Origin of the sequence: Agrobacterium vitis, from assembly GCF_013426735.1 — a bacterium.
Classification (GTDB): Bacteria; Pseudomonadota; Alphaproteobacteria; order Rhizobiales; family Rhizobiaceae; genus Allorhizobium; species Allorhizobium vitis_D.
In genome coordinates this window covers 115,343-230,685 of the sequence record NZ_AP023274.1, presented here as the reverse complement: position 1 = coordinate 230,685, position 115,343 = coordinate 115,343, and the positions used below count along the sequence as shown (strand labels likewise).

Here is a 115,343-nt window from a genome sequence, read left to right as displayed (position 1 = left end):
CCGGGGCCACCCGTTCCCAGGCGATCCCACGGGCTTCGAGCTGGCGGCGGAAAGCCTCGCGCTCAGCAGGACTGAGCGCCGCAACGCGGGCGCGCAGCGCCAGAATCGGATCGGCAGAGTTCACGGGCAGTCTCCCTATACGACTTGCGCGATTGTCGGCTGCGGTGCATGCTGGCGTGCAAGCCGCGCGAGATGCGGCAGACCGCCCATGACAAGATCGTAATCCTGCACGAAGTCGATCAGGCAGGCGATTTCATCAATGCCCGCCGCACCCAGCGCTTCCACTGTCTCTGCGGTGCTTTCCGGCGTGCCGATGAGAGAGCGGCCCTTGATGAAGCCCTCAACCCCGAACTCGATCAGGCTGTCGAGATCGTCCCGGCTGAAATTCTCGAGCGCGATATCAAGACCCATGCTGCGCGCCAGCCCCTCAAGCAGATGATAATGGGTTCTGAGATAATCGCTGAAGGGGCCTTTTACATTGGCCTTCACGGTCTCGACATCGCCGCCGAGATAGGTGTGCACCATAATACTCACGGTGCCCGCAGCCGGATCAAAACCGTTCTTTTCCAGCGACCGGCGATAAGCGGCGATCTTGGGTGTCAGGCTTTCCAATGTCTCGCCAAGCAATGCCGTCAGCACGTTGATGCCGCGACGGCCCGCTTCCACAAAGGTCTCCATGGACTGGCACGCCACCCAGAAGGGCACGCGCGGCTGCACGGGACGCGGCAGCGTCTTTGCCTCCACAGTGTTGCCTTCCGCATCTTCAAAGGTCAGCGTCTCGCCAGCAAGCAGCTCGGTAACCTGATCGTAGCTCCGCCACATCAGGCTGCGGCGGCTGCCGTGTGGCTCACGCGACAGCACGAATTCGTTGCGCGTCCAGCCCGACGCAATCGCGACACCCACACGGCCTTGCGAGAGATTGTCCACGACGGCAATTTCTTCCGCCACACGCACGGGATGATGGAGCGGCAGAACAATGCTGCCGGAGCGCAATTGCACCCGCTTCGTCACCATGGCCAGTGCGGCATGGATCATCGACGGATTGGGATAGAGGCCGCCGAAAGCATGGAAATGGCGCTCCGGCACCCAGAGCGCGCTCAGGCCATTGTCATCGGCAAACTTTGCGCTGTCCATCAGCAGCCGATAGCTGTCACCACTTGCAGCAGAGCCATCGCCATCGAAATAAAACAGGCTGAATTTCATAATTGTTGTTCCTTTGCATATTGCTGATGGAAGGCAGGTGACAGTCAGGCTTCCTTGCGGAGCGCCTCTGCCTCAATGTCGTCCAGAAGGGCGGCAAGCTCTGCCTGTTCTTTCCGTGCGGCCTCGAGGCGCTCACGGATGACGGCCGCGATGCCCCCGACAGTGGGCGCATCAAACAGCAGGGCGCGCATGGGCAGCTCGATTGAGAATTGCTTGCGCAACCGCGTCACGACCTGAACGGCAAGCAGGGAATGTCCACCAAGCTCGAAGAAATTGTCGTCGATTCCGACACGGGAAATGCCAAGGAGATCTCCCATGACATCAGCCACATCGGTCTCAATGGGATCGCGCGGGGCGATGAACGCTGCCTGCACACGCTCGCGCCCGGTGTTTTCCTTCTGATCCACGGCCACACCGGCCCTTGGTTCCTGCCGTGCTGCGGCCATGCGATGCCGCAGATCAACTGGCGTCACGGCAAGTCGGGAGACCTGTGGATGGGCGAGAACCGCCCGGGTTGCCCGCCAGACCTCATCGGCGTCAATCGCATCGTTAAGAAAGCCTGTTGCCTCCTCTCGCGTGGCGCCAAAAGGAAGGCATGTATCCCACGCGATTGCCTGCCAGACCGGACGATGTGCGCCGCGCCGTGCATCAACGAAGGCATCAAGAAAGCTGTTGGCCCCCGCATAGGCGGCAAGACCCGCACCGCCGACCAGCGTTGAGAGGGAGGACTGAACGAGGATGAAATCGGGCGCATGATCGGCAAGCGCCGCTGACAGAGCGTCTAGGCCATCAACCTTGGTTGCAAACGGTGCAGCATTGCGCTCCACTGTGGCCTCTGTGAGCGGGCAGTGATAAACCTCGCCCATCGCTGCCGTCTGGAAAACCCCACGGATCGGGCCAAATGGCGCGCCAAGCGCGCCAATGCATGCAGCAAGCCAAGCAGGATCAGCGAGATCACCGCTGAACAGCATATAGTCCTCGCCCGGTGTGCCAATGCCGCGCAAAGCCCGGATCAACACGCTAACCGGATGCTTCGGCCCGTGCGAGGCAAGCCAGTGTTCCCAATCCGCAGCATTCGGAAGCCCGCTTGGTCCAACAAGGACAACCTTCGCGCCCAGTGTTTGAACGAGCGACCTAGCATAAACGAGGGCAAGACCGTCGAGGAGATCGCCTGCGATGAGGTAGGTGGCCCCCGCCGTGAGAGCCGGAACATAGGCTGGCTCCGGCAGGCACGTCGTCACGTGGCTCTCAACCCAGCAATAGCCATTGCGCAGCGCCATCACGGTCCTGTCGTCACGCCAAGGGCGTGATAGCGCCTCAGCGAGGCCGGGAACAATGGCACCTTCTGCCGATGGAAAATCGATGCTTCGGCAGGAAATGCCGGGAAGTTCCTGCGGCAGGACGCGGAGCATGCCAAGCACTTTGGCCGCCTGCGCATCAATAACCTCCGCGCCGGTCACAGCATGCAGGCCGCATGCCAGAACAGTCAGAAGCGGCGGGCGGCTCTCGGTCGTGGTCAGGGCTTTCGCGAGCGCAAAACCGCTGGTGAAAGCCATGTCCGGGGCAGCGTTTGCGTCAAGGGAGAAGCCATTGACGATCTGGGTCAGTGTTGCACCGTTCGCTGCAAGATCGGCAAGAACTGCGCTGTAGTGCTGCGGGTCAGCGGGGTCGATGTGATACGTGCCCCCGGCAATCCCATAGGCTGTGCCAGACTGTACCCGTGTGACCTTGGTTAGATCCGGAACAGGCCCCATCGCCGCTACGGTCTCTTCGCCGCCAAGAATCAACCAATTCTCGTGACCGCTCGTTGTGAGATGCTCAGAGGGCGCACGTTGCCAGACCGGCTGGTAAAACCAGTCCTCGATTGATGGTTGCCGGGCCGCTTCGTCGGGCATGGATTCGGTTGGTGCAATCCGCGCAATCGCGTAGGAACTGCGCTGGAAAGGGTAGGTCGGAAGTGGCACGCGGCGACGTGGGCCTGCATCTTTTTCGGCAACAAGTTCGACATCAATACCAGCGATCCAAAGCTCCGCCAATGCCAGCAGCGCGTGGTCGCAGGCATCAAGCGGTGCCTTCGCATCGGGCAGCGAGGTGGCAACGCGAAGCTGAGCTTTTCCCTGCTGGCGTGCAAGCCGGGTCAGTGTCGAACCGGGTCCAACTTCGAGAAGAAACGGGGCCGGCAAGTCAAGCACCCGCGCAAGGCAGGGCCCGAACAGAACGGTTTGGCGCAGATGGGCCACCCAATAGGCTGGGTCGGTTGCCTCCTGCGCCGTCAGCCAATGGCCCGTCAGGTTCGAGACAATGTCAATCTGCGGCGGGTTGAGCGTCACCCTGCCAAGCACCTGCCCAAATGCTTCAAGTGCAGGCTCCATCATGAAGCTGTGAAAGGCATGGGAGGTCTTGAGGTCTTGCCTGCCGATACCGCTGCGATCAAACCGGGCCGCGAGTTCGGCAATTGCCTCTGCCGTGCCCGCCAGAACCGTGCTGCGCGGACCGTTGACGGCAGCAAGGTCCACGTCTTGAGACAGCGATGCGCGCGCCTCCTGTTCTGAGAGCATGACGGAGAGCATGGCACCGGGCGGGCAAGCCTGCATCAGCCGCCCGCGGGCAACAACCAGCGTCACCGCGTCTTGCAGCGAAAAGACCCCGGCAAGGCAGGCCGCAACATATTCACCGAGACTGTGACCGACCATGGCCCGTGGCTTGATGCCCTTGGCAAGCCACATCTGCGCCAGCGCGTATTCGACCGCGAAAAGTGCTGGCTGCGTTATCTCTGTGCGGGAAAGTTGCTCCACGGTTGTGCCATCGCCAAAGATGATGGCCGCGAGGTCAAGTTCCAGCGGCACGAAGCGCAGGCAGTCATCGAAGGCGGTGCGGAACGTTGCATCCGTCTCGTACAGCGCCCGCGCCATTCCCGGATATTGTGCTCCCTGTCCGGGAAACAGGAGGATCAGACTTGCATCGCCCGCCAGCGGCTCACCCGCGACACAATGGGGGCCTTCACCGCTGAGGATGATCTGCGCGGCGTCGTCTCTGTCCTTTGCGAGGGCGACAAAGCGATGCTCCATCGTCCGGCGGCCCTGCCGGAGCGTATAGGCAATATCGGCAAGCTGTGCGCCATCATCGGTGCCAAGATGATCGGCCACAGCGCTTCGCATCGCCGCCAGCGCTTCCGGCGTCTTGGCCGAGAGTGGCAAGAGATAAGGCCCAGTGGTGTCCGCTTCGCGCTCCCGAACCGGGGGCTCTTCAACAATCACATGCGCATTCATCCCGCCCATGCCAAAGGCGCTTATGGCCGCGCGACGCTTGCGCAGCTCTGTCACCGGCCAGGGCCGCTGCTGCGCAACGATGTCGAAAGGACTTGACGCCAGATCAAGGGCCGGGTTCGCGCTGGTAAAATTGATGCTGGCGGGCAGAATCTGGTGCTTCAGCGCAAGAATGGCCTTGATCAGCCCTCCCATTCCGGCGGCCACATCCATATGTCCGAGATTGCCCTTCACAGAACCAAGACCGCAGCGGCGGCCCTGCTGTTTCAGCGCATCGCCATAAACACTGGACAGGGCGCGGATTTCGATGGGATCGCCAAGAGCCGTGGCGGTTCCATGTGCTTCGACATAATCCACCTCCGAGGCTTCAAGGCGGGCGTCGGCAAGGGCTGCCTGAAGCACCGCCGTCTGCCCGGCAACGCTGGGCGCTGTTAACCCAACCTTGGCGGAACCGTCATTGCCGATGGCCGAGCCGCTGAGAACAGCATGAATTGTATCGCCGTCAGCAATCGCGTCGCTCAGCCGTTTGAGAACGAGGACGCCGACGCCATTGGTGAACACGGTGCCCTTGGCATTGGCGTCAAACGGACGGCATGCCCCATCCGGCGAAGCGATGCCTTCGCTCTTGTAGAGATAGCCTTCCGGGCGCGGCTGCCCGATGGCAACGGCACCCGCCAGCGCCATATCCGCCTCACGCGCTAACAGGCCGCGTGCCGCCAGATGAAGCGCCACGAGCGCCGTGGCACAAGTCGCCTGAACGCCTACGGTTGGCCCGGTGAGGTCGAGGTGGTAGGCGACACGCGAAGCAATCATGCCAAGCACATTGCCAAGGCCCGCATGGATCGGATCTGTTGCCTCCCTGAGCTGCGGATTGGCCTGTATCTGGCTGAAATGATAGTTGAGCGCGCCACCAGCATAGACACCGATACGGCCGTCATAGGTGGCGCTGTTATAGCCCGCATGGTCGAGAGCATTCGCTGCGCATTCTAGAAAGACACGATGTTGTGGATCAAGCAATTCCGCATCGCGCGGCGAATAACCGAAGAAACCGGCATCGAAAGCCGTTGGATCGTCGAAGCCACCCCAGACTCGGACATAATCCGGCCGGGCCGCCATCTTGGGATCGACGCCAGCCTCTTGCAGTTCGTGATCCGTGATGGAGCGAAGGCCGCTTTGACCTTGCTCCAAAAGATCCCAGAACGCGTCGATATCATCGGCTCCGGGAAAGCGCCCGGCCATGCCGACGATTGCCACGCGCTCGTCCTTCTCCCTTTGCGCCGCCTCCAGACGCGCGCGCGCATCCTTCAGAATCGAGAGGACCTCATTCTGGTCTATGCTGTCGGGGGTCGGGATTTCAACGTCAGTCATAGGGTTTCTCTCGTTCAAATTGCGGATGCTGTGCTCAACGAAGCAATGCCTTCAGGGCAGCAAGTTCCGAGGTAATAGCGGAGCTGGCGACAGAGGCAGATGCTAACGCGGGCGGGGTCTGAGCCACAGGCCCATTGCTCTGGAGCTTTACGTCCTGAAGAGGCACGGTCTCCGATTGATCGTCTTCGATGAGGCCGTAGAGATGGTCCGAAAGGGCCAATATGGTGGGATGTTCGAAAATCAGTGTTGGCCGGACCGGCACGCCGAGTTCCCGCTCAACCGTCGCGCCGATATTGACGAGCGCCACAGAGTCGAGACCAAGATCGAAGAAGCCAGCGGAATTTCCGGGCAAATCCCCTTCGCCCAGCCGGGCAAGCATAGCCACTTCCTGCCGCAGCAGATGCCGGAGTGCTTCCTTGCGAAGCGCTTTCGGCGATTGCAAAAGCTGGTCACGCCAGCTTCGTTTTTCGGCAATTGCCGGGGCATTGAGCACGCTCTGCGGCTTTGCATCCCAGCGGGCGACGATGCGCAGATCACCCGTCACGATCCCCTGTCGGCAAGCGAAGCGGCGAACTTTTCCGCTCGGCGTGCGTGGCAGACTGCTCGGCCGCAGCAGCGCGATGACGGCGGCCCTGACATTGTGATTGCGCGAGACGGCACCGCGCACGGCACGGATGACGTCATCACCATCAAGATCGCGCAGGGCCTCACGGGTCAGCTCACAGACAATGCCCAATTGCTCCTCGCCATCAATCTCGATGGCAAAGACCCCTGCCCGGCCTTGTGCAAGCGCCGGATGGCTGGAGAAAACGGATTGCTCAATATCTTCCGGGTGATGGTTCTGCCCACGGATGATCACCAGATCTTTCAGCCGACCAGTGATGTAGAGCTGCCCATTGCGGCGAAAGCCCAGATCGCCGGTCCGGCGCCAGCCACGCGATCCATCCAGCACCTGATCAAAGGTCTCTGCGTTCAGTTTAGCGCGGCCCCAATAGCCGGGGGTCACGTTCGGCCCCCGGATCCAGATCTCGCCGACCGTGTCATCATCCACACGCAGGCCCGCCTGGGGATCGACAAGCGCAAGGTCAAGCCCCTCGGCAGGGCGGCCGCAGGCGGCAAGGGCGAGCTTATCATGCTCGTCGCCATCATCCGCTTCGACCGCAGCCCCGGTTTCGACAAGCGCCTTGCGGCTGACGGACAGGATCAGCGGTGGATCGTCGGGACTGTTACCCGTCTGGAACAGCGTGGCTTCTGCCTGACCGTAGCAGCAATAAAAGGCCTTGCCACGGAAACCGTGGGGCGCAAAGGCGGCTGTGAAGCGCTCCAGCGTTTTCGGGCGGATCGGTTCGGCCCCGTTATAGGCGATGCGGACAGTGGAAAGATCAAGTCCGGCGGCAGCCTCCGGCGCATATTTATCGACGCAGTGCTCGTAGGAAAAATTCGGCCCACCTATAACGGTGGCGCGAACATGGCTTGCCAGCTCCAGAAAGCGCAGAGGCCGACGCAGGAACGAGGCAGGTGCCATCAGCGCCACTGGAAAGCCGTTGAACACCGGCGACAGGATGCCGTCGATCAGCCCCATATCGTGATAGTGCGGCAGCCAGCAGGCGGATATGTCGGATGGGCCGTATTCGAAGGCAGTGCTGATCTGCCGCAGATTGGCCATGAGGTTGCCGTGAGTGACCATGACCCCCTTCGGATCGCTCGTCGAACCCGATGTATATTGCAAGAAAGCGACATGTTTTGCCTCCGGCGCATGGAATGGCCTGCCGTCATCTTCAAAGACAACCGGGGTTGCCGGATCGGCGGCCTGCGGGGCGAGCGCAAAGCCATGCCCGACTGCCCGTTGAAGGGGGCGAAGCACGTCCAGAAGGTCGTCGGCACAGAGAATTCCGGAGATCCCAGCATCCCGCGCGATATGCAGCCAACGATTGATTCCGTCAGCTCGCCGAGGGGCCGGAACGGGAACGGGAACGGTGCCCGCATAAAGGCATCCAAGGAAGGCGGCGATGAAGGCGAGGCCCGGCGGATAGACCACGAGAATACGTGCGCCGGGGATGACAAGTCCTGTCTGCGCAATCTCTTGACCAACACGCCGCGCCCGATCGCGAAGCATGCGCCAGGTCCAGGAATCCGGCCTCGCCTGCGCCGCAGCGACCGCGTCATCATGAAAGAAGCGCATGGCAACATCATCCGCCATATCCCGAGCACGATGCTCAAGCATATGAATTATAGATATAAATTCTACTGAACTTTCCGAGGTTCGTTGCGTCCAGGACGTATCGTTCACTGCCATCCACCCCTTGCTGAAGAGCGCCGCGGAAAATCCGCCCATCGCCGACCCATGCTCTTTTCTCTTTCAAAAAGGACACTCAGCCGCTTGAAATTTCGGTGATGGCAATCTGTGGTCGCCATCGAATTGGCACTTGCATATAATTCTTGAATATCTTAGTCAACAATATAAACAGCAGCTCAACGCCTCCATAATCGAAATTCACAATCCAACCTGAGGTTGTAATGACGTTCAAAATACTCACGGGCAAAGGCATCTCCAAGATGGTCGTTTCCACCCATCAGCTGTGTGTGCAACAGGTCCTGTGCGCTCTGGCGGAGGAATGGCGATGACTGCTCTAGAGACGGTGGAAGCGCTGCTGTCGCGCCTGTCGGAAAAAGGCATCCGCATTACATGCGTCGATGGGCGACTTCGACTTTCCGGCTCCGAGAGCGTGCTCACACAGGATATCACCGACGCGATCCGCGCCCGCAAGGCGGAGATCATTGCGAATCTTTCCCTGAACCCAAAGGATCATGAGGCGGCAAATAGCGAGACGATCTCCGCCCGTCATTCGGACGCGCCGCCGCTTTCATTTGCCCAGCAGCGCTTGTGGTTTGTCGAGCAGATGATGCCGGAGGCTGGCCTTCACCACATATCGCTGGCTGTTGAGGCCCACGGCAGCATTGATCTTTCCGCATTGCAGGCAGCGCTTCAGGCCGTCGCAGAGCGCCACGCCATCCTGCGCACCCGCATCAATATGCGGGATGGCATGCCCTCTCAACGCATCATCGCCGAAAATGATATTCCGTTGCAATTGATCGACCGACAGGACGATATGCCCGATGAGGCGGAAATCGACCGGATACGGCAAGAGGAAGCGCGGCGGCCATTTGATCTGGCCTTTGAGCCGCCACTCCGCCTCACGGCAATCCGCCTTGGCCCCGAGCGAACCCTTCTTCTGCTGACACTGCACCACATTGCCGGGGACGGTTGGTCGATGGATGTGCTGCTTGGCGATCTCTCCGCGATCTATCAGGCCAAGGTGACGGGCGTTGAGCTTGATCTGCCAGCGCTTCCCATTCAATACGGTGATTTCGCCGCATGGCAGCGCGACACTCTGGCAGGCCCGGCGCTTGAGCGGTCTTTAGCGTTCTGGACCGATCATCTCCACGCTCCGCTTCCCGCCACGCAATTGCCGGGGGATTTCACCCGGCCACCTGTTCAGGCCAATGCCGGAGCCTTGCATTCCATCGCCTTCGATGCTGGCACCACGGCCCGGCTGAAAGCGCTTGCGAAAGCAGAAAGTGCCACCCTCTTCGCCACGCTGTTTACGGCCTTCAACACCCTCATCTATCGCTATATCGGGCAAAGGGATCTGGTGATTGGCACGCCCGTCGCCAACCGCCGTCACCGGGAAACGGAAGGGTTGATCGGCCTCTTCGTCAATCCGCTGCCGGTGCGCTCACGGCTTCATCCCGCAGCGAGCTTCCGCGAGACGCTGCGCCAAAGCCAAGCGACCCTCTGGTCGGTGCTTGACCATCAAGACCTGCCTTTTGAGCAATTGGTGGACGCACTGAAGCCAGAGCGCGATCCCAGCGTCCATCCGCTTTTCCAGCTGAAATTCCAGCTCGACGCTCAGCCGCAGCAGAGGGTCGGACTTTCGGGCCTCACGCTGACCCGCCTGCCACGGCACGATGGTGTGGCGAAACTCGATCTCAGCCTCAACCTGATCGATGCCGGAAGCACGATCCATGGCAATTTCGAATATGACACAGCGCTTTTCCGCTCTGAGACAATCGCCTCCCTCGCCGCCCATTTCGGTGTGCTGATCGAGGCGATTGCCCGCGAGCCGGGAACAGCCCTCGCTGCTCTTCCCTTGCTCGGAACCGAGGAGCGTCAGCGCCAGATCGTCGGCTGGAATGCAACGGCAACACCTTTTGATGAGAGAGCTTTTTTCCATACGGTCTTCGAGGCTAATTCGGCCCGCACACCAGACGCGATTGCGCTTGTTCGTGTCAGTGATGGCAAGCGACGCACCCTGACCTATGACGAACTGAACCGACGCGCCGACCAGATCGCGCACCACCTGCGCGGTCTGGGTGCGGGTCCAGAGACTATCGTTGCCATCGCGCTTGAGCGCGGTTTCGATATGATTGCCGCTTGGCTCGGCGTGCTCAAGTCTGGCGCTGCCTATCTGCCGCTGGATCCGGCCTATCCGCCGGAACGCCTCGCCATGATGCTCTCAGATTCGCAAGCCCGCTTGGTTTTGACCGAGCGCGCACGGACATTGCCGGAGACGGTAACCCGCATCGATCTCGATACCGATTGGCCACGGGATGCGGCGACGGGCAATCCTGAACTCATCAATCGGCCCGATCACCTTGCCTATATCATCTACACCTCGGGATCGACCGGGCGGCCAAAAGGCGTGCTCGTTGAGCACAGGGGCCTCGTCAACCTCATGCAACACAAGATCCGTATTGGCGGGGTGAAGCCGGGCGATTGTGTGCTCCAGTTCTTCTCCTTCTCGTTTGATGCCTCTATCCCGGAACTCGTCATGGCGCTTGGCGCAGGCGCGTCATTGCTGCTGCTGCCCGCCAGCGAGCTTCTGCCCGGTCCAGCGCTTGCCGAACACATGAAAACGCAAGCCGTAACGCATGTGACAATGACACCCTCCGCGCTCATCGCGCTGCCAGCGGGCGATTATCCAGCACTGCGCATGGTGCTAACCGGCGGCGAAGCACCGACGCCCGAATTGATCGAACGTTGGGGGACGGGGCGGCTGTTCATCAATGCCTATGGCCCGACGGAAACAACGGTCAATGCGAGCATGGTCCCCTGCGGCAATGGCCATCCCATTGAAGCAACCTTGCTGCCCGCTGCCAACAAGCAACTCTATGTGCTCGACGCCAATCTGGAGCCGGTTCCGGTCGGTCAACCGGGCGAACTCCATATCGGCGGGCTTGGCATTGCCCGGGGCTATCACGGTCGCCCGGCACTGACAGCCGAGCGCTTCGTGCCCGATCCATTTTCCGCAACGGGCGGCGTGCTCTATCGAACAGGCGACCGCGCCTGCCAACTGGCGGATGGCCGCATCCGGGTGCTTGGCCGCCTCGACGATCAGGTGAAAATCCGTGGCTATCGCATCGAGCCGGGTGAAATCGAAGCCATGGTGCTGACGCATCCCACCATAGTGGCTGCGGCAGTCGTGATCCACGAGATTGATGGTCAAAAGCGCGTCATTGCCTACGGCGTTGCCAAGGAGGCAACCACCATCAGCGCCGTGGACATGAAGGCATTCCTCGCCGCATATCTGCCCCGCTACCTCGTGCCGGACGCCTTCGTCTGGCTTGATCGCTTGCCACTCACCGTCAATGGAAAGATCGACACCAGAGCACTTCCGCTTCCAGATCTGGTGCCACAGGCTGGCCGTCCGCCGCAAGGAGAGACGGAAAACGCAATCGCGGCGATCTTTGCGCAAGTGCTCGGGTGCCCGCCTGTCTCGGCCACCGATGATTTCTTCGCAATCGGCGGTCACTCGCTGCTGGCCACGCGGCTATCGGCGCTTGCCAAATCGGCGTTCGGCCTCGACATCGCCATTATCGATCTCTTCGAGGCCCCGACAGTCGAAGCGCTGGCGGCAAGGATAAGCAACCGAAACCACAGCCCCATGACGGAAGAGGAGATGTGCCGGGCCGATACCGAGCTTGATACGGCCATCCGCATTCCGACGCGGATTGTGTCTACTCATCCTTTGAGCCATGTGTTTCTCACCGGAGCAACAGGTTTTTTGGGCGCGTATCTGCTCAGCGAACTGCTCAAGGACAGGTCTCGCACGGTCTCCTGCCTCGTCCGGGGCATGTCCGAGGCGGATCGCCTGCGCCAATCGCTTCAATCCTACGGTCTGTGGCGGGATGACCTTTTAGCACGTATCAGACCGCTGCCGGGCGATCTCTCACAGCAAAAATTCGGGCTTTCCGATGCCGTCTACACGGCGCTTGGTGAAAGCATAGACGCCATCATCCACAATGGCGCGGAGGTTCATCATCTGCATCCCTATCAACGCCTTCGCGCTCCCAATGTTGGCGGCACGGTCGAGGCGATCCGGCTGGCGGCGGTGGGCCGAGGACGGCCCTTGCATCTTATTTCCTCGCTCAGCGCCCTGACACGCCGAGGAGACGGGGAGACGATAGGCGAAAGCGCCGTGATCGGGGACTTCCCCTTGCCTGCTGGCGGATACAACCAGACCAAGTGGGTTGCGGAGCATCTGGCGCAAGCCGCCAAGGAGCGTGGTCTCCCCGTGACGATCTACCGCCCCGGCGCGATTTCGGGCGATAGCCGCACCGGCACCTTCAACAAAGCCGACATCCTGTGCCGGCTCATGCAAGGCTATCTGCGCTCAGGCCTTGCGCCAGAGGGTGACACCCGGCTGGAAATGCTCCCGGTGGACACTGTTGCCCAAGCGATCATTGCCCTTGCGGACGAACCCTCATCGATTGGCCAGACCTTCCATCTGGTCCATTCCTCTCCGGTCTCGTCTGCGCTGCTGTTTGAGGCGGCAGCGGCCGAAGGGCTACATTTGCAACGCATTCCCCGGCTGGAATGGCGTGCCGAGCTTGATCGCATTGCGCGGGAAGAGACCGATCATCCGCTTTACCCGCTGATGGGCCTTTTCGAACAAAAGCCAGCCAGTTCATCGCAGGGCACAATCCGCACCGTTGAGCGCAGTGAAATGCATCGCGCGCTGGCGGCTGCATCGATTGTCGAGCCAGCGCTCGACCTTCGCCTTTTTCGCTCCTATCTGCGCGCTTTCATTCTCTCTGGCGCGCTCAACCCTTCCAAAGAAAATGAGCAGAGATATGCTTGAACAAGCAAGCAAATACGATCACTGGGCGTGGCTCTATAACCGCACGCTTGGCCCCCGCTACGGCGCATATAAGATCGGCCCGATCGAACGCGTGGTGCTGCCCCATGTGCCGGCAGGCGGCGCGATACTGGATCTGTGCTGCGGCACCGGCCAGCTCGCGGCGGCTCTTGCTGAGCGCGGTTTTAACGTGACTGGCCTCGACGGCTCCGCCGATATGCTGCGCTTTGCGCGCGAAAACGCCCCGTCGGTGACCTTCACAGAGGGCGATGCCTGCAACTTCACCTTCGACACGCCCTTTGATGCCCTTTTGTGCACCAGCGCCTCGCTCAATCACATGCAAAGCGTCAACGATCTGGTCTTTGTGTTTTCAAGCGTCAGCCGCGCCCTGAAGCCGGGCGGCATCTTCGTCTTCGACGTCAACCATCCGGCCCAGATGTCGCGCTACTGGCGCGGCCATCCAACGGAGGGCGAGATCAACACCGACTTCGCGTGGCTGATTACACCGCAATACGACTCGGCAGCAAACCGGGGTGCCTTCACCGTGGAGATTTACCGCCGTCCCGATGCGCATCCCGTTTCCGTGCTGGATCGGCTTATCGTCCGGTTGGCGCGGTTCCGGCGTATCCGCCTCGCACTCCTCTCTCGCTTCAGCCGCTTGCGGCCCCAATGGGAGCATCACTCGGTTGTCAACCGAATCTGGGGACACAACCTCGACGCCATGGCACGCGCGCTGCATGAAAGCGGCTTTTCCGTCGAATTGCGCAGCACGCAGGGCGGGCCGGTCGATGATAGCCATGCCGCCTATTTCTTCTGCCGGAAAGCGCCCTCCGCCGACATACAGGCAGAGACCGCAAAGGAGACCGCCCTATGAATGCGCTGACGAGCAACCCAACGCCCGCCCAAGCGGCAGCCGCCATCATAGCCGCCTTCAACAGCAAAACCGAAAAGTCGAAGGCTTTGAGCGCGCAAAACCGGCGCGTGCTCTCTGATAAATCAGCAATCGGCGTGCCCTTCTCGCTGATGGCCAAGGAGGCGCTCTACCCGATTGTGGTAGACCGGGCGGAGGGAACAGTACTGCATGATATCGACGGCAATCGCTATATCGATGTGCTGATGGGGATGGGCATCAACCTCTTTGGCCACAATCCGCCCTTTATCCGCAATGCCATCGAAGCACAGCTTGCCAAGGGCTTTGCGCTCGGGCCGCAATCTGATCTGGCAGGTGAGACCGCAGCACTCTTTTGCAAGCTGACGGGCAAGGAAAGAGTAACCTTCACCAATACCGGCACCGAAGCCGTGATGACCGCCCTGCGGCTGGCGCGGGCGGCGACCGGGCGGCGCAAAATTGCGATGTTCATCGGCTCCTATCATGGCCATTCGGATCAGGTCCTGAACCGCATTGCCGCCCCCGATGACGAGCGCACCGTTCCCGCCTTTTCCGGCATTTCGCCCGCGACGGCGGAGGATGTGGTGTTGCTCCCTTATAACGATCCGCGCGCACTGGACATCTTGGAGCGGGATGGCGAAACCTTCGCCGCCGTGCTGGTTGAGCCGGTGCAGAGCCGCAATATCGACGTCCAGCCCCGCGCCTTTCTGCACGCGCTGCGCGATGTGACGCAGCGGACAGGTGCTGTCCTGATCTTCGACGAGATGATCAGCGGCTTTCGCGTGGCACCCGGCGGCGCGCAGCAACATTTCGAAGTCGAGGCGGATCTCGCGACCTATGGCAAGATCGCCGGTGGCGGACTGCCGCTGGCTTTGATTGCTGGCAGCAATCGGTTGATGAACCATATCGATGGTGGCCCCTGGTCTTTCGGGGATGAGTCTGTGCCCCCAGCCCAACCGACCTTTTTTGCCGGAACCTATTGTCGTCATCCTCTGGCGCTTGCGGCCGCGCGCGCAGCCGCGACGTACATGCTCCAGCAAGGCCGGTCTCTTCAGGATGGGCTCAACGCACGCACACGCAGCCTTGTCGAGCGCCTCAATGCATCGCTTGCGGCAGCGCGGCTTCCCGTTGTCTTCATCCAGTTCGGCTCCTTCTTCTCGATTGCGGTCAACCGCAGCCGCATTCCGCCGCTTGCACTGGGATTGCTGTCGCTCGAACTGCTCACCGCTGGCATTCATCTGCGCAGCGGCGACAAGGGCGGCTTCCTTTCCACCGCCCATTCGGATGGCGACATCACAGCCATCCACGATGCCTTCCTGAACGGCCTGCAATCGCTTGCAGGTTTCGGCCTCATCCCCCTCTCCGACGGAACAACGCCATGAGCAACCAGGACCAAACCATTAACTTTCCGCACCGCGTCGTCATCAGCGACGAGGAGCGATACTCGATCTGGCCGACCTACAAGGCCATCCCCCTGGGCTGGCGCGATGGCGGCTTCGAGGGGTCGAAACAAGCCTGCCTCGACCACATTGCTGCGGTCTGGACCGATATGCGCCCGCTTTCACTCCGTCGCCAGATGGACGGCGACACCTCCGTCAACCGATAAGGAGGTGCAGCCTTGAGCCAGTATCAACGCGCCCTCGACCCGGATGCCGCGCGCGAGGAGAGCCTTGCTGTCGAAAATCCGGTTCGCGGCCAGATCACCCTGAAAGAGGTCAAGGCATCCGGTCCGATGGAGGCACCGGCCGATGATGGCTGGCTCGACCTGCCACTTCCTGACGGGTTGCCCGCTGAAACGCCGCTCAGCGAGATCGAGAAACGCCGCATGCATGGCGTGCTTTCCGGTCTGCTTGAGGCGATTAAGCTTGACCATCCGCAGAGCACCGCACAGTTGGACGCGCTGCTGACTGATCTGGGCAAGGCGGCAGGCGAAAGGCCGGAAATCGAAACGGCGGGGCTGCCGCTCACGCCCTTTCAGGCAACGGATTATGATCGCTATTTCCGCGTCAACCGTCAGTCTGCGGAAGAACCCGCCGTCGCCATGGTGCGGAGCCTCATTCAGACGGTGCGCGCCGTCACGCAGCTCTTTGCCCGCAGCCCGGACCTTCCCGTGGTCCACGTCCGCCACCAGATGGAAGGCTTTGAAAGCCACGCGCATCTGCTTGCCCGGACCTTCGGTCTGGAGCCGCTTCGATGATCGCCCTCGGCCCTCCCTCTCCCTATGCGATCTGGCGGGAGTTTCACTGGGCATTCTTCCTGAACGTTCAGGGGCTCATCGTTTCGCTGCGCCGGTTCCAGCTGTCGGTGGAGCACGGTCAGCTGACGTCTGCCGAACAGGAGCTTAATACCGCCTCGACACTGCTTGTCTCCTCGGCTGCGTCCATGGAACTCGCCGCGAGTTTTCCAAAAGACGTCTATGAGGCGACTGTGCGCACCTCCATGACCCAGCCGCATGTGGAATCGGACGATTTCAGCGGCCTGATGTCGTGGGACCATGCGGTCCTGATCAGCGTCTGGCGGGATCTGCGCCCGATTTTTGAAACGCTGCCGAATGAGCTCGTCAGCGCCCATTCCAAGTTTATTGCGGCCTATAAATATCTCGCTGAAAGCCATGCGGGCGTCTGCTCGCGCTTCGTGGACAGCGGAAGCCTGCGGTTTGAGGATCGCAATGCTGTCGATACGCTGCGCCGTTTTGAGCGCGGACGGCTCGGCCTCATCGATCCCAAGGGCAAAGGTTGCCCGTTTCATTCCTGAGCGCCCCCAATTCTTGAGTGACCCCAATTCTTAAGTGACCCAAGAGAACAGATCAAGGAACCTTGTTATGAATGACCTGTCCGCAGCCCCTCTCTCTGATGACAACAGGCATCATATTGCCGTCATCGGCATGGCTGGCCGCTTTCCCGGTGCACCGGATGTTGAACGCTTCTGGCAAAACCTTGTCGATGGTGCGGAATCGATTGAGCGCCTCTCGCCGGAAGCGCTCAAACAACGCGGCGTCTCTGCGGAAACGCTAGCACTTGCGGATTTTGTCGCCGCCAGCACACCGCTGGCGGGTGCGGATCGCTTCGATGCGGGGTTTTTCGGCTACAGCCCGGCGGAGGCTGAAATTCTCGATCCGCAGCAGCGTATCTTCCTCGAATGCGCCTGGCAGGCGCTGGAAGCCGCTGGGTATGTGGGTGATCGCTACCAAGGACCGATTGGCGTTTTCGCCGCCGCTGGCATCAATACCTATGTCTTCAACCTGCATGACAATAGCCGCATCCGCGAGACCGTCAGCCCCTATGAGCTGTTCGTCGGCAATGACAAGGACTTTCTGGCCACCCGTACAGCGTTCAAGCTGAACCTGCGAGGCCCGGCCATTACCGTGCAAACCGCCTGCTCCTCCTCACTCGTTGCCGTCCACATGGCCGCGCAAAGCCTGCTATCCGGCGATTGCGACATGGCGCTGGCTGGCGGCATTGCACTCTCGCAATCCTCCGGCTATCGCGCTCGCGAAGGCGGAATCCTCTCGCCTGATGGCCATTGCCGCGCTTTTGACGCGGCCTCAAGCGGCACGGTCCCCGGCAGCGGGGTCGGCATCGTCGTTTTGAAACGGCTGGAAGATGCGCTGGCCGATGGCGACACGATAGACGCCGTCATCCTTGGCTCAGCGATCAACAATGACGGAGCGTTGAAAGCGAGCTTTACCGCGCCGCAGGTCGATAGTCAGGCGGCGGCGATCGCCGATGCGCAGGCCATGGCAGGCGTGCGCGCTGATACCATTGGCTATATCGAGGCCCATGGAACGGGCACCAGACTCGGCGACCCGATAGAGGTTGCAGCGCTAACCAAGGCGTTTCGCCGCGATACCGAGCGCCGGGGCTTCTGCGCGCTCGGCTCCGTCAAAACCAATATCGGCCATCTCGACACCGCCGCTGGTATTGCAGGTTTCATCAAGGCCGTGCTGGCCCTGAAAAACCGGAGGATTCCGGCAAGCCTCCACTATGAGAACCCGAATCCGCAGATTGATTTCGCAGCCAGCCCCTTCTTCGTCAATCAACGTTTGCGCGATTGGGACAACCAGATTGGCACGCGCCGCGCAGGCGTAAGCTCCTTCGGCATTGGCGGGACCAATGCCCATGTCGTGCTGGAAGAGGCCTCACCCAGCCCAGCATCGAAGGCGGGCAGCGGCCCGGAACTGTTGCTTCTTTCGGCACGAACCGAGGAGCAGCTCGCAGCCAGCAGCGAGGCCCTCGCAGCAAGCTTGGACCATACAGATGCCCCGACGCTTGCGGATGTTGCGCACACGTTGCGCCATGGCCGCCGCGATTTTGCCAAGCGACGCTTCGTCGTGGCACGCGATGCCAAAGAGGCTGTCAGCAACCTGCGCAACCTCTCTCAAACAGGCACGGCGGAAGGCGAGACAGCGCAAGCCGTTTTCCTGTTTCCCGGTCAGGGCAGCCCGTATACGGCGATGGGCAAGGCGCTTTACGCCGACCTGCCAGCCTTTCGCGCCCCGTTTGATGCCTGCGCATCCAAACTGGATGGGCTGATGGGGATCAACTTCAAAGCCTGCCTGTTTTCGAACGCGGATGACCTTGACCGCACGGCATTTGCCCAACCCGCGCTCTTTGCCGTTGAATATGCGCTTGCGCAAGCCTTGATGAGCCACGGCGTCAAACCGGTGGCCCTGCATGGCCACAGCATCGGCGAATATGTCGCCGCCTGCCTTGCTGGTATCTTCGACCTCGAAACCGCGCTCCAGCTTGTTGTTGCGCGCGGGCGGTTGATGCAGGCGCAAGCACGCGGTGCCATGCTGGCGGTGATGCATGCGGATGAGCCGATCACGCCGTGGCTTGACGGGGCCGTTACGCTTGCCGCTGCCAATGCGCCCGGTGTCAGCGTTGTCTCCGGCCCGGTGGAGGCGATTGCAAGCCTACAAGTGCGCCTGAAAAACAAGGGCATTGCCGGGCGTCTGCTGAAAACCGCCCACGCCTTCCATTCGCCGATGATGACGGAAGCGGCAGTACAGTTTCGCGATATCGTTGCAGGTGTGCGCCTCTCAGTGCCGCAAATTCCTCTGATTTCCAATGTCACGGGAACATGGATGACGGCACAGGATGCGACCCACCCGGACTATTGGGCGCGTCACCTGTTGCAGCCCGTCCGCTTCGAAGATGGGACACGCACACTGCAATCGCTTGCAGCGCCTGTTTTCATAGAAATCGGCCCCGGTCGCGCACTCGGCACCTTGGCCGCTGTGACGGGCGTTGATGGAAGCCGAATTCTGGCGACCCTTGCAGAAGGCAAGGATGAATCGGGGCAGGTTTTGTCTGCGGTCGGTCAGTTCTGGCAATTGAACGGCGTTCTGGATTCAGTTGAAGCCTCTGGCCGACGCCGCGTACGGCTTCCCACCTATCCCTTCCAAAGCGAGCGTTACTGGGTCGATGCGGATAGCGAGCGTGCCGCGCCCAAAAAGACGGCCGCGAATGTTGAAGGCCCCGGCCTCTACCGCACCAATTGGCGGCGCGCGCAATTGAACCACAACTCTGCCCGGTTGAAGGGCCGCGTGCTTGTTTTCGACGATGGTCAGCTTGGCTCCGCTCTGGCCACTGAGCTTGAGCGCAGCGGTGCGGAACCCTATCGTGCCATGATCGGCGCTGGTTTCAGTGAACCCGACTTCCGCTGCTTCAGCCTCCGCCCCACGATCAGCGACGACTACGCCAGCCTTTTCGAGACCCTTGCCGAGCGGGGGACAAGCCCCGACCATATCGTCTTCGGCTGGCCTCTCACCCCTTGCTCGAACGAAACGCCGGAAACTGCGGCGCAAGCCCTTTTAGCGCTGGTGCGGGAACTGGCCAAGAACGACCGCGCCGTCACCCTCACGCTTCTGACAAGATCGGCAGCCGATGTGACGGGTCTGGAAGATCTCGATATTCCGCAGGCTCTGGTGGCTGGCACTCTCCAGGTGATCGCCCAAGAATATCCATCGCTTCATTGCCGTCATATCGACATCGATGCTGCACGGCCACTTGAGAGTGCAAGGCGTATTCGCGACGCTCTGTCGGGGAAAGACGATGTGCTTGCCTTGCGTGGCGCGCATCGCTGGCTGCCGGAGACGGAACGGTTTGACGCGCCGCAAGGCGGCCCGGACTTCAAGCGGAACGGCGTCTATGTGGTGGTCGGCGATATCGTTGATGGCGTTGGCAAGACCTGGGTTGATGCTCTGTCTGGGCTTGGCGCAACCGTCGCCTTGCTTCAAGACTCTGCGGCACCGACTTTTGAGTATCCGGCACGTCTCAAACGGCAGCTCGATTGCGGCGATGTCGCCGCCTTGAAAGGCGCTCTGGACGATGTGTTAGCAGAACTGGGCCGCATCGATGGCATCTTTCTCAGTCTTCCGCAGTCGAACCATCAATCCGCCGCGCTGATTGGTGAGCTGGCGGAGGCGCATTGGGCCTATAATATCGCAAGCAAACTGCGCCCGGTTCGTGCGCTGGGTGACGCTATCGCGAAGCGGAAAATCGGCTTTTGCTGCGTTCAGTCCTCGCTCTCAACCCTCGTTGGCGGGCTGGGCCTTGCTTCCTACGCCGCCACGCACCACGCCATCGACCGGATTGTCGCTGAAGAAAACAAGAATGGCACCACGCCATGGTTTGCCATCGGCTATCCACTGATCGAGGCGGAACCCGGCACGACCTTGCAGGCGACGGGCCGTGCAAACGCCTTCGCGATATCGACGGAGGCCGCATGGGATCTGACGCGATGCCTGATTGAAAACGGCGCAACCGGACAGACCATGCTGTCGGGTGGGGCCATTCCCCCGGTCGCGTCCGATATGGATGCGCAAGAGCCAACCGCCACTGACGGCGGGCGTGGACGCCCCGCACTCAGTGTCGCCTACCGCAAGCCGGGCAATGAAACCGAAGCGAGGATCGTCGGCATTTTCGAAGAGATCCTCGGCCTGAAGCCTATCGGGGCCGATGACGGCTTTTATGAACTCGGCGGCCATTCCCTGCTGGCCATTCGCGCCGTTGCCAAACTCCGGGAGGCCTTCCCCGTCGATATCGCCATGCGCGAGCTGCTTTTCGACAATCCGACAGCTGCGGCCATCTCCAAATCGATTTTGGAGCGCATGACGGAAAAGACCGACCTTTCTGCCCTCGCCGATCTTCTCGATGAGGTTGACACCCTGTCCGACGCCGATGTGAGCAGGCTTCTCGCCGGAGGAAATGCCCAATGAACGAAGTTTTCGCAAAGATTGCCGGGCTTTCGCCGGAGCGGCGGGCGCTGCTGGAACAAAAGCTGAAAGCACAAGGCATCACGGTTCCCGCCCCCTCCGGCATCCAGCCGAGGGCAGACCGCGAGGCTGCGGTTCCGCTGTCATCGGCGCAAAAACGCCTGTGGTTCATGCAGCAGCTGGAACCCGGCACCGTGGCCTATAACATGAACCTAGCACTTCGGCTGAAAGGCCCGCTGGACCGCGCAGCCCTGTCTCGCGCCTATGCCGCCCTGATTGCTCGGCACGAACCCCTGCGAACGCGGTTTACGATGGGCGAGGATGGCCAGCCGCAGCAAATTGTCGAGGCATCCGGCGCGGCCGATATTGGCTATCACGATTGCCGACAGCATGCAGACCCGGAAAAGGAAGCCCGTCTTCAGCTCAAAGCATTTGTCGAGACGCCTTATGACCTCACCCGCCCGCCGATCCGCGCGACGCTGGTTGCGGTAAACGATTACGAGCATGTGCTGGCGCTTGGCATGCATCATATCATCAGCGACCGCTGGTCGATGGGCGTCTTTGCCCGCGATCTCTCAACGCTCTACCATGCCGAAGCGACGGGAACAGCAGCAACACTTGCGCCCCTTCCGGTGCAGTTTGCCGATTGGACGCTGTGGCAGCGCGACTTACTGGACGGTCCCACTCTTGCCAACCAGCTCGCCTATTGGACAGAAAGCCTTGCGGGCGAACTGCCCGTATTGGAATTGCCATTGGACCGGCCACACAGCCTGACAGCGAGCTTCAGCGGCGCACACCTTCCCGTTTTTATCGACCGTGCATTGTCGCTCAAGCTGCGCTCACTCGCTGCCGAGCAGAATGTCAGTCTGTTCACATTGCTGCTTGCCGCCTTCAACGTGCTCTTGCATCTCTATACCGACAGCGACGATATCATCCTTGGCAGCGAGGTTGCCAACCGCGACCGGCCCGAGACCCAGACCATGATGGGTCCGCTGGTCAACACACTCGTCTTCCGCAACGACCTGTCCGGCGATCCAGCCTTTACGGACCTGCTCCAGAAGGTCGCCGACGCTGTCCGCCGTGGCCTTGCCCATCAGGATATCCCGTTTGAGCGCCTCGTCGAAGCGATCAATCCAGAGCGCTCGCTCTCGGACCTGAACCCGCTCTTCAACGTGAAATTCGACATCCAGCACAGCGTTGCCCCGCCGCCGGGTCTGCATGGATTGACGATTGAAACCTATCCGCTGCGCGAAGTGGCAACAAAATATGACTTGCGCTTCAACCTCGAAGATGACCAGCCGGACATCAAGGGCAAGATCGAATATTCAAGCCAGATTTTCGACGAGAGCACCATCGCCTCTATGCTTGCCCGTTTTGAGCGCCTGCTGGAGCTTGTGGTGCGCGAACCCTCGCGGCGGCTCTCGACGCTTTCGCTGCTGGCACCGGAGGAGGAAGCGGCCATCATCGCGGCGGGTTCCGGTCCCGTGCGAGATTATCCGGTTGAAGAATGCCTGCATGATCTCTTCCTGAAACAAGTCGAGGAAACGCCGGATGCGGACGCGGTGACCGATGGCGATCTGACGTGGTCCTATCGCGAGCTCGAAGCGCAGTCCTCGCGCATTGCCGCAAATCTGGTTGCGGCTGGTGTAAAGCCCGGCGACCGGGTGGGCATTTGCATGCGCCGCTCGCCCCGGATGATCGCGGGTATCCTTGGCATCATGCGCGCAGGTGCGGCCTATGTGCCGCTCGATGCCGATTATCCGCCAAGCCGTCTCGCCTTCATTGCCGAGGACAGCGGGATTACCATCCTGATCGCTGATCACCGCCCGGCCTTCGTCACGCAGGCGCAAACGCTGCTTGACGTCACAACATTGCCGGACATCCGGCTGGAGACGCGGCCTGCCGTCTCACCGAACGATCTCGCCTACATCATCTATACATCCGGCTCGACGGGCAGGCCCAAGGGCGTGGCGATAGAACACCGCTCCGTCGTCGCCTTCATGTATTGGGCGCGGGAGCGGTTCAGCCGCGAAGAGGTGGCGCGCATGTTGGTGCCGACCTCGATCAGCTTTGACCTGTCGATCTTCGAGCTTTACGCGCCCCTCGTCCTCGGGGGCACGCTCGTTGTCGCAGATCATTTTCTGGCACTGCCGCAGCTTGCCGCCAAGGTTGATGTGACTTTCATCAATACGGTCCCCAGCCTCCTGCAAGAATTGCTGCAAGAACACAGATTGCCAGACAGCGTACAGACGGCAACCTTCTGCGGCGAGCCATTGCCAGCAGCACTCGTTGCCATCCTGAAACGCGATTATCCGAACCTGCGTATCCTCAATCTCTACGGTCCTTCGGAGGATACCTGCTTTTCAACGGAAGTTCCGTTGCAGGGCGATCATTATCAGGGCGGCGTTGTGCCTATCGGCAAGCCATTGCCGAACACGCAAGCCTATATTCTCGACCGTGCCGGCCGCCTGCGCCCGCCCGGCCTTTCTGGCGAGCTTTATCTCGGCGGTACGGGCTTGGCGCGCGGCTATTTTGGCCGACCTGAGCAAACCGCTGAGCGGTTCATTGCCAACCCGTTTTCGAGTGAGCCCGGCTCTCGCCTTTACCGGACCGGGGATCGCATCCGCCGCAGGGCAGATGGCAATCTGGAATTCTGCGGGCGGCTTGACCATCAGGTCAAAGTGCGCGGCTTGCGCATCGAAACAGGCGAGATTGAACACAATCTCGAACAGATGGAGGGCGTCGAAAAGGCAGTTGTGGCTGTGACGCAAGGCACTGATCGGCAGCTGGCCGCCTTTATCGAACCCCAAGACGGCGTGAGGCTGAATGAAACCGAGCTGCGCCGCGCGCTGTCCGAAGTCCTCCCCGTGCATATGGTGCCGACGCTGTGGTGCTTCCTGCCGCGCCTGCCGCAGCAGCCGAACGGCAAGATTGATCGCGCAGCACTGCCATCGCTGGCCGCAACAGTCGCCACCGGGTCCAGCCCGCCTGAGACCGAAACGGAACAGCGTGTCGCTGATGCCTGGGCTGATGTGCTGGCCATCGATTCGATCAGCCGGGACGACAATTTCTTCCGGCTCGGCGGCCACTCGCTGCTGGCTATGCGCATGATTACCCGGCTTTCATCATCGCTTCCAACAAATGCCGTGCTGCGAAAGCTGTTTGAATTCCCCCGCCTCAAGGATTTCGCCGCAGCGCTTGAGCGTGACGAGACGCCGATGGCAGCACCTGCAAACGAGATAGATGCCCTCCCGAATAGTGCGACGATACCTTTGTCCTTTGCCCAGCAGCGGCTTTGGACATTGGCCGAGCTGGAGCCAGACAGCGCCGCCTACACTGTTCCTGCCGCGATCCGCTTTCATGGCGCGCTTGATCTGGAGGTGTTGCAACACGCATTCACAGCCCTTGTCGCACGCCATCCGGCATTGCGCACGCGGATCGTCAATCGCGATGGCAAACCTGTGGTCGAGATCGGTGGAACCAGCGCTCCAGACATCGCAATCGTGGACGTGGACGAGGCCACCCTGCCGGAGGCGCTGGCTGCGGCATGCAGGCAACCGTTCGACATGGCGAGTGGTCCCCTCTTCCGCGCCCGAATTTTCCGTCTCTCCGCTGACGAGCACGTTGTTTTCGTCGCGATCCACCACATTGTCTCGGATGCGCAATCGCTTCAGTTGATGCTGCGGGATCTGACGCGGTTCTATGATGCGGGCCGACAGGGCAAAGTGGCAGACCTTCCACCGCTCACCCTGACCTATGGTGATTTTGCCGCTTGGCAGCGAAAGCAGCCGCTGGGCGAGCAGATCGACTATTGGCGCCGCCAGCTGGAACATGCCCCCCCGCTTCTGGAGCTGCCGACGGATTTTCCGCGTGGTGCGCGGCAGGAATTCAAGGGCGGCAGCATTCCCTTCCATCTCGATAGTGCGCTTACGGCCCGTCTGGTCAATTTTGCCCATGAGCGGGACGCCACACCCTTCATGGTGCTTCTCTCCGCCTTTTCGACCCTGCTGTCGCGTTATTCCGGCGCATCCGATGTCGTCATCGGAACCCCGGTATCCGAACGGCCAAACCGCGCGCTGGAGGATGTTATCGGGCTGTTCGTCAACACGCTGGCGCTGAAACTGACGCATGATGCTGCGACAAGCTTCGAGCAGCAGGTCGCGGCCACACGTTTGCTCGTCCTTGATGCCTTCCGCCATCAAGACGCGCCATTTGAATGCGTGGTCGATGCCCTCTCGGTCGAGCGCAGCTGGAGCCATAACCCTGTGTACCAAGTGATGGTCACCTGGCAAGCCGACGAGCAGCATAGCCCATGCCCCGATGGCCTGACGGTTACCCCGGTGATGCTCGCACAGGAAACATCGAAGGTCGATCTGACGCTTGACCTGCGCCATCGCGGCGACCAGTTTTCCGGCACCTTGATCTATCGCAGTGATCTCTTCCGCCAAGAGACGATCTTCCACATGGCCGAGGCTTTTACGGCCTTGGTCGAGGCTCTTCTATCGGCCCCTGAGCGAGCACAGATCGAAATAGACGGCCTGCCCGAGCGCCAGCGCCAGCAAATCGCCGTCTGGAACGCGACGGCAAAGACCTATGATGCGGTGCCAGCAAGCCTGCATGGCTTCTTCGCGCGTTCAACCGAGCGCACACCAGATGCCATTGCCGTCACAGATCGGAACCGGAGCGCCACCTATGCTGAGCTTGATCGGCAAGCGGAGGCGCTCGCCCGGCATCTCGCCTCCCTTGGCATCGGACGCGGCAGTGCCGTCGGTATTTGCCTTGAGCGCACCATCGACCTCATTGCTTCGATTCTTGCCGTCTTGAAGACGGGCGCTGCCTATGTGCCGCTCGATCCCAAATATCCGGCAGATCGGATCGCCTTTGTCGCAAGCGACGCAAGCCTCTCCCTCATCTTGACAAGAGAAGAGCGCGCCGACTTCGCCGAGATCAAGACGCTTGATCCGAACGCCGTCTGGAACGGAACGCAGGCCGTCTCCGGGGCCCCTCTCCCCCATGCGACCGAAGGCAGCGATCTCGCCTATCTCATCTACACCTCCGGCTCGACAGGGCAGCCGAAGGGGGTTGCAATTGAACATCGCAATGCGGTTGCCTTCACACATTGGGCGCTCGACACGTTCCCGGCGGAAAGCTTTGCCGGAATGCTGGCGTCAACATCCGTCTGCTTCGACCTGTCCATCTTCGAAATTTTCGTGACGCTTGCCGCTGGTGGGCGGATTTTCATCGTTGATGATCTTTTCGAACTGCCGGACGCAGCATTTGCGCACGAGATCACGTTCATCAACACCGTGCCGACCCCGATGACCGAACTCATGCGGTTTGGCCCGTTGCCCACCAAGGCAAAAACAGTCTGCCTTGCGGGCGAACCGCTGCCACCGAGCCTTGCACGCGCGATTCTGGAGACTGGACAGGTTGAGGCGCTGTACAATCTCTATGGTCCCTCCGAAGACACGACCTATTCCACCGGATGCCGGATCGATGACGCGGGGCTGCCCATCCATATCGGCAAGCCCATCACCAACACCACCGCCCATGTTCTTGACGCAGCACTCAACGAAGTGCCAATCGGCATGCCCGGCGAGCTTTATTTGGCAGGCGAGGGTATCGCGCGCGGCTATCACAATCGCCCGGACCTGACGGCGGAGCGCTTCCTGCCAAACCCGTTTGACAGCACCGGCCAAGCCCACCTGCTCTACAAGACCGGAGACCGCGTTCGTCGGCTGGCCGATGGCAATCTCGACTATCTCGGCCGAACTGATCGCCAGATGAAGATCAGCGGTTTTCGGATCGAACCGGGCGAGGTCGAGGCCGTGCTGATGCGCTATCCCGGCGTGACAGGTGCTGCCGTCGATGCCTGGCGGGACAATACCGGCTATGCCCGCCTCGCCGCCTGGATTGAGGTGGCGGCACCTGTCGGTAAGGCAGCGCTCTCTGCCCATCTGAGCCGAGAACTGCCGCGCCATCTGGTGCCGACGTTTTTTGCGATGCTGGACAAGCTCCCGCGCCTGCCGAACGGTAAGCTCGACCGCAAGGCTCTGCCCGATCCATCCGATGAAGCCAAAACGCTTGCAGAAGACCAGACGCCGCACAAAGGCCATGAAGAGAATATCGCCGCGATCTGGGCAAAACTTCTCGGACGCGAGGCGATTGGACGCAACGACAACTTCTTTGCGCTTGGTGGAGATTCAATTCTTGCTATTCAGGTCGTGGCTGCGGCGCGCCGCATTGGCATTGCCATCAAACCACGCGATATTTTCCAATATTCAACGCTTGCAGCCCTTGCCGCATCCGTCTCGAATCTGGCAGCAGAACTGCCTGAGACCGGACCAATGAGTGGCGACATTCCGCTTGGCCCGGCCCAGCATTGGTTTTTTGAGCAGAATTATCCTGATATTGCCCATTGGAATCAGGCATTGGTGCTGAAACCCGGCAGGATGATCAACGAGAAGACGCTCCAAAACGCCATAGACCTTCTCCACCAGACCCATGATGCGCTGCGTGGTCGTTTTTGCCAGCAAAACGGACAGTGGCGTCAGGTAATGACGGAAGCCGAAGGGGCACCGCCGCTGCGTTCCACCCGTTGTACGACAACCGAGGCCGATGCCGTGCTGTTGAGCGAAGCGAATGCGCTGCAACGCAGCTTCGATCTCGCCGAAGGCCCGGTCTGGGGTGCCACGCTTGTCACCATCGACGGGCAGGAGCAACGGCTGGTGATCGCAGCGCATCATCTCGTGATCGACGGGGTCTCCTGGCGCATCCTCCTTGATGACCTTCAAACATGTCTGGCGGCGGGTGAAGCCGGTCTCGAGATGAACTTGCCGCCCCGAACAACAGGGATTGATAGCTGGGTGCGCGCGCTGAAAGACAGCGCGGTGTTCGATGGTGAAAAGGACCATTGGCGCACGATGACCGAGGCCAAGACCGCAGCGATCCCGACGGACCGTTCGGGCAGCAATTGCGCTGGCGACACCGACATCGTTGATCTGACAATCGATCCTGATCTCACCGAACGCCTTCTCCGGGACGTGCCGTCCTGCTATCCAATCGATGCCGAAGAAATCATGCTTGCGGCACTTTATAATGCAATCCGCGATTGGACCGGACACGACAGGCTCCGGCTGATCCTTGAAAGTCATGGCCGGGCAGACCTGTTCGAAGGCGTCGATCTGAGCCGCACCGTCGGCTGGTTCACAGGCCTTTATCCCGTTCTCTTCGATGTCACCGGGCGCGACAGGCGCACCACTTTGCTTTCAGTCAAGGAAAGTCTCCGCCGTATTGCAAACGACGGCATCGGCTATGGCGTCCTGAAATATCTGAAGGGCGTGGCATTGCCACGGCTGGAGGATATCTCCGAGATCCGCTTCAACTATCTTGGCCAGACGGACACGCTGTTTTCCGGCGATGCGTTGCTGGCACGCGCAACTGAACCGGCGGGCGATCCGCGTGGCGCGCGCAATGGGCGCGGGGTGCTGCTTGATATCAATGCAATTGTCAGCGGTGGGCATTTGCGCATTCGCCTTGCCTATTCCCGGCAGATTCACGATCGACAGACAATCGAGACGCTTGCAGCGGGGCTGCAAAACCATCTCGAAAGCCTTGTCGATTTCTGCCTGACATCTACCGAAGCCGGCTATACACCTGCGGACTTCAAGCACATGACACTTGATCAGGATGACCTCGAAGCCATCCTGCGCAATCTCTGAGGGCACCATGCAGAATGCGAGCCAGCGCCTTGAGCGCAACAACATCGCCGACATTTATCCGCTTGCCCCGATGCAGGAGGGCATTCTTTTTCATTCGGTGTCTTCCCCCGGCGACGGCCTCTACATGCCGCAAACGGCGCTGCGCATCACCGGAGCCGTCGATGCGGACGCTCTGAAGGCGGCATGGCAAGACGCAATCGACCGCCATCCGATCCTGCGTTCAGGGTTCTTCTGGGAGGAGCGCGACGAGCCGTTCCAGATCGCCTTCCGCAGCCTTCCGGTGGCATTCACTACGCTGGACTGGACCGGCAACGATCCGGCAAGCGAGCGTGAACGGCTGCAAGCACTGTTTTCTGCCAACCGGGCCGAGCCGTTTGACCTGCACCGTCCGCCTCTGATCCGGGTCCAATGGATCAGCACAGGACAAGACCAGTCGATCATGGTTGTGTGCTACCACCATATCATCCTCGACGGCTGGTCGATCCGTCAATTGCTCGACGAAGTGCTCTCGCTCTATCGGCGCGCGGCAGACAGGGCCGAGCCAGCCCTTCCGCCCGCCCGTCCTTACGGCGATTACATCGGTTGGTTGAAGAAGCGCGAGCGGGCCGTGTCGCTTCGCTTCTGGCAGGATCGACTTCAGGATTTTGCAGGCACAACCCGGCTTCTGGCAGGGGAAGCGACAGGCCAGTTCGAGCGGCAATGCCGGGAAGTCCCAAAGCCGCTGCATGAGGCCATGCTGGCCTATGGTGCCGCCCATGGGCTGACGCTCAACACGCTGCTGCAAGGCGCGTTGTCCTTGCTGATCGCACGCCAGACCGGAAGCCGTGATCTGATTTTCGGCACAACCACAGCCGGGCGCCCCGTGACACTGGAGGGCGCAACGACGATGATCGGCCTCTTCATCAATACGCTGCCCGTGCGTGTCCGCCTTAATGAGGGCCTATCCGTCTCGGACTGGCTCGCAGGCCTCCAGAAAGCCCATGCCGAAACGGGCGAACACGACCATGTACCCCTCGCCGCTATCCAAGGCCCGGGCGTTTCGCTTTTCGACACGCTGCTCGTTGTTGAGAATTTTCCAGTGCAGGCGAAGCGGACGGATGCGCCTGCACTGCTCAAAACCGAAGGCATCGACTTTGATGAGCGAACCCATTTTCCGCTCACGCTCTGGGCAACACCGCACCCGACGGGCCTGACGCTGATGGCCGGTTTCAGCCGCGACATGCTCGCATCTGAGACCGCAGCGGCTCTGCTCGAACGACTGGGAGATATTATCGCCATCATGATCCGCTCATCCACCACAGATGTGTGCGCAATTCTGGATGAACTGCCTTCAGTGATGGCGGCGGCTGGTCTCTCTGAGGGCGGTTCTGGGGACGGCACCCATTTGATGCCACTGAAACAGGCACCATCGGGCATCCCGAAATCCGCAACGCCTTCCGCAACCGAAATCACACTGGCGCAAATCTGGACGGAGGTGCTCAAATCTGGTCCCCTTGATGGGCAGGCCAACTTCTTTGAGCTAGGCGGCCATTCGCTCCTTGCCGTGCGTGTCGCCAGCCGACTTCGCGGCGCGTTTTGCGTGCCTGTACCAATGCGCGTCCTGTTTGAGCACCCCGTCCTTGCCAACCTTGCGGCCTATATCGACAGCCTTCGCCCGCAAGTCCCCCCGGCCACAGACCATATCGAGATTGACATATGACGATAACGCCATCACGCCCCGTGCTTCTTTGCCTGCCGCCAGCAGGCACCGGGGCCGGGCTTTTCCGCAACTGGGTACAAACCGCGCCGAGCACGATGACGGTGCATCCGGTCGCACTGCCGGGCCGCGAAGCGCGCTATTGCGAACCGGCACCGAGGTCAATTGACGCGCTTGCCGATCAGCTGGCCGTTGAGCTTGAACCTTATATCGGCGGGCGCTATGCGATTTTCGGCTATTCGATGGGTGCCCTCCTCGGCTATGAAATCGCCCGTCGGCTCAAAGCGGCAGGTTTGCCGATGCCGGAGGTGTTTTTCGCGCTCGGTTGCAATGCGCCGGACCGCATGGTCTATGAGCGAGAGCCGTTCCACACGATGGAAGCCGACGCCTTTCGCCAAGCGCTCATCGATCTCGGCGGAACAGATGCTGAAATCCTCAACAATCCCGAGGCAATGGAGCTTTTCGAACCGTTGCTGCGCAATGATTTCAGAATATGCGAGACCTATACCCATGATGCGACGCGCGGCACGCTCGATTGTCCCGCCCATATTTTCCTTTCCGATGGAGACGCCTTTGTAAACCGGCAGGCCGCCGCAGCCTGGTGTGATTTCGTGACCGGCGGCACGCGCCTGCATCCGGTCGCGGGCGCGCATATGCTGGAGCGCCCGGTACTTGACACGCTGCCCGCACGACTGGCAACTCTCTGGTTCGGAACTGGCGAAAATCGCCTACAGCATCGGTCCGAAAAGTGGGAACCGGTTTTCGGAAAGTCCGATGCGAAAACAAGAATCTAGAGCATCGTGCCGATTCCAATTTTCGGCACGATGCTCTAAGGCGCGAGGGTTAAGCGATGATGGCCGCGATGAACATACCAACATCGGAGGAGGCAATGGTCCGCCGCGCACTGGATGCGCAGGCCGCCTATATGCCGGATGTCCGTGCGGATATCGGTCCGGCAGACGCAGAATGGACGACGACCGAGGTATTTTTTTCCGACGAGGTGGCGCTGGGCGACTTTCTCGCCTTCGAACAATCGCTGAACGAAGGCACCGACATCAAGACGGCTGGGGCGCTGTTGATGACCGACTACGGCTACATTCTGGCCGCCGCAACTGTACCGATCTTCGTTGGTTTTGGCCTCATCCCAAACCTTTCTCCGGCCAGCGTGGCGCTTTCATTCTACACGACGCAAGAGCCGCATGACGGTGAGATGCACCGGGTGCGACGCGCCCATGTCCGTTTTCTCGACGAGACATTCTGGCAGGGCCAATTGGGTGACGCTGTTGCCGAAGAACGGTTCCGGGCCGAAATCGAGCGGCATTTCCGCCCCGTCATCGAGGCGATCCATGCACGCACGCGCCTCTCCCGCACAGCGCTCTGGCGGCTCGCCGCTGATGCGATTGCCGGTCGCTTTCTCGATTCCGGCCGCAGGTTCGGCAGCGTCGAGGCGGCCAAGGCGTCGGCAATGCAGATCCTCAAAGTGCCCGGTTCGCCGCTAGCCAACCGTCAACTCCACTATTTCGATTTGAGCGTGCTCGACAACAACCAGCAGGAATTTTCATACACCTTTCGTCAACGCGGCGGCTGCTGTCGATTTTATCTCGTTAAGGGCGGAGAATATTGTCCGACCTGCGTCCTGAAGGCACCTACAGAGCGGGACGAAGAGTTGCGCCTTGCCATGCGTCAACATCTCGGTGTCGCTGATGAGATTAAGTCAGGTTCAAACTGAACCAGATGGACTATCTATTCTTTTGTTTTCGTTTGTCTTTTCGTGAAAACTTGCGACCACTTTTCCCTGAAAAACTCTAAAAACCTCGAGATTTTTTTGGGATCAGAGTCCCAAACCGGGAAAATCAATCGTCTACCTCCCGAGCACAACGTGGCGTTGCTCCTTACGGTTGGCTGTAAAGCCTTGAGTACCGGAGAGTTTTGGGGGTTCTATGACGAAGACTTTTTCCACTACACACGAGGCCCGGGCGAGCCTCAGAGCCGTCCTATTCGCAGGATCGGCGCTTGTGATGTTGATACCTGCCCTGCCGGCAATGGTGCGAGAGGCGCAGGCTCAAATGTCGCAGCACGCGATTTCCGTACCGGCCGGTCCGCTTACTCCAGCGCTCAACAGCCTTGCTGCCCAGACGGGCCTCCAGATTCTGTTCGATGCGTCGGTTGCCCAAAACAAATCAACCCGCGGCGTGAATGGGACGCTGACACCCGAACAGGCCTTGAAGGCCGTGCTTGCCGGGACAGGCGTCGATGCGCGCTTTGCCGGCGAAAACCGGGTCACCTTGCAGAATGCGACTTCTGCCTCAGAAAACCCGGAGCAAGAAGGAACCCTGCTCGAACCCATCGTGATCTACGGTGCCCGCAATGCGACCACGCTTGGCGGTACGACAAGCAGTGTCGCTATTCTCAATGCCGAAAGCCTGGCGAACAGCCAGATCCGCACCACGCAGGAAACGTTTCGTCGCATGGCGAACACGATGGACAGCGCCACAGTCAACGCTGGTTTCGTGATCCGCGGCATGAGTTCCGAGGGCCTGGTATCCTCCGGTGGGCCGGCAGGCTCCATCTATATCGATGGCATCCTTCAGACTCGCTACAATGCCCGCTTCGGCGCCCGCAATCTCTGGGACGTTGAGCAGGTCGAGGTCTATCGCGGCCCGCAATCGACGCTCTCCGGCCGCGCCGCCATGACCGGAGCCGTCTATATCAAATCGAAGGACCCGACCTTCGAAAAGGAAGTCGAGGTTTCCACGACCGTTGGTACCGATCATCTCGTGGGCACCGCCATCACGGTCAACACGCCTATCGTAGAGGATCAGGTCGCGCTGCGGCTCTCCGGATCCTATGAACGTTCGAAGGCCCAGCCCAGCTACTCCGATTTCAAGTCATACGACAATTACGACGATCTGATCACTGATATTAGCGGCATTGCGCGCGCCAAGCTGCTGTTGACGCCGTCAGAGCTGCCGGATACCCGCGCAGTCCTCACCTATTCCTACTCGAAGGACCGGCCGAACGACGCACTCGTCGGGCTCTATTCGGGACGGGGGGATTTCAATAACGCGCCTGTTACCTACACCGAATATCGCTGGACCGAGGCGCATAATCTCGGACTTGAGGTCACCCACGACATTTCTGAAACCCTGCGCTTCACATCGCAGACCGGCTATCAATATGGCATCAATAACCGGCGCTCCATTGATTATGGCACCGAAAATGTCGTCAACGGTATCACCGGCGAAGATGACAACTCCATCCTCACCCAGGAATTCCGCCTGAACTACGAAGGCGATCGCTGGAAATGGGTAACCGGCATCTATGGCAGCTACGAAAAGTGGGATGGTGCCACGGATATCGTCGCGTTCGACTACTACCAGCAGAATGATACGCAGCACCGCACCACCGCGAACCTGGCCATCTTCGGTGAAGCGACCTACGAATTTGCGCCGACCTGGTTTGCGACGCTGGGCGGACGCCTGGATTATCTGAGAGACAAGGACCACCAGCAAAATTATTCCGGTCTGATCGATGACTCCCCTGTCCTGACTGGCGACCCGACGTCCCTTACCGAATATAATTTCGTGCCTAAAGTCGGCATATCCAAGGAGTTCGGCAGCAACCAGAAGGTGGGCCTCACCTATACGGAAGGCTTCCGCTCGGGTGGGTCCTATCTCGACCGCGTGACGGGCGAACTCGGCACCTATGATCCCGAATACTCCAAGAACATTGAACTGTCGTACAAGGGAACACTGCTGGACGACCGCCTGACGTTGAATGCCAATCTGTTCTACACTAAGTATTCGGATCAGCAGGTCGAGATCCGGCCTGACCCCTCGATCCCCGGTTATCGCATCATTTCGAACGCCGCCACATCTCGCTCCTGGGGTTTTGAAATCGAACCGTCCATGCAGGTCACGGACCAATTCACCACCTTTGCATCGGTCGGTTACCTCAACACGAAGTTCATCGACTTCAACCATGCAGCACTCAGCGAACCGCAGGACGGCAAGTCCTTTCCCGAAGCACCAGAATGGAGCCTGGGCTTTGGCGGCCGTTATGAGTTCCAAAATGGTGTTTTTGTCGGAGCCGATGCCAAGTACACAACGAGCTATAATTCGCGCTTCGGCACGAACGGCATGTACAAGATCGATGCGCGCTTCATCGTCAACGCGCAGGTGGGCTTCAAGAAGGACAATTGGCAGGTGACGCTGTTTTCGGAGAACCTGACGGATGAAAAATACTTCACCCTAATTGATCCGGATTACTCGCTGCCTTACGGCCAGGCTGGCAAGCGTCGATCATTCGGATTGAACCTTCGGGCCAAGTTCTGATTATCTCGGGCTGCGGGGGGGCATTACCCCCGCAGCCGTTTTCGATTTCCGGCGACAAAATGGTGGCCCTCTTGCGTTTCTGTCTGTTTCTCCTCGCGTTTCTTATGACCGGTTCACTGGCGCAGGCCGCCTGCCAGGGGACCTTGCTGACCGAGGATGTCTACAATCCGCCCCTCTGCATTCCGGCAGCGCCAAAACGGATCGTCACTCTCGACCCACTGATCACGCTTGGAATGCTGATCGAACTGAAGGCATCTGTCATCGCGACCCCCTATATGGCAATCACGGAAAGCGAAGTGCTCGATGTGGTCAGGGCCGAAAAAATGGTCGATCTCGGTAATCCCAGGGAGCCAAGCCTGGAGCGTGTCGCAGCCTTGAAACCAGATCTTATCATCGGTTCGGCGGAGGCCCATTCCGGCATCTACGAACAGGCTGCCAAGATTGCACCAACGGTGCTTTTCACGCATATGGACTGGAAGGTCTATCTCCAGCGCCTTTCCGAAGTGACCGGTCGTGAAGGTGTGGCGAGGAGTTCTTTGACGGCCTACAATGACCGTGTCTTGGCCATTCGTGAACGCATGAAAGACAAGAAGCTCACGGTCTCTACCGTCCGTTTGGCCCCTGATCGGTTTGTCGTGTTTGTCGACGGACCGAACGCCTACGCCCCTTTCGCGGTGCTGCATGAGGCAGGCGTAAAGCGAACGGCCTACGAGACCGTGACTGACGGCACGATCGTGAAGCGTCCAGACTGGGAGGAACTGGCAAATCTTGATGGCGACGTGCTGCTCTACGTTTCCGCCAGCGGTTTCGAAAGCGGGCCGGATGACGTGCTGGAAAAGCAGGTGACGGAGAACCCTCTCTGGCAATTGCTGCCCGCTGTTCGTGAAGGTCGCGCCTATCGGGTCGATCGCGGCCCTTGGCAGAGCTTCTACGGCATCAGTTCGGCGAACCGTATCCTCGACGATGTCGAACGCTTCATCCTGACGGCTCCATGACCGACCGCACGGCTGGCTATATTGCAGAAACCGATGCAGGACGAGTGCTTGCGCTTGCCGCATTACTCTGTCTGCTCATGCTTGCCACCGTGATCGCCATCTCACTGGGTGCGGCGATGATGCCGCCCGCCAAGGTCATCTCTGCACTCTTCGCATCCGAGACATCGCGGGATCACCTGATCGTCATGACCATTCGCCTACCACGTGTGCTTGCGGCGGTGCTGGCAGGCAGCGCACTGGCTGTCTCTGGTGCCATCATGCAGGCGGTGACAAACAATCCGCTCGCCTCACCAGACCTGCTGGGCATCAACGCAGGCGCAGCCTTTGCAGTTGTCTCCGTCATGGCCATTTTCGGTGCCGGTATCGGCGACATCTACGTTTGGTTTGCTTTTCTCGGCGCAGCCATCGCCGCGACCGTTGTCTATGCGCTGGGTTCGATGGGAATGGTGGGGCAATCCCCCCTCAGGCTCGTGCTGGCGGGAGCTATCGTTGCGACCTTCCTGACCTCTGTGACCACCGTTATGCTGATCTTTGACCAGAGTACTCTTGATGCCGTGCGCCTCTGGACCGCAGGCTCGGTGACGGGACGAAACATCGAGCAAGTTAAGACCGTTGCGCCCTATATCATTGCCGGGCTGATCGCTGCCCTGCCCTTTGGCCGTCATCTGACGACAATCAGCCTTGGCGCGGATACGTCGCGCGCGCTCGGCCAGAACCCCATCGTCTGGCGCGGCGTGTCGGTCGCCGTGGTCATTCTGCTTGCAGGGGGTGCCGTCGCACTTGCCGGACCGATTGGCTTCGTCGGGCTTGTCGTGCCCCATGTTGCGAGAATGTGTGTCGGCGTTGACTATCGCTGGATCATTCCTTTCTCAGCACTCGGCGGTGCGCTGCTGGTGATCGTGGCAGATACGGCCGGACGATTGGTGTTTGGAAGCCAGAGCTTTCCCGTCGGCGTCACCATTGCGTTGATCGGCGCGCCGTTTTTCCTCTATCTCGCCCGCACGCGGCTGAGGGACGGCGCATGATCCGGCTTCTCCTTGCCCTGATGCTTCTGCTCACATTTCTCATGGCGGCAAGTCTCGCCTTTGGCGACGTGTCCTTGGGTTGGCAAGAACTCTACGATGTGCTGATGGGCACGGGTCGTGCCCAGTTGCAGAGCGAAATGATTGTTTGGGATCTACGCCTTCCGCGCCTTCTTCTGGCGCTCCTCGTTGGCGTCGCACTCGCGCTCGCCGGCACGATCAGCATTGCCATCATGCGCAATCCGCTTGCTGATCCGGGCGTTCTGGGCATCAACAGTGGTGCGGCTGCCGCGGCCATGGCGGTCATTGTGTTGATCCGTGATCCGCCAGTGGCGCTTCTGCAAGTGGCAGGCTTCCTGGGTGCCAGCGCCATGGCCCTTGCCGTTTTTGCGCTCGCCTGGCGCAGCGGCACGTCTTCGCTGCGTATCATCCTGATCGGCATCGGGCTTTCCGCCCTCGCCTCCGCCGGGACCACTTTCCTGTCCGCCTTCGGTGACATTGGCGACGTCCAGCGGGCGTTGGTGTGGCTAGCAGGCAGCGTCTACGACGCCAACATGGTCAAGGTTCGGCTGCTTGCGCTCTGGCTCATCGTGCCAATCGCACTCACCCTTCTCGCCGCGCGGGAGCTCGATCTGATCCGCTTCGGTGACAATAGTGCAAGGAGCCTCGGCCAGCCCGTCGATCGCATACGGGGCCTGATGATCCTGCTGGTGACCGTACTCTCTGGTGCCGCCATTGCCGTGTCCGGTCTCATCGGCTTTGTCGGCCTTGTCGCGCCGCATATCGCGCGCCGGCTGGCAGGGGTGTCCCACGCCCGGATCCTCCCGGTCGCTGCCCTCGTGGGTGCCTGCCTTGTGGTCGCTGCCGATCTCATCGGTCGTGTCATCCTGGCCCCAGCGCAGCTCCCGGCCGGAATCGTGACCGGGCTCGTCGGCGCTCCCTTCTTTGGCTATATTCTCTGGAGACGTCGCCATGACCACTGACCCGCAAGGCGCTGCCAGAATCACCAGCAAGGGCGTCGATATTGCCTATGGCAATCGCCGCATCGTTGAGAATCTCGATCTTGCCATTCCGCAACAGCGCTTTACAGCGCTGCTTGGCCCCAATGGCAGCGGCAAATCGACAATCCTGCGCGCCTTCGCAGCGCTGATGAAACCATCCGCTGGCAGCATTATCCTTGATGGCTTTGATGTATCGCAGCTTTCCACCCGCGAGGTGGCGCGAAAAGTGGGCGTGTTGCTGCAAGGGGCTGTCGCGCCTGAGGGGCTGACCGTTGCCGATCTCGTCCGTCAAGGGCGCTATCCGCATCAGTCACTTTTCAGTCGCTGGTCCCTTGAGGATCAGCAGGCATGCGACGAGGCCCTCATGCTGACAGGCACGACCGATCTTGCAAACCGCATGCTGGACACCCTTTCCGGCGGCCAGCGGCAGCGTGCCTGGATTGCCATGACGCTGGCGCAACAGGGCGAGACCATCTTTCTCGATGAGCCAACAACCTATCTCGACCTCGAACATCAGATTGAACTGATGAAGCTGATTACGATGTTGGTCGCAAAGCGCGGCAAGACAGTCGTGGCCGTGCTGCACGACATCAATCAGGCTGCACGCTACGCCGAGCACATTGCCCTCTTGAAGGATGGCCGGATCAGGGCCATCGGAACCCCTGATGAGGTCATCAGTGCGGAGACGATCGCCGATGTCTTCAAGGTCAAGAGCATGGTGATCCGTGATCCCGTTACCGGAACGCCTTTGTGCATTCCGCTCTGAAGCAGCCTTCTCTGAGGCCGCAAGGAATGTCACCAAAATATCACACTTCTTGCTATTTTCGAGAAGGTCCGGGTTGCTTTGCCACCAGCAGGTGAAGTCGATCAGACGGATTCAGGCAAGAAAATCAGACACAAAGATGAGTTTTACAGTCTTGTTTTATTCCGCAGCAGCAGACTGAAGTGGCACATTTCTAAGGCATTGCACTTGCACGTCTTTTCGGGATTGTCTAGCCATTCCCCATGACGGTTCAGCCGCGTCTATCCTGACCTACCGTTCGCTGGGAACCATGTGCAGATGTCGAGATCTTCCTCCTCGTCCCTTGTCTGGGACACCGTTGACAGCAGCGAGTTGCTCAATCTAGCCATGGAAGCACACTATGCTGATATTACCAATGCGGTGCGCCGCCGGGGACACCCGAGTTCAACGGCCCGCGACGTGGTGCACGATCTCTACGTGAAGCTCGCCGCCAAACCGGAGGTTCTCCTGAACAAGCGGTCGATCAAGGCCTTTCTCTGCCGTGCCGCCATCAATCTCGGCATTGACCGCCAACGCAGGGAAACGAAGGAAGCCCGGCTGTTCTCAGGATCGGAGCGGGAAGCCCTCTCGGCGCCAAGCACCGGGCACGCGCCGGACCACACTCTGGAAATAGAAGCGCGGCTTGCAGCCCTTCGCGAAGCAATTGCGGAACTGCCGGAGAGGCGACGTGTCGTCTTCATTCTCCATCGCCTTTATCATCTGACACCAGACCAGATCAGCATCAGGCTCAACATCTCCAGAAACATGGTCGACCGGCACCTGCGGCGTGCGTTTGCCCATTGCCTTGACCGGATTCTCTAGAGGCAGTCAGGTTCAAATTGAACCAGACAGGCTCTCGTTTCTTTCGTTTTCGTTCGTCTTTTTGGGAAAACCGGTGGCCACTTATCCCTGACAAACTCTTGATCCCCAAAGAATCCCGTATCGTGAACGCAGAACCGTCATATCCTTGCGATTGGACAGTTGTCAGTGTCCCAAACCGTGGATGTCAAACGTCTACTGTATACTGCCTTAAATCGAAATCGATTTAGAGCGATAATTATGCAGCAGATATAAAGCGCTACAGCGAGCTTTTGTGCGCCATATACGGCGTATGACACTGTAGAGGTCGTAGGATGCGTCTGGAGTAAGCCATGCCGGTCAAGGAATCGAGTGACAGTCGGAAAAGACGAAACCGCGAGGCGGCCGACTGGCTCTTGCGCAACGGTGACCCAAACCAATCGCCGGACGACCGGGCTCTCTTTGAGACATGGCTTAAGCGCGATCCGGAAAACTGTCGGACCTACAGCGCAGCCGAGTTTGTGATGGGCGACGCTGGCCGCGCGATTCAGTCCGATCCTGGTCTGGCCGATATCGACATGCGCCCCCGCAACATGGCCAAGCCGATCATCGCAACACTGTTGGTGGCAGCCCTTGCAACCGGCGCCTTCTTTGCATTCGATGGGCCGCTGCGCATGCAAGCGGACATGATCGCCGGTACGGATGAAACCCCCATTCGTACATTGGAGGATGGTTCCATCGTCCAGCTCAATGCGTCCTCGGCGATTGCCGTCGATTTCACCGGGGGGCACCGCATCATCCGCCTCCTGCGGGGCCAAGCCTTCTTTCAGGTCGCTCATGCGCCCGAACGACCTTTTACGGTGGTGGCTGGCGAGACAAAGGTGATCGCACTCGGCACAGCGTTCGATGTTCGCTACGGCAAAGAAGATACCGAGGTGACGGTCACGGAGAATGCGGTGCAGCTTGAGCGCGACGGTCAACAGGCGGCCTCTCTGCGCGTGAACGAAGGCAAGCAAGCGATCTACGACTACGCCAGGAAAACGACAGCCGTGACGCCGGTCGACGGCCTCGTCGCTCTCGCATGGAGGCGCGGACAAATCGCCGTTGACAACGCGCCTCTTTCCTATGTCGTTGAGGAGATGAACCGGCATTTCCGAGGCCGGATCATCATTGCGGGTTCAGCGCTGGCGCGTCGCCGTGTCAGCGGTACGATCAAGGTTGCGGATACCAAAGACGCGCTTGCTTTCGTCAAAAAGGCGCTTGGCTTGGAAGTCACACGTTTAGGTCCCTTGATCGTTATCCATCCGTCATAATATCCGCAGAACTCTCTCTGTCACGGCTGTTAATAAACACTCTCGTTGACCTGCTTCCGGTTTGACATGGGGGCAGCAGGCTTGTTCCCTATCTCGTCTCCAGTCAGATGCTATAGATTACGAGGTCACTCCGAACCTCGCTTTAAGCCAAACCAGAAGATCATCTAAAAATGTGAACACCACCGGGATGATCAGGAGGCTCAAGAAGGTTGAGGTCAACAACCCGCCAATCACGACGATACCCATGGGTTGACGAAAACTAGAATCGCCGGCGACGAGGCTGAGCGCTGCTGGTGCCATGCCGCCAGCCATCGCGATTGTGGTCATAATGATCGGACGCGCGCGTTTGTGACACGCATCGACAAGCGCGTCATAACGAGACATGCCTCCCCGGCGTGCTTCAATCGCATATTCCACAAGCAGAATGGAGTTTTTGGAGACGATTCCGATCAAAAGGAGCAGACCAATCACCGCAGGCATCGAGAAGCTGGTACCGGTGAGTACAAGCGGCAACAGGGCCCCGCCAAGCGCCAGCGGAATTGCCATCAGGATCGTGACCGGCTGCAGGAAATCATGGAAGAGGAGGACTAGAACAGCGTAGATGCAGAAAATGCCGATCGCTATCGCCGTGGCGAAACTGTTGAACAACTCAGTTTGACGCTTCAATTCACCCTGTTCGACAAATTTTACGCCTTGTGGCAAGTTTTTATAGCTTGGCAATTGGGCGGCCTCAGCGGTGACTTCGGATAGGCTCCTGCCATTCAGTTCAATCGTGAGTGTGACATTGCGTGATCTGTCGAGCCGATTGATTTCGCTTGGGCTGGACCCAATAGAAATATCAGCGATTGCCCCAAGGGCAACGTTGCCCGCGCTGCCCTCGACCGGGATAAGAGATATTGCGTCAAGGGACTGGCGATTTGTTGTGTCCAGCATGACCCGGATATTGATCTGACGTTCAGGAAGATTAAGCTTGGATAGCGCGGTATCATACGCTCCTGCCGTCGCTACCCGAATAGCCTGAGCAATCGCCTTGGACGTCACACCCAAGGACGCGGCTTTCGCCAAATCCGGTTTGATGATGATCTCTGGTGACTGCATGGCGGCAGAGGATGTCACGTTGCCAATACCGGACAATGTGCGCAGACCCGTCTCGAGGCTGGCGGCTGCCTTTTCCAAAACTTCGGAGTCATCCCCTGACAAGGTGAGAGTGAGCTGCGTGCCATTCCCGCCAGTGCCTGTTTCAAGGCGCAGGCCCGGCACTTTTTCCAAAGCTTTTCGTAAATCCGCTTCGATCTGCGACTGCTTGACATCGCGCTCGCCAATCGGCGTCAGGTTGACAACAATCGTGGCGCTATTGGTGCTGGACGTCGTTGTACTGCTTGCACCGCCTCCAGTGGAGGCCGTACCCGTTGCCTGAAACACGGAGGTAACATGATTAACCTTGGCGATGATCTCGGACGCTTTTCGCGACGCTTCATCCGTTGTCTCAATCGTCGATCCCGTCGGCGTCGTGATGGTGACCTTGGTTTGCGCATCGTCAGATGCCGGAAAAAAGCCGGTAGACAAATGGCTCAGGAGCAGAAGTGTGAATGCCAAAAATCCGACAGTCCCCAGCACCGGTATCCAGCGACGCCGGAGCGCCCCTTTCACAAGCCAAAGATAGGACCGCATCAAACGACCGTCTTCTTCTTCTTTTGCAGTGCCAGGCTTCAATATGTAAGCCGCCATCATCGGCGTGACCAACCGAGCGACCAAAAGAGAAGCAAGAACAGCCACAGAGGCCGTGATGCCAAATTGCTTGAAAATGATACCGACCACTCCGCCCATGAAGGCGGTCGGCAAAAACACGGCGACCAACGTGAAGGTTGTGGCGATAACCGCCAAACCAATTTCGTTTGCCGCTTCCATTGCAGCATCGAAGGGGCTTTTACCCATTCTAAGGTGTCGTTCAATATTCTCGATTTCGACGATCGCATCATCGACAAGAATACCAACCACCAACGATAGCGCCAAAAGCGTGATCGTGTTCAGCGTGTAGCCACAAAAATACATGGCGAGGAATGTCGGTATGATCGACAGCGGCAAAGCGACAGCCGCCAGAAGTGTTGCACGCCAATCGCGCAGGAACATCCAGACCACCAGGACCGCGATCACCGCACCCTCGTAGATCATGTCCATCGACGATTCATAATTTTGCTCGGTCGGAACAATCGTGTTGTAGGCTTCTTCGATTGTCACTTGCGGATTGGCCGCGGCAAAGGCCTTCATTGCGGTGCGGACATCGTCGGTGACGGCGATATCTGAATAGCCTTTGGACCGTTTGATCTGGGCGGCAATGACGGGTTTTCCATTGAGATATGCAAGTGAGGTCAAATCGCTTTGGGAATCGGTCACTGTGCCAAGTTCGTCCAGTCTGACCCAACTGCCTTTTGGCAGCGGGACAGGCATTGCGCGCAGTTCATCGGCAGTTTCTGCCGCAACCACGGTACGCACAGACTGGCTTTCACCACCAATTCGTCCTTTGCCGCCAGACAGATAGGTTTGCACAGCTTCAAGCTGAGTATTCACGTCATTGGCGGTTAAGCCCAGGCTGTCGAGCATGTTGGAATTGAGCTCTACCCTGATCTCCCGATCGATGCCGCCCAAACGGCCAACTTCACCCACGCCTTTGACAGCCATCAGCGCTTTTGACATGTCGTTATCGATGAACCACGACAGTTCTGCATCGTCCAATTTGTCGGAATGCACCACGAAGGTAATCAGAGGAGAAGAGTTCAACGATTGCTTTGAGACCGTTGGATCATCCATATCTTGTGGCAGGTCGCTTTTGGCCTGATCGACTGCGCTTTTGACCTCGTCCAATGCGGCTTGCGTGTCTTTCCCAACCTCAAATGCGACAGAAATGCTGACTGAACCATCAGTGATCGTCGTGGTTACCGAATCCAGCTTGCTCAGGCCGGTCAGTTTGTCCTCGATCTTGCGGGCCACTTCCGTTTCGAGCTGGGCTGCCGCCGCGCCGTCCAGCGTCGCGCTGATATTGATGGTTGGAAGATCCATATCCGGGAAGTTTTGGATGTCGAGACGATTGAATGCCCAAAGGCCACAGGCCGTCAACAATGCAAATAGCAGCAACGGCGGGACAGGGTTGCGAATAGACCAAGAGGAGAAATTCACTTTGATTCCTCCGTCGTTGCCGCATCATTGCTGTCGACAACGTGGACTACAGAGCCATCTGCAAGGAAGACGCCGCCTGACGCAACAACGTCGTCAGTCTTCTCAATTCCTGAAATGATTTCAACACGATCGTCCTGCCGCCGTCCAGGCTTTACTCGCTTGCGTGTCACCGTTTTTTTGTCTGCCGAGTTCAAAATGAACACATATGAGAAGCCGTCCTTGAGGGTGACGGCAGCAGCGGGCACTGTGAGCGCATCCGTGTTGTTGAATTCAAAGTAGCCGCTGGCCAGGATGCCGATCTTTGGGGCCTCCATCCCTGGAGTGGGATTCAGCGTCACGTAGACGATGACGCGACCATTGTCGGTTGACATCGAAGGTGCCACCATCCTGACCTCACCGTGCACGTCGCCGCGCGGCGTTGGGATGACGGCTTTCGTGCCGACCTTGACATCAGCCAGCCGATTAAATGGCAATTCCGCTTTCCATTCGATCCGATTTTGGCGGATCAACTTGAACAGCTCGCCACCGGCGGTCACCACATCACCAAGAGATGCGGAGCGCTCGGATATGACCCCGTCGTCCACTGCGTACACCTTGGTCCTGTCCAAGGTAAGCTGAGACGATACCAACGCAGCCCGCGCCGAAAAGAGAGAGGCTTTCGCTTTACGCTCGGTAATCAGATATTCCTTTATCTGTTGGCTTGATAATGCGCCAGAACTTGTCAATCCTCGGGCGCGGTCACCATTCGCTATTGCTTGATCAAGATCGGCTTCCGCTTTCTCAACATTCGCTTGTTGTTGCTCCAGGTCAGCCTGGGCAGATTCCGGCGCAAACTGCACCAGCAAATCGCCCTTTTTTACGTGTGCGCCAACATCTGCTTTAACATCGGTGACCTTCATACCGCTGGTCTCTGCTGCGATTGTCGCTTCATGCCAGGCGGCAAGACGACCACTGGCGGGGATAATCACGGGCCACAGCAAAACCTCCGGCTTGACCAAGCTCACGCTCAGTGCGGCCGCTTGATCCGTCTTTTGTTCACTATCCTGACTTTGGGCAGCGAAGGTGGGTATAAAAAAAGACCCCACGGCGAACATCATCACGAGAGACCTGGTAGAAAATTTGCGCATCAATAAATTCCCTTTGCGGAGGTCGGGGCACCCACCGGGGCGGAGAATCCGCCTCCTGAAGACGTGCGGGGTGCGACCCAGTAGCGGACGATGTCGCGCTTGATTTCGATGAGGGTGATCGGTGCAGATCGCGCAGCACACAAAGTTTGTTGGCCGTCAAAGAGACTGATGCCGACAAAGGTCACACCCTGAATGACCGGACTAAAATGGCTATGATGGACGTTAACAACGAGCTTCGCCTTGGTGATCGATGTTTTCACCCTAGGGAACGCCGTCTCACTGCCGATAACAGCAGCCAAAAGATCTGACTTATCATGCGTTATGGCAATATCATGATCGACAACGGCGTTGCCGCTTGCTTGCGTATCCGACGGACTTTTTGGTCCCGTCGAACTCAACAAAGGCTCGGTGACGAAGATTGTGATGGACCTAATAATTGTATTCCGCTTGAATTCGTGGTGCCTCGAGCATTTGGCCGCACTATAAGCATCTTCCTGTTAATGTCATTTAAGAATATGTAAATTTATGTAAATATTGCCGATTGGGTATCTGCAAACCTAGTAATACATTTGGAAGGGTCGTGCTGCGAAATTTTCGTGCTTAACCGTATTTTGACCAGCGGGACGAATGGGCGCAGGGATCAAATTTCAACATTTTACATCTATGCGGTCAGGATCGAATATAGGTTGATTGACCCAGCATGTCGCACAAACATAACGCCGTCCGCCGACATCACATCGGTGAGATTGCGACCACGGCATAGGCTCCCATCGTGACCACTCCCGCAGCGGCCGCCGTTAAGCCGACGCTACTCTGAATACTCTGTTTCCTGTGTTCAGGCGACCCGTTCGTTTTCAGCGAGAAGAATGCGGAGACGGTTCGCCATTTGCAGATCATCAACGGTGTCCATGAAATGTGTCAGATATTTGCCGTCAGGCCCGAGCAGATAGGCGAAGGCCGTGTGTGGCATGGCATAGCCTTCTGCATCTTCCGGATCGAGCCCCTTGCGGGCGAAGACGCGGAAGGATGCCTTCGCGCTGTCTATCGCTTCGCGGCTTCCCGTCAGGCCAGTGAAACACGGAAAGTTTGCTTCAACAAAGGCTTTCATTCTCTCCGCCGTGTCGCGCTCCGGATCGACGGTGATGTAAAGCGGCACGACCATGCGTCGGGTCTCGCCCAATGTGTCCAGCGCCGCAGTCATGCAGGCAAGTGAGCGCGGGCAGACTTTGCGGCAATGGGTAAAGCCGAAATAGACCAGCATGAAGCTGCCGCGATAACTCGCCTCGGTGACAGCATGTCCATTATGATCGGTGAGCGAGAAGCTTCCCTCAAGCATGTTCAGCGCCTCAATGGAAGGTCAAGACAAAGTTTGTCGGTGCGCGAAGGGCGCATTCCAGTCCGAGTATATCGCCCTCCCGTTTGGCGCCGACGGCATCTGAATGCTTGCCAAGTTCGCTCGCGTTGCCCGATAGAACATGCTCACCGTCAGCGGCGAGCGACCAATCTCCACGGCCCCAGATATTGCCAAGCTCCAGCAGAACCTTGCCGTGGCGATCCGCTCTCGGTGCAAGCGTCAGAACCAGGCTTTTCGCGTCACGCTCGAAGCGTGCACGCAGCACGTCGGCATTGTCCGATATCTCGACGAGCGCCGGTTCCTCGAAATGGGCCTTGTCCCAGGGCTCTGCGTAAAGCCTCTCAAGCCCGCCCGGCACGTTGAGCCGTGCGTAGCCCAGAAGCGCATTGCCGGTATGGGGGTCCATTGCGCGGAAGTGCCCTTGATCGTCGAAGGATGAGTCATGTCGGCGGTAGTACAGGCCACCGTCGGACCATGAGCGATGCAGGAACCTGTCGGCATAGGCTAGCATTCTTGAAAGCGAGTCATCATCGCCGACTTCTGACGCGCAAACTGCCGCCCAGCCGAAATCGCGTGCTGAGGTAAAGCCGAGGCTGGTTGGAATGCCGGGCGCTTCGTTGATCCACAGCGTGCCATCCGGCCCCGCCTCACCCCATTTTGCGATCTGTCTGGGATAATGGTGTTTGACCAGTTCCGGGTTCCAGGCGTGCATCAGCGAGCCAAGCCAGAAGTCAATCCAGGGCGCTTCTGTGGGGATGAGGTTCCTTTCGATTTCCTGAACCATCATCCTGAAATGGCCGCGTTCACTGGCGATGCCGAAATCGGACCATGCGCGCTGATAGCCGTCAGTAACTTCCTTCGCGAGCGATCCGCCATACACGAGATCATGAAACCGGAAGCCGAGGATCGGCACCTGGTTGCAGATCTGGAAGATACAATTCGGCTCGCAGGCGATGCCGAGATATCCTTTCTCCACCATCATCCAGTAGAGATGATCGTTGAGTGAGCGCTCGTCATAGACAAACTTCTTGCCCCCCGCTGCCCAGTAAAGGGTCTTGATTTCCATCGTCAGCGCGCCGGGCTGCGCATAGCGGTCATCATTGAAAATATAGTGATAGAGAAGCGACATCGATTGCACATAGGCGCTGTACATGATGTTGTCTTTGATGACCGGGTTCCACTCGGCGGGCAATTCGCCCTGCGCGGCGTTGATGACGCCGTTGCCGGTGCTGATATAATGCCAATAGGTCCAGACATCAGGCGAAAGAATCTTCTCAATCAGTCGCTCAAAAGTCTTGCGGAAGACCCCGGGGGCCGCTGGCAGACGATGCCGATGCGTCAAGGCAAGCGCATAGGACATATAGGCAAGCTGAAAGCGAAGGCCGCCAAAATCTTCCTGTAGGGTCGATTTCGCTTGCATGCCTGACCAATCATCGGGAAGCAGCAAGGAGAGATTTTCGATGCGGCGCAAATGGCCGATCTGATCGGCGTCAAGCATCGGCATGCGCGCGACATCGAAAGGCTCACTCTTTCGAAGTTCACCGGATATGGCCATCGATTTCCTCCCCCGAAATCGTTGAAATGCATGGTTCATGCATGATATGAAGTTGGACATATTTTGTCAATATGAACTATTCGAGTACACTCTTTTGAATGGGCCACTTACAGCGGGCCGATATAAACTGGAGAGACCATGGCTGGCGGAACCGCGCTCAGGCGTGCCGAAATCGGGCAAGAGCGTCGTGAAAAGACGAGACAGAAGCTCATCGCTGCGGCGGCGCGCGTCATCGCCGCCAATGGTGACAAGACCGCGACGATCGACGATTTCATCAGGGCGGCGGGCGTTGCCCGGGGAACGTTCTACAACTACTTTCCCACCCGCGAGAATTTGCTGGATGCATTGTGGACGCAAGTTGGCAAGGATCCATTTCTTGAAATCGGCAAGGCTTGCGCCTCAATCAGCGATCCGGCCGAGCGGTTGATTGCAAAGGCTTGGCGCATATTGATCCGGTCAGGCGAAGACCAGGCTTGGGGGTGGCTGATCTTCGCGTTGTCCGGCAATGCCGAAACAGTCAACTCTGACCTGCGGGCCTATCCCGCACCTGATCTTAAAGCCGGTTTGAGCGCGGGACGGCTGCATTACGTCCATCTGGACAGTGCTCGTGACTTCGTTGTCGGCGCGGTCCGGGCTGGTATGAAAACCCAATTGAGCGGGCGTGGCTCGAGCGAATATGCGCATGACATATGCAAAATGATCCTGCTCGCTCTCGCAGTCCCTACGGAGGAAGCCGATAGGATCATGGGATCTGCCACAAGAACAGGCGTTGGAGTAGCGTCGGCCTAATCCATATAGCGACCGACAACCGAATATCTCTGCGCTTCTACGCCGTCCCTATTCTTCGTCGCTCTCTGGCTCGCCTGCAATCGGTCCCTCGCGCACAGCATTTCTACTCAACAGCCCGGCATCCTCAAGCGCTTCGATGTCGGGCAGATCACGCAGGGTCTCCATATCGAAGGCGGACAGGAAGTGTTTGGTGGTGACGTAGGTATAGGGCGCGCCTGGCGTCGGACTGCGTGGCCCCGAGGCGATGAACCCTGCGCCCCGAAGCGAAGCAATTGTATCGCGGCTGACCTCCTTACCGAAGATCTTACTCAGCTCCGCCCGGGTGACCGGCTGGAAATATCCCACCGCCATCAGTACCATCGCCTCGAACTGCGACAACTTCGTTGCCGCGCCGCGCGTCGGAGCAGTTGAGGCGCGTATCGTCTCCGCGAACCGCACGCGAGTTCTGTGTTGCCAACCACCGGCCACCGAAACCAGTTCGTAGGGTCGGGACCGAAGCTCCTCGATGAGGTCGTCGATCAGCAGATCGATGCTGCACTCTTTTCCCACCACTCGCGCCAATGTCTCGCGACCGACTGGCTCGGCAGAGGCAAAGATCACCGCTTCGACCCTCAGCATCCATTCCCGCCAGCGCAGTTCCGGCGGCAGATCCTCCAACTCCCGATCAAACGGCCGTTCGGCTGCGGCGTTCGCCCTTTCCTGACGGGATTGCTTGGCTACAGGGGCTCCGGCCATCGTCACACTCCAAACACCCGGAAAGAGGAGCGGCCGGACAGTTCGCGCACCGCCTCAAAGCTTTCCAGCCGCTCGAACAGCCGGTTGGCCGCCCAGCGGGAGAGACCACTGCCAGGCGCCGAGGCCAGCACGGCATCCTCGTTCAGCAATCTGCGGATCACCGGCTCGGCACCTTTGGTGCGAACCTTCGGCGCGACAGCCAGCAGCCGTGCTGCGCGTCGATTGATGTCGATGGTGGACCGGAGTGCTGCGTCAACCCCATCAACCAGTGCCAGGCAGATCGCCTTTGGATAAGCTGGCTCTCCCGGACGAACGCGACCCCGGCCACCGATTGTTCGGAAGGACGAACCAAAACGTTCGGGTAAAAGCAACGGCACGGGTCTCGGCCATTTCAGCTTTTGAGCCAGCACAACATCCGCCAGTCCCAGGGCCAGCACCTCGATATCCGGGCGGATCGCGCACATTGCTGCTATCAGGTCCACTGTCACGAACGGCGCCGCCCGCTCAGATTGGATCGCAGAATCCACAAGATCCGGAATGGAGGCAAGCCCCTCGTCCCAGCGAAGGTCCAACAGCGCGGCAAGCTCCTGAACAAAAGGTGTGGTGATTGTCCCGGACCGGCGTGACAGCAGTCGTGTGGCAAAAAACAATTTTCCCGCCGGCCCTGGATCATCACCAGGCGCCGTCAGCAAAAGCGCGTCACGCAACGCATGTTCGTCCTCGCTACGGCCATCCATTCTGGCGGCGATGGCAGCCGACTTCAGGGCAAGGCGGTCGCGCCAACAGCCGAGCCAAGGCGGATCGGCCCGTATCAGATCGTCAAGCGATTTTAGAGCGATACCCGCAGAGAATGCCGCGTCGGATTCGGGAATATCGCGACCGCGCAACGAAGCCCAGCCTGGAAGACGAGGTGACCAGCTCAAGGGCGGCTCTGAGGTGGGGGCGCGCGAATCCATGCGAAAGACGATAGATCAGGGGCGCGGTTTAATCCAGAGAGATCGCCATAACCGCACATTCTTTCGTGCTGGTTCCAACCCGATAATCAACATTCGGAACTTCTTGCCCGGCTAAAGGGTTGTGGGGATGTAACAATCTCACTTCAATCTGCAGAACATCCAGGTTATGGAGTTCCCCTGTCTGAAAGATACGATCATGAACAAGGTTCTTGCAAGCGCGATTACCGTGACGATGACATGGATGATGACGGCGGCCGGTGCTTACGCCGACGAGTCCGCTTTCTTGAAAACACTGGCGGGAAGCTGGAGCGGCAAAGGAACGGTTAAGGTGCGCACGAATGCACCCACGATCAACGTCACCTGCAGATTCAAATCAAACACAACGGCTCAATCGCTGGCATTGAATGGACGCTGTACGAGCCTCGTTGTGTTTTCTCGCGCCATCAGCGCCGATTTGAAGATCAACGGCGCGACCTATAGCGGCTCTTACGTGGGTGCGGGTACGGGCGTCGCGGGCCTGAACGGCAAACGCGGTGGAGATGCCATCAACCTTGCAATCAATTGGGCGAAAGAGGTTAATGGTGATCAACGTGCGCAGATGACAATCGAAAAAGTTGGAGCTTCCGGCATGCGCCTGACCACTGTTGATACCGACCCGGCCACAGGGAAGTCGATCATTACCAGTCGGATTGACCTGCGTCGGGGCTGAGTTCATTCATTGGTATTAGTCTAAACCTTTAGCGCAGGCTATCGTGTGGCCAGAGCAAGCTGAAACGGGTCTTTGAGAGTTGATCAATTCAACGGGGAGCCCGGGTCATCGTGGGACGACAAACGTCGTTGCAACGCGCCAAACGTATCGACGCAATACGGGGTTTAAAAACTCCCCGCCAGATTGACCTGAGCTGCGCTTGACCGCAGGCCTTTGCCAAACTCGCCGGAATAACTGAACGTCAGGCGGGCCGATTTCGAAAGCCTGGCCGAAATTCCGAGTTTTGCCAGCAGAGCATCCCTTGGCATTTCCACGCCTTCGACGACAAATGGTGTGCCACCAGAAAATGCGAGGCTGGAATACGGCGACACGTCACCCTCGATATGCCGCCAGCCCAGCATGCCGGAGACGGCAACGGGTAAATTGTCTTCCGGCCACCTCCAAGACCAGCGCAGACCGATCGTGGAGGTTACGATCTCGTCACTACCTTTTGCTGCCAACAGGCCTGCATCGCCGCCACTTTCGCAGAAGGCGCCAGTCTTGAGATTGACATAAGCGACGTTGGCGAAGGGCTGGAGCTTGATCGCATCCAGTTCATGCGTCCAAGAGAGATCTGCGAAAACCTGGCTGGTGGCACTGGCATAGTCAGCGGTGAGCTGGCTGGTAATCGTTCCGAAGGAGATATCGCGCAGGGTTGATGCATCGTTATGGGAGAAGATGGCGCCGCCAATGACGTTCAAGGGGCCAATATCACCCGTAGCATAGAGACCGGCGTGATAAGACTCTGTCTTCGCCTGCTCCAACGAGTCATGGCTGTAACCCAACAGGCCGCCCAGACGCCACGGGTCGGAGACCGACGCATCCACTCCCATGACTACGCCTGCGGTCCGGGTATCGATTCCGGCTGCATTTCCATTCCCCGACCAACGGTTGGACGACAGAAAACTGTTGGTCCAGACTGTCACGTCATCCTTCCGCTGATCAAGATCCAGGGCCATTTGGTCAAGCACCGCGTCGCGTGCAAAACGGCTCTCCCACAGCAGAGCGCTTTTGAGCGAGGCATGAACCTCACCGCTCAATTGCGAGAAGGCACTGTTTGCGGTGGAAGAATTCAGTGACAAGACCGCATCGTAAATCGAGTTTCCTGTTCCCAATGCTTCAACGGCAACCGCGGTTGCGCGACCGTTTGCGGTATCCGCGACATCTGCGAATGCTACACTATTGCGGTCGAACTGCATGTCTATCGTCGCAGCACCATAGGTCAACGTTGGCGTCAGGAAAGCAAAATCGCTTGAAACGCTGTCGAAGGTGCCAGTGATGCGGCTTGCGCTCAGGATGGTATAAGTGGTTGTCAGCCCGTAATTGCCACCCGCCGCTCTAATTTCAAGTGTTCCCCCCTGGATGGAGACTGTGCCCGTCGCATCCACCCGGTCGGAGGCACCGTTGGCATCAATGTCAACCTGGTAGATTGACCCTGTGCGAAAGGTCACATCTCCGTCAACGGTGAGCGTTCCTATGTCTCGCCCGGGTGAAAGTACACCGCCTGCGTTGACGAAAAGCCCGCCAATGATGCCGCTGCCTGACAGAAGCCCGCCGTCATCGATGACGACGGCTCCAGCTACGGTTCCATCGTTGATCAGTGAACCGCCTGAAATCGTGGCCGTTCCATCAATTGTGCCGGTATTGGAAAAGGTGCCGCCAGTGTTTACGAGCGTGGCGATTGTTCCGTCGTTCGAGGCACTGCCAGAATTGGTAACCGTGCCTGCCACAGCGCCATTGTTGTTGATGAATTCGCCCGCCGCCTCATTATCGACGTCTGCCAATGTGGCGTTGTTGACAACACGACCTCCGTTGATCGTTGTTGTACCCGTAACGGTACCGCCAGAATTGTTCGTGAAAGTACCGGCATCATTTTGAAGCGCCGCGACGGTCCCCGCATTGGTAACCGTGCCAGAGTTTCTTATAGTACCAGCGGTGGCTCCCGAGTTGTTGACGAATATTGCGGCGGCAGCGACGTCCGCATCGGTAATGACGAAGTTGTTGGTGACGGTTCCGCCTGTGATTGTTGATTTTCCGGTAATCGTCCCGCCTGCATTGTTGGTAAAATGTCCAGCCGTATTGGTCAGGCTATCAATAGTCCCGGCATTCGACGAATTGCCTGCATTGACGACAACACCGGCGGTGGCGCCGCTGGCATTGGTGAATGTTGCATCTGCTCCGACATCGACGTCGTGAAGGGTGGCGTTGTTCGTCACGCTGCCACCGGAAATATTGCTATTCCCCGTAACCACCCCGCCGACATCATTGGTGAATGTACCGGCATCGTTCTGTAGGGAGGCAATGGTTCCCGCATTGACGACGGTGCCTGAATTCCTGATTGCGCCAGCTGTTGCACCGGTGTTGTTGATGAATTCCGCCGCCGCCGCGACATCGGCGTCGGTAACGACGAAATTGTTGGTGACGGTTCCTCCCGAAACCGTCGTCTTTCCCGAAATTGTCCCGCCGGCATTATTGGTAAAATTTCCAGCGGTATTGGTCAGGCTCCCGACCTCTCCGGCGTTGGATGCTGTCCCGGCATTGGTAACCGCGCCCGCCGTTGCGCCGCTATTGTTAACGAAGGTCCCTCCCTCGGAGATATCGGCCTCATCTACAGTGCCGTTGTTGGACAATGCGGTCCCTGTCTCTACCAGGGCGCCACTGAGCGTACCGTTCACGGTGACGTTGCCGTTGTTGAGCTTCAACTGGCCATTGAGGTCACCATCGATGGAAAGGCTACCGCCATCAAGGCTGACGTTGGAGTTCATCACTCCGCCTGCATTGACGCTAACGCTGCCTGATGTGATCGTGGTGCCGTTCGTGGCGGTCAATGCACCTGTATCGGTGATGGTGACGTTTCCTCCATCAACGTCCAGACGATTGACTGTCACGTCGTTGGTGACTTGTGGAGAGCCTGTATCGACATGTGCATCATCGCCTGCCCCGGGCGCCGAAGGGGTCCAGTTCGTTGCATTGCTAAATTCGTTGTCGGCGTTGCCAGACCATGCCGATTGCGCGAAGCAATGCGCGGGCAACACCACGGAGGCCAGTGCCGTGAACACACATAAACGGCGACGGAATGCTGGCAGCAATGGTTTCATCTCGATCGGCCAACGTTAGCGGACGCCCGTATACATCTACGGGACGGTTAACGATTGTTATCCGAGCTTGGTTAATGAAATCCTCCACCTTCCATCGGGAGATCATCTTCGATGATTTGGAGTGATCGGTCACGATGCACAACCGACCTGACGTAAGCAGCGTTAGACTAACCCTTGGATACTGTTTGTTTCTTCAGCCATTTTAGCACTTGGATCTCGCCTTCATCCATCCATTGAAGAAGGCGTTCACTCGTGGTTTTCAACTTAAGGACATCCCGAAGCGTACCAGCTTGGAAGTCTTCGAACACGGCGGGATGTATGTAGGAAGACCGACAGACCGATCGGGTATTGACCAGCTTCGCAGCGACTGCGTCGATCGCTGCATTGAGTTGACGGGCCAACTCGCGCTTCGTCGTGGCGGCCTCGGCAGAAGCCAATGCATCCACTGCCATGCAGGTTGCGCCCCATGTTCTAAACTGGCGTGAACTGAAATCGTCACCTGTCATCTCTCGGATATAGGCATTCACATCATGTGAGGAGATGGGTCTGCATCCGCCTTGATCGCTAACGTATTGAAAGAGATGCTGCCCTGGAAGTTCCTGTAGTTTTCGCACGACATTGGCGATCCGCCGGTCACTATGGGCAAGATTCCATTCCTTGCCGGATTTACCTTTGAACCGAAATTTGAGACTGCCTCCATCGACGCTCACGTGACGACTGCGCAACGTGGTGAGGCCGAACGATTTGTTCGTCTCTGCATAGGCAGCGTTTCCTATCCTGATATAGAGGTTATCGAGCATCCACACGACAGTTGCCAGCGCCTTTTCGACATTGAGGCCACGCGAACGAAGGTCGATGTCGACCCGTTCGCGCAGGTCAGGAAGTCTGGACGCGAAATCGGCTAGCCGTTCGAATTTGGCTTTGCCTCGCTCGGCGTGCCAATCTTTATGATAGCGGTATTGCCGGCGACCCTTGGCATCCGTGCCGATTGCCTGCAGGTGTGAGAAGGGATTCGTCGAGATGACAACGTCTGTGTAGGCGGGCGGTATTGCCAGAGAGTTCAGGCGAGCAATCTCATCAGCCTGGGTAATCCGCCGCCCGTCTGGCCGGTAATAGAGGAAGCCTCTGGCACCCATCTTCCGGGTGATCCCGGTCTCCAAACCAGGACCGTAGACTAGCCCGGAGGTGAGTTTGGCCTCGGTGGCGTTTCCATCGATTTCGGTGACGATCTGGTTCATTCCCAAATAACTATAGAACGGCCTGCGTGTTCCATGATCAGGCTAATGCAGGCGAAGATCGGTGTTTCGCTTACCGATGCAATGCCAACTGACCAACGACGGGTCCTTCTCAACGCGTGCGATACGTCACGCCTTGGCCTTCGAGGGCGGCCTATATTTGAGCACGGATTTCCCGGTACGCCCGAAATTTGGACAAAATCAACAAAAACCACATTGGTTCTCTCGTATATAGGCGCTGAATCAAAGCTTCAGCAGGATGGCACGCAAATTGCCTTGACTGATTTGACCGTTTTGTCGGTTCTGTGAATTTCTATAAGAAAAGGGGAACCTATGAGTTCAGAGATCAATCGCCGTCGCTTCCTGCAAGGAACCGCCGGGGCGGCCGCTGCCGCAGGCTTTATGCAGATGAACCCCGACTTCTTCATTTCCTCCGCCTTTGCCCAGTCGGGCAAGACCATGACGTTTCTCTCTGCCGAAAACATCACCGGCAACTGGGACCCGACGGCCCACACGACGCTCTCGCAGAAAAATATCGAGGGTTTCGTCATGGGCTTCCTGACGCGCTCACCGATGAAGCTCGATAATCCCGGCGAGGTGGTCTACGAGCTTGCAACCGACATCAAGCTGCTGGATGCACATCGGTTGCAGATCAAGCTGCGGCAGGGCATCACTTTTCATGATGGCAAGCCGTTCAAGGCCGAAGATGTCAAGGCAACTTTGGAATATGGCTCGAGGGCCGATCGTCCGGCCCAATGGTATCCAGGACCGACCGAAACCCTCACCATCGAAACACCGGACGACTACACGGTCATTATCGACACCTCCAAGGGTGGTTATCCGGCCCATCTCTTCATCTTCCTCGCCTCTTTTCTTCCAATGATGTCGGCAAAGGACGTGGCAGGTGGCCCGGGTGGGGTTCTTTCCCAGCGCTTGAATGGCACGGGACCGTTCAAATTCGTTGAGCAGCGCGGTAATGACACGGTAATGGCTGCTTTCGATGGCTATTTCAAAGGCAAGCCAGGCATTCCCGGCATCAACTTTACGTTCACTGGCGATTCCACCACGCGTATGCTGTCGCTGATGAATGGTCAGGCGTCGATTGTCGAGCGTCTGGAGCCGGAACAGGTGGCAACCTTGAAAGGCAATCCGCAAATCGCCATCAACGAGGTGGTTTCGGTTGAAAACAAATATCTTTGGTTCCGGTGCTCCAAGCCACCTTTCAACGATCCACGCGTCCGGTTGGCAGCTTGCCATGCCATCGACCGTGACATGATCCTCGAAGTGCTCGGATCAGCAGGCCATGCGTCTTCCAACTTCGTATCGCCGGTCAAGTTCGGCTATGTCGATCTGGAAAATTATCCGAAATACGATCCAGAAAAGTGCCAGGCACTTTTGGCTGAAGCAGGCTTTCCAAACGGCAAGGGCTTGCCGCCGCTAGAATATATTACCTCGGTTGGGTTCTATCCCAAGACCAAGGAATATGGCGAGGTGCTAACGGGCATGCTGAACGAACAAGGCTTCCCCGTCAGCCTGACCGTGCTGGAGCCTGCCGCATGGAACGAGCAATTGTACGATCGCCCAGGCGGCGGCCCCGGTCATATGGTCGATTGCGGCTGGTCAACGGCATCACCGGAGCCCGATCTTGTTCTGCGAACGCACTTCCATTCAAGCTCCAAGCGCATTTGCGGCATTGTTGACAAGGACATTGATGCAAGCCTCGACAAGGAGCGCAATGCGGCAACCCTGGAAGAGCGCAGGAAAGTTCTGCAATCCGAAACGATGCCTTTGATCGCTTCGAAAATGCCGGCCTTGTCGCTGTTCACCTCTGTCATGATCCACGCCATGCAAAAGGAGTTCAAGGAAGGCCTCTACATCTACCCTGACGGGTCCATGGATGCTTCAAAGCCTGCGGCATGATGCAGCACCGGACGTAAGACTGGCCGCACGCCGGAGATTTCAGCGTGCGGCGACCATCAGGACCGAAGCGGAGTGCATGTCGATGTTCGCATTGAATTTCCTCGTCAGACGGCTGTTTCAGGGTGCGATTATTATTTTTCTGGTATCTTTGCTGATCTTCACCCTACTGCGGGTGGTGCCGGGCGATCCCGTGCGCATGATGGCGGGCGGCATGGCTCCCGAAGCCCTGATCGAGAAAATCGCCAAGGATATGGGATTGCGTGATCCGATTCTCGTTCAGTTCGGGCGCTATATGTCTGGCGTGGTGCAGGGTGACCTTGGCGAATCCTTTGTGCGGCCCGCCAATGGCGCGGCAACAGGCGGCTCTAGCTTCAACGATACAACGCGGGGCGAGCGCGCCAAGGTTTTCACCCTGATTTTTGATGCGCTGCCCATGACCTTGCAACTGGCGGCGGTTACGCTTGTGATAGCTCTGGTATTTTCCAGCATTGTCGGTGTAGCGGGAGGATTGGCACCGGGGCGATGGCCGGACAAGCTTGCCTTCTATATCTCCTCGATCTTCATATCCCTGCCGAATTTCTGGCTCGGAATCGTGCTGGCCTTGCTGTTTTCGGTCAAGCTCGGCTGGCTTCCGGCCATCGGTTATCAGGGCTTTGCCTATACCATCCTGCCCGCCATCGTCCTGGCCGTTGAGCTTGCGCCGGTGTTGATCCGCACGCTGGTCAGCTCCGTCTCTGCCCAGATGATGGAGCCTTACGTGTCTGTCGGACGGGTTCGTGGCCTGAGCAATACCCGTATCATTGCCAATCATGCGCTGCGCAATGCGTCCGTGCCGCTGCTCAATCTGCTGGGTGTGCAATTTTCCAGTCTGCTCGGTGGCGTGATCATCGTTGAATATATCTTCGATTACCCCGGCCTTGGCCTGCTGACCATCAACGCAGTGCTGCAACGGGATTTTCCGCTGATCCAAGGCATTGCCATCGTCACCAGCGCCATCTTCGTGCTGATCAACATCCTCGTTGATCTCGTTGCCACCACCATTGATCCGAGGCTCGAATACTGATGACCTTCACCAGCCCAGCCCCTTCGGCCATCATGGCACCGGTCCTGTCGCGATCGATCCCCCGACGGATCTATGACAAGGCTTCTTCCACACCGGGTTTTCGCATTGGCGTTGCCATCTTTCTGCTGCTGGCTCTCGCAGCGGCACTCTATCCCGAACTGAGCGGTCTCGACCCGACAAAAATGAACGTGCGTGCCCGGCTGCTACCGCCCCTGTTCATTGGTGAGACCTGGAGTTTTGCCCACCCGCTTGGCACCGATCAGATCGGCCGTGACATGCTGGTCCGCTCGCTGGTTGGCTTGCGCTATTCTTTCCTGATTGGTGTATCCTCTGTCATGGTGATGCTGATGATCGGTTGCGTACTTGGCACGCTTGCCGGCTATTTTGGCGGACGCACCGATGCGGTCATCATGCGCCTGACCGATGCGCAACTATCGATCCCGATGATCATTCTGGCCATCTCGGTTCTGGGCGTATCGCGTCCCACCATTCCCGCCATCATTCTTGTGCTTGGGTTGTCCAATTGGCCGGTCTATGCCCGCATCATGCGCAGCATTGTGATGACGGAGCGTCAGAGGGAATATGTCCGTGCCTCAAAGCTCGGTGGCTCCACAGACCTGCGCATTATTCTAACACTGCTCGTGCCGCTACTGCTGCCGCCCGTGCTGTTCATCTCGGTGCTGGATGTGGCGCGGATGATGATTTTCGAATCCATTCTGGGCTTTCTTGGCCTTGGTGTTCAGCCACCGACGCCGACCTTTGGCAATATCATCGCGGATGGACGCAAATATCTGCTCAACGCCTGGTGGATTGCCACCATGCCCGGAATTTTCCTCGGCCTGACGCTCACCAGTATCAATCTGGTTGGCGCATCGCTGGAACGGGCAAGAAACACCATTCACGGAGGCGCAGAATAATGACAAGCCCGCTTCTTGAACTCAAAGATCTTGTCGTAACTGCTGGCTACACCGAACAGTCGCGCCGGATTCTTGACGGCATATCGTTCAAATTACAGCCCCGCGAGATCGTTGGCGTTGTTGGTGCCAGCGGTGCGGGCAAAACGGTATTGTCGAAGGCGGTGGTCAATTGGCTGGAGCCACCTTTATCCGTGCGGTCGGGACAGGTGCTGTTTGAGGGCACAGATATTTTCGCTATTGGTGCGGCAGAAATGCGCAAATTGCGTCGCCGCGTGGCCTATGTCGGGTCCAACCCAATGGGGGCTCTTGATCCCACCCTGTCGGTCGGTGCTCAGATTGTTGAAAAGCTGCGGGCCGTTGTTCCCGGCACATTGTATGGCGATGCGGAAAAGCGGGTGATTTCCTTGCTGGAGGCCGTGCGCATTCCCTCAGCACGCAGCCGCTTTCATGATTATCCCTCCCAATTCAGCGGCGGGATGATGCAGCGAGCCCTGATTGTCGATGCGCTGATTACCAATCCGGCGTTGTTGATTGCCGATAACGTTACCCAACCGCTGGATGTGACGGTGGCGGCGCAGGTGATCCGTTTGATGAAAGAGCTGACGGCTGATTTCGATACGGCCGTTTTGTTTGTTTCCTCCTCTCTTCCGGTAGCGCGTGAAGCCTGCTCGCGCATTCTCGTCATGGAGGATGGCCGTATCGTCGAGGAACAGTTGGCAGAAAACCTGATTGCCACACCAATCTATCCCTACACCCGCGAACTGGTGGCCCAGACGCCGAAAATATGGCTTGAAAAAAACGCTGTTGCACGCCTCGACGATGACAGGCCGGTGGTGATCAGCCTGCGTGACGCCTCACAGATCTATAAGGTTCGCAAGAAGACGGGCCTTGGCGGGGTCAACAACGTGCGGGCGGTGCGCAATGTGACGTTTGATATTCGCAGAGGCGACAGTTTCGCTATTGTTGGCGAATCCGGCTGCGGTAAATCCACGCTGATGCGGCTGTTGAGCCGTCTCGAGCGTCCAAGCTCCGGTCAGGTTTTGTGCAAAGACAAAGACATTGCCCAGCTCAGTGGCAAAGACCTTTTGGCGTTTCGCAGCACGCTGCAAATGGTGTTGCAGGACCCCTTCGGCTCTCTGCCGCCACGCACCACCGTTGGCCGCATGCTGGAAGAGCCGCTGCGCACCCATGGATGGCGTGACAAGGCAACAATCCGCACGCGCGTGCTGAAGGTGATGGGAGAAGTGGGCCTGCCGGCTGCGCTCTATGAGGAATTGCCATTGGGGCTCAGCGCTGGTCAGCGTCAACGCATCAATGTGGCGCGCGCTCTGGTGCTGGAACCTGAAATTCTGATCATGGATGAAACACTGTCGGCCCTTGATCAGGCAGAGCAGTTCAAACTGCTTGATCTGTTCCAGACATTGCAGAAGGAATACAACCTGACCTATATTTTCATCTCCCATGATCTGGCCATGGTGCGGAAGGTCTGCAACCGAGTGGCGGTGATGTATCTGGGTGAGGTGTTTGAACTGGCCGAAAACGAGAGATTGTTTTTCGATCCGGGCCACCCCTATACAAAGGCGCTGCTCAGCGCCATGCCAACGCTGGAAGAGCGGCGCTACCAGCCCCAGGACTGCCTGTTGGAAGGCGAGCCGCCAAGCCCCATCCACATTCCGGATGGGTGCAGCTTCAAGTCGCGCTGTCCGCAGGCCATGGAAAAATGCCGGACAATCAGTCCAAGCCTAACGGACAGGGGAGAGCAGGATTTCGCCGCCTGCCACCTCGTCAATCCGATTTTTGGAACAGCGCCGGACAAAGGATCGCTTGTAGAGGCTGGCCCCTGACGAAAGACAGACTCCATATTGAAACAGGCAGAGAACAGCAGGAAAAAACAAGCCCATGAGTTTTACGGAAAACCGCATCAAACACATTCTGGAGATGCTGAAACTGCATCAAAGAGTGACTGTTGTTGCACTGTCCGAGCAGTTGCAGGTCAGCCACGAATCCATCCGTCGCGATTTAAAGGAGCTGGAGATCCGTGGCTATGCGCGTCGGGTCTATGGTGGCGCCGTAATCGACGGACATGACAGCGACCAACCGTTCGGTGAGCGTATCCGTGTCAGCGCCCGGGAAAAAGCCCGCATCGGCGAGGCTGCAGCCTCCATGGTCGAAAACGGCATGAAGATTTTTATCGATACCGGCACCACGACACTGGCCTGCCTGAAACATCTGGAGTCCCGCAAGGATGTGACAATTGTCAGCAACTCCATTGCGGTTGCGGCCCATTTTTTCCCCTACCCCGATGCCAGCGTGCGGGTTCTGGGCGGGCGCATGCGACCGGAGTATCAGGCTACCTACGGCCATGAGACGGTTGCGGCCCTCAAGGAGCATTTTTTCGATCTGGCCATTATCGCTATCAGTGCCATCCACCTGGAGCGGGGCTTTATGGACTTTGGCGAGGATGAAGCCGTCCTGCGCCGCATTGCCCGTGGGCAGGCCAGCCGCTCCATCATTGTGGCGGACAGCTCAAAATTCGGGCGGCTCGGCTCTATCCATACCTTTGGCCTGAGCGAGATTGACGCCGTGGTGACCAGCGGTGTGCTGCCGAAAGACTTTTCCGATTATTTTTCGCAATCAAACGTGGACATCATCAATGCCTGAAGCGTCTTCAAAATCATCCAAAGCGCCTATTAATACCAAGAGGTTTCAGGCGATGGTCGATACATTGTCTTCCTTCGGCGGCGGTCCGGACGGTTCCATGAACCGGCTTACATTGTCGCAGGAAGATGGCAGGGCGCGCGACTGGCTTGCGTCCTGGTTTGCTGAAAATGGGTTTGTCCAATCCGTGGACGCCATTGGCAATCAGTTTGGTTCAGCACCGCTGGCCGGGGCAAATGCACCTGTCGTCATGGTTGGTTCTCACATTGACAGTCAGCCGAATGGTGGGCGTTTTGATGGAGCACTGGGCGTCGTTGCGGCCTGCGAGGCCGTTTTGGCGGTGCGCGAACGGTTGGCGGCGGAAAATCGTCTTGCGGCCTGCAATTTCCAGGTCGTGAACTGGACAAATGAGGAAGGGGCGCGGTTTCAACCGAGCCTGTTGGGAAGCAGCGTTTTTACCGGTGCGGCTGAACTGGACTGGGCGCTTGACAGGGCCGATGGCAACGGCGTCACAGTTCGCCAGTCACTTCAGGAGATTGGCTATGCGGGCAAGGACAAGGTGCCCGTGCCCGACGCCTTGATCGAGCTGCACATTGAAGGTGCAAGCACTCTGTTCGACGCTGAGGAGAAATTCGGGGCGTTCACCCGTTTCTGGGGGGCCACAAAATACCGCCTCGCTTTTCTCGGCCGCCAGGCTCACACCGGTCCGACACCCATGGCGGAGCGCAAGGATGCACTGTTGGGCGCCGCCTATCTGATGGCCGATCTGCGGACCATGGTGGACGCTTACGGGCTTGACCTTCACACCTCTGTTGGCCGTCTGGAGGTTTTTCCCAATTCGCCCAATATCGTTCCAGCGGAAGCCGTGTTGTTCATCGAGCTGCGCTCTGCCTCGCCGGAGATTTTGGAGGAAGCGGAGCGCAAGCTGAACGTAAGCATTGAAGCTGCCGCTGCAAAAGCCACAATAGGCTATGAAATACGCTCCATTGATCGGCGTAAGGCAGGCAGCTTTGCGCCCGGTCTGATTGCCCTGGCAGAACAGACGGCAAAAAGCTACGGCGAGCCAGTGCGTCACCTCGATACGGTGGGAGGTCACGACGCAGTGGCGCTATCGGCTGTTTGTCCAGCCGTGGTGCTTGCCGTGCGCAGCCAGAACGGCGTCATTCATCACCCCACGGAATATACGACACCAGAAGATCAGGCATTTGGCACGCAGGTTCTGGCGGACATGCTCTATCGCCTTGCCTGCGACGGACTGGAGGCTGCGCAGCACAATGAGGCGGCGCAATGAAACCACTCGGCACACCCGATAATGAAGATGAGGCCCGCGCTGAGCGCGCCTTATCGCGGTTCACCACCCTCCCCTTGCACACCCTGACCTACCGCGTCGCGCTGCCCGCCGTGGCTTCGCCGTCCTATCATGCGGTGGAATCCGTTACATTCGACATCGCGCCTGATGGCACTGAACCGACATTGTTTCTTAAGTTGGCCGGAGATGAAACAAAAGAACTGGTGGATGATGCCATCTCGTTTGCGGCCGCAACGCGCCTGTATGATCTTGGGCTTTCACCAAAGCCAATCGCCCGCGCCCCCCTTGAGCGGGCGGTGCTCTGGGAGCGTCTGGGGCAAGGGTGGCGGGCGGCGAAAATCGATGATCTCATGCACGAGGCTCCCGTATCGCAATTGATCAAGATGCAAAAGGCGATCGCCGCAGGCCCTTTATTCGGTAGGCCGTGGTCGATCTTCGAGGGGATCGATGGGCTTTGGGCCATAATGCAAACTCTGCAAGCCCCGCTGCCGGGGGATGCATCCTGGATGTATGCCTGGAGCAGGACTCTCCACTCCGCCATTTCTGCGGCTGGCGTTGATTTTTCTGCGGCCCACGGCGATCCGCATTCGTCTAACGTGATGATCGGTCCGTCCGGCCAATTGCAGCTGGTGGACTTCGACATGGCTGGCGACATGGACCCCTATTATCAGCTTGGGGTGCAGATGAACGAGCTCTACCAGTTCGAGAGCCAGATGCAGCCCCTTTTGGAAATGCATGATGGGGCTTTTTCCACCAAGGCTTTGGCCCGCTGCCGCCTGTATGCGGCAGCCGATGATTTCTATTGGGCCTTGCGCAGCATGCTTCTGGAAATGCGCTCTCCCCGGCGAAGCGTCGAGTTTTTGAAATATGCCGAATGGCGTTTCCTGCGGTGCAGAATGCTGTTGGGTCGTCCCGGATTTGAAGAATTGGTCAGATCGATTTGAAGCAGGAGTAGGATCATGAACGAAATTGGTATGGCGACCACCGAAGTTGAGCACGCCCTGGAGGCTGCACTCAATCAGGTCGCCGGATGGCAAGGCCGTAAACTGCGCTATAGAGCCGTTCTCGGCGGTATCAGTAACACCAATTTTCGCATTGAGGTGGAAGGAGATCCCCTCTCCTATTTCCTGAAAATACCTGGTCGCGGTACGGAAATGTTCATTGATCGCAAGGCGGCGGCAGCGGCCAGCAAACAGGCTGAAACCATTGGCGTTGGGCCACGCACATTCGATTATCTCGCCCATCTGGACATTGAAATTGCAGAATTCATCGATGGTCGCAGACCATCCACCCATCGCGACTTTGCCGATCCCCAGATCCGCCACAAAGCTGTTTCCCTTTATTGTGATTTTCACGCGGCGCCAGAACTGCCGCTGACCAAAACCGTCTTTGACATGATCGACGAGCACTATGCGCAGGTGGAAGAGCTGGGCGGTTACTGGCCCAGTGATCATGCATGGCTTCGTGATCAATATCGACAAGCGCGCATGGCGCTGGAGGCATCCGGCCTCGATCTCGTTCCCTGTTTCAATGATCCCATGCCGGGCAATTTCCTGATTGGCGAGAACAATTCGATCAAGCTCATCGATTTCGAATATGCCTCCAACAATGAACGTCTTTATGATCTGGCGATCTGGAGTGGGGAAATGTTCTTTTCGGAATCCATCGATCGGGAAATCATCGAGGATTACTTCGGCCACTATGATGCCGGTTATCATGCCCGCTTCATCGTGCTGAAGGCCTTGGCTGACATAAAGTGGAGCACCTGGGCCATGGTGCAGAACCGGATTTCAACGCTCGATTTCGATTTCTACAAATATGGAATCTGGAAACATATGCGCGCCCGCTCCATCATAAACGACCCTCGTTGGCCGCTGTTTCTAAAATCGCTATAAGGGTCGATTGTTGATTTCCGATTTGGATTAACCAGAATTTCGCGTTGGCATTAATCCTGCCCGGCTTCAGGTGCTGTTTGAAAGCCTTATCAATTTTAGCCATGGTCAGGCAGTGCAAACGCCAGGTCTGCCAAGAAGGCGCTTGGCCGTTTTGGTAGTGCGGGTCGGCTACAGATAGAAATTGATCGTGTTTCGGAGCTTATCGACGGTAGGGTACAGATATGCCCGGCTGTTGCGAACCTTCACATAGGTTTTGTCAACGCGACAGCTTTTTGATTGCGATGGGCGCCAGTGCCACGGAAATCGCTCATTAGGAGTCCTAATGAAAATCACTAGCCCTCTGTCTGGCATGAATTGATTTTTTTAACAGAGCCAAAAAACAGAGATTGAATGTTTTCGAGTAACAAAAATGGGCGTGTCGCAACTTTTCTGCGATGAAGGAGTGAACCAGTTCCAATAGTTTAGCTCTGTTACTTTAAGAGTCGAATAGAAGACGAAGATTTCAAAGTCTTTTGTCCGTGGTTTGCAGATCAATTTGTATGCGGCTGACTTTCCACCTTAAAGAGGGCACGGTCTATGGCTGTGAGAAAGCGATCTATATGCTCCGCTTGGCAAACGAGCGGAGGGCGCACTTTCAGTGTGTCTTCATTCGCACCCGTCGTGCTCACCAGCACGCCGTCATCTCGCATCGCATTCACCACATTCAAGGCCATGATACGCCGACTTGCGGTGGTTGCGCCTTCATGCCCGAGATCTATGCCAAAGAACAGGCCCGCGTTTCGCACGCCGCGAATACCACAGGGCTGCATGGCCAGTTTTTCCAGCCCGACGCGCAGGCGCTCGCTCATCGCAAGCGCATTTTGTGGTATTTGATCGCGTTGCAGAATTGTCAGAACGGCATCAGCCGTTGCAATTCCCACCGTGTTTCCAGCAAATGTATTCGAGTACCGCGCTGTCGCACCAAATCGATCCATCGGTGATTTCCGTCCTACCACAGCGCCAATTGGAAACCCGTTGCCCATAGGCTTGCCCAGGGTAACAAGGTCCGGAACGATGCCGTGTCGCTCAAAACCCCACATATGAGCGCCTGTTCGGCCGAAGCCGGGCTGAACTTCATCGGCAATGACGAGACCACCTGCTTCTTGCACTGCGGCAACGCCGCCTGCAATGAAGCCGCAAGGATCGACCCATACGCCATCGCTGGAAAAAATACTGTCGAACAAGATGGCGGCAACACCAATGCCACGACGGTTAAGATCGACGATGGCTGCACGAACCTGCGCTTCAAAAAAATCCGCAGCCTGCGCTTCCGGTATCTCTGCTGGCCCGTGAAGGTCAACCATGCGCACGAACGGACTAAGCTTGACCGCATCGCCCAGATTGGGCGACACCGATGCCGCGGCTGCGCTGGTGCCATGATACGCGTAGGACGAGACAATCACGCCTTCGTTGCCGCTCGCCAGTCTTGCGATACGCAACGCAAGGTCATTTGATTCACTTCCCGTGCAGGTAAAGACGACACGGTTCAATTCATGGGGAAATGTTGCAGCCAACCGCTCGGCATAATCGACAAGCCTTGGTTCGAGATAGCGCGTGTTGGCACTGATCCGGCCAGCCTGCGCGGCCATGGCAGCGTTGACCTCTGGATGGCAGTGACCGAGAGACGGTACATTGTTGTAGAAGTCCAGATAGGCTTGCCCATCAGGGTCGTACAGCCACATGCCTTCTGCACGAACAAAATGCACGGGACGTCGATACTGGAGCCTGTAAGACGCCCCGAGCACATTGTCACGGCGCGCAATCAGCTCGGCCTCTCGCGCAGGAACATCCGCTTCACCCGGTGTGTAACGATTTGGCATGAGATCTGTAGACATATGTTTCAGCCTGCTTGAGAGAGTGCGATGATGAATCCGAGAAACCGTTCAAGACGTCTCGTTTCATATGCTTAAAAGATTGGTGGCTGTGAGAACGGCCCGCTCCGCGTCAACAGCACCCAGAGGTGCGAGGATAGACAGGCCACGCTCGGCCCGGGCAACATTCTTTTTGATGTACTGGGCCTCGTCAGGAAAGAGATGAGATCGCCAATAGTTGATGAGGATCAGCGCGCTTTGTCGTGCACGCATCAGCCCGACAAGCAGTTTCGCTTCCTGCGCTGAAAGTGGAATGACGGAGGCGTAACCGGCAATAAGATATTCTGCCCCGCCCAAAGCAAGCGTTGGATCGTTGACGAGGTGACTTGCAGCAATCGCAAGGTCCTGAATCCTTGGTCCCCAGCAGCCATCGCCAAAGTCAATGAAGCTAAGTCCATTTTCAGTCACAAGTGTATTGAACGGACTTGGGTCATTATGCGTCACCTGCCACGCAAGGCCCGATAGCTGCGGTTCAACACACTCAATATAGTTGCTCATTGCAGCACGCACGTTATCCGCAACGAGCCCGGACGGCAAATATTGCTCCAGTTCCAAAAGCCTTGGCCAGCAACCGATATGCCAAAGAATCGGACGATGGATCGCAGGCGTATCGATCACCTCAAGTGCCCGGTTCAACCGGCCAAGCGCGCTGCCCGTGCGAAAAAGCAGGTCAGGCGTTATGTTCGCCTGATGCAACGGAACCCCAGCAACCCAGTTCTGAACGTATCCGCAGACGCCGTCTTCCTCAAACATCAACGCGTTGCTCTTTGTGCGCAGAATGGTCGCCGTAACAAACCCGGCACCTCCTTGCACTCCGGCAATGGCCGCTGACTGAAACCGAAAGCTGTCGATTGCCTCTGGCTGGGTTGAGGTCTTAAAGATCAGTCTGCGGCCATCCGAAAGCTCTACCATCTCGGTACGTTCGAGCTCTGACGACAACGTCGAATGGAGTCCGCTCAAACCATAGTGCTGCTTAAGAAGCTCGGCAGTCCGCTCGGCTTTCATCGTGCTTGGCTGCGTGGCCAAGGTTGCCGTGGCAGCCCGAAAATAGGCTTCACTGGAAACTGCCGGAAACTGCCCATAGTCGATATCAACAGCTTGAGACCCTTTAGGGCGGGCCAAGTGACCCTCGGTGGTCAGATCAGGAGGTACGCCCAATTTTGAAGATCCTCGTCTATTCGGGGTCGCTGCAGTCACGCTTGCGGACATGAAACAGATAGGTTGATGAACAATCCCTTCGGTTCAAAGTTTTCTGCCACTCTTGAGCGAATGGTAGAGGCGCCCCAAGTATCTCTCCAAGGGCGCTTCAACTGTGATCACATATCGCAGATAATAAAATTGTCCAAACGAAAAATTGTCACCCTAGGTCACTTCCCGAAACGGCCCAAACTACCGTCGAGAGAGAATTAAGTATTTTTTGAGCTTAAAACAGCTTCTAATCGATTGAAGCGCTATTAATCGCGCCTCGTATTCGATTGGCTACGCAGAGAGCGGGTGCTGCAGCATTATTCTCAGTGCGCCACAAAACATTCGTGGAGTGAGATCACAATTGGTTCCATGCCTATTTATGGTGTGCGAGCAATATGTGCGCACGCTCGCAGATTCTACCGCTAAACGGTGAAATTGCTTTCAATCAACGATGAGCCCAATGACGACCCCTTCAAACCGGGAAAAGCCCGGTAATTTCCCTTCTTCGACACCCGAAACACCGGGGTCAGACAACCTGGCAATACCCACGCAGCCAATCAGGTTGGCGTGCATTCGATGATAAAATCCATTCCCTGAATGATGTCCTGTTCAATGGCACCTCGAAGCCTCGACGGACTCTTGGCGGCGATTGCAGCCAATGCAGCCTCGTGATGATCGGTCAGCGAAGCGACCTGCTTCTCATCACGCTCAGCGGCACGCTTACCCGACGTCAGCAAGTTGAAGCTTGGTCCAATTCGCAGCCACAAGGTCTCGATAATGCCAATAGCAATGCTCATTTCCGAGCTTCGATAAAGCGTAAAATGAAAATCCTGATTTTTTATAAGATACCGTTTTGAATCTCCAACCGCCAAAGCCGAGCGCATCTGACCTTGAAGCTCGTAGAGGCTGGACAATTCCGGCGCGCCGATCAATGACCCGGCGGCCTCTGCCACGGCTCCCTCAAGAAGAACACGGAGCTTCTTCAGTTCCGCAAGGATTTCGCGCGTCATTTCCGGCACGGCGTAGGTCCTGTTCGGTCTCAAGACAAGCGCACCCTCGGCGATCAAGTGCTGTACCGCTTCCCGGACGGGCATAGGGCTGGTGCCGAGTTCCTGTGCCAGATTTCTGAGGCTCACGGTATCGCCGGGCATAAACCGGCCCTTCATCAAAGCCTCACGCAACGCCTGATAGCTCTGCTGCTGCAGGCTTTCCCTATCAACAGGTTTCATCTTTTGCGTTGGTATTCCTTCGGATGTGACAGGAACCGGGTCAAAGGATAAGCCTGATCTTTTCACTTGGCGATTGATCCTTGATAGGGTGGAGCGATCATTCAAACAGAAGATGACGCCTAGCGTTGCCATTCTGATGATGTACCGGAAATAGAGGCCTTTGCCACCCTGGACGAGCACGTTCGAATTATTAATTGTGCATGATTTTGGTCTTGGCAACAATCCATTGAAAATGAAGGGCTGAATTATCATAGGCCCAGAGTAGCCTGCGATGAATGTCCGCCCATCTGCCCCAGCGAAATCTCAACAGCAATCGAAGCCGACCTTGAGCTGCGATTGGTCATGGCCTGCTTTCTCAAGACGGTCAAGGCGGCATCGGTGACAAGCCTGTCAGCATCCGTGCGGCCGCTGCATTCTTCAATGACGAAGCTAAAATAGCCTCGGTCGAGCCCGTCGTAGGCCGAAGCAAGCACGCAATCATTGATGTCAAATCCCGTCATGTGTAGCTCATCAATTTCATGAGCTGTGAGAAAGTCTCGCAACGGATCATCTTTCTCTGCCTTAAACACCGACCGAACGGTTTTATCCAGCGCAAACCATGGTTTTCCGGTTGCAGCGATTATGGCTGCGATCACAGGATCGACCGGGCCTGCCGCATCTTTTGACAGGGTCCATTGAAGCTGGCGCTCAAACATGGAACCATCAGGCGCATGAAAACTGGCAATGACATAGGCATCATAATTGGCGTTTCGGATATAGGCCCTTATTCGTTCGAGCGTCTGAAATGCAGCATCCGCCGACAGCGTGGCGGGTTGTACGTCGATAACCAAAAGCGCCCGCCGTCTCCCGGCAAGCGGCATTTCAATCTCAATACGGCCATCTCCGATTTTCATCTTCAACCAGCCTTCCGGCGACCGTAGGCTGCCACGTGTTCGAGATAACGTACGCCCAGCGATAGCGGATAGGCCATGATGAAATACATCACCCCCGTAATCAGGTAGAGCTGCATGGGCATATAGTATTCGCTTGCGAGATCGTTGGCACGCAGCATCAGTTCCGGCGCAGAAATGAGGGATGCGACAGAGGTGTCTTTTAGCATCGAGATGGCGGAATTGGTCATTGGTGGCAGGATGATGCTGACGGATTGGGGCAGGACCACGTAGCGCATGGTTTCCAACCGTGTCATGCCGATAGCCTGTGCGGCCTCCGTCTGACCTTGATCGACCGCAGCAATACCGGAGCGATAGATTTCCGCCATATAGGCGGCGTAGTGCAGTCCAAGGGCCAACACGGCAGCCTCGAAACTGGGGATGACAAGGCCAACAGAGGCAAGACCAAAATAGATAAGAAAGAGCTGCGTCAGCGTCGGTGTACTGCGGATAAGCTCAATATAGATCCGGCAGCCCCTTGCCACGATGCCATATCGGGACCTGAGCCCGAGCGTCAGCAAAAGCCCGACGACGGCCCCAAGAATATAGGCCAGACCCGCCATTTGTAGCGTTTGCCCGGCCGCGACCAGCAATTGCGGCATCCATTCGCCGATCAGTTCCATCGTACGTGCGGAGATCATATGCGCACACCTCGTCCAAAGCGGCGCTCAAGCGCGCGTGATAGGTATGACAGCGGCAGGCTCAGCGCCAGATAAACCAGCGCCACGAGACAATAGATCTGCGTGCTGAGAAACGTCCGGTCGATCAGCATATGCGCCTGAAAACTGAGTTCGGGAGCCGCCACTGCCGAGGCGAGCGATGTCTCTTTCAACAGGCCGATCGAGAAATTGGCAAGCGAGGGAAGAATGATCCTGATCGCCTGTGGCAGAACAATCGAAAACAGGATCATGGCCGGTGGCATGCCGATGGCTTTGGCCGCCTCGGTCTGCCCACGGTCAACTCCCTCAATCCCGGCGCGGAAAACCTCGGCCAGATAAGCCCCGCCATTCAGTCCGAAGCCGATAATCGCAGCTGGAATAGGATCAAGCTTGATGCCGATTGTCGCCAATCCGAAATAGATGATGAACAGCTGTGTCAGCACGGGAATGGCGCGGAACACCTCAACATAGACATAGATAAGAACCGCGAACGTGCGTGAACCGGTCGCCTTGAGGCAGGCCAGCATCAGGCCGAGCAGCAGCGAGACCACCAGAGCGCCAAGGGTCACGATCACCGTCATCACCACGCCAGCAAACAACGCGTTCACAAAATAGGGAAGATTGTCATAGAACCGGAGCCATGCGCCTTCTGTCATTGCAGCACTTGCTTTCGTAACACTGCCCGCAAGAAAGACTGGGTACGCGGATGATCTGGAGCGTGGAAGATGTGACGAGGCGGACCTTGTTCGACGACCCGACCGCCATCCATAAAGACCACACGGTCGGAGATTTCTTCGGCAAATTGCATCTCATGCGTTACAATGATCATGGTCATGCCATCTCGCGCCAGTTGCGCCATGACGTTCAGCACATCGCCAACCAGTTCAGGGTCAAGCGCGGAGGTCGCCTCGTCGAAGAGCATCACACGGGGCTGCATGGCAAGTGCGCGCGCGATTGCAACGCGCTGTTGCTGACCGCCCGAGAGCATTTCGGGATAGGCATCGCGCTTGTCGGCCAGGCCGACCTTGTCGAGCAGTTCGAGCGCAAGTTCACGCACCTCGGCGGCGGGCCGCCGCCCTACCTTGATGGGCCCGATCTGGATATTTTGCAAAACGGTGAGATGTGGAAACAGATTAAAGCGCTGGAACACCATGCCGATCCGGGCGCGTTGGCGGGCAAGTGCCCGATCCGACAGCGCGATCCGACGCCCATCAACCTGCTTCTCTCCAATCGGTTCGCCGTCAATGGAGATGCGACCGCTCGTTGGTGTCTCGATGAAATTGATACAGCGCAAGAGCGTTGTCTTTCCGGAGCCACTCGGCCCGATAATCGAGATTTTTTCGCCCGCATGCACGTCAATGTCGATCCCCTTGAGGACTTCAAGTGGACCATAATATTTATGCAGATTCTCGATCCGCACGAGTGGAAGCGGGAAAATGCTGGTGCAATTATCGGCGACCGGGCCTGAGACCAGTTCTTCGGACATTCTACCGCTCCCTCATTGTGGTCATTGGATGAACAGGAGCGGCGATCCGCCCCCGCCAGAATTGTGTATGACCGCCATACAGGCATTGAGAAAATGACTTGCGGTCGAATATACCGCGCAAAATCAGGCAAAATACGCCGAAAAATCCTTCGGTGTGTGCGCCGCGGGGCCAATGTAGCCGCCCTTGTCGTCACGATCGACGCCGTCGCGTGGGTTCTTTGCCAGCGGAACCATGTAATTTGAGCTCGTCATGCCGTTGCGCGCCATGATCTCAGCGTTCTTCTTGGACCGCCACAACCATTTGACGCCCTCATTCATGGCATCGAACAGGTCGGTATTGTCGATATTCATACCCATGACGGCCTGGCCCCGACCGGACAGGTTTGGGTATTCAGTATTGGGCTTGATCGGCAGCTGTTTCAGGTCGAGACCCGGGTTTTGCAGGATCATGTAGTCGATGTTCATGGCATCGAGCACAGCAAAATCGAGACGTCCGGCCAGCACGTCACGAACGCAGGCATCGACGTTGTCGTAAAGTTTGACTTCTTTGATGCCGGGGATCTTCTTCAGATCTGGAACATAACTGTAGCCTGTGCCTGTGCCGATGGTGTAACCCTTGGCGTCATTTATGTCGAACATGTCCTTGAACGGCATCGACTTGTGCATAGTAATGTAATTACTGTCGAAATATATTGCGTCGGTCAACAGCATCGCATTGGCGCGATTGGTGTTCCAGCCCATGTCACCGCACATGATATCGGCGCGACCGGTCTTGATGGATTCCACTGTCGCCGACCATGCCATAACATTCGGCTCGACGCCGAGGCCGAGCCGCTCGGCGATGGCAACAACCATCTCCGCATCACTGCCCGTGATCTTGCCATCCTTGAGGCCTGTCACGGGCATCGTTCCGCTCATGGCAATGGTGATGACGCCTTCCTTGACCGTTTTGAGCTTGGGCTTGTCTGCGGCGAACGCACGAGTGCCGATCAACGAGCCGGCAGCGACACCTGCGCTATAGGTAAGTAAACGGCGGCGGGACAAGGTGAATTTCGATGTCTTCTCGAACATAACTGCTCTCCTGTTGCACGGAACTGGCAATGGCTGCGAATTTCACTCTAGGCACAAATTTTTCAATATAATGATTTTTATGTCAATGTCTCTTGTTAAGTATTATTGCAAATAAAACAGGCAAAAATGCTCATTATTATATCTTTATGCTAAATTTAAAAGCAAAAGAAGAAAATCTATGCAGTTGACCGGAGAATTGCCGTCATTTTAAGATTGCGCAATCGCGAGGCTTGATTTAACCCTAGCTACAGTAAGAAAATGAAATTCTGATGCTAAATTGAAAATGAGTTGGCCTTGTTGAAGATCCGGGTATCCGCATGAGTTCATCCTCCGCATGGTCGCTGTCGCCAGGGGACGCTCAGAGAATGGGCGAACGCCTTCGTAAATTACGTGGCGAGCGCGGCCTCACAATCCTTGATCTTGCCGCCAAGGCCGGGGTGTCTGCTGGCATCATCAGTCAAATCGAGCGAGGGCTGTCCAACCCCTCGATGAAGACGTTACAGCGTCTACGGGTCGCACTCGGGGTCAATCTCTGGGAATTCCTGAGTGTCCAGGAGACAATACCCGACGATGATCCAGCCTTTGTTCGGCGCAAGAGTGATCGCCTGAGCGTGGTCATGAACGACAGCGGACTGACCAAAGAACTGCTGTCACCACAGCCCGATCAGAACCTTCGCTTCATGATCGTGACGATGCCACCCGGCAGTGAGACGCAGGATGTGCTGATCGGTCAGGGACAAAAAGGTGGTTTCGTGATGACTGGAGAAGTGACGCTGAAGGTTGGCGAAACCATTTCCGTTCTTGGTGAAGGCGATAGCTTTCAATTTAAGAGCGATATTCCACACCAAGTCTACAATCGATCCGACGGGCAAGTCACGCTCATGTGGATCATGAGTGTGCTCGACACGCATTTGTGAGAGCAGATGCGCTGCAAATCCGTTGAAAAAGCACTGGAATTAAGAGGGTAATCCATGTCTCCACCCGTCCAAAAGGTCTTCAGTGATGAACATCTGCCCGCATCCGCAGATGTCGTGGTTATTGGCGGCGGCATTGCAGGTGTCTCGGCCGCCTACGCGCTGGCCAGAAAGGGCCATTCCGTGGCCCTTCTGGAAAAGGGCGTCATCTGTGGCGAGCAATCGAGTCGCAATTGGGGATGGTGCCGGCAACAGAACCGCGACCTCCGGGAATTGGAGCTGGCCCGGCATAGCGTGGAAATCTGGAACAAGCTGAGTGGCGACCTTGGGGTCGATGTCAGTTTCCGGCGTTCGGGTCTCATCTATGTTACCAAATCCCAATCCGATATGGCAGAATGGAGTCAATGGATTGCGCAGGCACGCGACTATGGGGTGCACAGCCGCCTATTGACGGCTGCCGAAGCCAAGGACATGACGCCGGGCAGCATTGGCGACTGGATCGGCGGCGTGCATTCGCCGAGCGACGGACGTGCTGAACCAGCCATGGCCGGACCCGTCATCGCGGAAGGCGCGCGTCGGTATGGTGCCACATTGCATCAGAATTGCGCCGCACGCGGTCTTGAAACCTCTGCAGGCCGTGTCTCGGCCGTGGTGACCGAAAAGGGCGTCATTCGCACCAATGCGGTCTTGCTCGCTGGTGGTGCCTGGTCATCGCTGTTCTGCCGTCACGAAGGCTTGCCTCTCCAGCAGGCATCTGTGCGTTCGACATCGTTCTATACCGCGCCAGCACCAAAGGTGACTGAAGGTGGCCTTGCCATGGAGGATGTCACGATCCGACGCCGGCTCGACGGCGGCTATACGGTTGGTCTCAGCGGGCGTGGACTCGTCGAAATCTCGCCGCAAGGATTGCTCTACGCACGACCATTCTGGCCCATGTTCAAGAAGCGGCGCGCCAAGCTGAAGATTTCGATCGGCCGCTCATTTTTCGAGGGGCCGGAGGCATTCATGCGCTGGAAGCTTGACCATCCTTCTCCGTTTGAGCGGGCTCGCACCCTTGATCCGCCCGCTGATCCCGCATTGGTGGATATGGGGGTGCATTTCCTGCGCAAAACCTACCCCGAACTTGCGGACCTGAAAGTGGTCCAAAGCTGGGGCGGCCTGGTTGATTGCACACCGGACGCAATTCCCGTCATCTCCGCGATCGATTCATTGCCGGGCTTTTATCTGTCGACAGGCTATTCAGGCCATGGCTTCGGCATTGGGCCAGGAGCAGGCCAGCTTGCGGCCGACCTGATCGCTGGAGATACGCCGATCGTCGATCCCCATCCATTTCGATATAGCCGCATGATTGACGGCACGAACCTTGGTGCGCCGGGGATGATGTAGTTTCGGGCAATGGCGTGTCCGATTTTGAACGTAAACCGTGATGATCGGAAGGTTGAGAACACCGAGGTCAATCCGATCCGCCTCCCCTCCCCTCCCCTGCTTTGGGCAGCATCAGAAGCACTGTTGGTGACATTGTCACGCATCTCCTGTGGGGTTTGGTATTGCGTGACGATGATAAGATCATGGCATGCCGGAAACTATGGAGTCGGACCTGCGCCTTGCCGGTTAGCCACAAGCCGCCCAAGCCTCACGCCCAAGCCTCACGCACCGGCCACTGCGCAGTGACGTCTGGGCTTCCAATGGCATCATCACGCGCTGAAGGCACTGATTCTAGAGAGCCGGTGGGGCGGTTAGGAGGCAAAACGTCGCGACATCTGTGCAAAACAACTTTCCAAAACTGCAGATCTGCATTTTGTTAAAGCTGGCACCAGGGTCTAGAATCCGTCTAAATATCAGATACAATTGTGAAATTGGCAGGAACGCCCAATGCAGCGAAGACACGTTAACCTTTTACCAACCTTAAACTCCTTGCTCGAAAATCCGAATCGGCGCTAATAATCAATGGCGAAATTTTACTGGTTTCGCGGAAATTAGCGCCGATAGCAAAAAATGGGTTTTGACATGGCGAAGATCGCCCCGAAAACTGATGCCATGATTGAGGGGTTGACTGCCTTGATGGAGCGTCACGCTGACGCGCTTTCCAGCCAGTTGCAAGCACATCATTTGAAAGTTTTCCCGCCGACCTCCGAAAAGGGGATTAGGTCATTCGGGCCGTCTGAAGCGTCCAAGCTGCTTGGCGTTGGGGAGTCTTATCTACGACAGATTGCTTCGGAAATGCCAGAGTTGAATGTCAGCATGAGCCCCGGGGGCCGGCGCATTTTCTCGATTGAAGATATCCACGTGATCCGCAAACATATGGACCAGATTGGTCGTGGAAACCGTCGCTATCTTCCGCATCGTCGAGACGGGGAGCAGCTTCAAGTCATTTCTGTTATGAATTTCAAAGGTGGTTCGGGCAAAACGACGACCGCTGCGCATTTGGCTCAATATCTCGCAATGCGTGGTTACCGAGTGCTTGCTATCGATCTCGATCCTCAGGCAAGCTTGTCTGCGCTCTTTGGCAGCCAACCGGAGACGGATGTCGGTCCAAACGAGACCCTCTATGGCGCCATCAGATATGATGATGAGCAAGTACCGATCGAACAGGTTGTTAGAGGAACATATATTCCGGACCTTCATCTCATTCCCGGCAATCTCGAACTTATGGAGTTTGAGCATGACACTCCTCGTGCATTGATGAAGCGCAAGGAAGGTGACACGCTCTTCTATGGTCGCATCAGTCAAGCGATTGAAGACATTGCAGATAATTATGATGTCGTCGTCATCGATTGCCCTCCGCAACTCGGTTACCTCACGCTTTCAGCATTGACGGCTGCAACATCTATCCTTGTGACGGTTCACCCCCAGATGCTCGATGTGATGTCAATGAACCAATTTCTGGCAATGACCTCGAATTTGTTGAGGGAAATTGAGAGCGCCGGCGCTGAGTTCAAGTTCAATTGGATGCGCTATCTTATCACTCGTTTCGAACCGAGTGATGGGCCACAAAATCAAATGGTTGGCTATCTCAGGTCTATTTTCGGTGAGAACGTCCTCAATTTTCCAATGCTCAAAACGACGGCTGTCTCAGACGCGGGCCTGACAAACCAAACACTTTTTGAAGTGGAACGCGGTCAGTTTACCCGATCAACCTATGATCGCGCCTTGGAAGCTATGAACGCTGTAAATGATGAGATTGAATCTCTTATCAAAAAAGCATGGGGTAGAACCACATGAGCCGGAAGCACATCCTTGGCGTCTCAACGGATGCCCAAGACGCTAAGCCCTCTGACAACCGGGCAGGTAAAACGCGGTCAATGCCGCTTCTAGGGGTCGCCAGAAAAGAACGCGACCCGGCAACAAAGCTGACTGCGAATATTGGAAACGCACTGCGTGAGCAGAATGACCGGTTGAGTCGCGCTGAAGAGATAGAGCGGCGTCTTGCTGAAGGCCAAGCGGTCATCGAATTGGATGTCGCGATGGTAGATCCATCCTTCGTGCAGGACCGGATGCCTGGCGACATCGACGGACTTCTCGAATCGATTCGAGAGCAGGGCCAGCAGGTGCCAATCCTCGTGCGCCCTCACCCAGATCAGCCGGGCCGATATCAGGTCGGCTTCGGTCACCGTCGGCTTCAGGCCGTTTCAGAATTAGGTCTTCCGGTCAAAGCGGTTGTTCGCGATTTGACGGACGAACAATTGGTCATTGCACAGGGCCAGGAGAATAATGAACGCCAGGATCTCACCTTTATTGAGAAAGCACGTTTTGCACATCGCCTGAATAAGCAATTTTCACGCGAGATCGTTATTGCCGCGATGTCAATCGACAAGAGTAACCTGTCGAAAATGCTTTTGCTTGTGGACACTCTCCCCCCGGAACTGATCGATGCAATCGGTCCCGCACCAGGGGTCGGCCGACCCAGCTGGCAGCAACTAACGGAACTTATCGAAAAGGCCCCCTCGCCTTCTGATGCCTCGACGTACGCGTTATCGCGTGAAGTACAAGCACTGCCATCTGCGGAGCGGTTCAAGGCGGTATTGGTCAGCCTTAAGCCTCCGCGGGTCTCTCGCGGACTTCCGGAAATAATGGCGACCCCTGATGGGGATCGATTGGCTCAGGTTTCGCAAAGCAAATCCAAATTGGAAATAACGATAGACAGAAAGGCGACGCCTGATTTCGCGGCCTTCGTCATTGATCACTTGCCTGCGCTTTATCAGGCGCACCGAGCACAGAACCAGAAGAAACAAGGAGAGTAGTCCGCAAAAGAAAAGAGCTCCCCCAACGTCGCCGTCGTGGAAGCCCTTCTGTCTCTCTAGCAAGAACAGAATCGCATTTCCTCGAATCCTCGTCAAGAGTTTTTGCGCCATTTTGGTGAGTGATTTTCTTTTGCCTGCTGAAAGGTGAGAGATGATGGAGACTGGAAATGTAACGACGCCCTTCGGGCGGCGGGGTATGACGCTTGCGCTGGTGCGCCGGCAGGTCGCCGCAAGCGACATTAAGCCTGGCAAACGTGCGGATAAATGGAAAATATTCAGGGATGCCTCAGCCGCAATGGACTTGCTTGGGATACAATCCAACAGTCTTGCGGTTCTCGATGCCTTATTGAGCTTTTATCCGGAGAATGAACTGCGGCAGGATGCACAGCTTGTTGTTTTTCCCTCGAATGCCCAACTTGCTCTTCGGGCGCACGGCTTGGCCGGGGCGACTTTACGCCGGCATATCGCAGTGCTTCTAGATGCAGGCCTGATCGTTCGCAAAGATAGCGCCAATGGAAAACGATACGCGCGCAAGGATAATGCCGGTCAAATCGAGCAGGCATTTGGTTTCGATTTATCGCCCCTCCTCGCACGCTCAGAGGAGCTTGCGATGATGGCGCAACAGGTGATGGCTGATCGCGCCACCTTTAGAAAAGCCAAGGAAAGCCTGACCATTTGCCGCCGAGACGTCCGCAAGCTCATCACGGCGGCGATCGAGGAGGGCGCGCAAGGTGACTGGCAAGAGATCGAATGCGCTTATATCTCTCTCGTCGGCAAAATATCCAGAACGCCGGCTCTTTCTGAGGTCACGTTGGTTTTAGATGAGATGAACACCCTTAAGAGAGACATCGTTAAACGACTGGAAAATCAAGTTAATGTAGAAAAAAATAGCGCCAATGCCGCTCAAATTGAGCGGCACATACAGAATTCAAATACCAAATACATAACTGAATTTGAACCTCGCTCTCGAAAAGAGCAAGAAGCGATGACGGAGCACGACAATTCGCCTAAAAGACTGCCGATAAAGTCATTTCCGCTTGGAATGGTTTTGAAGGCCTGCCCTTCGGTTGGCGATTACGGACCAGATGGAAAGATCGCAAATTGGCGTGACTTAATGACAGCTGCGGTGGTGGTTAGATCCATGTTGGGTGTAAGTCCGTCCGCCTATCAGGAAGCTTGCGAAATCATGGGTCAAGAGAATGCGGCAACCGCCATTGCATGTATTTTAGAACGTGCAAATTTTATCAATTCGGCAGGAGGTTATCTGCGTGATCTAACCCGTCGGTCACAGCAGGGAGAATTCTCTCTCGGGCCTATGATGATGGCTTTGTTAAGGACCAACGGAGAAGCGGGTATGAAGGCCGGGTAAAAGGTTGAGCGAATCCTCCAAAAGGACGATGATTGGAGCCAAAATGCGAGGAATTGAGCGGGTGATTTGGTGGTCAGCTGACCACCAACATAAGTAGTTGAAAGAGCAAGGTTTTTTCAATGGTGCTTTGAAAGCCAGATTGTGAGTGATTATTTACACAAAAAATGCGGATTGCGGTGAAATTGGTCGGTGTAAGCGGAATATTGGGCTTCTGCCTTGATTATCACAACAGAAAAAGAGCGCAGATTGTTTGCGGTATCTCTAATCCGAATGCATCCACGCCACTATTCTGGTGGCCGGATAAGACGTCAAAATAAGATTAGGCCTGCGGCATACAAGCCAGGTAGTTATCCTGAATGGTGATGTGATCGGCCAAGTGCTTGGCATCATGCCAGACACCCCAGATGAAACTGGAGGCGCGCCCGGAAAGTCCGGGAAGACCGAGGAAGTAGAGGCCTCTCTCAGAAGAGACACCTCGTTGATGTCTAGGGCGCCCCGCGTCATCGAAGGCTTGCACTTTCAACCAGCTATAGTCGGACCTGAAGCCGGTGGCCCAGATGATGGTGGTGATGCCTGCCGCGGTAAGATCCAGTTCGAGAATCGGATTAGTAATACAATCAGCCGTCGGACCAAGAATGCGGGCTTCCGGTTCTTGCGGAAGGTTGAGACCGTTCAATACAACGAAAGCATCCGCCTCGTCGAGCAGTGATAGATAGGTCTGGTCACCACGATCGAGATTGTTGGCAAGGTCTTCAGCGAAGGATAATTTGCCGTTCTTAAAACTTTCGGTCATGCCAACCAGAATCATTCCTCGTGCTGCAAGACGACGGAAGTCGATAGTTTCTCCGCCTCGCGCACCACTGACAGCGACCGTAACATGGTTGCTTGTCTGTAATTCCTTCACCTGGGCATCCCATTTGCCGAGAACGCCGAGCCACCAGGGCAGTCATACCCGCGATAGGCGCGCGGAGGACGATCATGCGGACCAACCGAAAGATAAGTTTTGCGGCCTACTCGCATGAGTTCCTCCGCAATCTGCGTTCCCGACGAGCCAGCGCCAATCACGAGAGCGGCCCCCTCCCCGAGTTGGTGAGGATTGCGGTATTCGCTGGAATGTATCTGGTTGATATTGGCGATCGGCGGAACGATTGGCGGGATATTCGGCAACTGGAACGGACCGGTCGCCACAACGACGTAGCGTGCTTCGATCACTCCGTTAGATGTCTCGACACGGAAGCCAGGGCGACCGCCCAGGCGCTCGACTTGAGCTACCTCGGTTCCACAGCGTATTGGTGCGTTGTACTTTTTTGCATAGGCTTCAAAATAATCTGCAACGCCTTCTTTGGAAACAAACGCATCGGCATTGCCGGGAAAGTTCAGGTTTGGAAAACGATCGTGCCAAGCCGGACCATTGGCGACCAGAGAATCCCAACGCATGGAACGCCAGCGCTCCGCTATCCTTCCTTTTTCAAGGACAACGTGTGCCACATTGTTCCTGGTCAGATGCTCACTCATAGCGATGCCCGCCTGGCCACCGCCGACGACGAGTGCATGTATTTTTTCGACAGGCATTGTTTCGTCCTTTCTATAAATTGAAGTGTGTGCTGGCCCCTGGGGTGTTGCCGAGAGCCGAAGCATAGGGGCAGGGACAACGAGGATTCTTATTGCTGTGGCTGTAGGAGTAAATTTGTCTGCATTATTCGTTTTTCTTGGTCGTCGGGCATCTCATTAAGTCGGCATCCCTCGCTTCTGCGAATGCTCGCCAAGGCAGTCTCCATCTCTTCCTTGGACGTTAGCTGTTTACGAATAGTCGGCCGATGCGGGCTATCTACAACTCTATGATGATAGTGGACCGAAATCTCAATCTGGTAGAAGCTCTTAGGTTGGTATGAGCGATATACAAAGAGAGGAAATTTTTGGCGAGATTAACAACGCAGTAAGAGACGAGGGGAGGAGAAGTCAGCGCGCCGATGAGCAGCCGATGCTTACGTAAGTTCGCAATGCACAATCGCAAGGAACGTGAGAAGAGGCCTTGTGAAAAAATTGATTTTAGGACTCCCTTAAATCGATCTCTGCTAAATTTGCTGGGTATTCTGTCTGATCGTTGCGCAAGATGAGCTGATGATATTGAACCACCAGTTTGGCAATCGTAAAAATAGTTTTGATTTGGACGCTGCAGCCGCGCTGGATGAAGCTTGGGACCTCGCATGCACAGGTCGTTCCATTCGCGCATTTTCTTTAGCGAATTCAGTTTTGGCTTCAGCAGAACAGCGGGGAGATCAGGGTCTTATAGCGGGCAGTTCTCAGCAATGTGCCTGGTATTGCTTTCAACTTGGTGAGGCAGAGACGGGGCTAGTTTACGCGGAGAAAGCAATTTCTCTGTGGAAGCATCTTGAAGAGCCAGTGCTTGAGGCACAAGCTCTTAGTGTCGGTGCTTGGCTGCATCTGGAACTCGGTAATCTAGAGCAGGCTGTCGAGTTTGCCGCAGAAGCACTCAACATTGCCGACCAGAGCCGTAATCTCCGATCTCGGTCTTTGGCTATAAATGTGATTGGCGTGATATTCTGGATGACGCGTCAACCATCTCTCGCTGTTGATTATTGCAGTCGAGCCGTGGAGCTAGCCCGAGAGGCATACGATCTTACATTCGAATGTTGGTGGTTGATTAATCTTGGTGGGGCGCATGCAGAGGATGCTTATCTCGCTCAGGAAGCCGATAATCAAAAATTCGAAACGTCGATTAGCAGCGCAATAGATATTACGAAACAAGCACTCAGCCTCGCTCAATCACTTAAAGACGCTTGGGCCGAGAGGTTGTGTATCGCAAATTTAGCAGAATATTTTAATGCGGTTGAGGATTTTTCCGCCGCAGAAATGTTATTGGAGCGGTATCGTGACATTCCGGGAGACGATTATGTCCGCGGTGAGGGGCATTATCTGGTTACACTGGGAAGCACGCTCGTTTCGTTAAAGCGCTATGAAGAGGCCTTGGTTCCACTTGAGCAGGCCCACTTGCTTGCCGGGGAAAATTTCAATCTTGAGACGTTAATGCATGCCTGTTTGTCTCTTTCAAAGGCTCATGAGTATCTTGGAGCATTTGAGTCTGCACTGGATTTTCATAAAAAGTATCACAAGCTCCATCAGCAGTTCACAGCGGAGCGGATCCAGCAAAATGCCCGTATGGCGGAGATCCGTTATGAAACGAAAAAACTCAAGGCAATGCTTGATACAGAGGCAGAGCGCTCTGCAGAAATTGCCCGGTCATTAGAGGCCCTTCAGCAGCAAACCAATGTCCTGACCGAAGCGGCGAATACGGACCCGTTGACGGGACTTTCCAATCGGCGGCATTTGGAGACGATAATATCAGACATTAATACTCAAAGCGCGAGTTATGCGCTGGCGATCCTTGATGTCGATCACTTCAAGAAAATCAATGATACGTTTTCCCATATTATTGGTGATCGTGTCCTCGTGCAAATCGGGACACTGGTCAAAATTGTTATTCGTGAAACAGATCTTGCAGTTCGCTTCGGTGGCGAAGAGTTCGTGATACTTATGACGGACCTAACACCCGCCCACGCGGAAAGAGTTTCCGAAAGACTGCGAATGACAATTACCAACTTTGACTGGTCCGAAATTGCCGATGGGCTGAATGTGTCCGTCAGTATCGGAGTGGCAATGTCAGACCATGCAGTCGATGCCGAGGCGGTTTTGCAACTGGCGGATCGGCGCCTTTATTGGGCAAAGCAGACCGGTAGAAATAGAGTTGTTTGTTTTCTGCCGTCTGGAAATAGGTTTGAACAAACGACCAGCGCGATTACGGATTGAGGAAGCGATCCGATTCTGTTGACTGCCCCTCAGCCTTGGCGACGTTGCTTTCCTCTTGCCGTGAATCTCCGCTTCCGCCAGAGTGAAAATGCGTATGGAATGGCGTACAAAACCCGCAATGGCGCACTCGATTTTATGTCATCAATAACCGAAACCGCTAATCCGCTATCATGCAAGGCTAAAAGCTCGGGGTGTGGCGCGGAAAGGGATTTCGACGCGATGAGCGCGATAGACCGTTATGATCTTCGGTCGTGATGGGACTATGTTGACGTGCATTTTGGCAGGTAACTGAATTGGATCAGCAGTCTCAATTGTCATGAAAAATCCTTGTGAAACAACCGGGCTGAATTGAGTTCGTGGCCGAAAAATCCTATTTTCAGGCGCCAAACATTGTGATCAGCGATTCAAGGGATGCGAATTCTGGTTCAAATGAACAAGATCAAAGCCCGGCGGCTTTTGTCAAATTAACCCTGAAGCGATCCCTTCTGCGCTGGTACCTGCGTGTCATTTCGGCTGAGGCATGGCCGAGTTGCTTTTGCACATAGCGTTCGTCGACTTCGGCGGAGGAGGCGAGACCAGCGCGCAGGGAATGGCCTGAGAATTTGAAGGCACGTTCAATCTCGCTGAGATCGCCGCGAACCCCGGCAGCCATGGCGGTTCGCTTCACCAGCCTTGCCACTTCCTTATCGTTCAGGCGCTCTGGGCCAATGGACTTGCCTTGTCCGGTGACGCGGCGGAAGAGAGGGCCATGGGCAAGCCTGGCAAAGGTGATCCAGCTTTCGACGGCGACGACCGGGCAGGTGGCATCCGAGCTGCCGCGGCCGATTTCGACCTCGCGCCATCCGGTCTTGCCGCGTAGGACGAGAAGCATTCCTTCATCGTAGACTTCAATCCAGCCGCGGCCGTCTTCGGTTTGATCTGCTTTCAGATCGAGACCAACGATTTCGGACCGGCGCAGGCCGCCGGCGTACCCGATCAGCAGCATGGCCCGATCGCGCAGGCCACGCAGCGAGCCACGATCCAGCGTCTCCAGCATCGCGATGAGATCCTCGGCCAGCACCGCTTCCTTTTGGACCGGTGGCCGGGCGTGGCTGTTGCGAATGCCGGACAGCACCGTGGCGATATGACGATCCTTTCGATCGAGCATCAGCCCGCGCTGGGCATAATTCCATGAGAGAGAAGAAAGACGTCGCTCGATCGTCGATACCGCGTTGGCCTTGGCGCCCCGTTCGACAGATCCGGATGCACAGGCAGTGATGTAGAGACCGACTGTCTGCGGAACCGGGGGGAGGGGGCCCAGGTTCGATCGTCGGCACCAAGCGACAAAGTGCTTCCAGTCTGCGGCATAAGCCTTGCGGGTGTTGGCGGAACTGGCGGCTTCGACATAGCTGCGGGCTCGCTCCGTGAGGCTGGCGAGATGGCTTGGTGCTTGTTCCGCGCCTGTAGGCGAGGGGAGAGGACTGTCGCCCGATACCTCCGGCGCGGAAACATCACGATCAGAAGCCGTGCTGAGAGACGGCGCTGAGCTCTCCTGGAGGTGAATTTCGCTGTTTTGCTCGATGATGTGGGCCATTTCTCTATAATGACAAATATGTCCGATAATGCAAGATTATCGGGCATATTTGCTAGATGACGATGGGTGCGGTTCAAACCGATATTTCTGCCTACAACTGCGCGCCTGATCTATAATTCGGCGCATGGATTCGTTCGCGCCGTCCGCACGAAATACATCTGCTTGGTCGTCCCGCCTAACGGCGTGGGCGCTTTCGCCCGGCCGCGATATCAATAATCTGACGCTGCCTTCGCAGCCGGTATCGTTTTGAAATCGCTCGATGATCTTATCCAGGCCGATCCGCCTTGGATCAGCGCTGGTGCACGGATCAAATTTCAACCGTTTCCGCCTATGGAGCTGCGATCGAAAACAGCTTGATTGACCATCGATGCCACACATACACAACGCCGCTCACCGTCATCACATCGGCAAGATGAATTTCAAGGTGACGAACTGGGCCGAGTATGCGGGTCTGCGCCAACGTGGCGGTCTGACCCTTTGGATAACGTCTGAGGCCGTTGACGGTTGGACGGATGAAATGGCAGGCAGTTACCGACTACGGCAAACGATTCCTGGTCGAGACCGCGATCGGTCGCTATAAATCAATCATCGGAGGCCGGTTGCGAGCACGCTCATTCGCCGCACAACAGACGGAAGTCGCCATCGGCTGCACCAGCCTCAATCGAATGCTGGCATGTGCGCGCCCGAAGTCCGTCCGGCGCGTGGCAGCCACGGCATAAACACAGCATCATAGAGTAGAATCCGTTCAGTCATCGACCGATGCACCAACCCTCAGCCCATTATGATTATCGCTATGTCTACGCTATCGGCCACATTTTGATCCGTTTAGCAGGGGCAAGAGGCCGTTTGCACGAAACCAACCCACTTCATCGCGCAGAGTTTCAATGATTGGCCGGAACTCAAGGCCCAATTCTAGTCGACTTCTTGCGGGATCGTAACGGGAGCGGTCATTCTCGGTCGCGACGGTACGCGCCATAGCCCAACTCAACAGCACCGGCTTGCCGGTCAACCGGGCGTAAAGCTCATTGCCCGCGCCGATCATGTAGAGAAAGATCAGCGGAATGCGGCGGGTCGGCGCGTTGGTCCCACTCACCTGCGCGATCAGCGGCAGCAGATCAGCCATGGTCATATGCCGCCCGGCGGCTAGGTAACGTTCGCCGCGCCTGCCCTTATGGTTGGCAAGGATCATTGCCCGCGCCACATCTCGGGCGTCAACCACTGAGAAGGACCCCGGCGGAACGCCGGGCAGCCGTTCAAGCGCCACATCGAGGACGGTCTGACCTGCCGATGTCGGCCCAATGTCGCCGGGTCCGTGCATCCAGCCGGGAAGTACCATCGTCGCCCAGAAGTCGGGATGAGAATCGAGAAAGCCGAGCACGACGCGGTCCGCCAGGATTTTACTGCGATAATAGTCGTCGGCGTCCCGTTCATCCCGCAACATGGTTTCATCAATGATCTGTCCTGGATCGCCGCGCAACACTGCAACCGAACTGGTATGGATGAAACGGCGCACCCCGGCGTTCCATGCATGTTCTAGCAGGGCGCTGACACCCTCGACATTGGCCGCTTGGAGCGCATCCCAATGGCGGCCACCCTTATAGGAATCCCGAAAATAGGCCGCAGTATGGAAAACCACATCGACGCCTCGAAGCGCATCCGCGAAACCGGCTACATTGAGCATGTCGCCGATGATGATCTCCAGATCCAGTCCGCCAAACTGTCGTGCTGCTTTTTCAGGTGAGCGCACCAGCGCCCGCACCCGCCAACCTTCGGCAATTAGTTCACGCACCAGATTGTTGCCAAGAAGGCCTGTTGCCCCCGTCACGAAGGCAATGGACGGACGGGAAGTGATATTGGGATCGTTAGACATGAAAATGTTCCACTGTTGAGGGAACATGCTCTATAAGTCTAGACCAAGGTCAATGGTCAAGAGCTTAAGAGGTAAAATGCTAATAGGGGAATTCGCCCATCGGACAGGGCTCAGCCAAGACACCATTCGCTTCTATATTCGCAAGGGTCTGCTAACGCCGCAGGTGGGTGTAAAGGGCGGTCGCAATCCCTATCAGATATTCACTGAACAGGACGCCTCGACGGCCAGGATGATCCGTTTCGCGCAAGCGCTGGGAATGTCGCTCAAAGAGATTGCCGAAATTGCGACGGAACTGCAACGCGAAGGTCTCTCGCAGGCGCGTGAAGTCGAAATCATGGAAGTCCAGCTTGCCAAGCTGGAGCAGAAGGCGGCCGAACTAGCCGAATTGACCGGCTATCTGCGCGCAAAGCGCGACTGGGTCACGCGCGGCAAGCCAGGTGACGAGCCGCGATTTACCGACGAGACACTTTGCCTGGCTTCGATGACGACGGGTTTAAGATTCAGATCGGGAACTACAGGGCGCTGAGAATTTCGCACCACCAGATAATCTGCATTGCGGCATTGCTTTGGTGACGCAGACCTATTTTACAATAGAGTCCGCTTTGAGCCAAACTTGGAGGTCGCAACCAGTTTGCCGGCTTTGTGTGGGGGCCTGTGCCGAGAAAGGTGGAGGATGACCCGCCAAGGGCTGTGGACTGATGAAGGGGTAGACCAACGGCGTAATATCAATGGCTTCTGGCGGCATTCGGGGATCAACTGCAAGATCCAGCCTTCATGGCCATCGTTATCATCCCATCCGATCGGTACGGTCGAGCCCGGTTCCAACCGCGTTCGCAGGTGCACGGTTGCGTTGATGCGGACTTCCGATCCATGTCCGATTTGCGCCCCATGAAACACGGCGGCTCCGGTGGCGACAAACACTTCGGCGTCGATTTGAGCACCGACCACATGGCTGTTCGGACCAACGATGCAGTGGTTCCCCTACGGAGCAGTCATGCCGACTGGTCGCGCGGATGACCGCGTTCTCGAACATGATGTAGTTGCGTCCGATGCGGATGGAGCCGCCAGCTTCTGCCGCCAGGCGAGCGCCATGCATGATCCTGCTACCCGCACCGATAACAACATCGCCACAGACCGTCGCGTCCTGAGCAATCCAGGCATCAGGATCGATTGATGGCGACTGTTCTTCGTAAGACAAAAGCATGGTTCCTGCTCTCCTGGCCACTAAGACGGCACCCGTACAGTTTCGAGATGCCAGACCTTGGCAACGATCCGCCAGCCGTCAACGCCTCTCACGAAGCAAAGATGATCGACAAAGACATTCGCGTGAATTCGCAACCTCACCTTTACAGTTGCTGCGGCCGGCGAAAGCCAGTCGATCAGGATGATCTCGTCTTCGCGTTCCTGTGAGCGGCTTGCGGGGGATTCACGCTTTGCGATCACCTGGCGATAATCGGCAATAGGGTCGACTGTAATTGCGCCTTCCTCCGCGTCGAACAGGCTGCAGGCCGGATGAAAGACCTTGTCGAAAAGCAAGAGATCGCAGGCGTAGAGGGCATCGAAATACGTTTGTATTGCGTCTAGCAGCTCGGTATCGCGGTTCATTGCGCTTGCTCCGTGGTTTGTCGGCTTATGACCGTGTCGCACGCCGACAACGCCAGTTGCCAGTGGCAGAATTGCCAGATAAGACGGCATTCATGCCAAATATTGAGAAGCCTCGCTCTCCCGCAAACAATCGTGTCGTCAGCCTCGTCTATGACGGCCTCTGCACGTTCGAGTTCGGGATCACTGCCGAAGTCTTTGGCCTGGACCGTCCTGAAGCAGGACCAAACTGGTATCAGTTCAAATCGGTCTCGCTGGAGGACCAGGTTCTTCATGCCTGCGGTGGCCTGACGGTCACAGCGACAGGCGTGGAAGCCGATCTGCATCAGGCCGGAACAATCATCGTTCCGGGCTGGCGCGGGCCGGATGCGCCTGTGCCCGATCAGATCTGCGACGCCCTGGCCCGCGCTCATCGGGGCGGCACCCGGATCGTTTCCATCTGTGGAGGTGCTTACGTGCTCGCGGCCGCCGGTCTGCTCAATGGTCGCCGTGCCACGACGCACTGGCGTTTCGCCGAGCACCTGGCCCGCCGCTATCCTGCTATCGAGATCGACGCGACCTGTCTCTATGTCGATGAGGTGGACATTCTGACATCGGCGGGTAGCTCGGCAGGCATCGATCTGTGCCTGCATATCGTCCGGGCGGATTTCGGGGCGGAACTTGCCAATACGGTGGCGCGTCGCCTGGTGATGTATAGCCATCGCCAGGGCGGCCAGTCCCAGTTCATCAAGCGGCCCGTCCCATTAAGGCGTGAGGCTGGCCGCCTGTCGTCGATCCTCGATCACATTCTGGCCAACCTTCAGGATCCGCACACAATCAGTTCTCTTGCCCGCCACGCCGGTATGAGCGAGCGTACTTTTCAACGTCGCTTTCAGTCTCTGACCGGCTTGTCCCCGCTCAAGTGGATCCTGAGGGAGCGGCTGGAGCAAGCCCGCATCCTGCTTGAAACCAGCACGACCGCACCCGATGAGATTGCCAGAGTGACTGGACTTGGAAGCGCCGAAAACCTGAGGCTTCAGTTTGGTCGATGTTACGGGGTTAGCCCCGTGATCTACCGCAATCGTTTTGCCCAACGGCCGGCAAGTGACCGGACGCCCCCAAACTCACCGATCAAATATCTCCAATTTGATTGAGTTTAATGCCGTCCGCGCGCTGCACGATTCATGCGACAATAAATGCGCCGCGGGTTCGACAGAAGTTAACTGCAGGTCAGGCTGCAGATGCCCAATGGCTGAAAAGCTGCTGAGCAACGTTCAGCCCAGCGCGACGATCCTTGCTGACAAGACTTATGATACCGATGCAATTCGTAACTTTGCCAAGCAGCACAAATGCTGGGCTAGTCGGGAAGTTTGAACAAGCATTTTCGAATTCTTACGGGAGGCAGTCAGAGTCTGTTCAAGAAAGCGGATACGTGCCAGCCGTCTTGTCATAAGCTTGATCATTGCGGTCTGGATGAATGCCCGGCTTGTTGCGACGTTGTTGCATCGAGCCGGTGGCCGCTGATATCAGGCGTCCGTGACCCATTGTACAGCTGACGGCTTCCCGTTATCATTCCCCATTCGAAATCGTCCCAGGGGCCGAGATTAACGATTCCTACCCCGTTCTCTGTCCTTTTCGCGGCGGCAAGCGCACTTGCCCATATCGTGCCGAAGGACCGAGGTCGATCACAGCAAATGGCGCGTTGCCATCTCGCATCCGAGCAGCAGAAGACAGACCAGGAACCCGCGACGAAAGGCCGCCGGGCTGATCCGATTGCGAACACGCTGTCCCGCCCACATGCCCGCCAGCGCCGGGATCACGGCCAGCGCCGAAATGGCCAGCCGGTCGGGCTCAAAGGCACCGTATGCGCCAAGACCGATGGCGAGAGCCACGGTCGATACGGTAAAGGACAGGCCGAGCGCCTGAACCAGGTCGTCTTTTGAAAGCCCAAGCGCCTGTAGATACGGCACGGCGGGAATGACGAACACGCCTGTAGCCCCCGTGACCGTACCCGTGACGCCACCGACGAGCGGCGACAGAAAGCGTTCGCTCCAACGTGGAAAGTTTAGCTGGCGGGCGAATAACGTATAGGCGGAATAGAGGATGAGGGCGAGACCGAGGAAGGGTGTCGTCGCTTTGGTATCGCCACCCGATATCCATGCAGATCCAAGCAAGGTTCCCGCCACGATCGCCAGCATCATGGGCCAAAGCCGCCGCAGGAGCGGTTTGAAACTCGGGCCTGCAAAGAGTTGCCAGATATTGGTGACTAACGACGGTATGATGAGCAGGCTTGCGGCCGCCAGCGGAGAGACGAGCGCACCGAGAACGCCCATGGCCACCGTGGGCAGGCCCATTCCGGTGATGCCCTTGACCAGGCCTGCCGCAAAAAAGGTGGCCAGAACGGCGGCGAGCATTGCTGTCGAAAGATCAAACATGGCATATGACTATCCTTTCGGACGCAGGCGACAATGCGGATGTGGTTGATGCCTGCCTTCGGCTATTCCGAAGGCACATAAGCTGCTATCCTTCCCCCATGCGCTTTGACCTCGTCGATCTTCGTCTGTTTCTCGCCGTCATCGATGCTGGCAGCATCACGCATGGTGCGGCCGAAGCGGGGATGTCGCTGCCGGCTGCCAGCGAACGACTGCGGGACATGGAGGCCTCGGGTGAAGTCCTGCTGCTCCATCGCGGCCGGCGCGGCGTCAGCCCGACGGAGGCTGGCGAGGCCTTGGCGCATCATGCCCGTGCGATCCTTCACCAGATGGCGCAGATGCGAGGCGAGATCGGCCGTTATGCGAAGGGGCTTCGCAGCACGATACGCATCCTGGCCAATACGGCCGCCGTATCGGAGTTCCTGCCCGAGAGGCTTGGGGCCTGGATGAGGGCCAATCCGCAAGTCGATATCGAATTGAAGGAACGGCAGAGCCCTGATATCGCCCGCGCGCTTGCGGCGGGTTTTGCTGATATTGGAATTTTATCAAGCACAGCCGGGACAGAAGAGTTGATCTTGCGTCCGTTCGCCATTGATCGGCTTGTCGCCGTATTTGCGCCGGATCATGACTTTGCTGGAAAGAAACAGCTTCGTTTCGCTGAACTGCTCGATCACCACTTCATCGGATTGATGGACGGTGCTCTGCAGCGGCACATTGAAATGCAGGCGATGCGACTTGGCGCAAAGGTGAGACTGCGCGTGGCTCTTCGCAGTTTCGGAGGGATCTGCCGATTGGCGGGCAAAGGAGCAGGCATCGGCATTGTTCCGGAAACGGCGGCTCGGCATTGGAAGCGCACGGTGCGAATGGATTTCGCCAGACTTTCAGACGAATGGGCGACACGTCACCTGTCCGCTGGCATACACAGCGGTGCTGAACTGACACCTGCCGCACAAAGCCTGTTCGAGCATCTGACAGCGGATAACTGCGCCTGAAACGGCACGCTGCTGTGCGTCAGCGCGACGCCTCCTGCCGGCAGGTGTCGTTTGATGGCGGCGCGGTCGCCTATCCACCTCGTCAGGGCTAGGTTTAGCCTGCAGCACATCATGCCGAGGCCCATGCAAACGCCCCGAAGCCATGCAATTACATATTAATTGGAGGGCAATCGGCGGAATTTGGCGCACCGCGCCGGTTGAAGACGAGCGCTATGTCTGCGCTATCGCCCTCCTTTTGCAAGGAATTAAGACCATCGCTCTCCGGATATGGCTTCCGTCGATTGCAAATACCGGTCGAGGCCGCGGGGGCATTAGCCTTCCGGTTTGCTGCCGCCCAACGGAAATGGCGTGATCGCGGCGGAAACCAGCGCGACAACGGTGGCCAGCCCTGCCAACCCGGCCGCGAGCAATGGAATTGCCACAGGCTCAGCCCGGCCGACAATGCGGCAGCGCTTAAGCCGGCCCCGAGGGCGTTTCCGAGATTGAAGGCGCTGATGTTGAACGTCGAGGCAAGGTTGGGCGCTTCACGCGCGGCCGCGATCACCACGGCCTGTGTAATCGCGCAGACCGCAAAGGCAAAACGCCCCACACAGTGACGATTACCGACGCGGCCCGCGGCGCCTGCCCGTATACGGCGAAGGCGGGCAACACGAGGGCGACACCGACCAGTACCGCGACAAGACTTGGCCCGCCCGCCAGTCCGCCAGCCGCGCGCCATGATAATTCCCGGCTGTCAGTCCAACCCCGAGGGCCAGCAGGACGAAACCGACATGTGCTTCGGCAATGCCGGCGATCCGTGTGAGGATCGGCGTCACATAGGTGAAGAAGGCGAACATGCTGGTGGAGGCGAGCGTGCTGACCGTCAGCGTCAGCCAGACCGGCGGCACCTTCAGCGCTCGAATCTCGGCATCCAGATCACGCGCGGTTTCGATTGACGGAAGAAAACAAACCAGACCAAGCAGCGCGACCGCACCGATGCCGGCAACGATAAGGAACGTAGTGCGCCAGCCTGCGGCCTGGGCGATGAAGGTGCCGAGAGGCACGCCCACGACATTGGCGATGGTCAGTCCGCTGATCATGAGGGCTATTGCCCCTGCGCTGCGGTCTGTCCAGCGCATATGGGAGACCCATCGTCTCCAGCCGCATCGCCTGCGTACGTTCAAGAAATCCAACGACCCAGCCTTCGCCGAGAAGGTAGAAGATGTGGTTGGACTCTATATGAGCCCGCCAGCCCATGCCATCGTCGTTTCCATTGATGAGAAGAGCCAGATACAAGCACTCGACCGAACCCAGCCGGGATTGCCGCTCAAGCCCGGCAAATGCGCCACCATGACCCACGATTACAAGCGCAATGGCACGACCACCCTGTTGGCTGCCCTCAATGTCCTTGACGGAACCGTGCTGGGGCGGTGCATGCCCCGCCATCGTCATCAGGAATTCATACGCTTTCTCAATGCCGTGGAAAAAGCCGTCCCTGCCGGAAAAGTCGTTCATGCCATTCTCGACAATTACGCGACCCACAAACACCCCAAAGTGCTCGAATGGCTGGCCGATCATCCACGATGGACCTTTCATTTCATGCCGACATCAGCATCGTGGCTCAACGCGGTCGAAAACTTCTTTTCCGCCATCACCCGTCGGGCAATTCAGCGCGGTGTGTTCAAATCCGTGCCCGACCTGCAAAAGACAATTCGTGACTATATCAAACGGAACAACGCAGACCCAAAACCATTCGTCTGGACAAAATCCGCCAGTAACATTTTCGCAAATATCGCTGAAATCCCTGTACCATCTGTATGAGTCCGTGCACTAGCTTTGACGAAGACATCCTTATTGGCCTCCGAGGCTTCTTTTTGGAGAAGAGTCCTGAAGCCATCCGCCAGGTCGGAAAGAGGGATGGTCGACATGGAAGCTACCTTAGTGAACGCCATGGAGTTCCTGTTCAGCGCCCTGAGGAAATTCGCAACAATCTCTGGGTCGCAGCGTTCGAGCATGTCGCAAGGCACAACGAAAGACGGATCGGGAGAGGGATTTTCAGAGACGTCCAGTGCCGCCATCACGGCGCCCGTATGATCGAGCGTTCGCGTCAGGAAGCCCGGCACATCGAAACTTGATGCCAAGAGACAAATGCTGTCGGTGTTAAGCAAACCAGGGGGCGGGCCGCCAACCGATGACGCTATTGGCTAGCTGGCAAACGGATCGAGCCTGACGTGTCGGTTCCGAGACCGATATCGGCGAGGCCAGCCGCGACCGCTACAGCGGAGCCAGAAGAGGTCCTCCGGGGATCAGCTCCGGATGAGCTGGATTGACGGGCATGCCGAAATGCATGTTGCCGCCAATGAGCGAGTAGGCAAGTTCATCTGTGTTGGTCTTGCCCACAAATTGCGCTCCGGCATCCAGCAGCAGCTGTACAAGAGGCGCCGTTTTGTTCTTGATGCCGGAGGCGGCGAGCAGGTGCGGGTTACCCGCCGCCGTAGGATAGCCCGCGACATCGACCAGATCCTTGACGGCGAGCCGCATGTTCGCCAATGGCCGGCTCGGATCTGCCGAATGTGCGATGGCACCGCCGGATAAGGCATGAGCGCATTCCAGCGGTCTTCCATTGTCAGATCTTCAGATGTTGCAGCACGCGTGCGCGGGTATCGGGACCGTTGTTGTCCTCGTCGTCGATGGCGCCGAGCTTAAGCACTGCCCAACGATCGGCGACTGAAAGCGCGAAGTCAAGGTTCTGCTCAACCAGTAGAATGGTGGTGCCGTTGCGTGCGCGATCATGTTTTAGCACAGACGCGATGTGGATGATGACGGAGGGTTGGAGGCCCTCGGAGATTTCGTCGATCAGCAGCAGCGTCGGACGAAGCATCAGCGCCCGCGCCAAGATCAGCATCTTCTGTTCGCCGCCAGACAGTGTTCCAGCCTTTTGAACAAGTCGATCTTCCAAGAATGGGAAATAGCTGTAGACTCGCTTCAGCGCCGGGCTGAGCTCGCGGTCGCTACGCAACGCCAGCCGCAGATTGTCGCGGATCGAAAGGTCCTGAAATAGCGGCTGTTCCTGTGGCGCGTAGCCGATGCCCGAGGCGACAAGCTCAGCGGGTCTCTTTCCGGCAATCGCTTTGCCATCGACATTCACTGATCCCTTGGAGAGGGGCATGAAGCCTAGAATCGACTTGAGCAGCGTTGTCTTACCCATGCCGTTCTTGCCCATCAGGGCGAAAATCTCCCCCTGTTTTATGGCCAGAGACACGTCGTTGATCACGTCGACGGCGCCGTAGCCGCTGCTGATGCCGTTGAGCTGAAGTTTTGCGGCCTCAGACATGGGCGCCTCCTGCATAGATGGTGCGGACCGTTTCGGACTGGACGACATCTTCGACCGTTCCGTCGAGAACGAGTTTGCCCTGATGCAGCACGACGATGCGGCTTGAAATCTCCCGAACGAAATCGAGATCGTGCTCCACCAGGATGGCGGCGAAGCCCATTTCCGATGTCAGCTTCTTTAGGACGGTGCCTATGGTCATGCGCTCCGCCTTGGTCAGGCCGGCGGTCGGCTCGTCGAGCAGGATGAGGCGGGGTTCGAGCGCCACGACCATGGCAAGTTCCAGTGCCTGACGTTGTCCATGAGACAGCAGCGAGACGGGCCTGTCGACGATGTCGGCGATACCGGTAAGCCGCAGGATCTCCACTGCGGCGACCGGTAGCGGAATGCTTGTGCCTGATCTGGTCAAGCTCGGACGCTCGTGGGAGAGGCGCGCCATGCGCAGGCATTCGGCCACGGTCATGCTGTCGAAGATGCTGGCAACCTGGAACTTGCGGCCGACGCCGAGTGCGACGATACGTTCCGGCGGCATGCCGGCTATATCGTGACCATTGCTCTCGACCTGGCCGTCGATCGCTTCGGTGCCGTCTGACAGGCAACGCATCAGCGTGGTCTTGCCGGCGCCATTCGGGCCGACGACGCTGACCAGTTCTCCGGGGCGGATTTTCAGGTCGATACCTTTGAGCACGGCAAGGCTGCCATAGGACTTGCCGAGGTTGCGGATCGAGACGAGTGTGTCTGCCCCGCCTGCCGAGATATTGACAGTGGCGGGCAGTGCTTCGAGTGCTTGTTTCGCAGCCGTATCGCGGAAGTGGCGGGCGACGAGGGAGGCGAGGCCGCCCGGCAGAAGAATGATCATGACGACGAACAGGGCGCCGACGATCAGCTGCCACAGGAACGGCAGTTCGCCCGAAAGATTGGCACTGAGATAGTCTATGCCGATGGCGCCGAGCAGTGGGCCAATGATCGTGCCGCGGCCGCCAAGTGCGGTCCAGACGACCATCTCGGTGCCGAACACGAAACCGGTATTTTCCGGGGCGACAACGCCTGAGGCATTGGCGTAGAGAAAGCCGGCCAGTCCCGCCACGCCGGCGAGCGCGGCGGTCAGGGCGATCTTCACCCGCGACGGACTGAGGCCGAGATAGGCGACACGGGCTTCGTTGTCGCGAATGGCCTTCAGCAGCCGGCCAGCATCCGAGCGCACGAAGACGAAGGCGAGAACCGCAAGCGCCACGAGGCAAAGGCCGGTAAGGCGGAAGAAGCCGGGAAGACCCAGTGGCAATGTCTGATAGCCGACCAGGCCGCTGGAAGAGCCGGTCCACACACCGCCGGAATAGATCAGTTGTGTGACGACGATCGGCACGACAAGCGAAATGACTGTGGCATAAAGCGGCGTCGAGCCTTGATAGAAGGAGAGCCAGCCGACAGCGAGGCCTAGCAACAGCGGCACCAGAATGGCTGCGGCGAAGGCGAGTGCGAAGAGGGCGGGGCTGGCGCCTATATGGGTCAGCACCATTGCTGTGGCGTAAGCGCCGGCGCCGAAGAAGGCGGCCTGGCCAAAGGTGAGGATGCCGGTATAGCCCCACAGCAGGTCCACCGTGATGGCGAGCATAGCGTAGATCATCGAGCGGGTCAGTACGTTGAGGCTGAAGCGGTCGAGAAATGCCGGTCCGAAGAGCACCAGCAGCATGCCCGCGACGGCAAATATGGCGAGAAGGACGAGCTGGATTCTTTGTCTGTCAGGCACGGGCAAATCCCTTCGGACGGATGCGAAGCGTGATGGCGCAGAGGACGGCCACGGTGATGCCGCCGAGGATGGGGCTGAGGAAGGTCGAGACCAGAACCTGCGCGGCGCCAAAGACAAGGCAGGCGACGGCCAGCGCGCCGAAGGACGTGCCGGCGACCATGACCAGCATGAACGCGCCGGTCAGCCAGGCAACACCCATATTGGGATCGACGCTGGTGAGCGGCGCCAGCAGCACCCCGGCCAGCGCGGCAAGGCCGGTACCGATCATGAACGTGGCGAGCCGGATCTTCTCGGTATCCATGCCGAGCGCGCGGGCAAGGTTTTCGTTCATGATGACTGCCTGGGCTGAAAGACCGAGCCGCGTGCCTTCGAGCAGGAAGGCGAAGCCAAGACCGATGGCAAGTGCTGCGCCGACGGCAAACAGCCGGTAGAGCGAATAGCCGGTGTCGAGGACGTCAAGCGTACCTGGCAGGAGCGCAGGGGTGAAATGCACGTCGCGTCCGAACCACAGGGTGATCAGCTGGCCAATGACAATGCCGAGCCCCCAGGTGGCCAGGATCGCGTCGAGCGGACGGCGATAGAGCGGGCGGACGATGAAGCGCTCCGTTAGGGCGCCCAGAACGGCGCCGGTGACGAAAGCCAGGAGCAGGGCGAACCAGGGATTGAGGCCGAGTTCGTTTGTGACGACGGTGCAGTAAGCCCCAACCGTCAGCCAGGCGCCATGGGCGAAGTTAATGATCTTGAGTACGCCGAAAATGGCGAGCAGCCCCGTTGCGACAATGAACAGGATGGCTGCCGTACTGAGGATGTCCAGTAAGAGCGTCATGCATTTTTCCCTGATGTGAAGGCGGGGCTCGCTGCCCCGCCCTGGTCGCGTTTTCAGAGGTTGGGGCACTGTGCGCCGGGATCGACGTCCTTGTAGCTGTCGACCACCTTGACGCTGCCATCGTCCTGGACCTGGCCGAGATACATGGTGAGCGGCGCGTGGTGCTGCTTGGCCATGGAAATCAGGCCGCGCGGGCCGGTATAGGAGACAGCAGGCAATGCCTCGATCACGGCGGCGGTGTCCGTAGAGCCCGCCTTTTCGACGGCGGCCTTGTAAAGATAGATCGCCTCATATTGCGGTACGGAAAGATCGTTGGGGGTGCGCAACTCGCTGCCGAACTTCTTTTCCATAGATGCCAGGAAGGTCTTGTTCTCGGCGCTGTCGATGCCGGTCACATAGGAGGCCGAGAGGAAGATGCCGCTGGCATCGGCGCCCATGCTCTTGGCCGTGCCTTCGTCAACGGCGAGATTACCGTAGGGCAGGCTGACGCCGGCAGACCGCAGCTGCTTGGTGAGCGTCACGTTCGGTGCGCCGCCGGCTGTCGAGGTGATGATTGCATCGGCGCCGGAGGCCTTGAGCTTGGAAATCACCGCCGTCCAGTCGCTGCTGTCCATCGGCAGGTATTCCTCGCCGACGACGGATGCGCCCGACTTGTCGATATAGGCCTTGGCGAATTCCAGCATACCGCGGCCGAAGGCGTAGTCCGAGCCGACCAGGAAGAATTTCTTGGCGCCCTGCTTGCCGATGAAATTGTCAACCAGCGGCGGCACCTGCTGTTCCGGCACCCAGGCATTGACGAAGAGGTTGGCGTTGCAGGATTTGCCTTCGTAGAACGACGTGTAGATGTAAGGCACGTCGCCCTTGGTGATGATCGGCAGCCCGGCATTGCGGGCGGCGCTGGTTTCCATAGAGATGATGACATTGACTTCCTTCTGGAAGACCAGCGCATCGAAAGCCTTCTGCGCGCCGGCTGCGCCCGAGGCATCGTCGGCGATTTCGAGTTCCAGCGGACGGCCGAGAACGCCGCCATTGGCATTAATTTCCTCGACGGCCAGTTCGGCGGCCTGCACGACCGACGGCGCCACGACGCTGTTGGCGCCGGAAAGGCCGACCGGCACGCCGATCTTGATCGGGTCCGCGGCATGGGAGCTGCCGGCGAAAGCGAGTGAAGCAAGTGCGAGAAGGATGGATTTGCGGTTCATTATGTTCCCCTTTTGTGAGTATGGCGTGTTTTTTACCCGTAGACATCCGCCCGGCGGTCGCCGAGCAAATGATTGAAGCTGTTGAGCGTACGGCTGGCCGCCACGCTCGACAGATCGATTTTGGCAAGAAGGATCTCCTCGCGGTCGCCGCTGGCCGGGCCAGCTACCGACCAGCCTTGCGGGCCGACGATCAGGCTGCGACCGATGAAAGGCTGACCGCGCTCGGTGCCAACCCGATCGGCGCAGGCGATGTAGACGGCGTTGGAGTGGGCGGCCGCCTTAGCCAGGATGTTCGACATGGCGTCAGCCTGGTCTTCGGAGCCGGGCATAGGCACCCAGTTGGTCGGCACGCAGATCAGTTCCGCACCCGACAGAGCCAGCTGGCGGAACGCCTCTGGAAACCACCCGTCGTAGCAGATCGCGATGCCGACCTTGCCACGGCCGATGTCGAAGACCGGCAGACCGAGATCGCCTGGCGCGAAGTACCGGTTTTCTTCGTTCCACAGGTGGAGTTTGCGATATTTGCCGATATAACCGTCTGGGCCGCATAGAATCGCCGAGTTGTAGAAGGTTTCGCCGTCACGCTCGGCAATGCCGCTAACCAGATGGATAACGATTTCGCGGGCAAGCGCGATCAGCATCTGCGCGCTTTCGCCCTCAGGGACTGGCCCGGCTAGCTCGGCCAGCTCGGCCGTGTCGCGAAACACATAGCCGCTGTCGGCGAGTTCCGGCAGCACCACGAGATCGGCGCCATCGGCTTTGGCACGGCGTACTAGCCGGTCAATGGCTGCGAGATTGTGGTCGCGATCGCCGATGCGTGGTTCGAATTGGATCGAGGCGATCGTCAAATTGCGCGACGTCTGTGCGGTGTCAGTCAATTCAATCTCCAAACGCAAAAAACCCCTGGCACGGAAATCAATCCGTGAACCAGAGGCTGCATAGCCATGATGTCGTTGCGGCAGCCCTGCCGCTGAGCAAGCTTGCTCGTGACCAAAACTTCCACGGAAAACCGGGCAAGTCAAGCCATGAAATTAGGCAATCTTTTCGATGGTCAAGTTTTAGGCAGAAGGGCTATGGGCCCTAGCCCGCGCTGGGCTTGCCGGGCAGGGGAAGACCGAAGCTGCGCATGGTGTCATGGGCAGCGATGATCGCTTCGGCCACCTGAGCCATCGGCACGCGCTTGGCTGTCGCCTGGTCACGCAATAACCTGTAGGCAGCCTCCTCTTCGAGCCCGTTCATTGCCCTAAGCGCCGAAACGGCCTTGTCCACCAGCCGGCGACCCTTCAACGTTTCCTCCAGTTTCTGCACCTTGCCGACCAGGCGTTTTTCGTAGCTGTGGCGGTAGCGCGCCAGCGCGAACTGGGTGAGGATGCCGAGCGGCCGCAGCGGTTTGGAAATCACACCATGGGCGTTGAGATCGATTATGGCCTGTAGCGCGGTCGGACTCTCATAGGTCAGAATGGCGATGATCGCCGGCTGCTGGGTTTCGCTGATCTGCAGAGCCTGCTCGAGCTGGGTATCCTCGATATGCAGGAAGAGCGTGTCGACATCTGGCGGCAGTGTCGGCGGCAGTGGCCAGGTGGCCCTGACCTCGCAGCCCAGGCGCTTCAGATGCGCGACCAGCACATCGCCGTCCTCATCACGCGGATGCGCAACCAAAACACGTGCGCGGCGCAGATCCTGAACAATCCTGTTGGGTCCCGCCATTCCTAAGCCTCCAACCAGGCGTCTTCGAAGCGCGACGCGGTCAGATATGGGTCCGGACGGATCGGCCCCGGCGCCTGCCACGCGATGTCGAACAGGCCGTCGGCGCGGGCAACGCCAATGCGTGGATGCAGCCATAGATGGCGGGTATCCGCATCGAAACTGAGCCGGCCTTCCGGCGCTGCATAGTCTTCTACCAGGATTTCCTCGGAGATGCGATGGGTCTCCAGCGAGCCGGCGCGGGCCAAGGCGCGGGCGAACAGATGGACCTGCGCATAGGCCGGCTGGGACCAGACGCTGGTCGTGACCTCGCCACCGAACCGGCGCTTGTAGGCCTTGACGAACCGCTCGTTGGTCGCCCCCTCGACTGTCTGGAAGTATGTTGCGGAGAGGATGTGGCCGGTGCACAGACCGGCGCCGATTTCACGGATTTCGGTCTCGGCCATGGTGAGGCTGGCAATGGGATGGCGCAGGCGATCAATGCCGGCCTCGGCATACATGCGATAGAACTGCTGAGCCGGGCGGCCGATGATTGTGGAGAAGATCGCGTCCGGCTTGAGACGGACAATATCGGCGAGCACCGATTTCAATGTGTCGTTGTCCGCATGCAGCGGAATATAGCGTTCGCTGACGACCTCGCCGCCTTTGGATTCGACGATATCGCGCATCACGCGGTTGGATTCACGCGGGTAGATATAATCGACGCCGACGAAATAGAGGCGCGGCCCGTGATGGCGCAGCAGATATTCGGCTAGGGCGAACGTGTTCTGATTGAGCGTCGCGCCAGTATAGACGACGTTTTCGGAATATTCGAAGCCCTCATACATCGAGGGATACAGCAGCAGGCCGTTGTGACGCTCGACGATCGGCAGCACGGCCTTGCGGCTCGCCGACATCGAACAACCGAAGATGATGTTCACGTCGTCATCGGTCAGCAGACGACGGGCCAGATTACGATAGGCGGTGTTGTCGCCGCCGGGGTCGTGGGCCACCGGTACGATCGGTTTGCCCAAGACGCCACCTGCCTCATTGATTTCCTCGACCGCGAGCGCCGTTCCGAAAAAATGTTCGGTCTCGGTGATCTGGGTAATCCCGCTGCGGGAAAACAGAACTCCCACTCGCCATTCATTGGTCACGCCGCACTCTCCCTCATTCGATGGTGCACTCCTACCCCGGAAATCGGCAGACTTTAATAGGATTGTTGCCGGCCGGCGAAAGTTCCTGTCAAGCACTTTGAGACGCCGTAGGGGAAGCCAATTGAATTGCTCGGGGAACAGACGTCCCCGCAACTAAGAGGCGGTCGGCTCATCTGGTGCCGCTCGTTCGCTGAGGAGCTGGGCCAGTGGGACGGAACATCCGTGCCTGTTCGATACGCTATAGGGAAGATGCCTAATACGCAGCCCCAGTGATTTCGACTTTTTGGCCTTCCCAAAACGCGGTGAATCTGAATCTCTGTCGCAAGCGGGAGGTTTAGGATGCGATCAGGGATTTCGTTACGTGAAGATTTTGATGGTGAACGTCTCCGGCGGCTGGCGCGGCAGACGAAGGATGCAGCCCAGGTACGACGCCTGTTGGCACTCGCCTCTATCTACGACGGCGGCTCACGCTCAGATGCCGCCCGTCTCGGCAATGTGACGCTCCAGATCATCAGGGACTGGGTTATACGCTTCAACGAACGCGGTCCTCAAGGCCTGGTCAATGGCAAGGCTCTCGGTCAGCAGTCGCGGTTGAATGATCAGCAGCGTGCGGCCTTGGCGCAGGCCGTCGAGCGTGGTCCAACGCCCTATCTCGACGGCGTTGTTCGCTGGCGTCTGTGCGACTTGGCTCAATGGCTTTGGGAAGAGTTTCGCGTTTCAGTGAGCGAGCAAACGCTGAGCCGTGAAGTACGAGCCATGGGCTATCGCAAGCTTGCTGCCAGGCCCAAACATCATGCGCAAGACCCTCAAGCCATTGTGGGTTTTAAAAAAACTTCCCCACCGCAGTGGCAGAAATTGCCGCCGGAGCGGCCCAAGGAAAACGCATAGAGATTTGCTTCCAGGACGAGGCCCGTATCGGGCAGAGTGAGGCGGAAAAGCAAATGATCCAGTGAATCATTTGCCCGACGAACGAAGATCACCCGCCGCTGGGCCAGGCGTGGAACGCGGCCATCCGCGCCGCATGATCAACGCACAAGGTCGGCCTATATCTTCTGTGCAATTTGCCCCAAGCTCGGTAAAGCGGCAGCTCTCGTCTGCCTCGGGTAGCGACACCCACGCGATGACGCAGCACCTGACCGAAATCGCCCGCCATGTCGGCGAGGATGCCCAAGCCGTCCTCATCATGGATCAAGCAGGCTGGCACATGTCCAACAATCTTGTCGTGCCTGAAAACATCACCATCCTGCCACTCCCGCCGAAATCACCCGAGCTGAACCCGGTCGAAAACCTCTGGCACTTCATGCGTGAAAACTAGCTCTCGAACCGCATCTTTAAATCCTACGACGACATCGTCGATCATTGCTGTGATGCCTGGCGAAAGCTCGAAAGCAAGCCTTGGCGCATCATTTCCATCGGCCGCAGAGACTGGACAATTGGGTTGTGATCAGTGAGAACCTGTATGAGTGGCTTGCCCTTAAAAAATACTGTGTGATCGTCATGCGTGTAGGAGCAAAGCGTTGCCTCTGGGTGTGCCGCAATCCAGGTCATTGGCCAATCGCAATCAGCGAATGGACCAATGCGGGGATTGAGCCGGACAGCGTCACGCACAAATTCCGTTGAATGCAAGTCTGGGGCTTGGCGCAAAATTTCTTGGCGTAGTTTTTTATTCTGTATGCACCAGTTTTCATCAGCCTAAAAGAGCTCGGTTGACCGGTCATTCCTGAGCCGAAGTCGCCTCGATTTCCGAAAACATCCGTCAAATTCAAAACCCGCAGGAATAAATTTCTACGTTCTGGGTGTGTCGCAGAAAAATTTGCGACACGCCCTTATCGGGACCTTGGGATACATTTGTAAAGGCACTAACCTTCACTTCGAAACTGGCCCGGTGTCCGGCCAGTCAGTTTTTTGAAGGTGCGGGTGAAGCCGGATTGTGTTGAGAAGCCCGTTTCCGAGGCGATCTGCGCAAGGGAGAGCGAACTGGATCGAAGCTTGCTTTTTGCGGCGTCGATTCGTTTTTCTATCAGATATTGATAGGGTGTCTTTCCTGTCGAGCGATGAAAAGCCCTGATGAAATGGAAGGGGCTGAGACAGGCTTCGTCTGCCAGGCTTCGCAATGATAGTTCCTGATCAATCCGGTCTTCAACATAATCAAAGACTTTTTTCAGCCGACGGGAATCCAGAACTCCTCCCTGCTGGATTTTCCTATCGGGAATTGCAGGCCTGGCAAGGTAGGAGCGGAGGAGGTGAGCTGCCAGGGTGGTCCCGAGGCTGTCCGCCAACAGTTGGTCCACCGAGCCTTGTGGTGAATGGCTCATGGCGCGAAATGATGTTGCAATCTGATTGAGCATCGGATCGAATTCCCCGCCCGCATAATCCAAAAGGACGGATGAAGGATCGATGTCCAGTTCTTCGAGGGCCGTGGCGCCGAGAAGGTCCGGCGGTAGAAACATGTGAACCGTTTCGATCATCTTATCGGACAGTACGATGTCTGTTTCATGGACGCCCGCCGGGCAAAGCCAGAAAGTGCCGGCAGTGGCGGCACTTTTCTGATGTCTGCCGTCGCCTTTTCTCTCCACAGTCAGCCGTCCCGAGAGCATGACGGCAACCTCCGTTGCCTCAAGCTTCACTTCGGGCAGGCAACCCGCTTCATGTCTCCAGGTTTCCACTCTCATCCGGGGGGCATCATAGGCAAGCGACAGGAGGGTCCCCGTCTTGTATTTCCTGGTGCTGTGACAGTTTATTGTCATCACGTTCCCTCTCCGGTCAATCCGCAATATAGGCAAAAGATTCCGCAATTCCGGACGATACCAATCCGGATGCCAGTGTCATTCTTTCTCTGAGCTCAAAGGGGAGCTGGGCCCCCGGCGAATTCGAACAAGCCCCTGCGGCACGGCGCACGCGCCCTGCCGCAACAGGTGGAAAAAAGAAAGAGAGGAACAATGGAATCCGCTATACCCCCCCATCTCAAGTGTCCAAGAACGCTTTCTCGCCGCGTTGCCGATGAATACGAACCACCATTCTCCATGTGGGTCGCGCGCGCCGACAGCGATCTCCAGCAGGTCGTGATGGCTTACTTCGGCGTTCAGTATTCTGGAGAAGACAAAAAAGGTGATGCTCTTGCGGCACTGCGCCATATCGTTGGTGATTTTGCGCTTACCAATGGTCCCACTGAACATGACACCACCCATCATCAGGACGCGCAGGGATATGATAATCTGATCGCTGTCGGTTACTGGCGAGATCAGGAAAGCTATCATCGCTGGCTTGCCACTCCAGCGGTTGCAGAATGGTGGTCTTCCGATGAAAGACTGACGGAAGGTCTCGGCTATTTTCGCGAAATCGTTGCACCACGCGCCGAGCAATTTGAAACATTGTACGCCTTTAAGGATCGTCTGCCCGGCGTCGGCGCGGTGATGGACACCATCAGCGGTGATATTCAGGAACATGGCTATTGGGGTTCGATGCGCGACCGGTTTCCGATCTCGCAGACGGATCGCATGAGTGCCACCGGCACGCTTGAAATTGTCTCCGGTAACCCGCACCAGCGCGGACGCGTTCTCGTCAAAGCCCATGACAATATTGCTCTTATCCGGTCCGGACAGGATTGGGCCGAGGCGGATGGTGCCGAGCGTACGCTTTATCTCGACGAGATCGAACCGACGCTTCGCGATGGCATGAATTTTCTGCGTGACAATGGAAAGGCGCTCGGCTGCTACAGCAACCGATATGTCCGCTATATCGATCTCGAGGGTAATTTTCTTGAGAAGAGCTATAATATCGGACATTGGCGCTCACTTGACCTCTTGGAGCGTTGGGCAGAGTCGCATCCCACCCATTTGCGAATTTTCGTCACCTTCTTCCGTGTGGCGGCGGGTCTTGAAAAGCTTCGACTTTATCATGAAGTTTCCGTGTTCGATGGTGGCCACCAGTTTTACGAATATATCAACTGCCATCCGGAAACCGGCATGATGCGCGACGCCGCCATGGATGAACTGTCCGCTTAAAAACTCCCCGGCAACAAGATCCGGGAGGATCGCGGTGGTTATCGCGCGATCAGCCCGGATCAAAACGCCCTGCCAACAGGCATACCGTATGAGGATTATCTCCTCATATCTACGATGATAATGATCGTAAAAGCGATAAATGTCGATAGGGCGTTTTCAACGAAAAGAGCATTAAAATGCGCTTTAAATCACATTTTGTCGCGCACATGCTAAAATAATTGGTTTTTTCTCAGGTCGAAAATTTTTCGATATCATAGACTTTACAATTATTGGCGATGCGATAATTGTAAGAAAAAAGGGAACATCAAACATGCATCTGCTTCATCATCCTGCCTGTACCTTAGCGGTCAACACTGCGTTTTCACGCGCGCACGGTTTTGTTGTGTCCTCGCGAAGAGCGTGAATCTGATCTGGCGGGCGCTAAACCGAACGTTGACGATCGGTTTCAATCACCGCTGAAAAGTCTGATGACACCCAGTTCATTTGAATATCGGAAAATAACGGAGCGTCTGCGGCGCTGCGTTCCTGTGCCGGATTTTCCCGCGAGCGACCTCACGGTCTGACGTTTTTGCCGGACGCGGCTCTACCACAACCAGAATGAAACGAGGACGCACTATGTCTATAACACGCCCAACCGTTGCGGATGTCGCCAAACTTGCGGCTGACCTGCATATGACCATGTCTGTGGAGGAGGCCGCCGAATACCATGCGTTGATGGGCGGAATATTCGATGCCTATGATGTCGTTGACGGCCATCCCAATGTGCTGCCAGAGGTCAAATACCCCCGCACACCGGGCTATCGGCCACGCGACGCGGAAAACAAATACGGAGCTTGGGCCCAGAAAAGTGTCGTGAAGGGTGCCCCGGAAGGCAAGCTTTCAGGCAAGACCGTCGTTTTGAAGGACAATGTCGCGCTTGCCGGCGTGCCGATGATGAATGGCTCCACCACGCTGGAAGGCTTCATTCCGGCAGCGGACGCAACAATCGTCACACGTATCCTTGATGCTGGCGGGACCATTGTCGGCAAAGCCACCTGCGAACATTTCTGCCTGTCGGGCGGCAGCCATACGTCTGATCCCGGCCCCGTCCACAATCCAAACCGGCATGGCTATTCAGCAGGTGGTTCATCTTCCGGCTCTGCAGCTTTGGTGGCGGCGGGCGAGGTCGATATGGCCATCGGGGGCGATCAGGGCGGTTCCATTCGTATTCCGTCGGCCTATTGCGGTGTCTACGGAATGAAGGCCACCCATGGCCTTGTTCCTTATACAGGGGTCATGCCCATCGAGGCCACAATCGATCACACCGGCCCGATTACGTCGAATGTTGCTGACAACGCTTTGCTGCTGGAGGTCTTGGCTGGGGCCGATGGCCTTGATCCGCGCCAGTACGCACCAAAAGTCGCGGCCTATACGCAAGCCCTCGGAAAGGGCGTCAAAGGTCTCAAGATCGGCATTCTCACGGAAGGCTTCTCTTTTGCCAACACCCAGGAAGGTGTGGCGCAGAAGGTGCGTGCAGGTGCGGACCGGTTTGCCGCGCTCGGTGCTGACGTCTCGGAAATCTCCATACCGGAATTCCTGACGGCGCTTTGCGCATGGAACCCGATCACGCTGGAGGGTTTCATGGCGCAGATGCTGCATGGCAATGGCATGGGCTTCAACTGGAAGGGGCTTTACGATGTCGGCTTGCTCGATGCCCATTCGGCCTGGCGTGACAAGGCTGACGATTTTTCCGTGACGCTCAAGCTCTGCATGCTCGTCGGGCAATGGGGGCTCAGCCATTATCGCGGTCGGTACTATGCGAAATCACGCAATATCGTTCTGGAGCTGAAAAAGGCGTTCGATACCGTCTTTGCTACCTATGACCTTTTGCTGATGCCGACTGTGCCCTGCGTGGCATCGCCTCTACCCGGCAAAGACGCTTCCATCGCCGAAATCGTCACGCGAGGTTTCGAAATGACAGCGACGACCGCTGCTTTCGATGTCACCGGCCATCCCGCCATGTCGATTCCTTGTGGTCTGTCCGATGGATTGCCCGTCGGTCTTATGTTGATCGGCAACGACTATTGCGAAACCACGATCTACCAGGCCGCGAGTGCCTTCGAGGCCGATGGGGACTGGAGGGAGTTTTGAGGATCTGGTGAAGCCAGGAAAGCCGGGTGGCTCGTGCCGCTACCCAACCAAAAAGAGGGGAATTAACAAATGGCATCCAAACAATATCTTAAAACAAAGCTGATGGCCGTCGCCACGGCCTGCTTGTGTACCGCTTCATCGGCCTTGGCCGTCGATCTCGACGCCTTGGATCTCATTCCGGCGCCGAGCGGAACGAATGCAATTCTGTCCTATTCGACCTACACCACGCGAAGCAGCTATGTGACCAATAGGGGCAGTAAAATCAAAGACGGAACAGGTCTGGATTCCTATGTTGGCATCCTGCGCTACGTTCATTACACGGATATCGCGGGCTTCTCATTTGCGCCGCAAGTCCTGCTGCCTTACGGCAGCCTGTATAACGGTAGTCTTGGTGGGGCAGCGCTGGACTCGGCAAGCGGAATTGGCGATCCAATTTTTGCTGCGCCGCTCTGGTTGGTCAACAACAAGAATAGCGGCACAACGTTCGCCATCGTTCCCTATCTTTATGTGCCTATTGGTTCTTATGAAGCCGGGCGGTCTCTCAATCTGGGTGAAAACCGCTGGAAATTCGATCTCCAGCTTGGCGGCACACAGGCGCTCGGCAATGGTTTCACGGTCCAAGCCTCCTTTGACACCATGTGGTATGGGCGCAATTCCGATGCCACGTCAGATGGTGTCGGGCGTCTCGAGCAGGACAATACCTATCAGGGTCAGATCTGGCTTTCCTATTCGCCCCCATCGAACAAGAGCTGGACCTTCGCCGTCGGCTATTCGAAATATTGGGGCGGCGTGCAGACGCTGGATGGCGTGGAAAACGGCACAGCCACCAAATCCGATCAGGTCAGGCTGCAGATGGCCAAGTTTCTGACACCGACATTCCAGGTGCAGGGCCTGCTTCAGCGGGACCTGCGTGTTGAAGGCGGCTTCAAGGAAGACGCCCATGTCACTTTGCGCCTGATGAAGTTGTTCTGAAATGTAGCGGAAGAATTGTTCTTCCGCCCGACTCACTATCGATGAAAAGGAGACAGAAATGTCGCACAGTCACACCGAGCCACCGGCAGATATCGAATTGCGCGTCAAGGCACTGGAATCCCTTCTGCTGGAAAAGGGATTGATTGATCCAGCCGCCCTTGATGAGCTGGTTGATACCTATGAGAACCGCATTGGGCCGCGCAACGGCGCGCTGGTGGTTGCAAAAGCCTGGACGGACCCGGACTATAAAAAACGTCTTCTGGAAGACAGCACAGCTGCAATCGCCGAACTCGGCTTCTCCGGGGTTCAGGGCGAGGATATGGTTGTCGTCGAAAACACCGCTGAGGTCCATAACATGACGGTTTGCACGCTCTGCTCGTGCTATCCATGGCCAACGCTCGGATTGCCTCCAGCCTGGTATAAATCCGCTCCCTATCGCTCGCGCGTTGTCATCGATCCGCGCGGCGTGCTTGCCGAATTCGGCGTCAGCGTGCCGCCTGAGAGAGAAATCCGTGTCTGGGACAGCAGTGCGGAGATCCGTTATCTCGTGCTTCCCGAGCGCCCGGCCGGAACTGAAGACTGGAGTGAGGAACAGCTCGTTGAGCTCGTCACCCGTGATTCGATGATCGGGACCGGATTTCCAAAGCAGCCAAATCTCTAGGCCCAGATACATAGGCCCAATTGACCGGAATTGAGGTCTGGGAACCAAACGGGTCGATGCATCAGGACAGGGCCGGATTGGCTACTCACTCTTTCCAATCACGGCCTTGATCGCCCTGCTTTAACGACAACACATGAGGAGAACTAACAATGAACGGAATCCATGATCTGGGCGGCATGCATGGCATGGGGCCCATCGCGCCGCCAGCAGAAGAACCTGTTTTTGCACATGAATGGGAGCGGCGCGCATTTGCACTCTTTGTACCGCTTTTTGGCGCCGGATGCTTCAATGTCGACGAATTTCGCCACGCCATCGAGCGTATGTCTCCGGCCGAATATCTCGAAGGTAGCTATTACGAGCACTGGTTGCATTCATTTGAGACGCTTCTTTGTGAAAAAGGCTACTTGACAGCCGATGAGCTCGAGGCCCGGATCCTGCAGATGAAGGGAGCAAATTGATGCCAGTAACGAAGGATATGGTTCCAACGATCGTCATGACAGGTGCGTCCGCACGCGTGGCGGAAGACATTCAGGCGAGCTTCAAGGTTGGCGACAAGGTGCGCGCCAAGAATGCGAACCCCACAACGCATACCCGCCTTCCACGTTACGTTCGGGGCAAGACCGGCACGATCATGATGGATCACGGTGTCTTCGTAACACCGGACACCGTGGCCCATGGACTGGGCGAACATCCCCAACACCTCTACAATGTCGTCTTCAGCGGTGACGAGCTTTGGGGCGGCAACGCATCCGCAAAGGACAAGGTCTATATCGACCTCTGGGATGATTACCTGGAAAAGGTGGAATCATGAGCGCGCCTGTTCTGACCGATATGGTTCAGCTTCCACGCGATGAAGCTGGTCCGGTTTTCGATCGCCCCTGGCAGGCTCAAGCCTTTGCCTTGACGGTTGAACTCTACAAGAGCGATCTGTTTACCTGGCCGGAATGGGTCGAGGTCTTCAGTGAAGAAATCAAGGCTTTTCCAAATTTGCCGGGCGAAAGCGTCAACGATGCCTATTATCGTCAGTGGATGTCGGCATTGGAAAAAATGGTCGCATCTCGCAAACTGGTAGAGGAGACAGATCTTCTTGCCCGCACCCAGGAATGGCGGCAGGCTTATCTGAACACCCCCCATGGCCAGCCGATCCTGCTCATCAACGCAAGCTGCCCTCCCAGGCATGCCCACGATGACCACGATGACGAACATCACCATGATGGTGGCCATCACCACCACCATCATCACCATCATGCAGCCAAACGTAGTCCCATTGCGGTCAGCGCCGCCGTCTCCAACTGATCCAAACAAGGAACTGTAACGATGTCTCTCATGACCAGCGTCCAACCATCCATCACCATTCGCCCGGTGCCGTTGGCGGAAATCTTCCCATGGGCAGTGTTTGCCGGGGTGTTCTTTTTGATCGCGGCCTATTTTGTCGGTGCAGAACAGGGGGCAATATCGCTCATCGCCGGCAACGAGGTGCATGAATTTGTGCATGATGCCCGCCATCTGCTTGGCTTTCCTTGTCACTGAGGAGTGATTGTTATGGCAGGAACTTTCCTTGTTCGCGGAATGCTGGCTGGCCTCTTGGCTGCCGTCATCGCCTTCGGCTTCGCGACGCTCTATGCTGAACCCACTATTGAACGGGCCATTTCGTTTGAGGAAGGGCACGAACACACGCATTCTCATGCCTCCAGCGGCGCGGAGACACCGGCGACCTCTCAAGCGGGAGATGCCGAAGCCTTTAGCCGTCAAACCCAGTCCGGCATCGGTCTTCTGACCGGATTGTCGGTGATCGGGCTTGCGATGGGTGGCGTTTTCTCCATCGCCTTCATCATCCTGCATGGTCGCATGGGGCCGCGTGATCCGCGGATCCTGTCGCTCTGCATCGCGCTGACGGCTTATGTGATCCTCGTCCTTGTACCCGGCATCAAATATCCCGCCAATCCACCTGCGGTGGGATCGCCCGAGACCATTGGCCTTCGCACCGGTCTGTTCTTCGGCATGGTCGCGATTTCGATCGCTGCCGCCTTGCTGGCGATCCAGACCGCAAGGCTTGTCTCAACCAGCCTCGGAGTGTGGAACGGATCGTTATTGGGGATTGGCATCTTCCTGATGATCGTGGTTCTTGCTTATGCGGCACTCCCGACCTTCAGTGAACTGCCAGACGGGTTCTCCGCAGACCTTCTGTGGCGGTTCAGACTAAGTGCATTCGGAACGCAAGCGGTTCTTTGGAGTGTGATTGGTGTTACTTTTGGTTTTCTGGCTGAAAGAACATCAAAATCACGCACGATAGTCGCGCATTGATCGACTGTTCGAAGGGGCTGTTTCGGCGGCCCCTTCGCTTGAGGGGGTGGCGCTTTCAAAATGGAAGGTGGGGACATGGCTCGGATTCTGACATTGTTGTCCTCAGGAGTGACCGCGGCGCATAAGCAAGGTCTTTTTCCATGCGCAGATCCCCTGAGCGCGTCCTCGAAAACCCGAGCGCATAGCATTGCCCTCGATCTGCATCGGTTTGATTGCGCCTGGAGCGCGCCGGACCCGGCCAGCCTTCAGACAGCAGCAGCCGTTGGGCTTGAGGTGACACCTGACCCTGCCTTGGCTGAACTGGATTATGGCACATGGGCCGGTCGGTCCATCCAGGAGATCATGGAGGCAAAGCCGGATCAGTTCTCAGGCTGGATGCGTGGAGAGTTCACGCCAGGCGATGAAAGCCTGGAGGATTTGTTCGGTCGGGTTGGCCAATGGCTTTCAAACCATCTTGCAGGCCATCTTTCTGGCAAGAGCCGCATGGTTGCCGTGGCATCTCCAAATGTCGTTCGTGCCTGTGTTCTCGTTGCCCTCGATATGACGCCCGCACAGGTTTCTAAACTGGATATTCCCTCGCTGACCTTAAGCACGCTGACAAGCAACGGAAGAGAGTGGCGCGTCCGGTCTGTTGGTTCGCCACCCGCCTTTTCGAAGCCAATAACTGACGAAAACGCGGATTGGGGCCTTGGTGTCGATCATTTTCCAGAAAATTTAACGACCCTGTAGATGCCTCAAAAATAGGCGATTATCCCATTAAATAAGCTTGTAACGGCGATGATTGCCAATTATATATCTGATAGTGCTATGATCATTGATACGAGACGATTGGATTCTTGCCGTGCCGAGCAACCCTACAATGCAGGATCAGCTTGCTTATCTCATTGCAAGCATTAATCGTCAGCTTGAAGAAGAGTTGAGTGATGTTCTGAAGCCACAGGGTGTAGTGATCGAGCATTTTCGAATATTGACTGCTTTGGCAGCGTCCGATTGTCGTCCCATGCGTGATCTTGCCAATGCCGTGTTGATTGACCCTGCGTCGCTGACAAAAGTCATCGACCGGATGGTGACTGAAGCGCTCGTTTTTCGCGCACCCGATCCGGATGATCGGCGAAAAGTGCTGATATGCATGGCAAGCAAGGGCAAAGCGCTCTATGAGCGGCTGGAAATCCTCCATGATGCGCAACAGCAGAGCCTTGTGAGCCGCTTGTCCGAGCGAAAAGCAGATCAGCTTGCCGATATTCTGCGTGGTCTGATGAACTAAAGTCACGCCGTTCTAATCGGTGATAATGCGAAAATCAAAACCATCCACGGCGGCAATGTGAATCGGATGCCGGTTGCCAGTGGCGACTTCAGGATCAAAGCCGCGCGCAGTCCTGGTCTGGCTTGAACGTCCCATCTTGCTCACTAGATCCTGCGAGTGAATGCTACCGGCCGCCTTTGCCAGGCTTCCAAGACAATGGACTCCCTCATAAAGAGATTCACCAAAAGCATTGGGTGGCGCAGGGCACATGCCAAAATACTGGTGATACTTTTCCAGAAATGCATCGTTGTTGCGGGATCGAACACCCGAAAAATAGCCTGACGAGACATAGAGATTCTCGGTATGATCGGCTCCGATGCCATAAAGTACAGTTTCGTCAATTGATGTGCTGAAGCGCAGAATACCACTGGCCAGCCCGGATTCGGCGAATGCGCGGTTGAAAACGACGGCTTCGTGGCCCAGCAGCCAGGACATCACCACATGTGGGCGCGCCTGCCGGATTTTCGATAGAATGAAATCCTGATCTTCAAGGCCGAAGGGCACTTCAGTCTCACCAACCACCCGTCCTCCGCTGCCGGAAATCAACCGCCTCGCCTCAGCCATAGAGCGCTGCGGCCAAATGTAGTCATTGCCCAGCAGAAAAAATCGTGAGGCATTCTTTTCCTGGACGAGCCACTCAATAGCCGGGTTGAGCAGTTCTGCTGCCGTTTCCCCGATTGTAATAATGCCAGGGTGATATTCTTCGCCTTCGAATTGCGGTGTGTAGACGAATGGAATGCGCCCCTGCACGACATGGCGGATTGGTTGACGGGCAGAGCTTGGCACCATGGCGACAACGGCTTCCACCAGATCGAGGCTGACGGCACTGGCAGCCGCCTCGACTGCGCTGCGGTCGGTAGAGCCTGCATCGCGCACGATAAGTTCGATGTCGCGACCAAGGAGACCTCCCGTCGCGTTTATCTCCGAGGCTGCGAGAATGGCGCTGGCTTCGCAAGACGGCGCCCAGATTCCTGCCGGTCCGCTGCGAGGAATGAGAATACCGATTTTTAGAATTTTTCGCGTCATCTTCGCCACAGCCTCAATTCCAAGTAAAAGTAACAGATCTGTGACACTTGTACATCGTCAAACTGAGCGATGCTTTCAATCGTGGTCTTCTACGTCGGAGTGGTCTTTTGGGCATCGTAACGTTAACCGGACATCGATCAAAATATGGGATCTGGCTGCATGACCAGATCCAGCCGTGATCCTCTTTATCGTCGCCACCGATTTCCCGCCGAGGTGATTGCCCATGCAGTTTGGCTGTATTTCCGGTTTCCGCTTAGCCTGCGGATGGTCGAGGATCTGCTGGCAGCGCGTGGCATCATCGTCTCTCATCAAAGCGTGCGGCTCTGGGCGGAGAAATTCGGTAGACATTTTGCCAACGATATCCGCAAGATCCGCCGGCAGGCTCGGGGACAAATGGCATCTCGATGAGGTTGTCATCACCATCGGTGGAAGGAAACACTGGCTTTGGCGCGCCGTTGATCAGGATGG

The 115,343-nt window shown here is 57.4% G+C and carries 85 protein-coding genes and 8 pseudogenes (2 of these 93 running past the window's edge); 54 read left to right on the top strand and 39 right to left on the bottom strand.

Annotation, left to right across the window (positions count from 1 at the left end):
- The 4 genes in view from H1Y61_RS23255 to H1Y61_RS23240 are tightly spaced (at most 44 nt apart) and all read right to left on the bottom strand, a layout consistent with a single transcriptional unit that may run on beyond the window.
- Positions 1-124, bottom strand: the start of a protein-coding gene (locus H1Y61_RS23255; protein ID WP_235680967.1) for a non-ribosomal peptide synthetase. It extends 6,407 nt beyond the left edge of the window; 124 of the gene's 6,531 nt are visible here — the first part of the coding sequence; the start codon lies at positions 122-124; the stop codon falls past the left edge of the window.
- Positions 125-135: 11 nt separating this feature from the next.
- Positions 136-1,203, bottom strand: coding sequence for an LLM class flavin-dependent oxidoreductase (locus H1Y61_RS23250; RefSeq protein WP_180575261.1), 1,068 nt, complete (start codon positions 1,201-1,203; stop codon positions 136-138).
- Between the two features lie 44 nt (positions 1,204-1,247).
- A complete protein-coding gene (locus tag H1Y61_RS23245; protein WP_180575260.1) occupies positions 1,248-5,837 on the bottom strand; it encodes a type I polyketide synthase in 4,590 nt (1,529 codons plus the stop codon).
- Positions 5,838-5,871: 34 nt separating this feature from the next.
- On the bottom strand, positions 5,872-8,133 hold the full coding sequence (locus H1Y61_RS23240; RefSeq protein WP_180575259.1) for an AMP-binding protein: 2,262 nt from the start codon (positions 8,131-8,133) through the stop codon (positions 5,872-5,874).
- A 325-nt stretch (positions 8,134-8,458) separates the two neighbouring features.
- Here H1Y61_RS23240 and H1Y61_RS23235 point away from each other — a divergent pair, with 325 nt between their 5' ends.
- The 18 genes from H1Y61_RS23235 (at position 8,459) to H1Y61_RS23150 (ending at position 40,745) form a co-directional block, all read left to right on the top strand.
- Positions 8,459-12,979 carry a non-ribosomal peptide synthetase gene (locus tag H1Y61_RS23235; protein ID WP_180575258.1) on the top strand — a complete coding sequence of 1,507 codons (4,521 nt, stop codon included), beginning with the start codon at positions 8,459-8,461 and terminating at the stop codon, positions 12,977-12,979.
- Positions 12,972-13,850: a class I SAM-dependent DNA methyltransferase gene (locus H1Y61_RS23230; RefSeq protein WP_235680965.1), complete on the top strand. Its 879-nt coding sequence runs from the start codon at positions 12,972-12,974 to the stop codon at positions 13,848-13,850. Before H1Y61_RS23235 ends, H1Y61_RS23230 begins: the two co-directional genes overlap by 8 nt.
- Complete coding sequence (locus H1Y61_RS23225) at positions 13,847-15,247, top strand: aspartate aminotransferase family protein (protein ID WP_180575256.1); 1,401 nt, start codon at positions 13,847-13,849, stop codon at positions 15,245-15,247. The genes H1Y61_RS23230 and H1Y61_RS23225 overlap by 4 nt, the downstream gene beginning before the upstream one ends.
- Positions 15,244-15,471, top strand: coding sequence for an MbtH family protein (locus tag H1Y61_RS23220; RefSeq protein WP_180575255.1), 228 nt, complete (start codon positions 15,244-15,246; stop codon positions 15,469-15,471). The genes H1Y61_RS23225 and H1Y61_RS23220 overlap by 4 nt, the downstream gene beginning before the upstream one ends.
- Before the next feature lie 12 nt (positions 15,472-15,483).
- Positions 15,484-16,062 (top strand): hypothetical protein, encoded by a 579-nt coding sequence (locus H1Y61_RS23215; protein ID WP_180575254.1) that lies wholly within the window; start codon positions 15,484-15,486, stop codon positions 16,060-16,062.
- Positions 16,059-16,619, top strand: a complete 561-nt coding sequence (locus H1Y61_RS23210) for a siderophore biosynthesis protein (RefSeq protein ID WP_180575253.1) — start codon at positions 16,059-16,061, stop codon at positions 16,617-16,619. Before H1Y61_RS23215 ends, H1Y61_RS23210 begins: the two co-directional genes overlap by 4 nt.
- 67 nt (positions 16,620-16,686) lie before the next feature.
- Positions 16,687-21,087, top strand: coding sequence for a type I polyketide synthase (locus tag H1Y61_RS23205; protein WP_180575252.1), 4,401 nt, complete (start codon positions 16,687-16,689; stop codon positions 21,085-21,087).
- Entirely contained in the window at positions 21,084-28,805 is a 7,722-nt protein-coding gene (locus tag H1Y61_RS23200) for a non-ribosomal peptide synthetase (protein ID WP_180575488.1), read from the top strand. The genes H1Y61_RS23205 and H1Y61_RS23200 overlap by 4 nt, the downstream gene beginning before the upstream one ends.
- 7 nt (positions 28,806-28,812) lie before the next feature.
- On the top strand, positions 28,813-30,504 hold the full coding sequence (locus H1Y61_RS23195; RefSeq protein ID WP_180575487.1) for a condensation domain-containing protein: 1,692 nt from the start codon (positions 28,813-28,815) through the stop codon (positions 30,502-30,504).
- A complete protein-coding gene (locus tag H1Y61_RS23190; protein ID WP_180575486.1) occupies positions 30,501-31,295 on the top strand; it encodes a thioesterase II family protein in 795 nt (264 codons plus the stop codon). Before H1Y61_RS23195 ends, H1Y61_RS23190 begins: the two co-directional genes overlap by 4 nt.
- A gap of 95 nt (positions 31,296-31,390) precedes the next feature.
- Positions 31,391-32,230 (top strand): ferric iron reductase, encoded by an 840-nt coding sequence (locus H1Y61_RS23185; protein ID WP_235680994.1) that lies wholly within the window; start codon positions 31,391-31,393, stop codon positions 32,228-32,230.
- Positions 32,231-32,519: 289 nt separating this feature from the next.
- Positions 32,520-34,835 carry a TonB-dependent receptor gene (locus H1Y61_RS23180; RefSeq protein WP_235681001.1) on the top strand — a complete coding sequence of 772 codons (2,316 nt, stop codon included), beginning with the start codon at positions 32,520-32,522 and terminating at the stop codon, positions 34,833-34,835.
- Positions 34,836-34,939: 104 nt separating this feature from the next.
- Positions 34,940-35,830 (top strand): iron-siderophore ABC transporter substrate-binding protein, encoded by an 891-nt coding sequence (locus H1Y61_RS23175; RefSeq protein ID WP_235680993.1) that lies wholly within the window; start codon positions 34,940-34,942, stop codon positions 35,828-35,830.
- The gene (locus H1Y61_RS23170) at positions 35,827-36,855 is read left to right on the top strand and encodes a FecCD family ABC transporter permease (protein WP_180575482.1); all 1,029 of its coding nucleotides are present in this window, start codon (positions 35,827-35,829) and stop codon (positions 36,853-36,855) included. Before H1Y61_RS23175 ends, H1Y61_RS23170 begins: the two co-directional genes overlap by 4 nt.
- Positions 36,852-37,835 (top strand): FecCD family ABC transporter permease, encoded by a 984-nt coding sequence (locus H1Y61_RS23165; RefSeq protein WP_174113597.1) that lies wholly within the window; start codon positions 36,852-36,854, stop codon positions 37,833-37,835. The genes H1Y61_RS23170 and H1Y61_RS23165 overlap by 4 nt, the downstream gene beginning before the upstream one ends.
- Complete coding sequence (locus H1Y61_RS23160; RefSeq protein WP_180575481.1) at positions 37,825-38,619, top strand: ABC transporter ATP-binding protein; 795 nt, start codon at positions 37,825-37,827, stop codon at positions 38,617-38,619. The genes H1Y61_RS23165 and H1Y61_RS23160 overlap by 11 nt, the downstream gene beginning before the upstream one ends.
- 294 nt (positions 38,620-38,913) lie before the next feature.
- Positions 38,914-39,456 (top strand): RNA polymerase sigma factor, encoded by a 543-nt coding sequence (locus H1Y61_RS23155; protein WP_180575480.1) that lies wholly within the window; start codon positions 38,914-38,916, stop codon positions 39,454-39,456.
- Positions 39,457-39,785: 329 nt separating this feature from the next.
- Complete coding sequence (locus H1Y61_RS23150; protein ID WP_180575479.1) at positions 39,786-40,745, top strand: FecR family protein; 960 nt, start codon at positions 39,786-39,788, stop codon at positions 40,743-40,745.
- Positions 40,746-40,862: 117 nt separating this feature from the next.
- On the opposite strand, the gene H1Y61_RS23145 is transcribed toward H1Y61_RS23150, so the two are convergent.
- From H1Y61_RS23145 to H1Y61_RS23125, 5 genes are all read right to left on the bottom strand, one after another.
- Positions 40,863-43,919 (bottom strand): efflux RND transporter permease subunit, encoded by a 3,057-nt coding sequence (locus H1Y61_RS23145; RefSeq protein ID WP_180575478.1) that lies wholly within the window; start codon positions 43,917-43,919, stop codon positions 40,863-40,865.
- Complete coding sequence (locus H1Y61_RS23140; RefSeq protein WP_180575477.1) at positions 43,916-45,046, bottom strand: efflux RND transporter periplasmic adaptor subunit; 1,131 nt, start codon at positions 45,044-45,046, stop codon at positions 43,916-43,918. The genes H1Y61_RS23145 and H1Y61_RS23140 overlap by 4 nt, the downstream gene beginning before the upstream one ends.
- Positions 45,046-45,444 (bottom strand): hypothetical protein, encoded by a 399-nt coding sequence (locus H1Y61_RS23135; protein WP_235680992.1) that lies wholly within the window; start codon positions 45,442-45,444, stop codon positions 45,046-45,048. The genes H1Y61_RS23140 and H1Y61_RS23135 overlap by 1 nt, the downstream gene beginning before the upstream one ends.
- Positions 45,445-45,881: 437 nt before the next feature.
- Positions 45,882-46,382 (bottom strand): SCO family protein, encoded by a 501-nt coding sequence (locus H1Y61_RS23130; RefSeq protein ID WP_180575475.1) that lies wholly within the window; start codon positions 46,380-46,382, stop codon positions 45,882-45,884.
- 10 nt (positions 46,383-46,392) lie between these two features.
- Positions 46,393-47,955 carry a linalool dehydratase/isomerase domain-containing protein gene (locus tag H1Y61_RS23125; protein ID WP_180575474.1) on the bottom strand — a complete coding sequence of 521 codons (1,563 nt, stop codon included), beginning with the start codon at positions 47,953-47,955 and terminating at the stop codon, positions 46,393-46,395.
- Between the two features lie 138 nt (positions 47,956-48,093).
- Between H1Y61_RS23125 and H1Y61_RS23120 the strand changes: the two genes are divergently transcribed.
- The gene (locus H1Y61_RS23120; RefSeq protein WP_180575473.1) at positions 48,094-48,744 is read left to right on the top strand and encodes a TetR/AcrR family transcriptional regulator; all 651 of its coding nucleotides are present in this window, start codon (positions 48,094-48,096) and stop codon (positions 48,742-48,744) included.
- A 48-nt stretch (positions 48,745-48,792) separates the two neighbouring features.
- Here H1Y61_RS23120 and scpB read toward each other — a convergent pair whose 3' ends face one another.
- Together scpB and H1Y61_RS23110 are read right to left on the bottom strand one after the other, a co-directional pair.
- Positions 48,793-49,479, bottom strand: coding sequence for an SMC-Scp complex subunit ScpB (gene scpB / locus H1Y61_RS23115; RefSeq protein ID WP_180575472.1), 687 nt, complete (start codon positions 49,477-49,479; stop codon positions 48,793-48,795).
- 2 nt (positions 49,480-49,481) lie between these two features.
- Positions 49,482-50,435, bottom strand: coding sequence for a DUF1403 family protein (locus H1Y61_RS23110; protein ID WP_180575471.1), 954 nt, complete (start codon positions 50,433-50,435; stop codon positions 49,482-49,484).
- Positions 50,436-50,631: 196 nt separating this feature from the next.
- On the opposite strand from H1Y61_RS23110, the gene H1Y61_RS23105 reads away from it, so the two are divergent.
- Positions 50,632-51,144 carry a hypothetical protein gene (locus H1Y61_RS23105; RefSeq protein ID WP_180575470.1) on the top strand — a complete coding sequence of 171 codons (513 nt, stop codon included), beginning with the start codon at positions 50,632-50,634 and terminating at the stop codon, positions 51,142-51,144.
- A gap of 164 nt (positions 51,145-51,308) precedes the next feature.
- Here the strand turns inward: H1Y61_RS23105 and H1Y61_RS23100 are convergent, their stop codons facing one another.
- Together H1Y61_RS23100 and H1Y61_RS23095 are read right to left on the bottom strand one after the other, a co-directional pair.
- Positions 51,309-54,281, bottom strand: a complete 2,973-nt coding sequence (locus tag H1Y61_RS23100) for an autotransporter outer membrane beta-barrel domain-containing protein (RefSeq protein WP_180575469.1) — start codon at positions 54,279-54,281, stop codon at positions 51,309-51,311.
- 167 nt (positions 54,282-54,448) lie between these two features.
- Positions 54,449-55,519, bottom strand: coding sequence for a DNA topoisomerase IB (locus tag H1Y61_RS23095; protein ID WP_180575468.1), 1,071 nt, complete (start codon positions 55,517-55,519; stop codon positions 54,449-54,451).
- Between the two features lie 330 nt (positions 55,520-55,849).
- On the opposite strand from H1Y61_RS23095, the gene H1Y61_RS23090 reads away from it, so the two are divergent.
- The 8 genes from H1Y61_RS23090 to H1Y61_RS23055 all read left to right on the top strand — a co-directional run bounded on the left by H1Y61_RS23090 (position 55,850) and on the right by H1Y61_RS23055 (position 65,278).
- A complete protein-coding gene (locus H1Y61_RS23090) occupies positions 55,850-57,436 on the top strand; it encodes an ABC transporter substrate-binding protein (RefSeq protein WP_180575467.1) in 1,587 nt (528 codons plus the stop codon).
- A gap of 82 nt (positions 57,437-57,518) precedes the next feature.
- Positions 57,519-58,499 carry an ABC transporter permease gene (locus H1Y61_RS23085; protein WP_015918395.1) on the top strand — a complete coding sequence of 327 codons (981 nt, stop codon included), beginning with the start codon at positions 57,519-57,521 and terminating at the stop codon, positions 58,497-58,499.
- Positions 58,499-59,416, top strand: a complete 918-nt coding sequence (locus H1Y61_RS23080; RefSeq protein WP_180575466.1) for an ABC transporter permease — start codon at positions 58,499-58,501, stop codon at positions 59,414-59,416. The genes H1Y61_RS23085 and H1Y61_RS23080 overlap by 1 nt, the downstream gene beginning before the upstream one ends.
- Entirely contained in the window at positions 59,416-61,260 is a 1,845-nt protein-coding gene (locus tag H1Y61_RS23075) for an ABC transporter ATP-binding protein (RefSeq protein ID WP_180575465.1), read from the top strand. Before H1Y61_RS23080 ends, H1Y61_RS23075 begins: the two co-directional genes overlap by 1 nt.
- Before the next feature lie 55 nt (positions 61,261-61,315).
- Complete coding sequence (locus tag H1Y61_RS23070) at positions 61,316-62,077, top strand: DeoR/GlpR family DNA-binding transcription regulator (RefSeq protein WP_015918392.1); 762 nt, start codon at positions 61,316-61,318, stop codon at positions 62,075-62,077.
- Positions 62,070-63,365, top strand: a complete 1,296-nt coding sequence (locus H1Y61_RS23065; protein ID WP_180575464.1) for a Zn-dependent hydrolase — start codon at positions 62,070-62,072, stop codon at positions 63,363-63,365. The genes H1Y61_RS23070 and H1Y61_RS23065 overlap by 8 nt, the downstream gene beginning before the upstream one ends.
- Positions 63,362-64,327, top strand: coding sequence for a phosphotransferase family protein (locus H1Y61_RS23060; RefSeq protein ID WP_180575463.1), 966 nt, complete (start codon positions 63,362-63,364; stop codon positions 64,325-64,327). Before H1Y61_RS23065 ends, H1Y61_RS23060 begins: the two co-directional genes overlap by 4 nt.
- 15 nt (positions 64,328-64,342) lie before the next feature.
- On the top strand, positions 64,343-65,278 hold the full coding sequence (locus tag H1Y61_RS23055; protein WP_180575462.1) for a choline/ethanolamine kinase family protein: 936 nt from the start codon (positions 64,343-64,345) through the stop codon (positions 65,276-65,278).
- Positions 65,279-65,808: 530 nt separating this feature from the next.
- Here the strand turns inward: H1Y61_RS23055 and H1Y61_RS23045 are convergent.
- From H1Y61_RS23045 to H1Y61_RS23010, 8 genes are all read right to left on the bottom strand, one after another.
- Positions 65,809-67,152, bottom strand: a complete 1,344-nt coding sequence (locus tag H1Y61_RS23045; protein WP_180575460.1) for an aspartate aminotransferase family protein — start codon at positions 67,150-67,152, stop codon at positions 65,809-65,811.
- A 63-nt stretch (positions 67,153-67,215) separates the two neighbouring features.
- On the bottom strand, positions 67,216-68,346 hold the full coding sequence (locus H1Y61_RS23040; protein ID WP_235680991.1) for a phosphotransferase enzyme family protein: 1,131 nt from the start codon (positions 68,344-68,346) through the stop codon (positions 67,216-67,218).
- A 587-nt stretch (positions 68,347-68,933) separates the two neighbouring features.
- Entirely contained in the window at positions 68,934-69,857 is a 924-nt protein-coding gene (locus tag H1Y61_RS23035; protein WP_180575458.1) for a GntR family transcriptional regulator, read from the bottom strand.
- Positions 69,854-70,465 (bottom strand): cysteine hydrolase family protein, encoded by a 612-nt coding sequence (locus tag H1Y61_RS23030; protein WP_235680998.1) that lies wholly within the window; start codon positions 70,463-70,465, stop codon positions 69,854-69,856. The genes H1Y61_RS23035 and H1Y61_RS23030 overlap by 4 nt, the downstream gene beginning before the upstream one ends.
- A gap of 35 nt (positions 70,466-70,500) precedes the next feature.
- Positions 70,501-71,175, bottom strand: coding sequence for an amino acid ABC transporter permease (locus tag H1Y61_RS23025; RefSeq protein ID WP_202037114.1), 675 nt, complete (start codon positions 71,173-71,175; stop codon positions 70,501-70,503).
- Positions 71,172-71,849 (bottom strand): amino acid ABC transporter permease, encoded by a 678-nt coding sequence (locus H1Y61_RS23020; RefSeq protein WP_180575456.1) that lies wholly within the window; start codon positions 71,847-71,849, stop codon positions 71,172-71,174. The genes H1Y61_RS23025 and H1Y61_RS23020 overlap by 4 nt, the downstream gene beginning before the upstream one ends.
- Entirely contained in the window at positions 71,846-72,679 is an 834-nt protein-coding gene (locus H1Y61_RS23015) for an amino acid ABC transporter ATP-binding protein (protein ID WP_180575455.1), read from the bottom strand. The genes H1Y61_RS23020 and H1Y61_RS23015 overlap by 4 nt, the downstream gene beginning before the upstream one ends.
- 123 nt (positions 72,680-72,802) lie before the next feature.
- Positions 72,803-73,750 (bottom strand): substrate-binding periplasmic protein, encoded by a 948-nt coding sequence (locus H1Y61_RS23010; protein ID WP_174113570.1) that lies wholly within the window; start codon positions 73,748-73,750, stop codon positions 72,803-72,805.
- A gap of 365 nt (positions 73,751-74,115) precedes the next feature.
- On the opposite strand from H1Y61_RS23010, the gene H1Y61_RS23005 reads away from it, so the two are divergent.
- From H1Y61_RS23005 to repC, 5 genes are all read left to right on the top strand, one after another.
- Entirely contained in the window at positions 74,116-74,667 is a 552-nt protein-coding gene (locus H1Y61_RS23005) for a helix-turn-helix domain-containing protein (RefSeq protein ID WP_174113569.1), read from the top strand.
- A 54-nt stretch (positions 74,668-74,721) separates the two neighbouring features.
- Entirely contained in the window at positions 74,722-76,050 is a 1,329-nt protein-coding gene (locus H1Y61_RS23000) for an NAD(P)/FAD-dependent oxidoreductase (RefSeq protein WP_180575454.1), read from the top strand.
- Between the two features lie 621 nt (positions 76,051-76,671).
- Positions 76,672-77,886, top strand: a complete 1,215-nt coding sequence (gene repA, locus H1Y61_RS22995; protein ID WP_071205490.1) for a plasmid partitioning protein RepA — start codon at positions 76,672-76,674, stop codon at positions 77,884-77,886.
- Positions 77,883-78,905, top strand: coding sequence for a plasmid partitioning protein RepB (gene repB, locus H1Y61_RS22990; RefSeq protein ID WP_180575453.1), 1,023 nt, complete (start codon positions 77,883-77,885; stop codon positions 78,903-78,905). Before repA ends, repB begins: the two co-directional genes overlap by 4 nt.
- Positions 78,906-79,059: 154 nt before the next feature.
- Complete coding sequence (gene repC, locus H1Y61_RS22985; RefSeq protein WP_180575503.1) at positions 79,060-80,274, top strand: plasmid replication protein RepC; 1,215 nt, start codon at positions 79,060-79,062, stop codon at positions 80,272-80,274.
- Between the two features lie 319 nt (positions 80,275-80,593).
- Here the strand turns inward: repC and H1Y61_RS22980 are convergent.
- A pseudogene (locus tag H1Y61_RS22980) lies at positions 80,594-81,846 on the bottom strand (flavin-containing monooxygenase).
- Positions 81,847-82,395: 549 nt separating this feature from the next.
- Between H1Y61_RS22980 and H1Y61_RS22975 the strand changes: the two are divergent.
- Entirely contained in the window at positions 82,396-84,102 is a 1,707-nt protein-coding gene (locus H1Y61_RS22975; RefSeq protein ID WP_180575452.1) for a tetratricopeptide repeat-containing diguanylate cyclase, read from the top strand.
- Between the two features lie 439 nt (positions 84,103-84,541).
- On the opposite strand, the gene H1Y61_RS22970 is transcribed toward H1Y61_RS22975, so the two are convergent.
- A complete protein-coding gene (locus H1Y61_RS22970) occupies positions 84,542-85,675 on the bottom strand; it encodes a site-specific integrase (protein ID WP_180575451.1) in 1,134 nt (377 codons plus the stop codon).
- Between the two features lie 367 nt (positions 85,676-86,042).
- On the opposite strand from H1Y61_RS22970, the pseudogene H1Y61_RS26770 reads away from it, so the two are divergent.
- Both H1Y61_RS26770 and H1Y61_RS22965 read left to right on the top strand, forming a co-directional pair.
- Positions 86,043-86,183, top strand: a pseudogene (locus H1Y61_RS26770) (IS5/IS1182 family transposase); the annotation flags it as partial.
- A pseudogene (locus H1Y61_RS22965) lies at positions 86,182-86,394 on the top strand (IS5/IS1182 family transposase); the annotation flags it as partial. The pseudogenes H1Y61_RS26770 and H1Y61_RS22965, both read left to right, overlap by 2 nt.
- 83 nt (positions 86,395-86,477) lie before the next feature.
- Here the strand turns inward: H1Y61_RS22965 and H1Y61_RS22960 are convergent.
- The gene (locus tag H1Y61_RS22960; protein ID WP_180575450.1) at positions 86,478-87,545 is read right to left on the bottom strand and encodes an SDR family oxidoreductase; all 1,068 of its coding nucleotides are present in this window, start codon (positions 87,543-87,545) and stop codon (positions 86,478-86,480) included.
- Positions 87,546-87,621: 76 nt separating this feature from the next.
- Here H1Y61_RS22960 and H1Y61_RS22955 point away from each other — a divergent pair, with 76 nt between their 5' ends.
- Positions 87,622-88,071, top strand: a complete 450-nt coding sequence (locus tag H1Y61_RS22955) for a MerR family transcriptional regulator (RefSeq protein ID WP_180575449.1) — start codon at positions 87,622-87,624, stop codon at positions 88,069-88,071.
- A 468-nt stretch (positions 88,072-88,539) separates the two neighbouring features.
- Positions 88,540-88,719, top strand: coding sequence for a hypothetical protein (locus H1Y61_RS27035; protein ID WP_322790789.1), 180 nt, complete (start codon positions 88,540-88,542; stop codon positions 88,717-88,719).
- A gap of 50 nt (positions 88,720-88,769) precedes the next feature.
- Here H1Y61_RS27035 and H1Y61_RS22945 read toward each other — a convergent pair whose 3' ends face one another.
- Positions 88,770-89,150 carry a nuclear transport factor 2 family protein gene (locus tag H1Y61_RS22945; protein WP_180575448.1) on the bottom strand — a complete coding sequence of 127 codons (381 nt, stop codon included), beginning with the start codon at positions 89,148-89,150 and terminating at the stop codon, positions 88,770-88,772.
- Positions 89,151-89,242: 92 nt separating this feature from the next.
- Between H1Y61_RS22945 and ftrA the strand changes: the two genes are divergently transcribed.
- Together ftrA and H1Y61_RS26985 are read left to right on the top strand one after the other, a co-directional pair.
- Positions 89,243-90,280, top strand: a complete 1,038-nt coding sequence (gene ftrA / locus H1Y61_RS22940) for a transcriptional regulator FtrA (protein ID WP_180575447.1) — start codon at positions 89,243-89,245, stop codon at positions 90,278-90,280.
- Between the two features lie 94 nt (positions 90,281-90,374).
- On the top strand, positions 90,375-90,500 hold the full coding sequence (locus tag H1Y61_RS26985) for a hypothetical protein (protein WP_268884051.1): 126 nt from the start codon (positions 90,375-90,377) through the stop codon (positions 90,498-90,500).
- 311 nt (positions 90,501-90,811) lie between these two features.
- Here the strand turns inward: H1Y61_RS26985 and H1Y61_RS22935 are convergent, their stop codons facing one another.
- On the bottom strand, positions 90,812-91,561 hold the full coding sequence (locus tag H1Y61_RS22935; RefSeq protein ID WP_180575446.1) for a sulfite exporter TauE/SafE family protein: 750 nt from the start codon (positions 91,559-91,561) through the stop codon (positions 90,812-90,814).
- Between the two features lie 98 nt (positions 91,562-91,659).
- Here H1Y61_RS22935 and H1Y61_RS22930 point away from each other — a divergent pair, with 98 nt between their 5' ends.
- Positions 91,660-92,550: a LysR family transcriptional regulator gene (locus tag H1Y61_RS22930; RefSeq protein WP_180575445.1), complete on the top strand. Its 891-nt coding sequence runs from the start codon at positions 91,660-91,662 to the stop codon at positions 92,548-92,550.
- 599 nt (positions 92,551-93,149) lie between these two features.
- Here the strand turns inward: H1Y61_RS22930 and H1Y61_RS22925 are convergent.
- On the bottom strand, positions 93,150-93,629 hold the full coding sequence (locus H1Y61_RS22925; RefSeq protein ID WP_235680997.1) for an MFS transporter: 480 nt from the start codon (positions 93,627-93,629) through the stop codon (positions 93,150-93,152).
- 1 nt (position 93,630) lies between these two features.
- Between H1Y61_RS22925 and H1Y61_RS22920 the strand changes: the two are divergent.
- A pseudogene (locus tag H1Y61_RS22920) lies at positions 93,631-94,350 on the top strand (IS630 family transposase); the annotation flags it as partial.
- Positions 94,351-94,726: 376 nt separating this feature from the next.
- Here the strand turns inward: H1Y61_RS22920 and H1Y61_RS26980 are convergent.
- From H1Y61_RS26980 to H1Y61_RS22880, 10 genes and pseudogenes are all read right to left on the bottom strand, one after another.
- Positions 94,727-94,780 carry an amidase gene (locus H1Y61_RS26980; RefSeq protein WP_268884052.1) on the bottom strand — a complete coding sequence of 18 codons (54 nt, stop codon included), beginning with the start codon at positions 94,778-94,780 and terminating at the stop codon, positions 94,727-94,729.
- Positions 94,781-94,803: 23 nt separating this feature from the next.
- Positions 94,804-95,070, bottom strand: a complete 267-nt coding sequence (locus tag H1Y61_RS22915; RefSeq protein WP_268884050.1) for an amidase family protein — start codon at positions 95,068-95,070, stop codon at positions 94,804-94,806.
- An 85-nt stretch (positions 95,071-95,155) separates the two neighbouring features.
- Entirely contained in the window at positions 95,156-95,863 is a 708-nt protein-coding gene (locus tag H1Y61_RS22910; protein WP_180575443.1) for an ABC transporter ATP-binding protein, read from the bottom strand.
- A complete protein-coding gene (locus H1Y61_RS27120) occupies positions 95,856-96,719 on the bottom strand; it encodes an ABC transporter ATP-binding protein (protein ID WP_409364012.1) in 864 nt (287 codons plus the stop codon). Before H1Y61_RS27120 ends, H1Y61_RS22910 begins: the two co-directional genes overlap by 8 nt.
- Before the next feature lie 57 nt (positions 96,720-96,776).
- Positions 96,777-97,472 (bottom strand): annotated as a pseudogene (locus H1Y61_RS27115) (ABC transporter permease subunit); the annotation flags it as partial.
- A 127-nt stretch (positions 97,473-97,599) separates the two neighbouring features.
- Entirely contained in the window at positions 97,600-98,433 is an 834-nt protein-coding gene (locus H1Y61_RS22900; protein WP_180575441.1) for a branched-chain amino acid ABC transporter permease, read from the bottom strand.
- Between the two features lie 53 nt (positions 98,434-98,486).
- Positions 98,487-99,635, bottom strand: a complete 1,149-nt coding sequence (locus H1Y61_RS22895) for a substrate-binding protein (protein ID WP_174113476.1) — start codon at positions 99,633-99,635, stop codon at positions 98,487-98,489.
- Positions 99,636-99,667: 32 nt separating this feature from the next.
- Entirely contained in the window at positions 99,668-100,513 is an 846-nt protein-coding gene (locus H1Y61_RS22890; protein WP_180575440.1) for a nitrilase family protein, read from the bottom strand.
- 202 nt (positions 100,514-100,715) lie between these two features.
- Positions 100,716-101,342, bottom strand: coding sequence for an ANTAR domain-containing response regulator (locus tag H1Y61_RS22885; RefSeq protein WP_180575439.1), 627 nt, complete (start codon positions 101,340-101,342; stop codon positions 100,716-100,718).
- 2 nt (positions 101,343-101,344) lie between these two features.
- Complete coding sequence (locus H1Y61_RS22880) at positions 101,345-102,475, bottom strand: transporter substrate-binding domain-containing protein (protein ID WP_180575438.1); 1,131 nt, start codon at positions 102,473-102,475, stop codon at positions 101,345-101,347.
- Positions 102,476-102,814: 339 nt separating this feature from the next.
- On the opposite strand from H1Y61_RS22880, the pseudogene H1Y61_RS22875 reads away from it, so the two are divergent.
- Positions 102,815-103,919 (top strand): annotated as a pseudogene (locus H1Y61_RS22875) (IS630 family transposase).
- 415 nt (positions 103,920-104,334) lie between these two features.
- On the opposite strand, the gene H1Y61_RS22870 reads toward H1Y61_RS22875, so the two are convergent.
- Complete coding sequence (locus H1Y61_RS22870) at positions 104,335-105,222, bottom strand: helix-turn-helix domain-containing protein (RefSeq protein WP_180575502.1); 888 nt, start codon at positions 105,220-105,222, stop codon at positions 104,335-104,337.
- 192 nt (positions 105,223-105,414) lie between these two features.
- On the opposite strand from H1Y61_RS22870, the gene oxdA reads away from it, so the two are divergent.
- The 10 genes and pseudogenes from oxdA (at position 105,415) to H1Y61_RS22820 (ending at position 113,810) form a co-directional block, all read left to right on the top strand.
- Positions 105,415-106,479, top strand: a complete 1,065-nt coding sequence (gene oxdA / locus H1Y61_RS22865; protein WP_180575437.1) for an aliphatic aldoxime dehydratase — start codon at positions 105,415-105,417, stop codon at positions 106,477-106,479.
- A 615-nt stretch (positions 106,480-107,094) separates the two neighbouring features.
- Positions 107,095-108,609 carry an amidase gene (locus tag H1Y61_RS22860; RefSeq protein ID WP_180575436.1) on the top strand — a complete coding sequence of 505 codons (1,515 nt, stop codon included), beginning with the start codon at positions 107,095-107,097 and terminating at the stop codon, positions 108,607-108,609.
- Between the two features lie 69 nt (positions 108,610-108,678).
- Positions 108,679-109,581 (top strand): transporter, encoded by a 903-nt coding sequence (locus tag H1Y61_RS22855; protein ID WP_234903544.1) that lies wholly within the window; start codon positions 108,679-108,681, stop codon positions 109,579-109,581.
- Positions 109,582-109,639: 58 nt separating this feature from the next.
- Positions 109,640-110,242: a nitrile hydratase subunit alpha gene (nthA, locus tag H1Y61_RS22850; RefSeq protein ID WP_180575435.1), complete on the top strand. Its 603-nt coding sequence runs from the start codon at positions 109,640-109,642 to the stop codon at positions 110,240-110,242.
- Between the two features lie 149 nt (positions 110,243-110,391).
- Positions 110,392-111,053, top strand: a pseudogene (nthB, locus tag H1Y61_RS22845) (nitrile hydratase subunit beta).
- Positions 111,050-111,538, top strand: a complete 489-nt coding sequence (locus H1Y61_RS22840) for a nitrile hydratase accessory protein (RefSeq protein ID WP_180575434.1) — start codon at positions 111,050-111,052, stop codon at positions 111,536-111,538. The pseudogene nthB and the gene H1Y61_RS22840 overlap by 4 nt, the downstream one beginning before the upstream one ends.
- 21 nt (positions 111,539-111,559) lie before the next feature.
- Positions 111,560-111,772: a CbtB domain-containing protein gene (locus tag H1Y61_RS22835; RefSeq protein WP_174113468.1), complete on the top strand. Its 213-nt coding sequence runs from the start codon at positions 111,560-111,562 to the stop codon at positions 111,770-111,772.
- Between the two features lie 12 nt (positions 111,773-111,784).
- Entirely contained in the window at positions 111,785-112,546 is a 762-nt protein-coding gene (locus H1Y61_RS22830) for a CbtA family protein (protein ID WP_180575433.1), read from the top strand.
- A 75-nt stretch (positions 112,547-112,621) separates the two neighbouring features.
- A complete protein-coding gene (locus tag H1Y61_RS22825) occupies positions 112,622-113,275 on the top strand; it encodes a histidine phosphatase family protein (RefSeq protein WP_180575432.1) in 654 nt (217 codons plus the stop codon).
- Between the two features lie 130 nt (positions 113,276-113,405).
- Entirely contained in the window at positions 113,406-113,810 is a 405-nt protein-coding gene (locus tag H1Y61_RS22820) for a MarR family winged helix-turn-helix transcriptional regulator (RefSeq protein ID WP_174113779.1), read from the top strand.
- Between the two features lie 12 nt (positions 113,811-113,822).
- Here the strand turns inward: H1Y61_RS22820 and H1Y61_RS22815 are convergent, their stop codons facing one another.
- A complete protein-coding gene (locus H1Y61_RS22815) occupies positions 113,823-114,875 on the bottom strand; it encodes a substrate-binding domain-containing protein (RefSeq protein WP_180575431.1) in 1,053 nt (350 codons plus the stop codon).
- A gap of 159 nt (positions 114,876-115,034) precedes the next feature.
- Between H1Y61_RS22815 and H1Y61_RS22810 the strand changes: the two are divergent.
- A pseudogene (locus tag H1Y61_RS22810) lies at positions 115,035-115,343 on the top strand (IS6 family transposase); it runs 406 nt beyond the window's last position.

Bases quoted from the DNA above. Each gene is read 5' to 3' on its own strand.
- H1Y61_RS23110 (WP_180575471.1), bottom strand. From the start codon at position 50,435: ATGGATTCGCGCGCCCCCACCTCAGAGCCGCCCTTGAGCTGGTCACCT.
- H1Y61_RS22935 (WP_180575446.1), bottom strand. From the start codon at position 91,561: ATGTTTGATCTTTCGACAGCAATGCTCGCCGCCGTTCTGGCCACCTTT.
- H1Y61_RS22945 (WP_180575448.1), bottom strand. From the start codon at position 89,150: ATGAACCGCGATACCGAGCTGCTAGACGCAATACAAACGTATTTCGAT.
- H1Y61_RS22900 (WP_180575441.1), bottom strand. From the start codon at position 98,433: ATGACGCTCTTACTGGACATCCTCAGTACGGCAGCCATCCTGTTCATT.
- H1Y61_RS23000 (WP_180575454.1), top strand. From the start codon at position 74,722: ATGTCTCCACCCGTCCAAAAGGTCTTCAGTGATGAACATCTGCCCGCA.
- H1Y61_RS23010 (WP_174113570.1), bottom strand. From the start codon at position 73,750: ATGTTCGAGAAGACATCGAAATTCACCTTGTCCCGCCGCCGTTTACTT.
- H1Y61_RS23085 (WP_015918395.1), top strand. From the start codon at position 57,519: ATGTTCGCATTGAATTTCCTCGTCAGACGGCTGTTTCAGGGTGCGATT.
- H1Y61_RS23150 (WP_180575479.1), top strand. From the start codon at position 39,786: ATGCCGGTCAAGGAATCGAGTGACAGTCGGAAAAGACGAAACCGCGAG.
- nthA (WP_180575435.1), top strand. From the start codon at position 109,640: ATGTCGCACAGTCACACCGAGCCACCGGCAGATATCGAATTGCGCGTC.
- H1Y61_RS23055 (WP_180575462.1), top strand. From the start codon at position 64,343: ATGAACGAAATTGGTATGGCGACCACCGAAGTTGAGCACGCCCTGGAG.
- H1Y61_RS23130 (WP_180575475.1), bottom strand. From the start codon at position 46,382: ATGCTTGAGGGAAGCTTCTCGCTCACCGATCATAATGGACATGCTGTC.
- ftrA (WP_180575447.1), top strand. From the start codon at position 89,243: ATGCCAAATATTGAGAAGCCTCGCTCTCCCGCAAACAATCGTGTCGTC.
- H1Y61_RS23070 (WP_015918392.1), top strand. From the start codon at position 61,316: ATGAGTTTTACGGAAAACCGCATCAAACACATTCTGGAGATGCTGAAA.
- H1Y61_RS22825 (WP_180575432.1), top strand. From the start codon at position 112,622: ATGGCTCGGATTCTGACATTGTTGTCCTCAGGAGTGACCGCGGCGCAT.
- H1Y61_RS23095 (WP_180575468.1), bottom strand. From the start codon at position 55,519: ATGAACCAGATCGTCACCGAAATCGATGGAAACGCCACCGAGGCCAAA.
- H1Y61_RS23205 (WP_180575252.1), top strand. From the start codon at position 16,687: ATGAATGACCTGTCCGCAGCCCCTCTCTCTGATGACAACAGGCATCAT.
- H1Y61_RS23030 (WP_235680998.1), bottom strand. From the start codon at position 70,465: ATGCCGCTTGCCGGGAGACGGCGGGCGCTTTTGGTTATCGACGTACAA.
- H1Y61_RS23230 (WP_235680965.1), top strand. From the start codon at position 12,972: ATGCTTGAACAAGCAAGCAAATACGATCACTGGGCGTGGCTCTATAAC.
- H1Y61_RS27035 (WP_322790789.1), top strand. From the start codon at position 88,540: ATGCCGACTGGTCGCGCGGATGACCGCGTTCTCGAACATGATGTAGTT.
- H1Y61_RS23080 (WP_180575466.1), top strand. From the start codon at position 58,499: ATGACCTTCACCAGCCCAGCCCCTTCGGCCATCATGGCACCGGTCCTG.
- H1Y61_RS27120 (WP_409364012.1), bottom strand. From the start codon at position 96,719: ATGATCATTCTTCTGCCGGGCGGCCTCGCCTCCCTCGTCGCCCGCCAC.
- H1Y61_RS23170 (WP_180575482.1), top strand. From the start codon at position 35,827: ATGACCGACCGCACGGCTGGCTATATTGCAGAAACCGATGCAGGACGA.
- H1Y61_RS23250 (WP_180575261.1), bottom strand. From the start codon at position 1,203: ATGAAATTCAGCCTGTTTTATTTCGATGGCGATGGCTCTGCTGCAAGT.
- H1Y61_RS22835 (WP_174113468.1), top strand. From the start codon at position 111,560: ATGTCTCTCATGACCAGCGTCCAACCATCCATCACCATTCGCCCGGTG.
- scpB (WP_180575472.1), bottom strand. From the start codon at position 49,479: ATGGCCGGAGCCCCTGTAGCCAAGCAATCCCGTCAGGAAAGGGCGAAC.
- H1Y61_RS23020 (WP_180575456.1), bottom strand. From the start codon at position 71,849: ATGACAGAAGGCGCATGGCTCCGGTTCTATGACAATCTTCCCTATTTT.
- H1Y61_RS23120 (WP_180575473.1), top strand. From the start codon at position 48,094: ATGGCTGGCGGAACCGCGCTCAGGCGTGCCGAAATCGGGCAAGAGCGT.
- H1Y61_RS22855 (WP_234903544.1), top strand. From the start codon at position 108,679: ATGGCATCCAAACAATATCTTAAAACAAAGCTGATGGCCGTCGCCACG.
- H1Y61_RS23005 (WP_174113569.1), top strand. From the start codon at position 74,116: ATGGGCGAACGCCTTCGTAAATTACGTGGCGAGCGCGGCCTCACAATC.
- H1Y61_RS23195 (WP_180575487.1), top strand. From the start codon at position 28,813: ATGCAGAATGCGAGCCAGCGCCTTGAGCGCAACAACATCGCCGACATT.
- H1Y61_RS23025 (WP_202037114.1), bottom strand. From the start codon at position 71,175: ATGATCTCCGCACGTACGATGGAACTGATCGGCGAATGGATGCCGCAA.
- repC (WP_180575503.1), top strand. From the start codon at position 79,060: ATGGAGACTGGAAATGTAACGACGCCCTTCGGGCGGCGGGGTATGACG.
- H1Y61_RS23235 (WP_180575258.1), top strand. From the start codon at position 8,459: ATGACTGCTCTAGAGACGGTGGAAGCGCTGCTGTCGCGCCTGTCGGAA.
- H1Y61_RS22870 (WP_180575502.1), bottom strand. From the start codon at position 105,222: ATGACAATAAACTGTCACAGCACCAGGAAATACAAGACGGGGACCCTC.
- H1Y61_RS23185 (WP_235680994.1), top strand. From the start codon at position 31,391: ATGGTCCGCCGCGCACTGGATGCGCAGGCCGCCTATATGCCGGATGTC.
- H1Y61_RS23100 (WP_180575469.1), bottom strand. From the start codon at position 54,281: ATGAAACCATTGCTGCCAGCATTCCGTCGCCGTTTATGTGTGTTCACG.
- H1Y61_RS22840 (WP_180575434.1), top strand. From the start codon at position 111,050: ATGAGCGCGCCTGTTCTGACCGATATGGTTCAGCTTCCACGCGATGAA.
- H1Y61_RS26985 (WP_268884051.1), top strand. From the start codon at position 90,375: ATGGCTGAAAAGCTGCTGAGCAACGTTCAGCCCAGCGCGACGATCCTT.
- H1Y61_RS22910 (WP_180575443.1), bottom strand. From the start codon at position 95,863: ATGTCTGAGGCCGCAAAACTTCAGCTCAACGGCATCAGCAGCGGCTAC.
- H1Y61_RS23015 (WP_180575455.1), bottom strand. From the start codon at position 72,679: ATGTCCGAAGAACTGGTCTCAGGCCCGGTCGCCGATAATTGCACCAGC.
- H1Y61_RS23180 (WP_235681001.1), top strand. From the start codon at position 32,520: ATGTTGATACCTGCCCTGCCGGCAATGGTGCGAGAGGCGCAGGCTCAA.
- H1Y61_RS22925 (WP_235680997.1), bottom strand. From the start codon at position 93,629: ATGATCAGCGGACTGACCATCGCCAATGTCGTGGGCGTGCCTCTCGGC.
- H1Y61_RS22975 (WP_180575452.1), top strand. From the start codon at position 82,396: ATGATATTGAACCACCAGTTTGGCAATCGTAAAAATAGTTTTGATTTG.
- repB (WP_180575453.1), top strand. From the start codon at position 77,883: ATGAGCCGGAAGCACATCCTTGGCGTCTCAACGGATGCCCAAGACGCT.
- H1Y61_RS22860 (WP_180575436.1), top strand. From the start codon at position 107,095: ATGTCTATAACACGCCCAACCGTTGCGGATGTCGCCAAACTTGCGGCT.
- H1Y61_RS23090 (WP_180575467.1), top strand. From the start codon at position 55,850: ATGAGTTCAGAGATCAATCGCCGTCGCTTCCTGCAAGGAACCGCCGGG.
- H1Y61_RS23225 (WP_180575256.1), top strand. From the start codon at position 13,847: ATGAATGCGCTGACGAGCAACCCAACGCCCGCCCAAGCGGCAGCCGCC.
- H1Y61_RS23175 (WP_235680993.1), top strand. From the start codon at position 34,940: ATGACCGGTTCACTGGCGCAGGCCGCCTGCCAGGGGACCTTGCTGACC.
- H1Y61_RS23140 (WP_180575477.1), bottom strand. From the start codon at position 45,046: ATGCGCAAATTTTCTACCAGGTCTCTCGTGATGATGTTCGCCGTGGGG.
- H1Y61_RS22915 (WP_268884050.1), bottom strand. From the start codon at position 95,070: ATGCGGCTCGCCGTCAAGGATCTGGTCGATGTCGCGGGCTATCCTACG.
- H1Y61_RS23240 (WP_180575259.1), bottom strand. From the start codon at position 8,133: ATGGCAGTGAACGATACGTCCTGGACGCAACGAACCTCGGAAAGTTCA.
- repA (WP_071205490.1), top strand. From the start codon at position 76,672: ATGGCGAAGATCGCCCCGAAAACTGATGCCATGATTGAGGGGTTGACT.
- H1Y61_RS23245 (WP_180575260.1), bottom strand. From the start codon at position 5,837: ATGACTGACGTTGAAATCCCGACCCCCGACAGCATAGACCAGAATGAG.
- H1Y61_RS23190 (WP_180575486.1), top strand. From the start codon at position 30,501: ATGACGATAACGCCATCACGCCCCGTGCTTCTTTGCCTGCCGCCAGCA.
- H1Y61_RS22960 (WP_180575450.1), bottom strand. From the start codon at position 87,545: ATGTCTAACGATCCCAATATCACTTCCCGTCCGTCCATTGCCTTCGTG.
- H1Y61_RS22830 (WP_180575433.1), top strand. From the start codon at position 111,785: ATGGCAGGAACTTTCCTTGTTCGCGGAATGCTGGCTGGCCTCTTGGCT.
- H1Y61_RS22820 (WP_174113779.1), top strand. From the start codon at position 113,406: ATGCAGGATCAGCTTGCTTATCTCATTGCAAGCATTAATCGTCAGCTT.
- H1Y61_RS23210 (WP_180575253.1), top strand. From the start codon at position 16,059: ATGATCGCCCTCGGCCCTCCCTCTCCCTATGCGATCTGGCGGGAGTTT.
- H1Y61_RS23060 (WP_180575463.1), top strand. From the start codon at position 63,362: ATGAAACCACTCGGCACACCCGATAATGAAGATGAGGCCCGCGCTGAG.
- H1Y61_RS23160 (WP_180575481.1), top strand. From the start codon at position 37,825: ATGACCACTGACCCGCAAGGCGCTGCCAGAATCACCAGCAAGGGCGTC.
- H1Y61_RS23065 (WP_180575464.1), top strand. From the start codon at position 62,070: ATGCCTGAAGCGTCTTCAAAATCATCCAAAGCGCCTATTAATACCAAG.
- H1Y61_RS23200 (WP_180575488.1), top strand. From the start codon at position 21,084: ATGAACGAAGTTTTCGCAAAGATTGCCGGGCTTTCGCCGGAGCGGCGG.
- H1Y61_RS22815 (WP_180575431.1), bottom strand. From the start codon at position 114,875: ATGACGCGAAAAATTCTAAAAATCGGTATTCTCATTCCTCGCAGCGGA.
- H1Y61_RS22885 (WP_180575439.1), bottom strand. From the start codon at position 101,342: ATGGCGGGACCCAACAGGATTGTTCAGGATCTGCGCCGCGCACGTGTT.
- H1Y61_RS22970 (WP_180575451.1), bottom strand. From the start codon at position 85,675: ATGGCCCACATCATCGAGCAAAACAGCGAAATTCACCTCCAGGAGAGC.
- H1Y61_RS23125 (WP_180575474.1), bottom strand. From the start codon at position 47,955: ATGGCCATATCCGGTGAACTTCGAAAGAGTGAGCCTTTCGATGTCGCG.
- H1Y61_RS23105 (WP_180575470.1), top strand. From the start codon at position 50,632: ATGAACAAGGTTCTTGCAAGCGCGATTACCGTGACGATGACATGGATG.
- H1Y61_RS23045 (WP_180575460.1), bottom strand. From the start codon at position 67,152: ATGTCTACAGATCTCATGCCAAATCGTTACACACCGGGTGAAGCGGAT.
- H1Y61_RS23075 (WP_180575465.1), top strand. From the start codon at position 59,416: ATGACAAGCCCGCTTCTTGAACTCAAAGATCTTGTCGTAACTGCTGGC.
- H1Y61_RS23220 (WP_180575255.1), top strand. From the start codon at position 15,244: ATGAGCAACCAGGACCAAACCATTAACTTTCCGCACCGCGTCGTCATC.
- H1Y61_RS23155 (WP_180575480.1), top strand. From the start codon at position 38,914: ATGTCGAGATCTTCCTCCTCGTCCCTTGTCTGGGACACCGTTGACAGC.
- H1Y61_RS22895 (WP_174113476.1), bottom strand. From the start codon at position 99,635: ATGAACCGCAAATCCATCCTTCTCGCACTTGCTTCACTCGCTTTCGCC.
- H1Y61_RS22955 (WP_180575449.1), top strand. From the start codon at position 87,622: ATGCTAATAGGGGAATTCGCCCATCGGACAGGGCTCAGCCAAGACACC.
- H1Y61_RS22930 (WP_180575445.1), top strand. From the start codon at position 91,660: ATGCGCTTTGACCTCGTCGATCTTCGTCTGTTTCTCGCCGTCATCGAT.
- oxdA (WP_180575437.1), top strand. From the start codon at position 105,415: ATGGAATCCGCTATACCCCCCCATCTCAAGTGTCCAAGAACGCTTTCT.
- H1Y61_RS23035 (WP_180575458.1), bottom strand. From the start codon at position 69,857: ATGATAATTCAGCCCTTCATTTTCAATGGATTGTTGCCAAGACCAAAA.
- H1Y61_RS23165 (WP_174113597.1), top strand. From the start codon at position 36,852: ATGATCCGGCTTCTCCTTGCCCTGATGCTTCTGCTCACATTTCTCATG.